Consider the following 100,245-nt stretch of genomic DNA (forward strand, 5'->3'; position numbering starts at 1 on the left):
GCAGGTCGTGGTGGAGGACGACGCCGTTGACGCTGCCGTCCAGCAACTCCTGGACGGCACGGCGGCGTTCGGCGCGGTGCAGGCCTGCCACCACCACGACGGGGAGCCTGAGGTGTTCGGGCACGGCGCTCACCAGCTCGACTTGCGCACGCCCGGCAGCTGTCCGGCGTGGGCCATGGTGCGCAGGTTGATCCGGGAGAGGCCGAAGGCGCGCTGGTAGCCGCGGGGGCGGCCGTCCACGGCGTCGCGGTTGCGGATCCGGGTGGCGCTGGCGTCGCGCGGCTGGCGGCCCAGCTCCCGCTGGGCGGCGGCGCGTTCCTCGGCGGTGGCGGCCGGGTGGGCGATGGTGCGCTTCAACTCGGCGCGGCGCTCGGCGTACCGGGCAACGGCCGCACGCCGCTGCTCGTTCTTGGCGATCTTGCTCTGTTTGGCCATCAGACTTTCCCCCCTCGGGCGCGGATGCGGGCGACGGCGGCCTCGATACCGATCACGTCGACGGTCTTCAGGCCCTTGGCGCTGAGCGTGAGACGGACGTGCCGGCCCTCGCTGGGCAGCCAGTAACGCTTGCGCTGGATGTTGGGGTCGAAGCGGCGGCGGGTTCGCCGGTGCGAGTGCGAGATCGCGTTGCCGAAGGACGGCTCGCGGCCGGTCAGTTGGCAGTGAGCGGACATGGTGACGGCTCCGTTGCTCATCGTGCGGGCAGGCAAATGGTCACGCCCCGGGACCGGCGTGCAGCCCCGGGATGCCCGCCCCACACTACGCCAGATGAAAATGGATTTCATTTCGCTATAGTGGGGCCACCACCACACCGACCGAGGGGACATCCATGGCCCGCAACGAACTGCGCCCGATCACCAAGCTCCGCTCCACCGCCGGCACCGGCTACACGTACGTCACCCGCAAGAACCGCCGGAACGACCCCGACCGCCTCGTCCTGCGCAAGTACGACCCCGTCGCCAAGCGGCACGTCGACTTCCGCGAAGAGCGCTGACCACGCCCACACCACCACGGAGGACTACGCCCATGAAGCCCGGAATCCACCCCGAGTACCGCCCTGTCGTCTTCCGCGACAAGGTCGGCGGTCTCGCCTTCCTCACCCGCTCCACCGCCACCAGCACCCAGACCGTCGAATGGGAGGACGGCAACACCTACCCCGTCATCGACGTCGAGATCTCCTCCGCCAGCCACCCCTTCTACACCGGCCAGACCCGCGTACTGGACACCGCCGGCCGGGTCGAACGCTTCCGACGCCGCTACGGCACGACCCAGGGCTGATCGGACGACTCGCCGAGGAAGGCAGTTGTGAAGCCCCGACGCAGACCACCACCGTCAGGGGCGGGGGGCTGACGCGGCAGCGCGTCAGCCCCTCGGCTCGTGCCTCAGGGCTGGTCGATGCCGGCATTCCGAATCGGCCGGCGGCAGCCCCACCCCACCCCGCCTCCGCGAGTTCTCGCAGCCTCGGAGCAATCCACCTGCGGCCCGCGGTGAGATCTTGGAAACGATGCGTTCACGACGTGTGGACCCTCCGGGAAACAAGCGATTTCTAGCGTATCCACTCATGGATTCGAAGCTGTATACGCAGCCGGACACGGTGCTGGATCCGGGTCCGGTGCCCCCGCCCTCACTCCGCGAGGCGGCCTACGCGCAGTTGCGCACGGCCGTGCTGGACGGCGAGTTCGGCCCGCGCGAGCGGCTGGCCGAGACGCGGCTGGCCGTACGGTTCGGGGTGTCGCGGACCCCCGTACGCGAGGCATTGGCAAGGCTGCTGGCGGACGGTCTGATCGAGCGTGGTGACGGCGGCTTCTACGTCACGATCCCCAACCTGACCCAGCTGAAGGACTTCTACGAACTCCGGGTCACCCTGGAACTGCGCGGCATCGCCCGGGTGATCGAGGACCCCTCGGTCCGGCACGACCCGGCTGTCATCGCGGCCGAGTTGGAACGCTGGTACGCCCTGCGCGAGAACCCACCCGAGCGTGACCCACGCTTCGTCGTCCAGGACGAGCGCTTCCATGCCGAACTCTCCCGCGCTGCGGGCAATCCCGCGCTGACCGACGCCCTCGTGACGGTCAGCGAGCGCATCCGCAGCGTCCGCTTGTACGACTTCCTCACCCAGGACCGGGTGGAGACGACCATCACGGAACACATCGAGATCATGGAGTTCGTCCGGGACGGACGGCTCGACGAGGGCTACCGGGCCCTGCACGCCCACGTCGGCGACTCGATGGCCGTGGTGCTGCAACGCGCCCAGCGCGCGATGACGCAGATGGCCCTGCACGCCGACCGTCTCTGAAGCAGGCCGGCCGCTCCCGAACCCGCGGGTAACGCCGCGGGCAACGCCCGGCCCCGATTCCCCGGCTGTCGACGACGCCATCCGAGGTGCCCACCGCTCTCCTTCCCTCCCTCCCCCACCGGCCCGCACCCCCGAAGGGCATGCCATGACCGCCACCGAGTCACCGCAGCCGGTGACAACACCGCACTCCCCGACGAGCCAGGCGACCAAGGAGACGCTGGAGGACTACACCCTCCGTTTCGCGCCCCGCAGCTACCGTCGCTGGACCCCCATGGTCGTGGCCACCACGGCACTCGGCGGCATCGCCTACATGGCCGACTTCTCGATCGGCGCCGGCATCGGCCTCGCCCACGGCACCGGCAACGCGCTGGTTGCGATCGCCGTCGCGGCCGTGGTCATCTTCGTCACCGGCATCCCCCTCGCCTACTACGGCGCCCGCTACAACATCGACCTCGACCTCATCACCCGCGGCTCCGGTTTCGGCTACTACGGCTCGGTCCTCACCAGCGTCATCTTCGCCAGCTTCACCTTCATCTTCTTCGCCCTCGAAGGCTCGATCATGGCCCAGGGGCTGAAGCTGGGCCTCCAACTCCCCCTGTGGCTGGGCTACCTGGTCTCCACGCTGATCGTGTTCCCCCTGGTGATCTACGGCATGAAGGCGCTCAGCAAGCTCCAGGTGTGGACCACCCCGGTCTGGCTGCTGCTGATGGTCGCCCCGCTCGTCTACCTGATCGCCCAGGACCCCGGCACGGTCGACCGCTTCCTCGGCTACGCCGGTACGGACGGCGACGGCGGCGGCATCAACACCGCGTCGGTGCTGCTCGGCGCGGGCGTGTGCCTGTCCCTCATCGCGCAGATCGGCGAGCAGATCGACTACCTGCGCTTCATGCCGCCCAAGACCGAGGCCAACAAGCGCACGTGGTGGACCGCCGTGGTCATGGCCGGCCCGGGCTGGGTCGTGCTCGGCGCGCTGAAGCAGGCCATCGGCGTCTTCCTCGCCGTCTACATCCTCGCCAAGGTCGGACCGTCCGTCGCGACCGAGCCGATCCAGCAGTTCCGCGCCGCGTTCGACGTGATGATGCCGTCCTGGATGGTGGTCCCGCTCGCCCTCGCCCTGGTCGTCATCAGCCAGATCAAGATCAACGTGACGAACGCCTACTCCGGCTCCCTCGCCTGGACGAACTCCTTCACCCGCGTCACCAGGCACTACCCGGGCCGCATGGTCTTCGTCCTGGTCAACCTCGGCTTCTCGCTCGCCCTGATGGAAGCCGACATGTTCAGCTTCCTCAACAGCATCCTGGGCTTCTACTCGAACTGCGCCATCGCCTGGGTCGTCACCGTGGCCACCGACATCGGCATCAACAAGTACCTGCTCAAGATCTCCCCGCTCCAGCCGGAGTTCCGCCGGGGCATGCTGCACGCGGTCAACCCGGTCGGCGTGGTCGCCTTCGTCGCGGCCTCGGGCCTGTCCATCGGCATGTACTTCCACGCGCTCGGCGACACCCTCCAGCCCTACTCCCCCGTCGCCGCCGCCGTCATCGCCTTCGTCCTCACGCCCCTGATGGCCGTCGTCACCAAGGGCAAGTACTACCTGCGCCGCACCGACGACGGCATCGACGAGCCGCTTCTGGATACCGACGGCAACCCCAGCGCGGTCACCCTCGACTGCCACGTCTGCCGCCAGCCCTACGAACGACCCGATCTGGCCGCCTGCGCCACCCACGACGCGGCGATCTGCTCCCTGTGCCTGAGCACCGACAAGGTCGGCGACCACGTCCTGCCCGCCGCATGACCCCTTCGTCGCCGGTGCCGCGGGAAGCCTCGCCGAGTTCCCGCGGCACGGCCCGCCTTCTGAGGAGCTGACATCGTGTTCGACACCCTTCTGGTCGCCAACCGCGGCGAGATAGCCTGCCGCATCATCCGCTCGGCGTCCGCACTCGGCCTGCGGACCGTGGCGGTGTACTCCGACGCGGACCGCGCCGCACCGCACGTGCGGATGGCCGACACAGCGGTACGCCTGGGCCCGGCGCCGGCCGCCGAGAGCTATCTGCGAGCGGACCTGGTCCTGGCCGCCGCCCGCGAGACGGGCGCCGGGGCGATCCATCCCGGGTACGGCTTCCTCTCCGAGAACGCCGCGTTCGCCGCCGACGTGGAGGCGGCGGGCCTGGCCTTCGTCGGCCCGACGCCCCGCCAACTGGAGGTCTTCGGCGCCAAGCACACCGCCCGCGCCGCGGCCGAGGCAGCCGGGGTCCCTCTGCTGGCCGGTACCGGGCTCCTTCCGGACCTGGCCGAGGCCCTGCGAGCCGCCGAGGACATCGGCTACCCGGTGATGCTCAAAGCGACCGGCGGCGGAGGCGGCATCGGCATGCGGGCCTGCACCGGTCCGGAAGAACTGCGCTCGGCGTACGCCCAGGTCACCAGACTCGCCCGGGGCAACTTCGGCGATGGCGGGGTCTTCCTGGAGCGGTACGTCTCCCGCGCCCGACATGTCGAGGTGCAGGTCTTCGGCGACGGCACCGGCCGGGTCGTCAGCCTCGGCGACCGGGACTGCTCCCTCCAGCGCCGTCACCAGAAGGTCCTGGAGGAGGCCCCCGCCCCCGGCCTCCCACCCGCGCTGCGCGAGGAACTGCACCGCAGCGCGCGGGAGCTGTGCGAGACGGTCGGCTACCGCTCCGCCGGCACCGTGGAGTTCGTCTACGACGCCGAACGCGAGGAAGCCGCTTTCCTGGAGGTCAACACCCGCCTTCAGGTCGAGCACCCGGTCACCGAGGAGATCACCGGCGTCGACCTGGTCAGCTGGATGCTGCGCCTGGCCCGCGGCGACCAGGACGTCCTCGACGGCATCGGCCCCGACGGCCCGCCCACGCGCGGGCACGCCGTCGAGGCGCGCGTCTACGCCGAGGACCCGGGCCAGGACCACCGCCCGAGCGCCGGCCTGCTCACCCGCGTCCAACTCCCCAGCGGCGTAAGGGTGGACGGCTGGGCCGAGACCGGCCAGGAGATCTCCACCGCCTACGACCCGATGCTCGCCAAGATCATCGCCACCGGCCGCGACCGCGACGAGGCGCTCGCCAAACTGGCCGAGGCGCTGGAAGAGACCCGGATCGACGGCGTCGAGACCAACCTCGGCCTCCTGCGCGCCGCCTGCCGCACGGAAGAGGTCACGGCCGCCCGGCACACCACGAGCACCCTCACCTCCGTCACCGACCCGCGCCCCCGCATCGACGTCGTACGCGGCGGCACCCTGACCACCGTCCAGGACTGGCCCGGCCGCACCGGCTACTGGGAGGTCGGCATCCCGCCCAGCGGCCCGATGGACGACCTCTCCTTCCGCCTGGGCAACACCGCCGTCGGCAACCCCGAGGGTGCCCCCGGCCTGGAGTGCACCCTGGAGGGTCCGGCCCTGCGCTTCTCGCGTCCGGCGGTCGTCTGCGTCACCGGCGCCCCGGCCCACGTCACGGTCGACGGCACACCCGCCGCCCAGTGGAAGCCCTTCGACCTGCCCGCCGGAGCCCTGCTGGAGATCGGCACCCCCAAGGGCCCGGGCATGCGCACCTACGTCCTCGTCCGCGGTGGCCTCGACCTGCCCGCCTACCTCGGCAGCACCGCCACCTTCACCCTCGGCGGCTTCGGCGGCCACGCCGGACGCGCCCTGCGCACCGGCGACGTCCTCCGTCCCCTCGCACCCGCCCCCGGATCGCCGGCACCGACCTCCGTACCGTCCACCGACCGCCCGCACTTCACCACCCACTGGCGGATCGCGGTCAGCGAGGGCCCGCACCCCGCCCCCGACTTCCTCACCCCGCGCGGCCTGGAAACGATGTACTCGGCCGAGTGGAAGGTCTCCGCCCAGTCCGCCCGCACCGGCGTACGACTCGTGGGCCCCCGGCCCGAATGGGCCCGCCCCGACGGCGGCGAGGCCGGGCTGCACCCCTCCAACATCCACGACACCGCTTACTCCGTCGGCGCCGTCAACCTCACCGGGGACACCCCCGCGATCCTGGGCCCCGACGGCCCCAGCCTCGGCGGCTTCGCCTGCCCGGTCACCGTCGTCGCCGCCGAACGCTGGAAGTCGGGCCAGCTGCGCCCCGGTGACACCGTGCGCTTCATCCCCGTCACGGAGGCCCGCGCGGACGACCTGCGCCGCTCACCGGCCCTGCTCACCCTCCCCACCGAGGGTCCGGACCCCGACCACGGTGTTCTCGCCCGGCGGCCCGCCACCGACACCACCCCCGAGGTCGTCTACCGGCGCGGCGCGGACGACAACATCCTCGTCGAATACGGTCCGATGACCCTCGACCTGGCCCTGCGGATGCGGGTGCACGCCCTGGCCCGGCACCTCGCCGCCCACCGCCCCGCCGGCCTCGTCGACATCACCCCCGGCGTCCGCTCCCTCCACCTGCACACCGACCCCGACACGCTCCCGCTGCGCACCCTGCTCGGCGCGCTCCAGGAGGCCGAGGACCAGCTCCCCGCCGCCCAGGAGCTGGCCGTGCCCAGCCGGGAGGTCCACCTCCCCCTGTCGTGGGACGACCCGACCGTGGACGAGGCCATCTCCCGCTACCTCACCTCGGTGCGCGACGACGCCCCCTGGAACCCGTCCAACATCGAGTTCATCCGCCGTGTCAACGGTCTGGACTCGGTCGACGACGTCCGCCGGATCGTCTTCGACGCCCAGTACCTCGTCCTCGGCCTAGGCGACGTCTACCTGGGCGCCCCCGCCGCCACCCCGCTCGACCCCCGCCACCGCCTGGTCACCACCAAGTACAACCCGGCGCGCACCTGGACCGCCGAGGCAGGCGTCGGCATCGGCGGCTCCTACCTCTGCGTCTACGGCATGGAGAGCCCCGGCGGGTACCAGCTCATCGGCCGCACGGTCCCCATCTGGGGCGGCCTGCGCCCCGGCCGTTCCTTCTCGGACGGCATCCCCTGGCTGCTGCGCTTCTTCGACCGGATCGTCTGGCACCCCGTCTCCCCCGCCGAACTCCTCGACATCCGGGCCGACCTGGCTTCCGGACGGGGACAACTCGACATCAGGCCCGGCACGTTCTCCCTCAGCGACCACGAACGCTTCCTGCACCGGAACGCCGACAGCATCACCGCCTTCCGCACCCGCCAGGCCGCGGCCTTCGCCGCCGAACGGCAGGCGTGGGAAGCAGCGGGCGAACTCACCGAACGGGCCGAGGCCGCCCCCGTGGCGTCCGCCGGGCCCGTCTCCCTGCCTCCCGGCGGCAGCCTGGTCGACGCCCCGCTCAGCTCCAGCGTGTGGAAGGTGGCCGCCGCACCCGGTACCCGAGTCGAGGCCGGACAGCCGCTCGTCGTCCTGGAGGCCATGAAGATGGAGGTCGTCGTCCGCGCCCCGGCCGACGGCGTCGTCGCCGACGTCCTCGTCTCCCCCGGCCAGCAGATCGACGCCGGCACCCCGTTGGCCGTCATCCTCCGAGAGGAAGCAGCGTGAACCAGTCCCCCACCGGCCCCGTGACAGCCGAGGAGCGGCTCGCCGCCGCCTACGAGCGCATCGACAAGGCCGAACGACCCGAGATCTGGATCGCCCTGCGCCGCTACGAGGACGTCCTGGCCGAAGCCCGCGCCGTCGACGCCCGCGTCGCGGACGGAGAAGTCCTGCCACTGGCCGGTCGTCTCTTCGCCGTCAAGGACAACATCGACGTCGCCGGCCTGCCCACCACCGCCGCCTGCCCCGCCTACGCCTACCGTCCGCAGGTCTCGGCCACCGCCGTACAACGGCTGACGGACGCCGGCGCGCTCGTGCTCGGCAAGACGAACATGGACCAGTTCGCCACCGGCCTCGTCGGCACCCGCAGCCCGCACGGAGCCGTCCGCAGCGCGGGCCACCCGGAGAAGATCTCCGGCGGCTCCAGCTCGGGCTCCGCCGTCGCCGTGGCCCTGGGCATCGCGGACTTCGCACTGGGCACGGACACGGCCGGCTCGGGCCGGGTACCGGCCGCGTTCAACAACATCGTCGGCATCAAACCCACCCTCGGCCTGATCCCCAACACCGGCGTCGTCCCCGCCGCCCGTCCCTACGACTCCGTCACCGTCTTCGCCCGCACCCTCACCGAGGCCCAACAGGCGCTGACCGTCATGATCGGTCCCGACGCCGCCGACCCGCGCAGCCGAACCTGGCCCGACGCCGTACGGCTGGCAGCACCGCAACGGCCCCGCATCGCCCTCCCCCGCGACGAGGACCTCGCGCCCCTCTCCGACGAAGCCCGAGCCGCCTTCCACACGGCTGCCGGACAGCTCCGGGAAACCGGCGCCGAAACAGTCGTCACCGACGTATCGCCGCTGCTGGAGGCCGCCCGGCTGCTCTACGACGGCGCCCTGGTCGCCGAACGCTACGCCGCCGTCGGCGAGTTCATCGCCCGCGACCCCGAAGCCGCAGACCCCATCGTCGCCGGCATCATCCTCGCCGCGGCCGCCCTGCCCGCCCACGCCCTCGCCGCCGACCAGGAACGCCTCGACCACTTCAGGGCGGCCGCCGCCCGCCTGCTGGCCGGCTTCGACGCCCTGCTCCTGCCCACCACCACCGAGCACCCCACCATCGCCGCCGTCCAAGCCGACCCGGTCGGCATCAACAAGCGGCTCGGCACCTACACCAACTTCGTCAACCTGCTCGACCTGGCCGCCGTCGCCGTTCCAGCCGACGAGGCCGACGGCAGCCCCTTCGGCATCAGCATCATCACCCGAGCCTTCGACGACCAGACCGGCCTCGACCTCGCCGCCCGGCTCATCGAGGGCCGCCTCATCGAGGAGAGCGGCGAATCCGCCGGCCAGGCCCGGGGTCCCCTCCCCGGCACGGGAGTCGACCTCGCCGTCTTCGGTGCCCACCGGCACGGCCAGCCCCTCAACCACCAGCTCACCAGGCTCGGCGCACGCTACACCGGCGACGTACGAACCGCCGCCGCCTACCGGCTGACCGCCCTCGCCACCGAACCTCCCAAACCGGGCGTGATCCACGTCGGCCCCGGCAGCGGCGGCGCGATCAGCGGCGAACGCTGGACCCTCTCACCGGCCGCCCTCGGCCACTTCCTCGCCGAACTTCCCGCCCCCATGTCCCTCGGCCGCATCCGACTCGACGACGGCTCCTGGGTCCTGGGCTTCCAATGCGACCCACACACCGCGGCCTCGGGAACCGACATCACCCACCACGGGGACTGGCTCGCCTACCTGGCCACGACCTGAGACGAAACCCTGTCCAACGTCCGGGGAGGTGATGACAGGCGCGGTGCCGATCGGGCGACCGGGAGCTGCGGTCAGGCGGGCGCCCGGCAACGGCCGGGGCAGCACACGGCTGAGTGGTCGTCAGTCCGCGAGCGGGCGCTTGAGCCCGGGTGGGTTGGAGCCGGGAGGTGGTCCGATGGGCGGAGTGGTCGCGCCCGTGGCGAGCAGAACAGTAGCGGCCACCGTGGCGGCGGCCCGGGCGGTGCGACGACGGAACGGTCAGCAGCGGCGTCGAGGTGGCCGGCAGCAGGGCTGCCAGCAGGGCGCGGGTACGGCGGGGGTCAGGCGTTCCATGGTGCCCCAGCAGCTTGAGGTCGGCGCGTCGGCAGGGCCGTCGGTGACCAGCCGCAGGTCCGCCACCCGCTCCGATCCCCGCTCGTGCATCCAGTCCTCGCGGGCTCGGTGATGTCCTCCATCGGCCGCCCGACCGGAAAGATCCGACTCGCACTTCGCCGAAGCCGGCTGTGCAGCGGTGCTCGGGGTTTTCGACGGGCAGGCCCCCGGGACGGCGAGGCCGGCACCGCCCCGGGCGCGATGGCTTCCGGACGACACCGGCCTCGTGGGGGCGAGAGGGTCTACCAGAGGCGGCGCGACGGTGTGAGCTTGGCGCTCAGTGCCGCGAGGAAGGTCGGGAGCTTGTCCACCATGGCCTTGGGGACCGGGGTGGTCTGGACGGTGTCCCGCCTCACGTCCTGGACGACGAGGGTGTAGGTGCCGTTCTCCTCGACGAGTTCGGCGGCGTAGAGCAGTGTTTCCGTGGAGGTTTGCATCGGGGGTCCTAGGCTTGGGTGTCGTTGAGCCAGGTGTTCCACGCCTGGGTGGCTTTCTGCTCGTCGGCGTCCTCGGCGAACACGTGGTGGGCCAGCCAGATCGGCGTGTTCCAGGTGCTGCCGTTGAAGAAGCGGTAGAGCGCGTCCGGGCCGCGCAGGCCGACGAAGTCGGGGCTGAGCCAGTCCACGACCACCTCCTCCGGACCGCCGTCCGGGCCGGGCACCTGGAGCGACAGCCGGTCGCCGACGGCCGCGTCGTCGGCGAGGCCGAGGCGTCGCCGCAGGGCAGCGAAGTCGGCGGGGTCGGCGGTGGGTTCGGGGCGCCCGGCCTTGACGTAGACGGCGGGGCGGCCGGCGAAGTGCCGCAGGTACTCGGCGAGGCTGTGCTGGTAGAGGTGGACGTGCTTCTCGGCCGCGTCCGCCTTCCTGTCCCAGACCTCGTCCCAGACCCCCTCGTGCACCCAGTGGATTCCCATGCGCAGGTGGCTCGTCCCGCCGTCGGCCGACTCGATCCGGTAGCTGAGGGTGTTGGAGAACTCGTCGCCGAGGGTCGCCCGGGCGGCGAAGTGGGTCGGCGGCTCCCATGCCACGACGGTGCTCTCGGCCCGGGTGACCTTTCCGCCGACGCGCGGCTCGATCTCCATCGGGTACAGCCAGCCCAGGTTGCCGGCACCGGTGGCGACGGCGGCCCAGACCTGTTCGGGTGTCGCGGGCAGGTCCTGTTCCTTGCGGACCTCGAACTCTCGGGCCATGGTCGGTTCTCCTTCGTCGTCGTTCATCAGGTGTCAGTAGGTGACCGGGAGGGCGCACACCCGCCGCTGCAGCGGGTTGGGCCGCCATTCCAGCGGTTTCCCCTCGGCCAGGCGCAGTTCAGGCAGCCGGCGGACCAGCGTCCCGACGGCCACCTCCGCCTGGAGCTTGGCCAGCGGGCCGCCGAGGCAGAAGTGCGGACCGTTGCCGAAGCTGAGGTGCCGGTTGGCGGGGCGGGTCAGGTCGAGCCGGTCGGGGTCCTCGAAGCGCTCGGGGTCGCGGTTGGTCGCGGCGAGGAACAGGTAGACCAGCTCGCCCTCGCGCAGCGTGCGCCCGCCGATCTCCAGGTCCTCCGCGACGACTCGGACGATCGCCTGGGTCACCGTGTCGTAACGGGCCAGTTCCTCGACGGCGCTGCGGATCAGCCCCGGTTCCGCGCGCAGCCGGGCCAGTTGGTCGGGGTGGCGCAGCAGGGCGAGCATGCCGTTGCCGATCAGGTGGGTGGTGGTCTCGTCGCCGGCGGTGATCAGGACGAAACAGGTGGAGAGCAGTTCGGAGTCGGTGAGCCGGTCGTCCTGCGCCTGGGTGGCGACCAGGGCGCTGATCAGGTCGTCGCCCGGGTCGGCCCGGCGGCGCCGGACGAGGCGGGCGAGGTACTCCTCGTACTGCCCGATCGCCTCCTCGGACTTGTCGAGGTCCTCGCTCAGCCGGCCGAAGCGGCTGAACCAGGTCTTGACCTGCGGGAGGTCGTCGTCCGGGATGCCGAAGAGCTCGCAGACGACGGACATCGGCAGCGGGGCGGCGACGGCCTCGATCAGGTCCGTGGTCGGCCCGGCCGCGACGGCTTCGTCGATGAGGCGGTCGACGATCCGCTGGATGCCGTCGCGCAGGGCTTCGACGCGCCGGGCGGTGAAGGCGCGGTTGGTCAGTTTGCGCAGCCTGGCGTGGTCCGGCGGGTCGGTGTTGGACATCACCCGCCCGAGCCGGTCGGTGAGCCGGCTGAAGGCCTTCAGGTCGCCGCCTAGCGCGACGTAGGCGCGGGTCATCCGGTCCCGGTCGTTGGACAGCCGCAGGTCGGCCAGCGCCGCCTCGACGTCGGCGTACCGGGTGAGGTACCAGATGCCTTCGGCACTGCGATGGACCGGGCTCTCGCGCCGCATACGGGCGTAGAGCGGGTACGGGTCCCGTCGGGCCTCGGGGGTGAGCAGGTCCGCGGCGAGGTCGCGGGGCCGGGCGGGGCCCGCGGTGGCGCGGGCCCCGTCCCTGGTGTCGGTGGTGGTCACGTCGGCTACCGCTGGGCGTCCATGGCGTCGGCCAGGCTCTTGGGCCGCATGTCGGTCCAGGCCTGCTCGACGTACTCCAGGCAGGCGGCCTGGGTGTCGGGTCCGTGGGTGACGGTCCAGCCGGCGGGGACGTCCGCGAACTGCGGCCACAGCGAGTGCTGGTTCTCGTCGTTGACGAGTACGAGGAAGGTGCCGTCCTGGTCGTCGAAGGGGTTGGTCATGGGTCAGTCCTCCTGGTGGTGGGAAACGGGGGTGTCGCGGGCGGCCTCGGCGAGCCTGGCGGCCAGGACCGGTCCGATCTGGGCCAGCGAGCCGGGTTGGGTCATCCGGTTGTGCCGGGTGGTGATTTCGTGCGATTCGATCCGGCCGGTGATGTAGGGCTGCCAGATCTCGGGCCCGGCGTTGTCCTCGGTCCGGTCGATCGTGGAGTTGAAGAGCAGCAGGTCGCCGTCGAACCGCGCGGGGACGAAGTCGACCGCCAGCTGCGCGTTGTTGATCATGATCCGGACGATCACCTCGACCTGTCGCTCGTTCAGGCCGGCCAGCGCGCTGCCCCGCCGGTTCAGTACCTCGGCGACCTCGGCGTAGGTGATGTCCCGGTCGCCCAGCTCGTCCGGGTCGACGTCGAGCACCCCGACGAGCACGTCCCGCTCGGTGGGCACCGGCACCTCCTCGAACGTCACGTCCTTCACCGGATAGGCGTCGAGGATCGCCAGCAGTGCGGTGCGCTCGCCGCGTGACTGCAGCTCGCAGGCGAGCGCGTGGGCGATCAGCCCGCCGGCGGACCAGCCGAGCAGCAGGTACGGGCCCTCCGGCTGGATCTTCTGGACGTGGTCGGCGTAGTCGGCCGCCATCTCCTCGTAGGACGTCGGCAGCGGTTCGGGCCGGCCGAGGCCGCGCGCCTGGATCGCGTAGACGGGGTGCTGGGGGCCGACGTGGTTCAGCAGCCCGCTGTACGACCAGCTGATGCCGCCGCCGGGGTGAACGCAGAACAGCGGGGTGGCGGTCCCGGTCGAACGCAGCGGCAGCACCACGTCCAACGCGTCATCGGGGTCGTCCATGACCAGGCGTTCGGTGAGCCCGGCCACGGTCGGCGCCTCGAACAGCATGCGCAGTCCCAGCTCCAGGCCGAGGGTCTCGCGGACCCGGGAGGCCAGCCGGGCGGCGAGCAGCGAGTGCCCGCCCAGGTCGAAGAAGTTGTCGTCGATGCTCACCTGTTCCCGGCCGAGGACCTCGGCGAACAGGCCGCAGAGCAGTTGCTCCTGCGGCGTCCGGGGGCCGCGGCCGACGTCCGACACCCCGTACTCGGGGGTCGGCAGGGCGGCACGGTCGAGCTTGCCGTTGGCAGTCAGCGGCAGCGCTTCCACGGTGACGAACGCGGCCGGCACCATGTAGTCGGGCAGTTCGCGGCGCAGCCGGCCGGACAGCTCGCCCGCCTCGGGCGCGCCCTCGGGGGCGGGCACCAGGTAGGCGACCAGCCGCTTGTCGCCCGGCCGGTCCTCGCGGGCTACCACGGCCGCCTGGGCGACGCCCGGGCAGCCCGCGAGCACGGCCTCGATCTCGCCGGGCTCGATCCGCAGGCCGCGCAGCTTGACCTGGTGGTCGGCGCGTCCGGCGAACTCCAGCGTGCCTTCAGGCCGCCACCAGGCCAGGTCGCCGGTGCGGTACATCCGGCTCCCGGGCTGCCCGTAAGGGTCCGCGGTGAAGCGCTCCGCCGTCAGGGCGGCCCGGCCGTGGTAGCCGCGGGCCACCCCCACCCCGGCGAGGTACAGCTCGCCGACCATGCCCACCGGCAGCGGCCGCAGGCGGTCGTCGAGCACGTAGGCGCGCATGTTCGCCATCGGCCCGCCGATCGGCACGGACGCGGCATGCTCGGGGAGGGTGCGCACCGGGTGGCAGGTGGCCAGGGTGGTGGCCTCGGTGGGCCCGTAGCCGTTGACCACCTCGATGCCTGGGCAGGCGGCGAGCACCCGGGCGGCGGCGGCCGGGGAGACCACGTCGCCGCCGGTCCACACCTCCCGCACCCCCGCGAGCAGGCCGGGGCGCTCCTCGGCGACCAGCCGGAAGAGTCCGGCGGTGAGCCACAGTCCGGTGACACCGTGCGTGCTGATCGTGTGCTGGAGCAGGTCGAGGTCGAGTTGCCCGGGCGGTGCGACCACGATCCGGCCGCCGTTGAGCAGCGGCACCCACAGTTCGTAGGTCGAGAGGTCGAAGGCCGTCGGGGAGTGCATCAGCACCCGCTCGTGTCCGCCGCCGCGCCATTCGGGGGTCAGCGCGTGGCCCACCACGTCGCGGTGGGTGACGGCCACGCCCTTCGGCCTCCCGGTGGAGCCGGAGGTGTACATGATGTACGCCAACTGGCCGGGTTCGCAGCGGACGTCGATGGCGGACGGATCGGGCTCGGCCTGCTCCAGGGCGTCCAGCACCTCCCGGGTGAGCACCAGCGCGGCCCCGCTCTCCCGCAGGATCAGGTCGATCCTGGAGGAGGGGAAGCGCGAGTCCAGCGGCACGTAGGCGCCGCCCGCCTTGATGATCGCCAGGATCGCCGTGACCAGTTCCGCCGAGCGCTCCAGCAGTACCGCGACCGGCGTCTCCGGGCGGACGCCCTGGCCGACCAGTGCCCGCGCGAGCCGGTCGGACCGCTGGTCGAGCTCCCGGTAGGTCAGCTCGGTGCCACCCGCCACGACGGCCACCGCGTCCGGGGTGGCCCGCACCTGGCGGGCGAACAGCTCGGGCACCGCGGCCCGGGGCAGTTCGGCCGCCGTGTCGTTGAACCCGTACAGCAGTCGGTGGCGTTCCGCCTCGGACATGAGGTCGATCCGGCTGATCGGCCGGTCCGGGTCGGCGACCGCCGTGCGGAGCAACCGGGCCCAGCGGTCGAACAGCAGCTCCACGGTGGCCGCGTCGAACAGGTCGGTGGCGTACTCCACCGCGCCGACCAGGCCGTCGGGGTGGCCGTCCGGGCGGAACTGCTCGGCCAGGCTGAAGGTCAGGTCGACCCGGGAGGTGCCGGTCGGCGCCTCCAGGTGGCAGGTCTCCAGCCCCGGCAGCGCGAACTCGCCCAGCGGCGCGTTCTGCAGGGCCAGCATGATCTGGAACAGCGGGTGGCGGGCCAGCGACCGCGCCGGGTTGACCACCTCGACGAGGTACTCGAACGGCACGTCCTGGTGGTCGTACGCGGTGAGCGCCTTCTGCCTCACCCGGCCGAGCAGTTCGGCGAAGCCTGGGTCGCCGGCGGTGTCGGTGCGCAGCACCAGGGTGTTGACGAAGAAGCCGACGAGCTCGTCCAGCGCCTGGTCGGTACGGCCGGCGATCGGGCTGCCGATCGGGATGTCGGTACCGGCGCCGAGCCGGGTGAGCAGCGCGGCGAGGCCGGCCTGGAGCACCATGAACATGCTGGCGCCGCGTTCGGCGGCCAGGTCCCGTAGGGCCTGGTGCAGGTCGGCGTCCAGCCTGACCACGATCCGGTCGCCCAGCTGGGAGGCCACCGGCGGCCGCGGCCGGTCGGCGGGCAGCTGCAGCTGCTCCGGCATGCCGGTCAATTCATCCTTCCAGTAGGCCAGTTGACGGGCGAAGAGGCTGTCCGGGTCGGCGGCGTCGCCGAGCAGGTCGCGCTGCCAGCCGGTGTAGTCGGCGTACTGCACCGGCAGCGGGGTCCACTGCGGCTCCTCGCCCCGGCAGCGTGTCGCGTAGGCCGCCGCCAGGTCGCCGGAGAGCGGTCCCATCGACCAGCCGTCGGCGGCGATGTGGTGCACCACGACCAGCAGCGCGTGCCGGTCGGGGGCGATCGCGTACAGCTCCGCCCGGACGGGCGGCTCCGCGGCCAGGTCGAAGCCGCGCCGGGCCGTCTGCGCCAGCCGTTCGGCCAGCCGGCCCTCGTCGAGCTCGACCACCGGGAGCGCCGGGTACGCCTGCGCGGCGTCCAGCACGACCTGGTGGGGCACGCCGTCGGTCTCGCGGAAGACCGTCCGCAGGCTCTCGTGCCGGGCGACCACGTCCGCCAGCGCGGCGTGCAGGGCCGGCCGGTCGAGTTCGCCGGTCAGGCTCAGCGCGAGCGGCATGTTGTAGGTGGCGCTCGGCCCGTCCATCCGGTGCAGGAACCACAGGCGGCGCTGGGCGAAGGACAGCGGCACCCGGTCCGGGCGGGGCTGGGCGGTCAGCGCCGGCCGCACCGTGCCGGAGCCGTCCAGGCGGGCCGCCAGGGCGGCCACGGTCGGGGTCTCGAACAGTGTCCGGACCTCCAGTTCCGCGCCGAGGGTCGCCCGGACCCGGGAGGCCAGGCGGGTCGCCAGCAGGGAGTGCCCGCCGAGGTCGAAGAAGCTGTCCTCGACCCCGACCTGGGCCAGCCCGAGCACCTCGGCGAACAGTTCGGCGAGGAGCTGCTCCTGCGGGGTGCGCGGCGCCCGCCCGGCCACGGCCGGGCCGAGGTCGGGTACGGGCAGGGCACGGCGGTCGAGCTTTCCGCTGGCGGTCAGCGGCAGTGCGTCCAGCGCCACGAACGCCGACGGGACCAGGTAGTCGGGCAGCCGGTCCCGCAGCCAGTCGCGGAGTTCGCCGAGGAGGGCGCCGGTGCCCCGGCTGCCGGCCGGGCGGTTGGTCAGCGACGACAGCGCGGTGCCGGCCCGCCGCACCGGCCGGTAGGCCTCGACGGGTGCGTCCGCCGGTCCATCGGTGAAGAGCACGTCGAGGGCTTCGGGCGCGTCGGCGGACCAGGTGAGGTCCACCCGGCGGCCGAGCTCTCCGCCGAGGGCGTGCAAGTCCTCCGGGTCGGGCAGGTCGCCGTCGTCCGGGCCGTGCAGCCGCTCCAGTAGCCCGGCGAGCGTGCCGTCCCCGTTCCGCACCGCCCGGGCCAGCTCGGCCTCGCGTGCGACGCGGCGGTTCGGGACGCCGGTGAGGCGCACCGGGCCGGTGCCCGGTCGCCCGAGCAGTTCGCGCAGCTCGGCGAGGTCGGCGATGTCCCGGCCCCATGCCAGGTCCAGCGGCTGGGCCGGTAGGGCGGGCCGCTTGTGCAGCGTCACGTCGTAGCGGTAGCGGCTCAGTTCGTTGTGGTGCCGACCGCGCTTGACCTCCACAGCCACCGTGCCGATGTCCGTGCCGTGTTCCCTCAGGACCGTGAAGAAGTCCGGGTCGACCAGGAGCTCCTTCTCGACCCGGAGGGCCTGCTCCACGGCGCGGCGCACTGCGGCGAGGTCGGCGCCGTCCCCGGTCCGGTGCAACTGGACGGCCGTGGCCAGTGGGCGCAGCAGCCGTAGGTTGCGCACGTCGCCGATGAAGAGCGCGCCGCCCGGGGCGAGCAGCCGCATCAGCTTCCCGATCACGTCCGCGAGGTAGTCGGCCGACGGGAAGTACTGCACCACCGAGTTGATCACGATGGTGTCGAACTCCCCGGTCGGCAACCCGTCGGTGTCGTGCGCCGGGCGGGTCTGCAGCACCACCCGCTCGGCCAGGTCCTCCTCCCGGGCCACCTGGGCGGCCAGTGCGTCGATCGCGGTGGCGGAGAAGTCGGTCGCCCAGTAGGTCTCGCAGTGCGGCGCGACCTGCGAGAGCAGCAGACCGGTGCCGACGCCGACCTCCAGCACCCGGCGGGGGCGCAGGGCCAGGATGCGGGCGACGGTCGCGTCCCGCCACTCCCGCATCTGCTCGACCGGGATCGGGCCGGCGTCGTAGCTGCTGTTCCAGCCGACGAAGTTCTGGCCGAAGGCGGCTTCGTCGGGAGTGATGGGCAGGGCGTCGTAGATGCCCCGCCACTCGTCCACGTGGTCCGCTTCGACTCCGCTGTCCCGGAACGCCTCCTGGTGCGGGACGACGTAGCCGATCAGCCGGTCGTCCTGGGCGAGGACGGCGGCCCGGGCGACGGCGGGGTGCTCGGCCAGGGCCGACTCGACCTCGCCGGGCTCGACGCGGAAGCCGCGCACCTTCACCTGGTCGTCGGCCCGCCCGACGTACTCCAGCTCACCGTCCGCTCGTCGGCGCACCAGGTCGCCGGTACGGTACATGCGGTCGCCGTCCGCGCCGAACGGGCAGGCGACGAAGCGTCCAGCCGTCAGAGCCGGCCGGTTCAGGTAGCCGCGCGCCGGCCCCGCGCCGGCCACGTACAGCTCCCCGGGCACACCCGGCGGCACCGGCCGCAGTCGCTCGTCCAGCACGTACACCCGGGCGTTGGCGATCGGACGGCCGATCGGCGGCACACCCGCGGCCGGGGACAACGGATCGCTCATCGTCGCGCACACCGTCGTCTCCGTCGGACCGTACGCGTTGATCATCCGCCGGTCCGATGCCCAGCGTTCCACCAGCTCCGGCGGGCAGGCCTCACCGGCCACGACCAGGGTGGACACGGTCATCGAACCCTCGGGCAGGGCGGCCAGGACGGACGGCGGCACGGTCACGTGGGTGACGGCGAGCCCCGGGTCGGTCAGCGCGGCGACCGGGTCCGCCGCGGGCGGCAGCACCAACGCCGCGCCGCACAGCAGGGCGGTGTAGATCTCCGACACCGAGGCGTCGAAGCTGGGCGAGGCGAACTGGAGCACCCGGCTGCCGGGTTCGATCGCGAACCGCTCGATCTGGCCGGCGACCAGGCTCGCGACACCGCCATGGGCGACCACGACGCCCTTGGGGCGACCGGTCGAGCCCGAGGTGTAGATCACGTAGGCCGGGTGCCGGACGTCGAGGGCGACCTCCGGATCGGTGTCGGGCCACTCCGAGACGTCGGCTACCATCGCCGGATCGTCGACCACGACTGCCGGACGGGCATCGTCCAGCATGAACGCGATCCGCGCCTGCGGGTAGGCCGGATCCACCGGCAGGTACGCCGCCCCGGCCTTCAGCACGCCGAGGACGGCTACCACCGCTTCCACCGACCGCGGCAAGGCCACGGCCACCAGCTGCTCCGGACCGATCCCCCGGGCGATCAGCGCGTGCGCGAACCGGTTCGCCCGCGCGTTCAGCTCCCGGTACGTCAGCTCGACGTCGCCACGGACCAGCGCGACCGCATTCGGCGTCGCCGTCACCTGGGCGGCGAAGGCCTGCGGTACCGGGACGGCGCCCACGTCGCGGGCGGTCGCGTTGCCCCGTTCCAGCAGCCGGTGCCGCTCGTCGGCGTCGAGGAGGTCGATCCCCCCGATCGGCTGCTCCGGGTCGGCGGTGACGGCCTCCAGCAGGAGGGTCCAGCGCTGGGCCAGGGCTGCGACCGTCGAGCGGTCGAACAGATCGGTGGCGTACTCGACCGCGCCGACGATCCCGGCCGGGCTCCCGTCCGGACCGAACTGCTCGACCAGGCTCACCCCGAGGTCGAACTTGGCGGTTCCGGTGGCCACCGCGTAGGTGGTCACTTCCATCCCGGGCAGCGAGAACCGGCCCATCGGCGCGTTCTGCACGGCCAGGATCGTCTGGAACAACGGGTGGTGGGACAGCGAGCGGGCGGGGTTCAGCACCTCCACCAGGTGCTCGAACGGCACGTCCTGGTGCGCGTACGCCGACAGCGCCGTCTCCCGCACCCGCTCCAACAGCTCGGCGAAACTCGGATCACCACTCGTGTCGGTACGCAGCACCAGCGTGTTGACGAAGAACCCGACCAGCTCGTCCAGCGCCTCGTCCGTACGCCCCGCGATGGGACTCCCGATCGGGACGTCTGTTCCCGCGCCCAGCCGGGTGTACAGCGCCGCCAGTGCCGCCTGCAGCACCATGAACAGACTCGTCCCGGTGCGCCGCGCCAACTCCGTGAGGGCGACGTGCAGTTCGGGGTCGAGCTCCAGGCCGACGTGGTCCCCCTGCCAGTCGGCGACGGCCGGCCGGGGCCGGTCGGCGGGCAGCTGGAGCAGCTCCGGCAGGTCGGACAGCTGCCGCTTCCAGTAGTCGAGCTGCTCGGCGAACCGGCTCTGCGGGTCGGCGGCGTCGCCGAGCAGCTCGCGCTGCCACAGCGTGTAGTCGGCGTACTGCACCGGCAGGGCCGGCCCGCTGGGCGCGCGGCCCTCGCAGCGGGCCGCGTACGCCTCGGCCAGGTCACGGGCGAGCGGGCCGGTGGACCAGCCGTCCCCGGCGATGTGGTGCATCACCAGCAGCAGCACGTGCTCGTCCGGCGCGAGCGCGAACAGCTCCGCCCGAAGCGGCACTTCCGAGGTCAGATCGAAAGGCTGCCGGGCGAACTCGGCGAGCCGATCGAACAGTTCGGCCTCCGACACCTCCGTCAGCCGCGCCCGGGGCCGGGCCGCCGCCGGGTCCAGCACGCGCTGGCACGGCACGCCGTCGACCTCCGGGAACACCGTCCGCAGGCTCTCGTGCCGGGCCACCACGTCGGCCAGCGCCTCGTCCAGCGCCGCTCGGTCGAGCGTGCCGGTCAGTTGGAGTGCCAACGGGATGTGGTAGGTCGCGGCGCTGCCGTCCATGCGGTGCAGGAACCAGAGCCGTCGCTGGGCGAAGGACAGTGGCACCGTGTCCGGCCGCTCGTGCACGGTCAGCGCCGGGCGGGCGTGGCCCGCCCCGGCCAGTGCCTCGGCCAGGCCCGCCACGGTGGGCGCCTGGAACAGCGCGCGCAGCCCCAGCTCCACGCCGAGCACCGTACGCACCCGCGCGGCCAGCCGGGTGGCGAGCAGGGAGTGCCCGCCCAGGTCGAAGAAGTCGTCGTCGACCCCGACCCCGGACACGCCGAGCACCTCGGCGAACAGCTCGCAGAGGATCTGCTCCTGGGGGGTGCGCGGCGCCCGACCGACCTCGGCCGAGCCGAGGTCGGGAGCGGGCAGCGCTGCGCGGTCCAGCTTGCCGTTGGGGGTCAGCGGCAGCGCGTCCAGCACCGTGAACACGGCCGGCACCAGGTAGTCGGGCAGCCGGTGACGCAGGTGTGCCGCCAGCTCCGCGGGGCGGACGACCGCGTCGGGACGGGCCGCCACGTAGCCGATGAGCCGGTCGTCCCGGGCCACGACAGCGGCCTGGGCGACGGCGGGGTGCTCGGCCAGCGCCGCCTCGACCTCGCCGAGTTCGACGCGGAAGCCGCGCACCTTCACCTGGTCGTCGGCGCGGCCGACGTACTCCAGCTCACCGTCCGCTCGTCGGCGCACCAGGTCGCCGGTGCGGTACATGCGGTCGCCGTCCTTGCCGAACGGGCAGGCGACGAACCGGCCGCCCGTCAGACCGGGCCGGTTCAGGTAGCCGCGCGCCAGCCCGGGGCCGGCGACGTACAGCTCCCCCGCCACACCCGGCGGCACGACGCGCAGCCGCTCGTCGAGCACGTACACCCGGAAGCCCGCGACCGGCCGGCCGATCGGCGGCACTCCCGGACCGGGCGACAGCGGGGCGCTCATCGTCGCGCACACCGTGGTCTCCGTCGGACCGTACGCGTTGATCATCCGGCGTCCGGGCGCCCACCGGGCCACCAGTTCCGGCGCACAGGCCTCACCCGCCACCACCAGCGTCGACGCGGTCACCGAGCCCTCCGGCAGGGCGGCCAGGGCCGAGGGCGGCAGGGTCACATGGGTGATGTCGAGCCCGCGGTCCGTCAGGGCCTCCAGCGGAGCCTCGGCCGGGGCCAGGACGAGAGTCGCGCCGGTGAGCACGGCACTGCACAGGTCCCAGAAGGACGCGTCGAAGCTGGGCGAGGCGAACTGGAGCACCCGGCTGCCCGGCGCCACGCCGAGCCGCTCGACCTGTGCCGCCACCAGGCCGGACACGCCGCTGTGGGTGACGGCCACGCCCTTGGGCCGGCCCGTCGAGCCCGAGGTGTAGATCACGTAGGCCGGGTGCCGGGCGTCCACCACGACAGCCGGATCGTCCTCCGGCCGGTCCCCCTCGACCACCATCGCGGGGTCGTCGACCACCACCGCCGGACGGGCATCGTCGAGCATGAACGCGATCCGGGCGGCAGGGTACGCCGGGTCCAGCGGCAGGTACGCGGCCCCGGCCTTCAGGGTGCCCAGGGCCGCCACCACCGACTCCACCGACCGCGGCAGCGCCACCGCCACGACCCGCTCCGGGCCGACACCGCGAGCGATCAGCGCGTGCGCGAACCGGTTCGCCCGGGAGTTCAACTGCCGGTACGTCAGCTCCGTTTCCCCGCAGACGAGCGCCACCGCGTCCGGCGCCGCCGCCACCCGCGCCGCGAACAGCTCCGGCAGGCTCACCGCGGCCGCCGCGCCGTCGACGGCGGGCAGCAGCTCGCGCCGCTCCTCGGCGGAAAGCAGGTCGATCCCGCCGATCGGCAGGTCCGGGGCGGCGGTGACCGCGGCCAGCAGCCTGGTCCAGCGGGCGGCCAGGGCCTCGACCGTCGAGCGGTCGAACAGGTCGGTGCTGTACTCGACCGCGCCGCTGAGTCCGGCCGGCGCGCCGTCGGGTCCGTGCTCCTCCGCGAAGCCGAAGGTCAGGTCGAGCCGCGCGGTCCCGGTGAGCACGGTCACCCCGGAGACCAGGAGACCCGGCAGCTCGAAGTCACCTCCCGGCGTGTTCTGCACGACCAGCCCGGTCTGGAACAGCGGGTGGTGCGACGGCGAGCGGGACGGGTTCAGCACCTCCACCAGGTGCTCGAACGGCACGTCCTGGTGGGCGTACGCCGACAGCGCCGTCTCCCGCACCTGCTCCAACAGCTCGGCGAAGCTCGGATCACCACTCGTGTCGGTGCGCAACACCAGCGTGTTGATGAAGAACCCGACCAGCTCGTCCAGCGCCTCATCGGTCCGCCCCGCGATCGGACTCCCGATCGCGATGTCCGTTCCCGCGCCCAGCCGGGTGTACAGCGCGGCGAGCGCGGCCTGCAGCACCATGAACAGGGTCGCACCCGAGCTGCGCGCCAACCCCACCAGCGCGGTGTGCAGTTCGGCATCGATCCGCAGTTCCAGCAGCTCACCGCCGTACGACATGGTGGCCGGGCGTGGCCGGTCGGCAGGCAGCTGCAGCTGCTCGGGCAGACCCGCCAGCTCCTCCGTCCAGTAGGTGACCTGGCGAGCGAACGGGCTGTCGGTGTCCTGCTCGTCGCCCAGGATCTCGTGCTGCCACAGGGTGTAGTCGCTGTACGTCACCGGCAGTGGCGGCCACACCGGCGCCACGCCACCCTGCCGGGCGGTGTAGGCGGTGGCCAGGTCGCGGGCCAGCGGGCCCATGGACCAGCCGTCCCCGACGATGTGGTGCATGACCAGCAGGAGCACGTGCTCGTCGGTCTTCTCGGCGACCGCGAACAGTTCCGCCCGCACCGGAACTTCCGAGGTCAGGTCGAAGCCGCGCACCGCCGCCTCTCGAAGCAGGACGGGCAGCTCCGCCTCGCCGGCCGCGCGCACGGTCAGCGGAACGGCGACCTTGTCGGTGTCCAGCACCCGCTGGTGCGGAATTCCGGCGATGTGTGGGAAGACCGTGCGCAGGGTCTCGTGCCGGGCCACCACGTCCGCGAGCGCGGCGCTCAGTGCAGCCCGGTCGAGGTCGCCGGTCAGCCGTAGGGCCAGCGGCATGTGGTAGGTGGCGCTCGGCGCCCCGAACTGCTGGAGGAACCACAGTCGGCGCTGGGCGAACGACAGTGGCATCGGCTCGCGGCGGGGCCGGGGTACCAGGGCCTGCCGTGCGGAGGCGGCGGCGTGCAGCCCGGCCGCCAGCCCGGCGGGTGTCGGGGTGCGGAACAGGTCGCGCAGCTCCAGTTCGACCCCGAGGGTCGCCCGGACCCGTGACACCAGCCGGGTGGCGAGCAGGGAGTGCCCGCCCAGGTCGAAGAAGTCCTCGTCGACCCCGGCCTGCGGCAGGCCCAGCACCTCGGCGAACAGCTCGCACAGGATCTGCTCCTGCGGGGTGCGCGGCGCCCGGCCGCCGGTCGGGCCCGTCGGCTCGGGCGCGGGCAGCGCGGCGCGGTCCAGCTTGCCGTTGGGCGTCAGCGGCAGCGCGTCCAGCAGGACGAACGCGGACGGCACCAGGTAGTCCGGCAGCCGCTCGCGCAGGTAGGCCGCCAGTGCCGCCGTGGTGGCCGGCTCCTGCGTCGATGGCACCGCATACGCGACGATCCTGGTCTCGCCCCGGTCCTCGCGGGCGAGCACGGCCACCCGGGCGACGCCCGGGTGGCCCGTCAGCTCCGCCTCGATCTCCCCGGGCTCGATCCGGAACCCGCGCACCTTCACCTGGTGGTCCACCCGTCCGGCGAACTCCAGCTCGCCGTCGGCGCGCCAGCGGACCAGGTCGCCGGTGCGGTACATCAGCGAGCCCGCCGGCCCGTACGGATTGGCGACGAAGCGCCCGGCGGTCAGCCCGGGCCGGCTCAGATAGCCACGGGCCAGCCCCGTCCCGGCCAGGTACAGCTCGCCCAGCACCCCGGCTGCGACCGGCCGCAGGGCCGAGTCCAGCACGTAGGCCTGGCAGTTGGCGATCGGGCGGCCGATCGGTACCGGCAGCGGGCAGTCCGCCGGATCGGCCGGCAGCGGGTAGGCGGTGATCACATGGGTCTCGGCGGGACCGTAGTGGTTGTGCAGCACCCGGCCCGGACGGCGGGCCTGGAAGCGGCGCACCGCACCGCCGAGGCGCATCGCCTCACCGGCCTGGGCGACCAGCCGCAGGCTCGGCAGCTCCAGCCCGGCCTCCTCGGCGGCCTCGGCCAGCGCCTCGACCACCAGGTTGGGCGCGAACAGCTCGCCGACCTCGTGCCGGTCCAGCCAGTGCGCGAACAGCTCGGCGCTGCGGCGCTGCTCCTCGGTCGGCACCACCAGGGTCTTGCCGTACAGCAGCGCGGAGAGCACCTCCTGCACCGAGACGTCGAAGCTGATCGCGGTGAACTGCGCGGTGCGGGTGCCGGGTTCGCCACCGACGGCCTCGTGGTGCCACGCCAGCAGGTTCAGCAGCCCGGCTGCGGGCATCACCACGGCCTTGGGCCGGCCGGTGGAGCCGGAGGTGTAGATCACGTAGGCCGGGTGCCGCGCGTCCACGACGACGGCCGGATCGTGCTCCGGCCACTCCCCGGCCGGGGGGACCGCCGCGAGGTCGCCCAGGGCAACGGCCGGCCGCGCGTCCTCCAGCATGTACGCGATGCGGGCGGCCGGGTAGTCCGGGTCGATCGGCAGGTAGGCAGCACCCGTCTTGAGCACCGCGAGGACGGCGACCACCAGCTCCGGCGAGCGCGGCAGCCGCAGGGCGACGACCTGCTCCGGGCCAGCTCCGCGCGCGATCAGCGCGTGCGCCAGCTGGTTGGCCCGGCGGTTCAGCTCGCGGTAGGTCAGCACGGTGTCCTCGAACACCACCGCCTCGGCCTCCGGGGTCGCCCGGACCTGCGCCTCGAACCGGGCCGACAGGCCCTCCACGGGAACCGGGCGGGCGGTCTCGTTACGCGCCACCAGCAGCTCGTGCCGCTCCTCGGCGGTGAGCACGTCGATCCGGCTGAGCGGCCGGTCCGGCTCGGCGACCACCGCCGCCAGCAGCCGCAGCCACCGGGCGACCAGGGCCTCCACCGTGGCGTGGTCGAACAGGTCGGTGCTGTACTCCACCCGCCCGACGATGCCCTCGGCCGGCCCACCGGTGCCGCCGCGCTCCAGCAGGTGGAAGCCGAGGTCGAACATCGCCGTCGGCGTCCGCACCAGGACGATCTCGGCGCTCAGACCGCTCAGCGTGAACTCGGTGCGTGGCGTGTTCTGCAGCGCGAGCAGCACCTGGAACAGCGGCTGGCGGGCCGGCGACCGGGACGGGTTGAGGGCCTCGACGACGTGCTCGAACGGCAGGTCCTGGTGCGCGTACGCGCCGAGCGCGCCCTCCCGGACCCGGCCCAGCAGCTCGGCGAAGCTCGGGTCGCCGCTCGTGTCCGTACGGAGCACCAGGGTGTTGACGAAGAACCCGACGAGGTCGTCCAGCGCCTGGTCGGTCCGCCCGGCGATCAGGCTGCCGACCGGGATGTCGTCGCCCGCGCCGAGCTTGTCCAGCAGCGCCGCCAGCGCGGCCTGGAGCAGCATGTGGACGCTGGCCCCGTTCTCCCGGCCCAGGCGCAGCAGCGCACCGTGCAGCTCCGCGTCCAGATCGATCGCCAGCTGCCCGCCCTCGTACGAGGTGGTCGCCGGGCGCGGCCGGTCGGCGGGCAGCCGGATCTGCTCGGGAAGGCCGGCCAGCCGCTCCGTCCAGTAGGCAGACTCCCGGGCGAACAGGCTGGTGGGATCGTCGCGGTCCCCGAGCAGCCGGTCGTGCCAGAGGGTGTAGTCGGCGTACTGCACCGGCAGCGGCGCCCACCGCGGTTCCTCGCCCCGGCGGCGGGCCGCGTATGCGGTGGCCAGGTCGGCGGCCAACGGACCCAGCGACCAGCCGTCACCGGCGATGTGGTGCATCACCAGCAGCAGCACGTGCTCGTCGGCGGAGAGCGCGAACAGCTCGGCGCGCAGTGGCGGTTCGGCCGCGAGGTCGAAGCCGCGCCCAGCGGCCTCGGTCAGCAGCTCGGTCAGGTCCGTCTCGTCAGTGGGGATCACAGGCAGCTGCGGCGGTACGTCTCCGGCGCCCAGAATCTGCTGGTACGGCACGCCGTCCAGCGCTGGAAAGACCGTGCGCAGGGTCTCGTGCCGGTCGACGACGTCGCCCAGCGCCGCCTCCAGGGCCGTCAGGTCCAGCGGTCCCGAGAGCCGCCAGGCGAGCGGCATGTTGTAGACCGAGTCCGCGCCCTCCAACTGGCGCAGGAACCACAGCCTCCGCTGAGCGGACGACAGTGGCACCAGCGCGGGCCGCTCCGCCTGCCCCAGGGCGAGCCTGGCCCGGCCCGCGCCACCCAGGCCGGCGGCCAGCCCGGCCACCGTCGGCGTCTCGAAGAGGGCGCGAAGCTCCAGTTCCACCCCGAGGGTCGCTCGTGCCCGGGCGACCAGGCGGGTGGCGAGTAGGGAGTGTCCGCCGAGTTCGAAGAAGTCGTCGTCGGCCCCGACCTCGGACACGCCGAGCACCTCGGCGAACAGCTCTGCGAGGACCCGCTCCTGCGGGGTGCGCGGGGCCCGGCCGGTCCGCGCCGCGCTGTGGACGGGTGCGGGCAGCGCACGCCGGTCCAGCTTGCCGGTGGCCGTCAGCGGCAGGCTCTCCAGGAGCACGAAAGCGGCCGGGACCATGTAGTCCGGCAGCCGCTCGCGCAGGTGTGCCCGCAGCTCGTCCGGTCGGAGTTCCGCCCCGGCGACGGACACCGGATAGGCGACCAACCGCACGTCCCCTGCCCGGTCCTCCCGGACGGTCACCGCGACCTGGGCGACCTGCGGGTGTTCCTCCAGCGCCGCCTCGATCTCGCCGAGTTCGATCCGGAAGCCGCGCACCTTGACCTGGTCGTCGGTCCGGCCGAGGAACTGCAGGTTCCGGTCCACGCCCCAGCGCACCAGGTCGCCGGTGCGGTACATCCGCGAACCGCTCGGACCGAACGGGTCCGCCAGGAACCGTCCGGCGGTGAGTCCCGGCCGGTTCAGGTAGCCGCGGGCCAGGCCCGCTCCGGCGAGGTACAGCTCACCCGCCACACCCACGGGCACCGGCTGCAGGGTGCTGTCGAGGACGTACAGCCGGATGCCCCCGAGCGGCCGGCCGATCACCGGGCGCGGACTCGATGCCAGCGCCGCGACGACCGCGTCCACCGTGCACTCGGACGGCCCGTAGTAGTTCAGGCAGGTGACTCCTTCGACCGCCCGCAGCCGCTCCCACAGCTGGTCCGGAACGGCCTCCCCGCCCATCGAGACCACCGCCGGGCGACGCCCCGGGTCGTCCAGGAGCCCCCGCGCGACAAGGACCTGGAGGTAGGACGGGGTGGCGTTGACGTAGTCCAGCCCGGCGCGTGCCACGTAGTCGACGAAGGCGTCCGGGTCGGACCAGGTCGCCTCGTCCAGGACGTGCAGTTCGTGGCCCGCGTACAGGCTGGACATCTGATCGCAGGAGGCGTCGAACGACACGGAGGTGGTCAGTCCGATACGCAACCGCTCCCTCGTCCCCTGGGGGAAGAGCAGCGGACGCTGGCTGACGAAGAGGTTGAGCAGGCCGCCGTGGGTCGACTCCACACCCTTGGGCCTGCCGGTGGAGCCAGAGGTGTAGATCACGTAGGCCGGATGCCTCGGGTCGATGGCCACCAGGGGGTCCGTCGCCGGGCAGTCGGCCACCAGGGCAGCCGTCTCCGGGTCGTCGAGCACCAGCCATCCGGCCGGACCGGCCTCCGGCAGTCGGCCCCGGGTCCGGACGTCGGTCACCGCCAGCACCGGGCCGGCATCGTCGAGCATGTGCCCGATCCGCGCGGCCGGGTACTCGGGATCGACCGGAACATAGGCCGCCCCGGTCCGCAGCACCGCGAGGATCGCGACCACCAGCTCGGCCGACCTCGGCAGAGCAACCGCCACCAGCCGCTCCGGCCCCGCGCCCCGCGCGATCAGCGCGTGCGCCAGCCGGTTCGCCCGCGCGTCCAACTCCGCGTACGTCAGCGAGACGTCCCCGCACACCAACGCCACCAGCTCCGGCGTTGCGCGCACCTGCGCCCGGAACAGCTCCGGCACGCTCGCGGCCGGACGCTCCACCGCCGGGCCGGTGCCCAGCGCCGTCAACTCACCGCGCTCCTCGGTGGTGAGCAGACCGAACCGGCTGAGCCGCCGCCGCGGATCGGCGACCGCGGCGCGGAGCAGCCGCTCCAAGCGCCCGATCATCGTCTCGACGGTGGCCGGGTGGTACAGGTCGCTGGTGTACTCGACGAAGGCGTCGATCCCTTCGGGGGTGCCGTCCTCCGCGTGCCGCTCGGCCATGGTGAAGATCAGGTCGAGCTTGGCGGTGGTCGAGGTCGACGGCACGTCCTCGACGTCCAGTCCGGGCGGCGCGAAGTCGGCGCGGGGTGCGTTCTGCAGCACCAGCATGACCTGGAACAGCGGGTGGTGTGCCAGCGATCGCGCCGGGTTCAGGATCTCGACCAGGTACTCGAACGGAAGGTCCTGGTTGGCGTAGCCGGCCAGCGCGGTGTCCCGGACCCGGCCGAGCAGCTCGGCGAAGGTCGGATCGCCCGAGGTGTCGGTACGGAACACCAGGGTGTTGACGAAGTAGCCGACCAGCTCGTCCTGTGCCTGGTCGCTCCGGCCCGCGACCGGACTGCCGACCGGGATGTCGTCGCCCGCGCCGAGCTTGCTCAACAGCGCCGCCAGCCCCGCCTGGAGCACCATGAACAGACTGGTCCCGTGCACGCGGGCGAGCTCGCGCAGGCCGCGGTGCAGGTCGGCGTCCAGCCCGGCGCGCACGGAGCCGCCCCGGTGCGAGGAGACCGCCGGGCGGGGCCGGTCGGTGGGCAGCTCGATCCGCTCCGGCAGACCGGCCAGCCGGCGGGTCCAGTAGACCGCCTGGCCGGCGAACAGGCTGTCCAGGTCGGAGGAGTCACCTAGCAGTTCGTGCTGCCAGAGGGTGTAGTCGGCGTACTGGACCGGCAGCTCCTCCCACTGCGGCGCCTCACCGCGGCAGCGCGCCGCGTAGGCGACGGCCAGGTTCTGCGTGAGCGGGCCCAGCGACCAGCCGTCGCCCGCGATGTGGTGGAGCACCAGCTGGAACACGTGCTCGTCCGCTGCCAGCTCGAACAGCTCGACTCGCAGCGGAACGTCGACCGCCAGGTCGAATCGGTGGGCCTTCGCCTCCGCCATGACGGCCGGCAGTTCGGCCTCGGTGGTCCACCTCACGAGCAGGCGCGGGCTGGCTGCCACGACGTCCAGCACCTGCTGGTGCGGCACGCCGTCGACCGCCGGGAAGACGGTGCGCAGACTCTCGTGCCGCGCCACGACGTCCGCCACGGCGGCCTCCAGGGCCCGCCGGTCCAGGTCCCCGGACAGCCGCCAGGCGAGGGAGATGTGGTAGTTCGCGCTGGCACCCTCCAACTGGTGCAGGAACCAGAGCCGCCGCTGCGCGAACGACAGCGGGATCACCTCGGGGCGCTCGCGCCGTGCCAGGGCGGGCTGCGCCGGTCCGGCCGCCACCAGGGCGGCGGCCAGGCCGGCCGGGGTCGGCGCCTCGAACAGGGTGCGCAGCGGCATCTCCACGCCGAGCGTCGCGCGGATCCGGGCGGCCAGGCGGGTGGCCAGCAGGGAGTGGCCGCCGAGGTCGAAGAAGCCGTCCTCGACGCCGGCCGACGCCACGCCCAGGACCTCGGCGAACAGCTCGCAGAGGACCTGCTCCTGCGGGGTGCGCGGTACGCGGGCGATGGCCGCCGGGGTGAGGTCGGGGGCCGGCAGGGCCCGGTGGTCCAGCTTGCCGTTGGCGGTCAGTGGCAGCGCGTCCAGCACGACGAACGCCGAGGGCACCATGTACTCCGGCAGCCGCTCGGCCAGGTGGCCGCGTAGCTCGGCCGGGCGCGGCGCGGCTCCGGCGGTCGGGACCAGGTACGCGACCAGCCGGTTGTCGTCGGCACGGTCCTGCCGGGCCAGCACGGCGACCTGGGCGACGCCCGGGTGCGCGGCGAGCGCCGCCTCGATCTCGCCGAGTTCGATGCGGAAGCCGCGCACCTTCACCTGCTGGTCGGCCCGGCCGACGTAGCGCAGGCCGCCGTCGGCGGTCCGGCGCACCACGTCGCCGGTGCGGTACATCCGGGAGCCGGCCGGGCCGAACGGATCCGCAACGAACCGCCCGGCGGTCAGGCCGGGCCGGTTCAGGTAGCCGCGGGCCAGACCGGGGCCCGCGACGTACAGCTCGCCGGCGACGCCCGGGGCCACCGGGCGCAGGCCACCGTCGAGCACGTACGTGCGCAGGTCCGGCAGGGCCGTGCCGATCTGCCCGGTGGCGTTGCCGGAGGCGTCGAGCGCCGCGTGGGTGACGTGCACGGTGGTCTCGGTGATGCCGTACATGTTGACCAACCGCGGGGCGTCCTCCGCGTGCCGCTCGTACCAGTCGGCGAGCCGGGAGTGCTCCAAGGCCTCGCCACCGAACACCACCGTGCGCAACACGAGTTCACGGCTGGTGTCCGGCGCCTCGGCATCCGCCTGCATCAGCTGGTAGAAGGCGGAGGGCGTTTGGTTGAGGACGGTCACCCGCTCGCGGGCGAGGAGCTCCAGGAACCGGCCGGGCGAGCGGCTGGTCTCGTGGTCCACGACCACCAGCCGGCCGCCGCGCAGCAGCGGGCCCCACAGCTCCCACACCGAGAAGTCGAAGGCGTAGGAGTGGAACAGCGTCCAGACGTCCTCGGCGGTAAAGCCGAACAGGTCCTCCGTGGTCCGGAACAGCCGCACCACGTTCCGGTGCGGGACCACGACTCCCTTGGGGTCGCCCGTGGAGCCGGAGGTGTGGATGACGTAGGCCGCCTGACCGGGATCGACCGCGACCCGCGGGTCGGTGTCCGGCTGTCCGTCCAGGTCGGCGGTGTCCAGCAGCAGCCGGTCCACGCCGTCCGGGGCCGGCAGCTCGCCGGCCGCGCCGGTCGTCACCAGCAGCGCGGGCCGACCGTCCTGGAGCAGGTAAGCGATCCGGGCGGCCGGGTACCGCGGGTCGACCGGGAGGTACGCGCCGCCTGCCTTCAGCACGGCGAGCACCGCCACGACCTGCTCTGCCGAGCGGGGCAGGGCCAGCGCCACGAGCTGCTCCGGGCCCACCCCCCGGTCGATCAGGGCGTGCGCCAGCCGGTTCGCGCGGGCGTTCAACTCCCCGTAGGTCAGGGTGACTTCGCCGTCCGTGAGGGCAACGGCGGCCGGGGTCGCCCGCACCTGCCGCTCGAACAGCGCGGTCAGGCCGCTGTCCGGATACTCCTCGCCCTGGTCGGTGCGAGCCGGGAGCAGCGCGCCGAGCTCCTCGGCGGACAGCAGGTCCACCCGGCCGATCCGCCCGCCGGGGTCGGCCACCACGGCACGCAGCAGCCGCAGCCACCGCTCGACGATCCCGGCCGCGGTGGCCGCGTCGAACAGGTCGGTGCTGTACTCCACCACGCCCGACAGGCCGTCCTCGCCGGGCTGTTCGGCCAGGATGAAGGTCAGGTCACACTTGGCCGTCCCGGTGTGGACCAGGTCGGTCGCCACCCGCAGCCCCGGCAGGTCGAAGGCGCCGAGCGGCGCGTTCTGCAGGGTGAGCATGGTCTGGAACAGCGGGTGGTGCGCCAGCGTCCGGGTCGGGTTCAGCGCCTCCACCAGGTACTCGAACGGCACGTCCTGGTGCGCGTACGCGGCCAGCGCGTCCGCGCGTACCCGGCCGAGGAGTTCGGTGAACGACGGGTCGCCGGAGAGGTCGGTGCGCAGCACCAGGGTGTTGACGAAGAATCCGACCAGCTCGTCCGCCGCCTCGTCGGTGCGCCCGGCGATCGGGGTCCCGATCGGGACGTCGCTGCCTGCGCCGAGCTTGCCCAGCAGTGCGGCCAGTCCGGCCTGGAGCACCATGAAGAGGCTGGCCCCGCCGTCGCGGGCGAGCGCGCGCAGGCCCTGGTGCAGCTCGGCGTCGATCCGCACCGGCAGGTGGGCGCCCCGGTAGGACATCGCGGCCGGCCGGGGCCGGTCGAACGGCAGCTCCACCTGCTCCGGAAGGTCCGCCAGCTGCTCACGCCAGTAGGCGAGTTGGCTGTTCAGCAGGCTGCCCTGGTCGGTGCCGTCGCCGAGCAGCTCCCGCTGCCAGAGGGCGTAGTCGGCGTACTGGACGGGCAGCGGCGACCACTCCGGCTTGCCGCCCTCGGCGCGGGCCGCGTAGGCGGTCGTCAGGTCCCGCGAGAGCGGCCCCATCGACCAGCCGTCACCGGCGATGTGGTGCACCACCAGCAGCAGCACGTGCTCCTCGGCCGCCAATCGGAAGAGTTCGGCGTGCAGCGGCGGTTCCTCGGCGAGATCGAACCCGTACCGGCCCGACTGCGCCAGCCGCTCCGATAGCTCGCGTTCGCCGAGCTCCGTCACCCGCAGCCGCGGCCGGGCCTCGTCGGGGTCCAGCACCCGTTGGCAGGGCACGCCGTCGACCGTCGGGAAGACGGTGCGCAGGCTCTCGTGCCGCTCGACCAGGTCCCCCAGCGCGGTTTCCAGGGCCCGCTGGTCCAGGCTTCCGGACAGCCGCAGAGTCAGCGGGATGTTGTAGGTGGCGCTCGGGCTGTGACTCGCCCGCTCGCCGGACTCCATGCGGTGCAGGAACCACAGCCGTCGCTGCGCGAAGGACAGCGGGACGGTCACCGGCCGCTCGCGCCGCCCCAGCGCCGGGCGCGCCCGGCCCGCGACGTCCACGGCCGCCGCCAGTTCCGCCACCGTCGGCGCGTCGAACAGGTCGCGCAGCCCCAGCTCCACGCCCAGCACCGACCGGGCCCGGGCGACAAGCCGGGTGGCCAGCAGGGAGTGCCCGCCCAGGTCGAAGAAGCTGTCGTCCAGCCCGGGCTCGGACACCCCGAGCACCTCGGTGAACAGCCCCACCAGCAGGTGTTCGGTCGCGGTGCGCGGAGCACGGCCCGGCGCGGCGGGCTGCGGCTCGGGCGCCGGGAGGGCCCGCCGGTCGAGCTTGCCGTTCGGGGTCAGCGGCAGCGCGTCCAGCAGCACGTACGCGGCCGGCACCATGTGGCGGGGCAGCCGGTCCCGCAGGTGGTCGCGCAGGGCGGTGTCGGTCACGGTGGTGCCGGGCTCGGGCACCGCGTAGGCGACCAGCCGGGGTTCCTGCTCGGTGCGCACCAGCACGGCGGCCCGGGCGACCTGCGGATGCTCGGCGAGGACGGCCTCGATCTCGCCCGGCTCGAGCCGGAAGCCGCGGATCTTCACCTGGTCGTCGGTGCGGCCGAGGAACTCCAGGTTGCCGGACGCGTCCCAGCGCACCAGGTCCCCGGTGCGGTACATCCGCGATCCGACCGGCCCGAACGGGTCGGCGACGAAGCGCCCGGCGGTCAGGCCGGGCCGGTTCAGGTAGCCGCGGGCGAGGCACGCGCCCGCGAGGTACAACTCACCCGCCGCACCGGCCGGCAGCGGCCGCAGGGCGCTGTCGAGCACGTACAGCCGGGCGTTGGTGGCCGGCCGGCCGATGACCGGGCGCGGGCTCGAATCCAGGGACGCGATCACCGGGTTGACGGTGCACTCGGACGGCCCGTAGAGGTTGAGGCAGGACACCCCCTCGGCCGCCCGCAGCTGTTCCCACAGCTGCTCCGGGATGGCCTCGCCGCCCGCCGCGACCAGCGCCGGGCGCCACTGCGGGTCGCGCAGCAGCCTGTGGGCGACGAGGACGTGCAGGTAGGACGGGGTGGCTTCGATGTAGTCCAGTCCGCAGCGTGCCGCGTAGCGGACGAAGGTATCGGGGTCGGTCCAGGTCGCGTGCTCCAGGACGTGCAGCTCGTGGCCTGCGAACAGGGCGAGCAACTGGTTCCACGACGCGTCGAACGACACCGACGTGGTCAGGGCCACCCGCAACCGCTGCCGCTCCCCGAGCACCGGCGCGAAGCGCACCTGTCGCAGGTCGGTGAGCAGGTTGAGCAGGCCGCCGTGGGTCGGTGCCACGCCCTTGGGTCGTCCGGTGGAACCGGACGTGTAGATGACGTACGCCGGGTGCCGCGGATCGATCGCCGCGGCCGGATCCACCGCCGGAGATCCCGCCACCAGGGCAGCCGTCTCCGGGTCGTCGAGCACCAGCCGGTCGACGGGACCGCCGTCGGGCAGGCGCTCCCCGCTGCGGGAGTCGGTGATCACCAGGGCCGGCCGGGCGTCGTCGAGCAGGTACGCGATCCGGGCGGTCGGGTACTCGGGGTCGACCGGGACGTACGCGGCGCCGGTCTTCAGCACCGCGAGGATTGCCACCACCAGCTCCACCGAGCGCGGCAGGGCCACCGCCACCAGCCGCTCCGGGCCGGCTCCCCGGGCGATCAGGGCGTGCGCCAGTCGGTTCGCCCGCGTGTCCAGCTCCGTGTACGTCAGCGAGACGTCTCCGCACACCAGCGCGACCAGGTCCGGGGTCGTCCGCACGTGCTCCCGGAACAGCTCCGGCAGGCTCTCGGACGGGGCCGGCGCCACCGGGCCGGTGCCGACGGCCGACAAGTCGTCGCGCTCCTCGGCCGTGAGCAGCTCGATCCGGCCCACCGGCTCGTCCTGTTCGCAGTCCGCGAGGGTGTCCAGCAGCGCGAGGAGCCACTGCTGGTGCGCGGCGAGGTCGTCGGGGCCGTACGCCTCCGGCGAGCCGTGCAGCCGGAGCAGCGGCGGGTTGCCGTCCCGGTAGTCGAAGACCCAGACGGCGAGGTCGGTGGTCGACCCGGACACGAAGTGGTGCACGGAGGCCGGGTGCCCGGCGAAGCTCGGCCTGGAGTTGAAGGCCATGATGTTGACGATCAGCGGGAACGCCGTCCCGATGCCGCCCGGGGCGCCGAGGTCGCGCAGCAGGTCCTCGCTGCGGTAGCGCTCGTGGGCGACGGCCGTCTCGACCTCCCGCGCCGCCTGGGCGACGAGTTCGCGCCACGGCATGTCGGGTCGCACGGTCAGCCGCAGCGGCACCACGTTGGACAGGGTGCCCGGCACCGACATCAGGTCGCGGTCGGCGCCCCGGCGGGCGGTGACGGGCATGGCGAGCACCACGTCCTGGTTGCCGGTCAGCCGGTGGGCGTAGAGCGCCGTCGCCGCGATCAGCAGCCGGGACCACCGGACGCCGGAACGGCCCGCCGCCGCCCGCAGGGCGTCCGGGCGGAGCAGTTCCCGCTCCTCGGCCAGGCGGAGAGCGCGGTGCGGGTCGGTTGCGGAGGTGTCGGTGAGCCGGGTCGGGGCGGGCAGGTCGGCGAAGCGTCCGGTCCAGTAGGCACGGTCGGCGGCGAAGTCGGTGGACGCGCGGTAGGCGGCGTCGCTGTCGACCAGGTCCCGTAGCGAGCCGAACGGGCACGGCGGTACGGCGCCGCCCTCGGCGAGCGCCGAGTACACTTCGCCGACCCGCTGCCGGAGCATGGAGCTGCTGATCGCGTCCAGCACCACGTGGTGGTAGTTCAGGTACCAGAGGAATTCCGTCGGCGACGCCTTGATCAGCGCGTGGCCGAACAGCGGGTCCCGGGTGAGGTCCAGCGGGCGCAGCAGGTCCCGCTCCATCCACTCCACGGCCGCCGCGCGGGGGTCGGGCTCCCCGCTGAGGTCGAGGTGCGCGGGTGTCCAGTCCCAGCTCTCCCGGAGGACCTGGCGCGGGCCGTCGCCGTCGTCGACGAAGGTCACGTGCAGGGCGTCGACCTCGTCGACGACCCGGCGCAGCGCGGTCTCGAACAGCTCCCGGTCCACCGGCCCGTGGATCTCCAGGCACTCGCCGACGCGGTAGCCCGGGATCGGCGTCCGGGAGCTCTGCTCGGCGAGCCAGATCTCGCGCTGGGCGGCTGTCAGGGGAAGGGCGTCGCCGTCGCGACGGGACATGGGGGTACCTCCGAAGGTGTGGGCAGGCATGTGGGCAGGGCGCGCCGGGCGCCGCCGACCGCGGTGTCGTCACGCGGTCGGCGGGCGGGCGCTGCTGCTGTGGTCAGGCGGCGAGTTCGCCGGCCTGGAGCTGCCAGAGGGATGCGTAGAGTCCGTGCAGGGCGAGCAGTTCGTCGTGGGTGCCCTGTTCGGCGACGACGCCGCCCTTGTCCATGACGTAGATCCGGTCGGCGTGGCGGACGGTGGAGAGCCGGTGGGCGATGACGACCATCGTCCGGTCGGCGGCGAAGCTGCGGAGCGTGCGCTGGATGGCGGCCTCGGTCTCGTTGTCCACGGCGGAGGTGGCCTCGTCGAGGATGACGACCGGGGGGTCCTTGAGGATCGCGCGCGCCAGGGCGATCCGCTGCCGCTGGCCGCCGGAGAGCGCCGTGCCGCGTTCTCCGATCAGGGTGTCGTAGCCGTCCGGCAGCGTCGCGATGAAGGTGTGCGCCTCGGCCATGCCGGCTGCCCGGACCACGGCCTCGTCGGAGGCCGCGAAGGTGCCGTAGCGGATGTTGTCGGCGATGCTGCCGTCGAAGAGGAACGGGTCCTGGGCGACGAAGCCGATGGCGTGGCGCAGGTCGTGCCGTCGCAGCTCCCGGACGTCCTTGCCGTCGAGCAGCACGCTGCCGGATTCGGCGTCCTGGAAGCGCATCAGCAGTTTGGCGATCGTGGTCTTGCCTGAGCCGGTGGCGCCCACCAGGGCGGTCACCTGCCCCGCCGGGATGGTCAGCGAGAGGTCCTCCAGTGCCGCCGGCCGGCCGGGGTAGGCGAAGGTGACCCCGTCGAGGACGATCTCGCCCCGCACCTCGGCGGGGTCGAGCGTCCCGTTGCTGCCGCCGGCCTCGACGGGCAGGGCGCGCAGCCGCCGGACCCGGTCGTAGGAGGCGAGGGTGCGCTGGTACTGGTCGACGATGCCGCCGAGCCGGCTCATCCGCATCAGCAGCATCTGGGGCAGCCCGATCAGCGGGCTGAACACCTCGAAGCGCAGGGTGCCGTTGAGCACCGAACGGCCGCCGATCAGCAGGGTGCCCGCCATCGACGCGGTCGTGCAGGCCCGGACGGTCTCGGCGTGGCGGAGCGTGCTCCGGTCGGTCTGCGTCCTGCTCTCCTGGGCCGCCTCACTCAACCCGTCGATGCGTTCGGCCTCGTAGTCCTCGGTGCAGAAGCTCTTGACGGTGGCGCTCGCCTCCAGCGAGTTGATCACCTGGCTGCCCAGCATGACCCGGCGCTCGCCGGTGACGGCGTAGTCGGCCGCAGCCTTGTCCTGGTGGCGCAGCGACAGCCAGGCGATGACCGGGATCGGCAGGAACGCGATCCAGGCGATCTGCGGCGCCAGCAGCAGGAACGCCGGCACCAGGAGGGCCAGGCTGGTGCCGAGTTGCAGCACGTCGTTGGCCGGGCCGGCGAAGAAGGCGCCCAGCTGGCCGACGTCGTCGGTGAGCGCCCCGGCCACCCGGGTGGTCCGCTCGCCCTCCAGGTGTCCCAGTTCGAGGTGCTGGACGTGCCGGTAGGTGCGGCTGCGCCAGTCGTGCTCGATGTCCCCGCCGAGCCTGCGCCACTGCCGGTTCGATGCGTACGAGAGGCCCGCCACGGCGGCGCAGGCGGCGGCCACCAGTCCGGCCAAGCCCAGGAGTTGAGCGGACGCGGTGGTCAGGCCGAGACTGACCAGGGGCGCTGCCTCACCCTTGATGAGGACCAGTCCGGTCCAGCCGAGGAAGGTGCCGAGCGCCATTTCCGAGATCTGGCAGGAGACCGAGAGCGCGGCGGCCCGGTAGAGGCGGGCGCGGTGCGGTCCGACGATCTCCAGCAGGGGGTGGCGTTCGGCTCCGGGCCCCGCAGCGCCGCGGGAGGCGTCGACCGTTCTGTGCCAGGCCTTCCGGACGACGGCTGCGGTCGCTGCGGCCACCCCGCCCACCGCCACCAACTGCCTGCTCAGCGCCGACCCCTTGATCAGCGCGATCCCGGCCGCGACCCCTCCGCCGACGGCGAGCACCGGTCGCACGACCAGGCCCCGGTCCGCCCGCGGGGCCGGTGCGGCGGCGGGCCTGGCGGGGGCGGCCGTTCTGGCCGGGCCCTCCGCGACCAGGGTGACGGCCTTGCGGACGATCCGGCCGACGTCCGTGGCACGCACTCGCGCATCGTGCCGGACGAGCACCCCGCCGGTGACCGGATTGGCCTGGGCCTCGGTGATCCCGGGAACGCGGCGCAGCGCGGCGGCGAGCACCTCGGCCCTCCGGGGCCGTCCGAGCACCAGCTTGACGTCCCAGCGCTGTCGGCCCGGAGTGACCGAGCGCGGGCTCGCGTCCAATTCCACGGAGCGGAATCCGGCTGCGGCGCCCAGTAGCGATGGCATGTGTACGATCACCTGTTTGCGGAGGTCGCGGAAAACCGTCTCTGATACGACGGATTGCGACGGCGGAGTGGGAAAGTCTGGCGACGAATGCGCTGCGGCTGACCGGCCTGCAGTCGGCCGCCGTCGGGGCGCATCCCTTCGAAATTCATCGGAATGCGCACCCGACGGCGGCCTGGGTTCCGGACGGGCCGTCAGTTCGCCTTGCCGGCGCCTGCGGTCGCACGGATCTTGGGGGCCCTCGGGTCCTCCTCGGCGGCCCGTCGGGCCCGCTCGACGGCCTCGTCCTTCGCGGCGCTCGGGGCGCCGTTCTCGTCGGTGTGCTGACCGTCACCCGCACGGGCTCCGGTGTCACCGGCGACGATCTGGGCCGCCACCATGTCGGCGGCCACCTCGGCCGCGAGGTCGTGGATGTTCTCCCCGGCCTCGTGGGCGGCCTTCTTCACCTCCATCGCGATGCCGACGGACGTCTTGACGACTCCGCGCAGCAGCGGCTTGAGCAGACGCTTGGCCAGGGGTGCGACGACGAGGCCGATCAGGAAGGGCGGTACTACGGGCGGCATGATGCTCCATCCTCTCTACACATAGGTATGACAGGGAACCCGGACACTGCGAACACCGGAGCAGCGAACAGCCGGGCGGACGGAAGCATTCCACCTCGGAATCCGGGATGCACCTACCGGACCGAATTACCGCACACGGCACTCGCCGCCCGATCTCTCTGCCACCGTAGTCGAACCATGCCCGCCAGAGCCAAGCAGCCTCCGCCGGTTCACTCTTGTGAGCGTTTATGGCCTTCTCCCGCACCCTGAATTGCAGCGCACCCCTACACAGGCCAATACGCTTACCTGCTTTTCATACTCATTCGGGATCGCCTGGAAGGCCGAGTTCACGCGCCACCCTCCGCCGCAGTCCCGCGAACGGCAACGCCCCGCCCCCCAGTACCGCCTCGTGAAAGGCCCGCACATCGAACCCGGCCCCCAGCTCCGCCTCGGCCCACGACCGGAGCCGGCCGAACTCCAGGAAGCCGGCCCGGTAGGAGAGCGCCTGACCGGGCAGGTCCGTCGAGTAGCGAAGCAGGTCAGAGGCGATCTGGCCGTCCGACTCGGTGGAGTTGGCGCTCATGAACTCCCGCGCCTGCTCCAGGCTCATCGTCCCGAGGTTGAGCCCGGTGTCGACGACGAGGCGCTGGGCGGTGAACCGCTCCTGTGCCAGGCGCCCATAGGCGTCCCATGGATCCGCATAGAGACCCGCCTCCCAGCCGAGGCCCGCCGCGTACTCGGCCCAGCCCTCGTTGAAAGCACCGAACTCCGCTGCCTCTCGCCGCAGTTGCGGCAGCGACCGGTCCTCCGCCTGGCGGGCGAGGTGGAAGTGGTGCCCCGGAGCCAGCTCGTGGAGGATCAGCGAGGCCGAGCCGAGCAGGGACCTGCGCTCCAGGTCCGAACCGTTGTAGCGGTAGCGCCCGACCGGATCGGCCGCGGTCGGAGCCTCGTAGTAGCCGAAGGTCATCCCCGGCTCCAGCGCCGGGTCCAGCCGGGCCAGCCCGTACGGCGCACGCGGCAGGGTGGCGAACAAGCGCGGCAGCACCGGGGCCAGCCGGTCGAGATGGCCGCGGTAACGGGCCTCGACCTCCTCCGGCGTCCGGGCGTACAGCCGGGGCTCGGTCCGCAGCCGCTCGTGGAACTCAACCTCGGGGCCCGGGAATCCGAGGGCGGTGCGGACCTCCCGCATCCGCTCGGCGAGCTCCTGGCACTGCTCGCGGCCGAGCGCGTGCAGCCGCTCTGGCGTCGCGTCGCCCCCGCTGTGGATCCGGACGAACTCCCGGTAGGCCTCCTCCCCGCCCTCGTACTGCGCCCAGCCGACGGTCTGCGGCGCCGAGCTCAGATAGGCCGGGTCGTCCAGGACGGCGAGCAGCCGGTCGAAGGCCGGCGTCAACTCGGCCTCCACCAGCCGCCGTACGCCGTCCCGGACACGCCCGCGTGCGGCCGCCCCCAGCCCGGCGAGCCGCTCTTCGGCCACCTCCGCCCGGCCCGTCGCCGACGCCCGCAGGCCCTCGAGCGTGGCGCGTGCCCCGGCCAGTGCCGGGACGGGCACCCGGAAGCCGTGCGCCGCCTGACCCACCACCTTGTCCCCGATCGAGCCGATCACCCCAGCCAGCTCGCGCACCAGCCCCAAGTACCGCTCGCAGTCCGGCGGTTCCGCGAACCGGAAGGGGCGCAGCACCGCGTCGGTGTACAGCGACAGCGGGAACAGCCGGTACGGCGTGGCCACGGGCGTCAGCCAGTAGCAGCGGTGGGCGCGCAGCTCCTGCTCGGCCAGCCCCGTGAGGAACGCGGCGGTGTCGGCGTCGGCACCGGACAGCCTCGCGCCGTCGAGCGCCCGCACCCGGCCCAGCACCTTCTTGGCGAACCGCGCCCGCTCCTCCGCCTCGGCGAGGGACGCCCTGGGCAGTGTCTCGACCGGGAGCCCCTGGCGGACTCTCAGCAGTGGATCGCGCTCCAGCAGGAACGCCCAGTAGCGGTCCACCAGATGGCCGATTTCCCGGCCCGGTCCGTTCGCACTCGTGCTCATACGGCCAGTGTGGCGGCGTTCGGCCGCCCGGTCCGCGGTACAGCCGCCGCTCGCCCCTCGAACGGGCGACCTCCGGCCGGGAGACAGCGACCTCCGCACGTTCCGCGCAGGTGCCGCCACGCCCCATACGGAAGGCCGCATCAACCTGGACATCCGGAAATCACCTTACGTACAGGCGTTCTGTTCGTGAGGCAACGGCTGGTGCGTGACAAGCGTGGGACGCACCAGGACGGGTCCGCGCCCTCACAGCCCCGGCCACCCCGCATACCGTGCTCGGCGAGCCCTGCTCCTCCGGGCGCTTCCACGCCGCCCCGGAGGTCCTCGATCGCGCCCGAGCGGAGCACCGTCACATGACCCTCACCCAGGACACGCCCGTGCACCACCACACCGGCACGGGGTTACCCGTCCCGTTCGCCATCGCCGGGACCGGAATGCACCTGCCCCCGACCGTCATCACCAACGAGCAGCTGACCCGCACCCTGGACACCACCGACGAATGGATCACCAGCCGCACCGGCATCCGTGAACGCCGCCGCCTGGCCCCGGAGCTGGCCACCTCCGACATGTGCGTCGACGCCGCACACCAGGCCCTGGACGCTGCGGGCGCCACCCCCGACCGGCTGGACGCGGTGATCGTCGCAACGTACACCTGGGACCAGCCCCTGCCGTCCACGGCGCTGATCGTCAAGGACGCCCTGGGCGCCCACCGGGCCCTGGCCCTGGACGTCACCCAGGCGGCCTGCGCCTCCGGAGTCCAAGCCGTGCTGATCGCCGCCCACCTGCTGCAGAACCCCTCCATCAGCACCGTCCTGGTCCTCGCAGCCGACTGCGCCTCCAGGATCACCGACCCCACGGACCGCACCACCGGCGTCTTCTTCGGCGACGCCGCAGCCGCCGTCGTGCTCACCCGCAGCGAGACCGCCGGGGCGGGGCTGCTCTCCTACGACCTGGGCTCCCAGCTCTCCTACGACGTCCAGGTCCCCGCCGGCGGCTCCCGCCTGCCCACCACCTCCGCCACCCTGGCGGCCGGCGCCCACTACCTGCGGATGAACGGCCGCGCCGTCTGGGACACCGCCACCACACGTCTGCCGGAGAGCATCACCAGCGCGGCCCGGCAGGCCCGCGTACCGGTCGCCGGGATCCGGCACTACTTCCTGCACCAGGCCAACCTGAACATCCTCACCGAAACCATGAACGCCCTGGACGTGCCGCACGATCGCGTTCCCGTCACCGTCGACCGGCTCGGCAACACCGGATCAGCCGGCCTGTTCACCGCGCTCCACTCGACCGTCGCCGCAGGCGACCTGTGGCCAGGGGACACCTACGTCCTGTCCGGGATCGGCGCGGGCTTCCAATGGGGCACCCTCTGCCTCCGGCACGCCTGACCCCGATCACCCCAGGAAGGAATATCCGAAGCGGTCCCGCCCTCCAATGCAACCCGAACACCTGTGCAGAACAAGCGAGTTGACTCGCCAGCGACAACACTCGGTGACACCATGACGCCCATGCCCCGTCGTACCCAGCCGACCGCCCGGGCGGTCGCCGCCGCCGTCACCGCCATCGCGGTGGCCGGCTGCGGAGGCGCCGCCCGGTCCTCGACGAGCGGGGCGCTCGTCGACCACGGGACCGTCCGGATCGCCGAGTCCAGCGAGACGCCGAGCTTCAACCCGTACTCCACCTTCGGGTCCGGTCAGGCCCGCTACGCCTACGACTCGCTGGTCAACACCACCCCCGACGGCACCGTGGTCTCCGGCCTCGCCTCCTCCTGGCAGTCCACCACCACCGCGGCCACCTTCACTCTTCGCCAGGGCATCACCTGCTCCGACGGCACCCCGCTCACCGCCTCCGCCGTGGCCCGGGCGCTGACCTACGCGGGCGACCCGGCCAACCAGCTGGCCGGCGCCCAGACCGTCCTCCCCAACGTCCCGTTCACCGCAAGCTCCGACGACCGGGCCGGCACCGTGTCGGCGACCACCGCCGCGCCCTTCCCGTTTCTCACCCGTACCCTCGGGCTGCTGCCGATCGTCTGCCCCGCCGGCCTCGACCGGCCCGAGGCACTGGACCGCACCACCCAGGGCACCGGCCCGTACGTGCTCACCCGCTACTCCCTCGGCGGGCCCTACGAGTTCTCCGTCCGCGAGGGCTACACCTGGGGCCCGGCCGGCGCGACCACCGCCACCCCCGGCCTGCCGGCCCGGATCGCCCTCTCGGTCGTGCCCCAAGCCTCCACCGCCGCGAACCTGCTGCTCACCGGGGGCGTCGACATCGCGAGCGTGAACGGGCCCGACCGGGCCCGGCTCGCCGGCCACGGCCTGGCCACCGAGGACGTGGCAACGGTGGTCGGGCTGACCTTCTTCAACCAGCGCCCCGGCCGCCCCCTCGCCGACCCGGCGCTACGCCGCGCCCTGGTGTCGGCCCTCGACCGCCAAGGCCTCGCCAACGTCGCCGTCGGCGGCACCGGCCGGCCCGCCACCGACTTCGGTGCCGAGGGCGCCGTCTGCCACGCCGACCTCGCCGCCGCCAACCTGCCCGCGCAGGACGCCGCCGAGACCCTGCGCGCCGCCGGCTGGACCCGCGCCCCGGACGGCCGACTGACCAAGGGCGGCCGACCGCTCCGGCTGCGCCTGATCACCAGCCCGGACCTCGGACCGACCCTGCCACCCGCCGCCGAACTGATGGCCCGGACCTGGACAGCGCTCGGCGCAGACGTCGAACTGGTCACCGAAAGCCTGCCCGCCCTCGTCAACGCCATGTACCAGAGCGGCGAATTCGACATCGTGGTCGGCAGCACGCCGGGTTTCGCCCTGCCGGTCGGCTTCATCCCGTTCTTCTCCGGCCCCACTCCCGCGCAGGGCCTCAACTTCGCGGGCGTCGCCAACCCCGAGTACGACGCCCTGGTCGCCCAGGCCCTCCGGGAGCCGGACACCGAAGGCTGCGGCACCTGGAACCGGGCCTCCGCCGCACTCCTCCGATCGGCCGACGCCCTGCCGATCGCCGACGGCCGGAGCACCGTGTACGGCTACCGCACCACCTTCGCCACCACCTTCGGCGGCCAGATCGTCCCCACCAGCATCCGCCTCCACCATTGACCGGGGGGCCCGTCGTGTCCTTGCCCCAGCTGCTGCGGCGCCCGTGGGCGGCCTTCCTCGGCCGCCGCACCGCCCGGCTGCTCGTCTCCCTCGGGGTCGTGCTCACCGCGTCCTTCGCGATGGTCCGGCTCGTCCCGGGCGACCCGGTCCGCGCCGCGCTCGGCGTCGACGCCGCCCCCGCCCTGGTCGCCGCCCGCCGGCACCGACTCGGCCTCGACGCACCCTTCCTCGCCCAGTATCGGCACTACCTGGCCGGCCTGGCGCACGGCGACCTCGGGACCTCGCTGGTCACCGGCACGCCGGTCGCCGAACTGGTCCAGACCCGGCTGCCGGCCACCCTGGAGATCGCCGGCCTGGCCTTCCTGGTCACCCTCACCGTCGCCCTGCCCGGCGGGCTACTCGCTGCCGTCCGCACGCGCGACGGCCGGCACCCCCGCAGCGAGCTGGCGTTCACCGCGGCCACCGCCTGCCTGGCCGGGGTGCCGGACTTCGTGCTGGCCGCCGGGCTCACCGCGCTGCTGGCCGTCGGCCTCCAACTGCTGCCGGTGGCCGGTACGACGGGAGCCGAGTCCTTCGTCCTGCCGGTCCTCGCTCTCGCCCTCGCACCCACGGCTGTCCTGGCGCGCATCGTCCGGGTCGAGGCGCTGACGGTACTGGGCCAGGACTACCTGCGCACCGCCCGCGGCAAACGACTGTCCCCCGCCCACCGTTACCTGCGGCACGCCGCGCCCAACATGGCCACCGCCGCGCTCACCGTCGCCGGGAGCCTGCTGCCCGCCATGATCGCCGGCACCGTACTGGTCGAGAAGGTGTTCGCCTGGCCCGGCATCGGATCGGCGATGGCCCAGTCCGTGGTGAGCCAGGACTACCCGGTGATCCAGGCGATGGTGCTGATCCTGGGCTCCACCGTGCTGCTCTCCGGCCTCATGGTCGACGTGCTGCTCGCGCTGATGGACCCTCGTTCGACGATCCGGGAGAGCTGAGATGACCCTTCCCCCCAGGTACCTCCGCTCACCGATGGCCTGGACCTCGGCGGTCATGCTGACGTCGCTGCTCGTCCTCGCGCTGGCCGCTCCACTCCTGTGGGGCACCGCGGCCGACCGCCCCGACCCCTTCGCGGTACTCCAAAGCCCTTCCACAGCCCACCCGTTCGGCACCGACAACCTCGGCCGGGACGTGCTCGCCCGGGTCCTGACCGCCACCCGGCCCTCCCTGCTGCTGGCACTGGCCGCCACCCTGATCGGCGCCACCGGCGGCATCCTGCTCGGCGCGGCCACCGCCGTCGTCGGCCGCCGCGCCCGTCGGCTGCTCACCTCCCTGATCAACCTGCTGCTCGCCTTCCCCGCGCTACTGGTCGCGATGTTCCTCGCCGTCGTGTTCGGCGCGGGCGCCGGCGCGGCGGTGCTCGCCCTCTCCGTCGCGGGCGTCCCCGGCTTCGCCCGGCTCGCCCAGACGCTCTCCGCCGCGGTGGCCGGCACCGACCACCTGGCCGCGGCCCGGGTCCTCGGCCTGCGCCGACACCGGCTGCTGTGGCGGCACGTCCTGCCCAACATCGCCGAGCCCCTGCTGCTGGCCACCACCACGGCCGCGGGCACGGCCCTCGTCGCGCTCTCCGGGCTGAGCTTCCTCGGACTAGGCGTCCAGCCGCCCGACTACGACTGGGGGCAGCTGCTCAACCAGGGGCTCGACCGGATCTACGCCGAACCGCTGCCCGCGCTCGCCCCGGGCCTGGCGGTCCTCTACGCGGCCCTGGCCTTCCAACTGCTCGGCGAGGTCCTGGCCGGTGGCGTCGCCCGTCGCGGCCCGGCACCCCGTACGCCCGCGCCACCGCCCGCCCCGAACCGGCCCGCCGAGGACGACCTGGCCCTCCAGGTCGAGCACCTGTCCGTCGAACTCCCCACCCCGGACGGGGTGATCAGGCCCGTGCGCGACGTGAGCCTCTCCCTGCGCCCCGGCGAGATCGTCGGGCTCGTCGGCGAGTCCGGTTCCGGCAAGTCACTCACCGCACTCGCCATCGCCGACCTGCTCCCCGAACGGGCCCGCGTCACCCGGCGCGCCCTCCACCTGCTCGGTGCCGACCCCGCCACCATGACGCGGAAGCAACGCGAGCACCACCTCGCGACCAGCCTGGCGATGGTCTTCCAGAACCCGGCCTCCGCACTCAATCCGTCCCTGCGGATCTCCACCCAGCTCACCGAGGCCGTCCGAGCCCACCGCGGCGCGAGCCGCGCCCAGGCGCTGTCGGAGGCCGCCGACGCCCTGCGCCGGGTCGCCCTTCCCCCGGCCACGTTGCGCTCGCGTCCCCACCAGCTCTCCGGCGGCCAGCGCCAGCGAGTGATGATCGCCGCCGCGCTGATGCTGCGGCCCGGCCTGATCATCGCCGACGAGCCGACCACCGCGCTCGACGTCACCGTGCAGCGGCAGATCACCCGGTTGCTCTCCGACATCCGGCGCGATACCGCCGCCGCCGTCCTGTTCATCAGCCACGACGTCGCGCTGGTCGGCGAGTTCTGCGACCGCGTCCTGGTGATGTACGCGGGCACCATCGTCGAGTCCCTGCCTGCCGGCCGCCTTGCCGACGGCACCCGGCACCCCTACACCCGGGCCCTGGTCGCCTCGGTACCGGACCTCGCGGCGGACCGCGACCGGCCCCTGCCCACGGTGGAGGGCGCACCACCCGACCCGCTGGCGCCCGCCCCGGGCTGCCCGTTCGAGCCCCGCTGCCCGCACCGTCGGGACCACTGTGCCGAGCAGACCCCGCCGCTGGGAGAGCTCGACGCGGAGCACCGGGTCGCGTGCTGGAACCCGGTGCCGGTGGAGGTCCTCGCCCCATGACCACCCTTCAGGTCCGCGACCTCACCGTCCGCCACCACAGCCCGCGCGGCCCGGTCGCCGCCGTCGACGGGGTGTCGCTGGAGATCCCGCCGGGCACCACGCTCGGCCTCGTGGGCGAGTCCGGCTCCGGGAAGTCGAGCCTGGCCCGCGCGATCGTCGGACTCACGCCCGTGCACGGTGGCCGGATCCTGCTCGACGGCCGGGAAGTCCGGGTCCGCACCGTCCGCGACCGGCGTCGGCTCGGCCGTCAGGTCCAGATCGTCCTCCAGGACCCGGACACCGCACTGAACCCCAGAATGACGGTCCGTCAGTCCCTGGTCGAGGCGGCCACCGCCTTCCACCGGCTCGATCGTCCGACCCGTACCGAGCGCGTCACCGGCCTGCTCAGCCTCGTCGGCCTGGACCCCCGGTTCGCCGACCGCCTGCCGCGCCAGCTGTCCGGCGGCCAGCGCCAGCGGGTCGCCATCGCCCGCGCCCTGGCCGTCGGACCGGGTTTGCTGATCGCGGACGAGATCACCTCGGCCCTCGACGTCTCGGTGCAGGCCTCCGTCCTCAACACGATCCGCGAACTCCAACGGCGGCTCGGACTGTCGATGCTGTTCATCGGCCACAACCTGGCCGCGGTCTGCCACGTCTCCGACGCGGTGGCGGTCATGCGGCACGGCCGGATCGTCGAGACCGCCCCCACCGAGGCCCTGCTGGGCGCCCCGCAGCACCCGTACACCCGGGAGCTGCTCGACTCCGTGCCCCGCCTGCCGTTCCGAAGGACCTGATGACCAGTCACCGAGCGGACGCCGTAGTTGTCGGAGCCGGAGTGATCGGCGCCGCCATCGCCCTCGAACTCGCCCGCACCGGGCGCCGTGTGGTCGTCGTGGACAAGGCGGGCGCCGCCGGCCACGGCTCCACCAGCGCCTCCAGTGCGATCATCCGGTTCAACTACTCCACCTTCGACGGCGTCGCCACCGCGTGGGAATCCCGGCACCTCTGGACATCCTGGCCCGAGCACCTGCGACTCACCGGCCGCCGCCCGCTCGCCGCGTTCCACCGCACCGGCGCCGTACTGCTCGACTCCCCCGCCGCCGACCCCACGGAGGTCACCGCCCTGTTCGACCGCGCCGGCGTCCCGTACGAACGGTGGGACGCCGCCGCGCTGCGCCGACACCTGCCCGGGATCGACCCCGGGCGGTACTGGCCGCCGAAGCCGGTGGACGACGACGCCTTCTTCGCCGGACCGTCCGGCGAGCTCGGCGCACTGTTCACCCCGGACGCCGGGTTCGTCGACGACCCTCAGCTCGCCGCCCAGAACCTCGCGGACGCGGCGGGCGAGCTGGGCGCGGGTTTCCTGTTCCACCGGGCCGTGGTGGCCGTGGACCGGGACGCCGACCGGGTGACGGGCGTCCGCCTGGCCGACGGCACCCGGATCGCCGCGGCGGTCGTGGTCAACGCCGCCGGCCCGTGGTCAGGAGGCCTCAACCGGCTGGCCGACGTCGGCAGCGACTTCACGATCGGCGTCCGCCCGCTGCGCGAGGAGGTCCACCAGATCGCCGCGCCGAGCAGCCGCCCCACCGGCCCCTTCCCCCTCGTCGCCGACCTCGACCTCGGCACCTACCTGCGGTCGGCTCCCGGCGGCCACCTCCTGGTCGGCGGTACCGAGCCGGCCTGCGACCGGCCGGAGTGGATCGACGACCCGGACCAAGCCGACCCCCGCCCCACCGCCCGCCGCTTCCGCACCCAGGTGACCCGGGCAGCCCGCCGCTTCCCGGAGATCGGCGTCCCCAACCGGCCGCTCGGTGTCGCCGGGGTGTACGACGCCGCCGACGACTGGACCCCGATCTACGACCGCACCGCGCTGGACGGCTACTACGTCGCCATGGGGACGAGCGGCAACCAGTTCAAGAACGCTCCACTGGTGGGCCGCTTCCTCGCCACCCTGGTCGACCGGATCGAGGCCGGCCACGACCACGACCACGAGCCCCTCCGCTACCGCGGCGACCACACCGGCAACGCCGTGAACCTGGGGTCCTTCTCCCGCCACCGCCCGAACCGGGCGGACCCCGCGCGGAACGTCATGGGCTGATCACACGCAGCTCCCGCACCAGCTCCGCGACCACACCGACCACGAACTCGGGCGCCTCGTGCGGAAAGTCGTGGCCCGTCCCCTCCGGCGTGTGCACCAGCCGGGACGCCGTCGACGCCGCCAGGTACCGCGTCCTGCTCCGGAGATAGAAGCGACTGATCCGCTCGGCCTCGACCGCGTCCCGGGCGCCGGCCAGCACCGCCTCGCCGCCGATGAGGTCCCGGGGTATCACCAGCACCAGCGGCAGGTCACCGAGATCACCGTCGTACACCACGGTCTCCCAACCCACTCCCGCCAACCCCGACGGCGACAGCTCGGCGAAGATCGACGCGGCGGCGCAGCCCTGTCCTGCCCGGCTCCCGGGGGCGTGATGGGCGCCGAACAGCTGCCGCACCGCCGTCAGCAGGAAGCCGCGACGCATCGCCGCGAGCTGCCGGCTGGGCGGCGCGAAGGCGATGACCTCCAGCGGCGTCGGATCCAGTAGCACGAGCCCGGCCACCAGCTCCGGCCGGCGCCTGGCCACGTTCGCGACCAACAGCCCACCGAAGGAATGGCCGACGAACACGAAGGGGGGATGCTCCCCCGCCCCCTCCAGCGCCGCCAGTAACTCCTCGGCCTCGACCGCCGTCGTCCGCGGGAAGGGCCCGACATCGCTCCAGCCCGTCCCGAGGCGGTCGACCAGCACCGACCGCGCCCTTGCCGACAGCATCGTGTGCAGCTCCCGGAACTCCTCACCAGGGGCGTGTCCGCCGGGTACCCAGACCACCGTCGGTCCGCCCCCGGCCTCCCCCTCGGCGAGGACGTGCATCCGGTGACCGCCCACGTCGACCAACAGCCCCGGTGGGGGATCCCGCCGCCCCTCGTGGGCCACCAGCACCAGGTGACGAACGGATCCTGCCGCCAGCAGCACACCGACAGCCATCGCCATGCCACCGAGCGCCGCCGCCCATGCCGCGCCGACCCCGAGCAGCCCGCCACCCGCCGCCACCACCAGCACCGCGACCGGCAGTCCAAGCCAGTCCCGGCTCAGCAGTGCGAGCAAGGAGTTCACGACCCGTCCGTCCCGTCGCATCGGTCCTCCGCAACGGCACTCGAAACCCGATCCCTGCCAGTGTCATCCCCCCGTCCACCTGGCTCAACGCCGGACCGCCCCCGCAATCGTGCGACAAACGCACCGCACGTGATCCCCCGGGTGTGTCTGTCCCACTCACCCAGCTCGAACACGCCGCCGAGTACGGTGTCGGCGCCGTGCCCTGCTTCGACGTCGCCCTGGTGGACGACTCCTTCACCGCAGCGCCTTCGAATACCGGCCCGGTAGGCGCCCACGACCACCAGCCGCCCCGGCGGGGGGTTCTCCCGCCCCTCCGGACCGCCGGCGCCAGGGTGCCAAGCCCACGGACAACAGCACCGCGGTGGCGCCCGGCGCCACAGCCCCAAGCGCCACCCGGTCCGCCCCCACCTGGGCAAACGCGTCCCACGGCCCACCCACCAGCCCGGGTCCAGGGACGCCCGCGCGGCTGGGCCGGTCGGCTGACAAGCGGGCGCAGTCGGACCGGGGAATCAGTCCGTCCCGCTGGTCCCGGCTCCGTGACCAGCCGAAGATGGCGACATGGCTGTCGACGACTCGGGGCCCGGGCTGCTGGTGACGAACGTGCGCGTCTTCGACGGGATCGGAGAGGAATCGATACCCGGGTACGTCCGGGTCGACCGGGACAGGATCGCGGAGGTGGTGCCGGGCCGCCCATTCCCGCGCGGAATCCCCGCAGGCGCGACGGTGCTCAACGGCGGAGGCCGCGTCCTGCTCCCCGGCCTCACCGACGCGCACGTCCACCTGTTCGCGACCGGCAGCACCATGGCGAACCTGCGAGGCGCGCCGACCGGCACCGTCTACTACCAGGCTCTGGCGGCGGCCCGCGACATGCTGATGCGCGGCTTCACCACGGTGCGGGACATGGCCGGTGACACCGAACCGCTGCGGCAGGTTCTCGACCGCGGGCTGTTCCCGGGCCCACGGATCTACCCGAGCCAGGCGGCCATCTCCCAGACCGCCGGCCACGGCGACTTCGGGACGGTCCACGACGCCCCGACCGCACTGGGCGGGCCGCCGGCCCGATCCGAACAGATCGGGTTCACCAGAGTGGCCGACGGACCGGACCGAGTTCTCGCAGCAGTACGCGAGCAGCTCAAGAAGGGCGCGACCCAGATCAAGCTGATGGCCGGCGGCGGCGTCATCTCCGACTACGACCCGCTGGACGTGCTGCAGTTCACCGCTGCAGAGCTGGGGGCCGCCGTCGCCGCGGCTTCGGACTGGGGCACCTACGTGAGCGTGCACGTCTACACCTCCGAGGGCGTCCGCCGCGCGGTGGAGGCCGGCGTGCGCTGCATCGAGCACGGGCACCTCGTCGACGAGGACACCATTCGCTACCTCGCGGAGAAGGACGTGTGGCTGAGCACCCAGCCGTTCGAGGTAGACGACCACCACTACGACTCCCCGGACAGCGACCACAAGAACCGCGAGGTCTGCGAGGGCGGCTCCCGCGCCCTCGCCTGGGCCGTACAGCACGGCGTTCGACTGGCCTTCGGCACCGACCTGGTACTCGATCCCGGGAAGGCCCATCGGCAGAACGAGATGCTGGTCCGACTCGGCACCCACCTCAGCCCGGTCGACGTCCTGAGGACCGCCACCTCCGGCAACGCGGAACTGTTCCGCCTGTCCGGCCGCCGCGACCCCTACCGCGCGGCGCGGCTCGGCGTCATCGCGCCCGGGGCATGGGCCGACCTCCTGGTGGTCGACGGCGACCCGACCACCGACCTGTCCGTCCTCGCCGATCCCGAACGCAACCTGCGTCTCATCATCAAGGGCGGCATGGTCCACAAGAACGAACTCGACTGACCCGCACCTGCTTCCACCTGCCCACGGCACCGGACAGCCCGCCTCCAGACGGACCGGATCGCCGAGCCAGGTCACGATCCCTGCGCGCGAGAACCTCGATCACGACCCAGGGCGCCCTCGGCGGTTCGGTGGAGCGGCTCAGCCGTGTCGGAGGCAGAGGGTTCTCCACTGGAATCCTGCGCCGATCCCGGACAGCACATAGGTGTCATGTCTCCCGTGCCCGTTGATCGGATGTCTACCGGCGCTTCCTACGTTCTTCGGCAGCAACCCGGATCAGCGGACACGCTATCGACCGAAAGCTCAACGGCAGCCATCTACAGCTGCCGTGACTTCGAAGGCCCGGAATGACCCCGCCCGGTTTCCCTTTGGCTTCCTGAAGCCCCGCCCCGCCGGGTCGAGTTCGCTTCGGACGGGCGGCGCGGCCGGGGCCTGCGCCCGTCCGTTGTCCGGCGGACTGCTACATGCGCCACTTTGGAGAGGAGTTGGCCTCGTGAGGCCTGAACTGAGTCAAGAGGATGAGAGTCGAGCCGCTACCGCGCTCGAACCGGCCGGTCCGCGTGCCGTGGTCTGTGTGCCGCAGCTGTTCGAGGAGCGGGTACGGGCCAGCCCAGATGCTGTGGCGGTCGTCGACCGCGACGGGTGCGCGACGTATGCGGGGCTTGACGCTGCCGCCAACCGGCTGGCCGGAGTGCTGGTGGAGCGCGGTGCGGGCGCCGAGAGCGTGGTCGCGGTGAACCTGCCGCGCGGGCGTGAACTGGTGACGGCGGTGCTGGCCGTGCTGAAGTCCGGTGCCGCCTACCTGCCGCTCGACCCGGCGCTGCCGGCCGAGCGCTGCAGGTACCAGCTGGAGGCCGCCGGTGTCACCCTGCAGATCGGGCCCGGGGGCTGTGAGGGGGTCGAGGTGGTCGACCTGGCTGCCGGCGAGCCGGCCGGGCGGTCCGCGCAGAACCCGGCGGTGGCGGTTACCCCCGGCGACCTTGCCTATGTGATCTTCACTTCGGGTTCGACCGGGCGTCCCAAGCCGGTGGCCGTCACCCACGGGTCGCTGGCCAACCACGCGGTCGCCGTCGGCGCGGCCTTCGAATTGACCGCGGCCGATCGGGTGCTGCAGTTCGCCGGTCCGGGGTTCGATGTGTTCGGCGAGGAGGTGTTCCCGACTCTGCTGGCCGGCGCCCGGGTGGTGGTGGCTCCCGATTCGGTGCCGTCGCCCGCGGAGCTGGAGGAGTGTCTGCGCCGTGAGCGGGTCACGGTGGCCAACTTGCCGACGCCGTACTGGGACCAGTGGGTCCGCGATCTCGACGCCGAACCGCGGCAGGTGCCCGAGGCCCTGCGCCTCCTGGTCGTGGGCAGCGACACCGGGCATACCCGTACGTTGGCCGGCTGGCGAGGGCATACCTCGGTGCCCGTGGTCAACGCCTACGGTTTGACGGAGACCACCATCACCGCCACGCTCCAGGCGTTCACCGGGGACTCGATTCCCGAGGGGGAGACGCTGCCGATCGGGCGGCCGCTGGCCGGGGCGCGGGCGTACCTGCTGGACGCTGATCTGGAGCCGGTTGCGGCGGGCACCCGGGGCGAGCTGTACCTGGGTGGGGCGGTGCTGGCTCGCGGGTACCTGGGGCAGCCGGGGCTCACCGCCGACCGTTTCGTGCCGGACCCGTTCGGCGAGACGCCGGGCGGGCGGCTCTACCGCACCGGCGACCTCGCGGTGCTTCGCGCCGACGGTGCCCTGGCCTTCGTCGGGCGGGCCGACGACCAGCTGAAGATCCGCGGCCGGCGGGTCGAACCAGCGGAGATCAGTGCGGCCCTGTGCACGCACCCTGCGGTGCGTCAGGCGCACGTGCGGGCGGTGGACGATGAGACGGACGGCAAGCGGCTGGTCGCCTACGTGGTCGCTGCCGAGGTCGAGTCGTCGCAGCTGCGCGCCCACCTGACCATGAGTCTGCCTGCCGCGATGGTCCCGGCCTCCTACGTGGTGCTCGACGAGCTGCCACTGACCGCGAACGGCAAGATCGACCACAGGGCGCTCCTGGTGCCGACCGTCGGCATCGCCACGTCCGGCGCGCCGCAGACGGTGGCGCTGACCGGCCTGGAGGAGCAGATAGCGGCCGTGTGGCGTGAGGTGCTGCGGGTCGGCCGGGTGGGGCCGGACGACAGCTTCTTCGAGATCGGCGGTCACTCGCTGCTGCTCGTTCAGGTGCAGCGCAAGCTCAGCGGGGCGCTGGGACGCCAGGTTCCCGGTGTCGCGCTCTTCGCCCATCCGACCATCCGCAAGCTCGCCGCCCATCTGCGCGGCGGCTCCGGGCCGGCCGTCGACGCGCTCGGTGACGAGCGTGCCGATGAGCGCCGCAGCGGGCACGCCCGGCTCCAGCAGCGCCGCGCCCGCCGGAGCGACGGGGGTGCCCGATGACGCGGGCGGCACAGCCGGTGGATCCGGACAGCCCCTTCCTCGCCGTCGTCGGGATGGCCGGGCGGTTTCCGGGCGCGCGTGACCTCGGCGAGTTCTGGGACAACCTGATCAAGGGCGCGGAATCGGTCACTCGATTCCCCGGCGACCCGTCCACTCCCGAGTACGTCCCCGCGCTCGGAGTACTGGAGGACGCGGACGAGTTCGACGCGGCGTTCTTCGGCTACTCGCCGCGGGAGGCGCTGATCCTCGACCCGCAGCAGCGGCTGTTCCTGACCTGCGCCTGGGAGGCGCTGGAGGACGCCGGGTACGACCCCCGCTCCTGTGTCGGGCCGGTCGGCGTGTATGCGGGCAGTAGCCAGACCGGGTACCTGGATACGCTGAGGGCCCACCGCAACCGGCTCGGCCCGGTCAGCGAGTGGCAGCTGCGACTGGCGACCGGCATCGACTTTCTCACGTCGCGGGTCGCCCACCGGCTCGGTCTCGCCGGGCCGGCGGTGACGGTGCAGACCGCCTGCTCCACCTCTCTGGTCGCCGTACATCTCGCTGCGCAGGCACTGCTGTCCGGCGAGTGCGACCTGGCTCTGGCCGGCGGGGCCAGTGTCAACGTCCCGGTTCGCCTGCCCGAGTACTCCGAGGGCGGTGTCATCTCGCCCGACGGGCGCTGCCGGGCCTTCGACGCCCGGGCCCGTGGGACCGTGGCCGGCAACGGTGTCGGCATCGTGGTCCTCAAACGGCTCGCCGACGCAGTTCAGGACGGCGACCACATCCGTGCCGTCCTGCGCGGCACCGCGGTGAACAACGACGGCATGGACAAGGTGGGCTTCACCGCTCCGGGAGTGGCCGGCCAGGCCGAGGTCATCCGCGCGGCCCACCTGGTGGCCGAGGTCGAGCCGGACAGCATCGGCTACGTCGAGACGCACGGGACCGGGACGCCGCTGGGTGACCCGATCGAACTGGCCGCGCTGACCCAGGCCTTCCGGCGCGGCACCGACCGGCGCGGGTTCTGCCGGATCGGGTCGGTGAAGACCAACATCGGCCACACCGACGCGGCCGCCGGGGTGGCGGGCTTCATCAAGGCGGTGCTGGCCGTCCAGCACGGCCTGGTCCCGCCGAGCCTGCACTACACCTCGCCCAACCCCGAGATCCCCTTCGCGGACGGCCCGTTCGTGGTGAACACCGAACTGTACCGGTGGCGCCCCGACGGTCCCCGCCGGGCCGGGGTCAGCTCGTTCGGGATCGGAGGCACCAACGCGCACGCGATCCTGGAGGAGCCGCCCGCGCGACCTTGCCTGCCCGGCGCGCCTGCGAGCCATCTGCTGGTGCTGTCCGCCCGGACCGCCCCCGAGCTGGACCGCGCCGCCACCCGGCTTGCCGAGCACCTGCAGCGGCAGGCCGCCGGCGCCGCCGGCCCCGGCCGGGAACTGGCCGACACGGCCTGGACGCTGCAGACCGGCCGCCGCGCCTTCGTGCACCGCCGGTTCGCCGTGGCCGCCGACCACACCGAGGCGATCCAAGCACTGACCGGGGCCGGCACCCACGGCTACCCGCCCGTGGGCGGCGAGCGGCCGGTGGCGTTCGTCTTCCCCGGGCAGGGCGGACAGCACGTCGGCATGGGCCGCGAACTGTACGAGAACGACCCGGTCTTCCGTGCCGAGGTCGACGCGTGCTGTGCGCAGCTCGCGCCCACACTCGGCCTGGACCTGCGGGCGGTCTTGTACCCTGCCGGCGAGCAGCAGAGCGCGGCGGCCGAAGAGTTGCTGCGCGACATGGGCGTGGCCCAGCCGGCCGTCTTCGTGGTGGAGTACGCGCTCGCCCGGATGTGGGAGCAGCGAGGGGTACGGCCGGCGGCTGTCGCCGGGCACAGCCTCGGTGCCTTCGTCGCCGCCTGCGTGGCCGGGGTGTTCTGCCTGGCCGACGCCCTGCGGCTGGTCGCCGAGCGCGGCAGGTTGCTGCAGAGCCTGCCCGTCGGGGCGATGCTGGCCGTGCCGCTGGCCGAGCGCGACGCCACCGAACTTCTCGGCGACGGCCTGGAACTCGCGGCCGTCAACGGACCGAACCAGTGCGTTGTGTCCGGGCCGCGGGGGACGGTCGACGCGGTGTTCGCACGGCTGACGGAGGACGGTGTCGAGGCGCGCCGGCTGCACATCGCCGCCGCCGGACACAGCGCTCTGGTGGAGCCGATCCTCGACCGGTTCGCCTCCCTGGTCGCCGAACTCGACCTCAAGGCGCCTTCGATCCCCTGGGTCGGGGACACCACCGGGGAGTGGGTCCGCATGGACCGCGTTCCGGGCGTCGAGTTCTGGACCGCCCACATGCGCCGGGCGGTGCGCTTCGGCGACACCCTCGCCACCCTGTTCGCCGAGCCTGACCGGATCCTGCTCGAAGTCGGCCCCGGCCTCACCCTGACGACACTGGCCCGTCGGCACCCGGCCCGCACCGAGCGCCACCTGGCGCTGCCCAGCCTGCCGCACCCTGCCGGCGAGCAGTCCGCCCTGCGGACCTCGCTGGCCGCCGCCGGACAGCTGTGGGCGGCCGGCGTCGAGCTCGACTGGCCACGGCTGCACGAAGGTCACCGGCCGGGCCGGACTCCGCTGCCGACCTACCCGTTCAGCCCGCAGCAGTACTCACCGCTCCCTACCGACAACCCCGCACCGACCGTCACCGCCCAGCCCTCGCCGGCCGTCCAGGAGCCCGCACAGGACGGCGACACCGAAACGCAACTCGCCCAGATCTTCGGTCAACTGCTCGGACTGGAGCATGTAGCGGCGCAGGACGACTTCTTCGAACTGGGCGGCGACTCCCTGATCGCCGTTCAACTCGCCTCTGCCGTCCGCGCGGCCTTCGATGTGCGCATCACCGTCAAGCAGGTCTTCACCGCCCCCGCTCCGCGCCGACTGGCCCGGGTGGTCGACGCCGCCCGGCAGCCGGCCTGAACCGTCACGCGACACACCGACCCAAAGGACAGCCATGTTCGAGGACAACGACGACCGGACCTACGAGGTGGTCCGCAACACCGAGGACCAGTACTCCATCTGGCCGGCCGGCCGGGCGCTACCCGCCGGGTGGGAGCGAACGGGCGGACGGGGCAGCAAAGCGGACTGCCTCACCCTGATCGACGGCCTGTGGAGTGACCTTCGGCCGAGGAGCATACGTGAACGGCCGGCCGCCCGATGACGCGACCGGCCCCCTCGCCGGGACTGCGGCGCCACCAGGGCTTCCGACGGCTGTGGGCCGCCCAGACGGTCAGCGTGCTCGGCGCCCAGATCTCCGAACTCGCGCTGCCCCTCGCGGCCGTGACGGTGCTGAAAGCCACCCCGTTCCAGGTGGGACTGCTGGCCGCCGTGCAGTACCTGCCGTTCCTGCTGGTCGGCCTGCCGGCCGGGGCATGGGTGGACCGGACGCGCCGACGGCCCGTCATGATCGCAGCAGACCTGGTCCGCTGCGCGGTCCTGCTGACCGTGCCGGCGGCCGCGCTCTGCGGGGTTCTGAATCTGTGGCTGCTGTATCCGGTCGCCTTCGCGGTCGGGGTCATGACGGTCTTCTTCGACCTGGCAGCACAGTCGTTCCTGCCGACCCTGGTCGGCGAAGAGCAGCTCGTCGAGGCCAACACCAAACTGCAGCTGTCCCAGACCTCCGGCGAGCTGGCCGGCCCCAGCGCCGGCGGATTCCTGGTCCAGCTGCTGACCGCGCCACTCGCCGTGCTCGCCGACGCGCTCAGTTACGCCGGGTCGGCGGCCCTGCTCCTGTTGGTCCGGGTGGAGGAGCGCCCGATCCGCGATGCGGTCCGGCCGGGACTGGTCGCGGAGGTCAAGGACGGCCTCGGGTACGTATTCCGGCATCGGCTGCTGCGCCCGATCGCGTTGAGTGCGGGGATCACCAACCTCTTCGGCCTGTTCGGAATGGTCCAGGCGATCCTGGTGCTCTACGCGGTCCGTGACCTGCGGCTCTCACCGGCCGGGCTGGGCACCACGCTCGCGATCGCGAACGCAGGCGTGCTGCTCGGCTCGCTCGCCAACGACCGGGTGGTGCGGCGCCTCGGCGTCGGGCCGTCGCTCACCTGGGCCACCTTCGGGCTGGGCGGCACCATCCTGCTGCTGCCGCTGGCCACCCCTGGCACCGCGATGCCCGTCCTGGCGGTCGCGATGGCCCTGGCCGGGCTGTGCGCCTCCGTCTTCAACATCAACCAGATCAGCTTGCGGCAATCCGTCACCCCCGCCCCGATGCGCGGGCGCATGACGGCGACGCTGCGGTTCGTGGTCTGGGGCGTCATCCCCGTCGGGACGTTCCTCGGAGGCGCGCTGGTCGGCCCGCTCGGACTGCGCGGCGTCCTCTGGCTCGCCGGTGCGGGCAGCGTCCTCGCCGGGCTGCCGCTGCTGTTCTCCGCCGTGCACTCACTGCGGGCCATGCCCGACGCCGCACCGACCGCCCAACCGATGAGCCAGGAGACCCTTCATGCCTGACGTTGCGGGGCACACCGTCCCACGCTGGCTGGTCAACCGCCGCAAGCGCCCCGACGCCGCGATTCGGCTGTACTGCTTCGCCCACAGCGGCGGCACGGCCGCCGAGTACGTCCGCTGGGGCGACGATGTGCCCGGCATCGAGGTGTGGGGCGTGCAACTGCCCGGCCGCGGCTCGCGGCTCGACGATCCGCAGTACACCCGGGTCGGCCCGCTGGTTCACGATCTGGTGGAACAGGCCTCATTCCGCGCACCGTTCGCCTTCTTCGGACACAGCCTCGGCGCCCTGCTGGCCTACGAGACCGCGCGCGCCCTGCGCGAGCACGGCCTGCCCGGCCCCGAACGCCTGTTGCTGTCCGCCTGCCCGGCCCCGCACCGGCCCCGCGGACTGCCGCCGATCCACCACCTCGGCGATCGGGAGCTGTTCAGCGCCGTCCAGGGACAGTACGGCTCACTCCCCGACGAGGTGGCCGAGGACCCGGACCTACTCGCGATCATGATGGCCTCGCACCGCTGCGACTTCGAACTGGTCGACAGCTACCGCCACACCCCCGGCGAGCCCCTTGACCTGCCGCTGCACGTCTTCGGCGGCACCGAGGACCGGCTCTCTGCCGAGGAACTCACCCAATGGCAGGGCCACGGCCGCGGACCGTTCGCCCTGAACCTGCTGCCAGGCGGCCACTTCTACCTCCGTGAGCACCGCGCCGCCCTGCTCGCACTGATCCAGGCCGCACTCACCGACCGCCGGCACGCCGGGTCGCCTGTCGACTCGCTCTCCCCCAACCTGTGAAGGCAGACATGACTCACGACACCATCACCCCGGCCGGCTTCCTCGCCGAGCTCCACCTGGGGCACGTGCGCTGGGACCTGATCAGCCCCTTCCCCGCCCCGCCCGACGAGGACCACGCCCGCGGCGACGCCGCCGTCGCCGGGCTGATGCGCTTCCTCCAAGAGACCGTCGACCCGACCGAGGTGGACCGCACCGCGAAGCTGCCCGACGGCTTCCACGAAGCCTGCGCCGCCCGCGGCTACTTCAAGCTTCAGGACCCGCTCGAGCGCGGCGGTCTGGGCCTGTCCGCCCACAACGCCTTCCGGATGATCCAGGCCGCCGCCAGTTGGTCGGTGACCGCCTGCTACGCCATGTCCGTCCACCTCGGACTGGGCGCCGGCGCCTACCTGCCGATCCTGACCGACGGCGAGCTGAAGTCCGAACTCGAACGGCTGCTCGCAGCGGGCGCGATCTCCGGCGACGCCGACACCGAGCCCACCGGTGCGATCAACCGGACCCGGTCCACCACCGCGGTGCCAACCGAGGACGGCACCGGATTCCGGATCAGCGGCGAGAAGGTGTTCATCCAGAACGGCCCGATCGCGGGCCTGCTGAGGGTCTCGGCCACCGTGCACGACAAGAACCGGGAGTACATCCGGCTGTTCTTCGTCGACACCACCGACCCCGGCTTCACGGTCAGGTCCTGGCACGAGTACCTGGGTCTCAAGGGTCTGCCCAACGCAGCCCTCACCTTCGACCGGGTCTTCGTCCCGCACAGCCGGGTCTTCACCCTCGACGGCCTGACCGCCGAGGACGAGTGGCGTCTGGCCCCCGAACTGCACACCATCAGCGTCCGAGGCCGGATGTACCCCATCTCGGCGCCCGCCCTGGCGATCGGCCGGCTCTGCCTGCACTGGTCCCGGGAGTTCGTCCGGCGGCGTTCGGTCGGCGGGCTCGGGCTGGAGCAGTACGACGAGATCCAGCGCATCATCGCTGCCAACCTCGCCGAAACCTTCGCCATGGAGAGCGTGGTGGAGTGGTGCCTGCTGGCCGAGGAACGCCACCCGGGGATCGACCTGGACCCGGAGCAGACGGTGGCCAAGAACATCAACTCGACGACCAGCTGGCGCATCGTCGACCGCACCCTGTCCCTGCTGGCCGCCGAGGGCTTCGAGACGGCAACGAGCAAGGCCCGGCGCGGCGCTCAGCCGCTGCCGGTGGAGCGGTTCTTCCGCGACGCACGTGCCCTGCGAGTGGCCGGCGGGGTGGACTTCCTCGTGGACCACTGGGCCGCCCGGCACCTGCTCTCGCGCCACTACCCAAAGCCGCAGGCCATCGCCGAGGCCGCGACCGACCTCACCGCAGCGGACGCCCACCTGTCCCCGCGCAACCGGGACCACCTTCGCTTCGTGGCCGAACAAGCCGTGCAGTTCGCCCGCCTCAGCCGCGACCTGGTGGACCGACACCCCGACCCCGACGAGCTGTTCGCCAAGGAGCGCCTGCTGATCCTGCTCAACCAGCTCTCCGCCGAGCTGTTCAGCATGTCCGCAGTGCTGGCCAATGCCGCCCGACTGCACTGCGAGGGCACCGGACCTGCCCAGGACCTCGCCGACGTGTTCTGCGCCGAAGCACGCCACCGTATGGCGGACGCCCAGCGGCGCCTGGCCGACACCGACGGACCGGACCACGCCGGCACCTGCGCGCAGTGGCTTCACGGCGACGGCCTGGAGTTCCTGCTCCGCGACACCGTCACCGCCACCCCACCCGCCCGCTGAGCCGGTGGTATCCGAGGCCGCCCCGGCCACCAGCCCCGCACACCGAACGACCACCGACCCGGAAAGGGCCGCAGCGATGTTCAACCTCTCCCGTTCCCAGGAGATCGTCTGGCTGCACGAGGAACTCTTCCCCGAGAGCCGCGCCTACAACTTCACCGCCTCCCTCGACCTGCGCGGCCCGCTGGACGAGCCGGCCCTGCGGCAGAGCCTGGCGACCGTGCTCGCCCGCCACGACGCGTTCCGCCTCGAACTCGATCCCGAGGACTTTCCACCGAAGCAGCGGGTGAACGACACCTGCGCACCGCGCTACCGCACCGTGGACCTGACCGGTCGCGAGGACCACGAGGCAGCCTTCGAGGACCTGTGGCGCGAGCAGCACGACGAGCCCTTCGACACCGCCGAGGCGCCCATGGTGCGGTGGACCCTGATCAGGCTCGCCGAGGAGCACCACCGGCTGCTTCACACCGAGCACCACCTGGTGCACGACGGCTGGTCCTTCGGCCTGGTCCTGCGCGACCTGTTCACCACCTACCGGGCGCTGGCCCAGGGCATCCCGGCCGACCTGCCCGCGCCCCGCTCCTACCTCGAACACGTCCGCCAGTCGGTGGCCGCCGAGGAACAACCGGGCCACCACGACGACGCCGTGGCGTACTGGCGGGGCGCCCTGGACGGCGCCCCCTTCGACCTGCCGCTGCCCGGCCTGGACCCGGGACGGGTCCGCGACATCCCGCACGGCGACCAACTGCGCCAGCTGCTGGAGCCCGAGCTGGCCGAGCGCCTACGGACAGCCGCCCGCCGCCACGGGCACACCCCGTTCTCTGTTCTGCTCACCCTCTTCGCGGAGCTACTACGCCGACAGAGCGGCCGGTCCGACCTGGTGATCGGCAGCGCGGTGGGCAACCGCCCGCCCGGCTTCCAGGAGAGCGTCGGGATGTTCGTCAACACCATCCCACTGCGCATCCGCCTCCAGCCCGACGGCAGTGCGCTGAACGCGGTCGACGAGGTCACCGAGGTCCTGATCCGCTCGCTGCCGCACCAGGGCGTCCCCGTCCAGGCCCTGACCCACGAACTCGGAGAACACTCCGGCACCGGCCTGGACAACCCACTCTTCCACGTCATGTTCAGCGCGCACGACGCGCCGATCCCGCACGTCGAGGGGCTGAACCTCGAGGTGTCCATCCACGAGGCATTCAACACCGGCACCTCCCGTTTCGCCCTCGACGTGGTACTGATCCCCGACTCCCGCCGGACCGTCAACGCCCGCTCGGGCCCCGGCGGCATGCTGCTGATCTGGGACTTCGCCACCGACCTGTACGACAGCGCCCGGATCGCCGAACTGCAGCGGCAGTTCACCGCACTGCTGGAGGCCTACCTCGCCGACACCGCGACCGGCCTCGCAGCACTCACCGCAGCAGCCAACGGCTGACCCCACCCCCCGAACCATGCCCCGAGGAGACGAGATGACCTCCGTGACCTCCCGCGAACCGACCGGCCACCAGCTGCCCAGCATCGCCTGGGGAGGTGAGCCCGCGCCCGCTCCCGCACCGGGGGCGGGACCACTCGAGTGGTTCGACAGCTGGCTGGCCAAGCAGCCCGACGCCCCGGCAGTCGTGGACAACACCATCACCTGGAACTACCGCGAGCTCGACCGAGCCTCCGCCCGGATCATGCAGGCCCTCGGCGGCCGAGTCACCCGCGGCGAGTTGGTGGGAGTCTGCCTGGAACGCTCCGCGCTGCTGGTGGCCGCGGCGGTCGCGTTGGCCAGGATCGGCGCGGTCTACCTCTCCCTCGGCGCGCAGCCGGGGGCCGCGCGGGTGGAATCGATCACCGAGGACGCCGGCATCAGCTGCCTCCTCACCGACGGCACGTCAACCCCGCCACCCGGCTGGACCGTTGCGCCGGCCGACGCGGTGGACGGGCTCGTGGTCGCTCAGCGCGCCGGACGGGCGAACGGTGCGCCCAGCGACGCCTTCTGCGCCGTCACCACCTCGGGCAGTACCGGCAAACCCAAAATCGCACTGCTGTCACAGGGGGCGATAGCCAACCTGGTCCGCTGGACCTGCGACCGGCTCGAGATCGGCCCCGAGTCCCGGGTGGGTCTCTTCGTCGGCACCACCTTCGACGCGCACCTCAAGGAGTTGTGGGAGGCACTGTCGTCGGGCGCCACCTTGCACGTCGCGCCCGAGGACGCCCGCGGCTCGACGGCCGAACTGTTCCAGTGGTGGCAGGAGTCGGGCCTCACCCACTGCCTGCTGCCGACCCCGCTCGCCGAACTCGCCTTCACCCAGCCCTGGCCCGTCGACCTGGCCATGCGCCACATCCTGGTGGGCGGCGACCGGATGCGGGTGCGGCCGCCCGCGCAGTGCGCGGCGGTCGTGCACAACGTGTACGGTCCCGCCGAGGCCACCGTGCTCACCACCACCCACCGCCTGCGGCCCCGAAGCGACGACCCGACCGCCATCGTGCCGATCGGACAGCCGCTGACCGGCTACACCGTCTTCATCACCGACGAGGACGGCCGGATCCTGCCCAGAGGACGTGCCGGAGAGATCCGGATCGGCGGTACGGGCCTGGCGCTCGGCTACGTGGACCCGCAGCGGACCGCCGAACGCTTCGTACCGGCCCCCGCAGGTCAACCATACGTGGACCGCGTCTACCGGACCGGCGACAAGGCGCTGATGCGCGCCGACGGACCGCTGGAATTCCTCGGCCGCATGGACGACCAGGTGAAGATCAGCGGCGCGCGGATCGAACCGGCCGAGGTCGAGGCCGCCCTGGAGACCCACCACTCGGTCCGGCACGCCGTCGTGGTCCCGTACCAGGGCACCGGCGGCGGTCTACGGCTGGCCGCCTTCCTCCTGCTCGCCGAAGGGGCGCAGGCCGACGAAGACGCTGTGCTGGCCGCCGCCCGCGCCCGGGTACTGAAGCAAGCGGTGCCCGCCAGGGTCCGCTTCGTCGACTCCTTCCCGCTGAACGCCAACGGCAAAGTCGACCGCGCACTGCTCACCCGGCAGGCCGCCGCCGCGGCGTCCACCGCACCCGGGGCGGCGCCGACCCGGGAGACCCCGCAGGCAGAAGACACCGAAGCGTTCCTCCTCGTGGCCTGCCGCCGGCTGCTCGACCAGCCCGACCTCACGCCCGCCGACAACTTCGCCGAATCGGGCGGGACTTCGCTGGCCGTCGCGCGCTTGATCGCGCTGATCGAAAGCACCTACCCGATCCGGGTCAAGGCCGCAGAGGTCATGCGCCAGCCCGACCTGGCAGCCCTGGCTGCCCTGGTCGACACCCGCCGCGCGGCGTCGGCGCGCAGCTGAACACTCCCGCCACCACCGCCCACCCGCCCTCCTGAGAGGACTTTCCGTGGACCGCCCCACCCTGACCAAGCAGTATCTGGCCGAACTGAGCGAAAGCACAGCCACCGCAGCCGAACTGCTCGGTCGTGCGCAGCACGACACCCTGCTCACCATCGACTACGAGAACCGCTTTCTGCCCCGCCCGCTCTTCCTCGGCCACGAAGAGCAGGAGCAGCTGATGGAAGATCTGGAAACGCTCCACACCGCGCTGTTCAGCCTGCCCGACAGGCTCTTCGACGGCGATCTCGGCGCGTTCGCCCGGGCCGTCGGCATGACCGAGACCCAGATCGAGGTGATCCTGCGCAGCCGGGGCGCCGGCGCGACCCGCATGGCCCGTACGGATCTGTGCGTCGACGAAAGCGGATTCAAGGTCGTGGAAGTCAACATGACCAGCTCGCTCGGCGGCATGGGCAACGGCGTGATGGCCCAGGCCCTGCTGGAACACCCGCTCCTCGCCGACTTCGCCGCCCGGCACGGCCTTGGCGTCGCCGACACCGCCAGGGAACTGCTGCACACCATGTACGCCGCCACCGGGTTCGACCCACAATCCCGGCCGGTCATCGCGGTCGCCGACTGGCCGAGCAGCTACCTGAGCGGCTGGGCCGCCTTCCTGAAGGAGTTCTGCGCCCATCTTCAGGCGCTGGGCGCAGACGCACACCCCTGCCACATCGGCCAGCTCGACTACCGCGACGGCCGGGTCTGGCTCGGCGACCGGGCCGTCGACATCATCCACCGGATCTTCCTCGCCGAAGACCTGCTCGAATCCCCCGAAGCCCCAGCGCTGATGGACCAGGTCGTCCGCGCCGCCGCGGCCGACCAGGTGAAGCTGTTCGTCCCGCTGGACGCAGAGCTCTACGCCAGCAAGACCACACTGGCGATGCTCTCGGACGAAAACAACCGGCACCTGTTCAGCACCGAGGAGCTGGCGGCGTTCGACCGCATCCTGCCATGGACCCGAACCGTCCGGCCCGGCACAGTGACGCTGGAGAGCGGACAGATGGTGGAACTACTCGACTACGCCCGGGCCAACCGACACGACCTCGTACTCAAACCGACGGTCCTGCACGGTGGCAGCGGTGTGCTCCTCGGCGGGGACGTCACCGAGAAGAGCTGGGCCGCGCACCTCGACGCCGCGCTCGGCAAGCCCTACATACTTCAGCGCCGGATCCGCCCGGTCACCGAACTGTTCCCGGACGAAAACGGCCGGTTGCAGCCATGGCTGACGGTCTGGGGCGTGTTCACCATGGCGCGCGGCTTCGCCGGCATCATGGCCCGCGGCACCCGCCTGGAAGCCAATGTCGGCGTGGTCAACATCACCAACGGAGCACACGGCGGCACCGGACTGTACGAGCTGCCACCCCGCAAGCGGACCGACGAGTAACCGACTCTGGTGACGAAGTCGCCGAGGTGCGCAACACCGTTCGAAAGGAACGGATGCCGGTTCAGCGGTGCTCGGGGTTCTCGAAGCCGAAGCGGCAGCCGGCGTCCCATTCGGAGCGCTGGTTGCCGTGGGCCAGTCCGCGGCGGACCACTGCGGGGGCTCTGGACGTCCAGGCGACACAGCAGAGCGCACGGTGCCGGAACCGGCCGATGGCAGATCCTCATTCACCGGTACCGGCTCCCTCACTGCCGACGACGAACGGCGCCGGTTCCACCGAACTCACGCAGCGGGTGTCGGGATGCTCGGGGTCGTCGAAGAAGGAGGTGATCACCTTCGCCCCGCACGGGGTGTCGTACGTCCCGTGGGCGACACCGGCCAGCGTCACCACCGTGGAGCGGGAGAGCGTCCGGGCCACGTAGCGCCCCCACTGCGCCCCGGTCTGCGCGTCGAAACTCCCGGAGATGGCAAGCGTGGGGATGCTGCTCCGAGTGACCTCGCGCACGGCGTCGGGTGCCTTCGGGACGTTCCAGGCCCGACATGCCTGGCGCAGGAACGGCAGCTGGGGTGCCTGGGCCAGGACCGAGCGGGGGAGCTCGGCAAAGGCCTCCTGACCCTTGGCGAGCTGCTCCTCGGGGGTCTCGAACGGAACCCACTCGCTGCACCACACGCTCAGCGACAACCCGTGAGCGAACATCCCCTGAGAGCCGGGAAGCCAGGCGGCCGCCCACTGCTCCGCGATGCGCTCGGGGTGGCCGTGGGCCAGCTCGTCCACGCCCACCGCGAAGGTCTCGGGAGCGTGACTGGCACGCACCAGCCAGTTCAGCAGCGCCCCGCCGTCGAGGACCACCTCCACCCGTCCGACCTGCGGCACCGTCACGTGCGTGGTGACCGGATCAGCCTCCAGCTGACGCACCATGCGCAGTAAAGCGGCACCGATGTCCGGGTAACGCTGCCGGCAGGAGAGCTGCGCCGCGCAAGCGCTCACGATGTTGTCGACCGACTCCCTCAGGCTGCTCCACGTCCACCCAGGCGTCGCCACGGACGGCGGTACGACGCCGTCGACCGTCACGGAGCGGATGCCGTCGGGGAACATGCGCATGTAGGTCAGCGCCAGTTGCGTCCCGTAGGAATGCGAGAGGACGTTCCACTCCCGGATTCCCAGGACCCTGCGCAGATCCGCCACGTCGGCAGCGTTCTCGCTGGTGTTGTAGGCAGCCAGATCGATCCCCTGGGCCGTCAGGCGGTCACGGCACCGGGCCGCCGCCTGGGCGTACCGGTCTCCGGTGGAGGGCGCGCCGTAGAGGAGGTGGACGCGCTCCCCGTAGAACCGGTCGATCTCCGGACACGTCAGCGGCCGCTCGGACGAGTACGTCCCGCGCTGGGACAAGACGATCAGATCACGGTCGCGGTTCAGCCCCGCCTCGGTCAGTCCCGAGATGTCTCCCAGGGCGTCCGCGCCGGGCCCGCCGGCGAAGAACACGATCGGATCGGGGTGCGGCGTCGGGGATGACGAGCGGACGAGCGCAACGGCCAGGCGAAGGGTGCGCGGTGACGGGTGGACCCGGTTCTCCGGAACGACGAGGAAGCCGCAGCGGGTGTCCTTCAGCTCTCCGTAAGTGGTCGGGCATGGAGCGGACACGAACCGCGACGACGGCTGCGTCCGCGCCATCGGGGGCTGAGGCAGAGTGAGCACGGTGCCCGGGAAGATCCAGTGGCCCCGGTCGCTGGAGGGGTATCCGTGCCGCAGGGCCTCGTGCTCGATGGTCTGCCGGTTGAGGTCGTAGAGGCTGTCCCATCGCATGGCGTCGCCGAGGGCCTGCTGGGCTATGTCCCACAACGTGTTACCGGAGGCGACGGTGTGCATGCCGGCCATCGCGTCTGCGGGCCCGGACTCATCGGCTGGCCGTCCCGGCGACAGGCCGGACTGCGGACGGCTCACGAGCGGGGAGGCACCCTCCCTCGCTGCCCCCTTCTGGCGGGTGGCGGCCAGGCCGGACGCGCCGTGGGCCGGAGCCGCGCTCAGCACCGTCAAACCGGCCAGGAACATGGCGGCTGCGGCAGCTGTGCCGCGATTGCGTATCGGCATGTCGTCCTTCCGAGGCGGTGCCGGCGGCTACGCGTCGGCTCCGCTCGACTCGTCACACATGGGGGGTTGTTGAGCGCCATACTGCAAAGTCGATTCGTGCCCCGCACCGCAGCAGGGACCAATCGGGTCGTGCACGCGCCCGCCGAGTGCGCAGCCGGTGAGCGGCCGTTCCGTGCCGTGGAGAGCCGTGGGTCGAAAGGCACCGATGCCCGCTTCGAAAGGCCCGGATCGGGACGGGACCAGGGTGTGCTGCGGGGTGAACCGTCGGCTGGTGGAGCCGACGGAGAGCCGTGGATGGTGGGCAAACTGGGTGGGCTCAGGCGGTGTCGTCTCTCATCACCAGTACGGCTCACCACGGCGGCCCCGCCGGCCTGTGGTGCGGTCGCCGGCGTTTGGCCTGGAGTGGCTGGGGGCGCCCGACGGGGTGATGATGGGCAGATCGTCCGGCGCTTGGTCTTGGTACCCCGCCGTCAGACGCGGGAGGCGGCCACCGGCGGCCCCGCGCCGGTGCCGCGGCGCGAGGGGTTCTGCGCGTCCCCCGCCGGCGGGCGGACCGAGGAGGCACTGTGAACGACTACCCCCCGATCGGGGACCACGGCATCGTCGGCGACCTGCAGACGGCGGCGCTGATCGCCGCCGACGGCACGGTCGACTGGTGGTGCACCCCCCGGTTCGACTCCCCCAGCGTGTTCGCCTCGCTGCTCGACAGCGACCGCGGCGGCTACTGCCGGCTTCACGCCGACGTCAGCGAGGAGGCGACCGTCCGCCAGTTGTACCTGCCGGACACCGCCGTCCTGATCACGCGTTTCATGGCGCCGGGCGGCGTCGGCGAGGTACTCGACTTCATGCCGCCCGACCCGTCGCCGACGCCGTCGGCCACACACCGGCTGGTCCGGGTGGCGCGGGTGGTGCGCGGCAGCATGCCGTTCGAGCTGCTGTGCCGGCCTCGCTTCGACTACGGCCGCGCGCCCCACGACCTGACTCGCCTGGACGACGGGTCGATGCTCTTCCGCGGCCCGGGTACGGACCTGCAGCTGCAGACCACCGCGCAGATCGAGCTGCACCCGGACGGCACGGACGTCTCCGCGCGCTTCACGCTGCACGCCGGTGAGCGTGCCGCCGTGGTGCTGACCAGCGAGACGGGCGAGCCCGGCGAGCTGAGCGGCCGACCCGGCGGCGCGATCCCCACCGCCGAGGCGGTACTCGCCGAGTTCGAGGCGTGCACCGGGTTCTGGACGGACTGGCTGCGATCGTCGCGCTACCGCGGCCGCTGGCACGAGATGGTGACCCGCTCCGCCATCACCCTCAAGCTGCTGACCTACGCCCCGACCGGCGCCCCGATCGCCGCCGCCACCATGGGCCTGCCGGAGCAGATCGGCGGTGAACGGAACTGGGACTACCGCTACACCTGGGTGCGCGACGCCTCGCTGTCGGTGCGCGCCATGATCGACCTGGGCTTCACCGCGGAGGCGAACGCCTTCCGCCGGTGGCTGCGCGAGCGCCTGGACGCCAGCGGCACGGCCTCCGGCGAGCCGCTGCAGATCATGTACCGGGTCGACGGCGAACCGCACCTCACCGAGGAGGTACTGGACCACCTGGAGGGCTACCGCCGCTCCGCGCCGGTGCGGGCCGGCAACGCCGCCGCCGACCAGATCCAACTCGACATCTACGGCGAGGCCGCCTACGCCCTCGCGCAGGCCGAGGACATCGGCGGCATCCGCGGCTGGCAGGCCTTCACCCGGCTCATCGACTGGCTGGTCGACCACTGGGACCGCCCCGACGAGGGCATCTGGGAGACCCGCGGCGGCCGCCAGAACTTCACCTACAGCCGGCTGATGACCTGGGTCGCCTTCGACCGGGCGATCCGGCTCGCCACCGCCCACTCCCGCCCCGGCGACGTGGCCCGCTGGCAGGCCGCCCGCGACACGGTGTTCCGACAGATCGTCGACTCCGGCTGGAGCGAGAAGCGACGCGCCTTCGTCCAGCACTACGACACCGAGGTCCTCGACGCGTCCCTGCTCCTGATGCCGAAGGTCGGCTTCCTCACCCCCACCGACCCGGACTGGCTGACCACGCTCGACGCCATGGACGGCGAACTCGTCAGTGACAGCCTGGTCTACCGCTACGACCCCGCCGCCTCCCCGGACGGCCTGCGCGGCTCCGAGGGCACCTTCAACCTCTGCAGCTTCCTGTACGTGGAGGCACTCGCCCGGGCCGGACGCCTCCACCAGGCCCGCTACGCCTTCGACAAGATGCTCACCTACGCCAACCACGTCGGCTTGTTCGCCGAGGAGATCGGCCCCTCTGGCGAGCAGCTGGGCAACTTTCCGCAGGCGTTCACCCATCTGGCCCTGATCGACGCGGCGATCGCCCTGGACGAGGAACTCGACCGGGCCGAGCGCCGGCCCCGCTGACCGCACACGCCGCCGGCCGGCACGTCCCCGGGGCGGTCGGCGGCGTCCGGCCGGCGCACGGCGCTACAGCGGTGCGGCCCGGTCTGCCCCGGCGGCGGCGGGTGGGCTGACTCGCGGCAGCAGGGCGGCGGCGGCCAGGCCGCCCAGGCCGATGACCGCGAGCGCGGCCATCGCCGCCGCGTACGCGCCCTTGGTCAGCCCCGACACCAGGATCGTGCCGGCGATGGCCGTGCCGAGCGAGGACCCGAGGTTGGAGATGCTGCGCGACAGGCCGGAGATCTCGCCCTGCTGCGACTCGGGGAAGCAGGACTGGACGACGTTCACCGACGGGGTGAGCATCACCCCCACGCCCAGGCCGATCAGCAGCAGTCCGGGCGCGAACGCCCACGCGCCGGGCGTCCAGGCCACCAGGGCCAGCAGCACGGCGATGCCGGCGATCGTCACGACGAACCCGGCCATGATCAGAGTGCGCTGCGGTCGGCGCCGCGCCAGCTTCTCGGCGGCCAGCGAGGTGGCGAGAATGCCGAGAGTGGCGGCGGTGAAGATGACGCCGGTCTGGATCGCGTCGTAGCCGCGCACGACCTGCAGGTAGGCGGCGACGGTGAACGAGACGCCCATCAGCATCAGCCACTGCGTGTTCTGCGTGACCAGACCCAGGTTGGAGGTGCGGTTACGGAACAGCGCCGTCGACAGCAGCGGCTCCCGGCCGGCCCGCTCCCGGCCGCGCACCCAGACGAAGAAACCGACCAGCACCAGCGCACCGGCCGCCAGCAGGCCCAGCGCCAGCCAGCCGTTCTTGTCGACCGCCAGGATGCCGGTCACCAGCAGCACCAGACCCGCCGCCGACAGCACCGCCCCCACGGTGTCGAAGGGCCGGGCGGGGTCCGGCGGCAGCGGATCGACGAGGTGGCGGCTGAGCACCACGATCACCACGATCACCAGCGCCTGGAACACGAACGCGGCCCGCCAACTGATCGCACTGGTGATCAAACCGCCGATCAACGGGCCCGCGGCCGCCCCGATACCGCCCATCGCCATGATCGCGCCGAACGCACGCGCCCGGGACGCCGTGTCGGTGAACAGCAGCGTCGTCAGGATGTAGACCGGCGGGATCAGCAACGCCGTGCCCACACCCTCCAGGATCGAATTCCCGAGGATCAGCAACCCCAGTCCCGGCGCCACCGCACTCAGCACCGCCCCCACCCCGTAGACCACCAGCCCCGCCAGCAGGCACCGCTTGCGCCCCCACTTGTCGGTCAGCTTCCCGCCCGGAATCATCAGCGCGGCCATCACCAGCAGAAAGATCGTGATCGCCGTCTGGACACCCTGCACCGTGGTGTCCAGGTCCTCACTGATGTCGTTGATCATCACGTTCATGTTCGAGCCGGCGAAGCTGCAGATGAACTGCGCCAACGCCAACGGGGCCAGCACCCGCCGCGCCCCCGCTGCTGCCGTCCCCGCCATAGCGCCACCTTCCCATCCACCGAATCCACTGGTCCGCGGAACTACTCGACCTCGCCCGCACGCGGCCGACGCCGACGGAACGCAACCGCCACCCCGACCGTCGCACAGCCCGTCGCCACAGGGCCTGAGGCGCGCAGCAGCGGCTTGTCGGCGGGGCCAGGAGCCGGTGGCGCACCAGCCGCGGCGGACCGCGCGCCGGATCGGCCGCCTCAGTGCCCGAGGGCGGCCTTCGCGGTGACGATGACCAGTCCCAGGACCAGGTTGACGACGCACTCCACCATCACCTGGCGGGCGGAGGCACCCGCTCGGTGCGCGCCCAGGCACGCCCAGACCACCTGCTGCGTCACGGCCACACCGAGCGCGAACCAGGCGGTTCCCGCCAGGTCGAGACCGAGCAGCGGGCTGACGGCCACCGCCAGCGCGGGCAGAGCGGCCGCCTCGACGATGGACCACTCCTGGCGGGCGACGCGGCGGATCCGCGGCCTGCTCCAGGGCTGTCCCGGCAGCCGTTCGCCGGCGACGCGCGCGTAGACGTGCGCCGCCCAGAACACGATGCCGGTGATGATCAGCAGCAGTCCGAGCTGGAGCCGCGGATAGCCGCCGACGCTGCCGGCCGTGGCGATCACGGACGCGGCGAGCAGAGACCCGTAGACGGCGCCGGCGAAGTCGGTGCGTGGCGCTCCTGACGTGCCGTCACCACCCGGAGGACCGGCCGGGGAGCTGGTGCGACTCACCGTCACAACGTACGAGCGGGGCTCGCGGGACGCCAGCCGAGGCTCCGGCACTGCTGCCGTTCGGCCGACACGGCTCAGGGCTGCTTCGACTTCCTGGCCGAGCGCAGCCGGGAGATCCCCCGAGCACACCGGTACTCGTGTCGGTGACCGAGGAGAAGATGTGCCTGACCGTATCGGCCCCACTGCCCGTCAGGCCGTAGCGGTCGATGATGCGCTGAGCCACGTCACTGCCCCCGAAGTGGGCCGGCACGGAGCCGTAGACGATCGCGAGCGGGATCATCGCCGTCAGCATGCTGGAGGCCGGCGCCATCGACCGGTCGAAGACCGCTATCCGCTGGAAGCGGTTGACCACGCGGAGCGCGAATGCCGGACGCAGCCAGAACGTGAGTGTCCTGACCAGGCGCTCTCGGTTGATCTGCTACTCCCCCGTGTCCTGGCCCGCGGCCGCCTCGTGCTGCTCGGTCACCCGGCCGCTCGCGGCCAGCAGCGCGAGCACGGCGAGCACGGCGAGCAGGATGAGCACCAGGAGCAGCACGGTCAGCACCGTCGGATAGCTCCACAGCGCGAGCACCAGGGCGAGCACCAGCAGGACGCCCAGGGCGACCCACCGCCGGTAGGACTCGGTCCAGGTCCCGACCCGCCCGGTGTGCACACCGTGCCTGTCGCCCCAGCGGGCGGCGGAGTCCGCGGTCCGGTCGGCGGCGCCGCGTACCGCGCGCGGCAGGCGCCCGCCGCCGCCCAGGTAGGCGCCGAGCGCCACCACCAGGCCCAGGGTCAGCACCGTGCGGGTGCTGATCCGCAGGAAGCGCAGCAGTGTGTCGAAGATGGCCGCCGCCGCTGCCGGGGACTGCACCTGGGCGGGCAGGTGGTCGAGGTAGTAGTGGCGGGCGACGACCAGCCCGATGGCGAGCACCAGGCAGGCTGCGGCCGCGCCCAGCCCGGTCGTGACCAGCGCGCGGCGGCGCCGGCGGGCGAGCAGCACCCCGATCGCGCCGAGCACCACCGTGAAGATCGGCACCCAGTTCCCGAGGACGTCGAGGAGGTGGGCCGCGCCCTGGATCTTGGCGAGCTTGTCGGACTGGAAGAGCACCAGCTGCTTGTTGACCTGGGGGATCTTGTCGGCCGGGGTGAGGCCGGCACTCACCAGATCCTGCTTGACGGTGTCCACGGCGGTGCCGACGTCGAGGGTGACGGTGCCATTGCTGACCTCCACCGCACCCCGGCCGTGGCCGGTGAGCGCACGGACCACGGCGGTGTGGGCGGCGCGGTTGGCGGTGGTCCAGGTTTTCTCGAAGGTGTCGCTCTGCACGAACCGGGTCGCCGCCTTGCTGACCACGTCGTTGACAGCCTCGTCCAGCTTCGGGCCGAGCGCCTTGACGCCGGCCGCCGCCTTGGGCGGCAGCCCCACGGACTGCAGCCAGGCGGCCGTCTCCGAGGCGACCTCGCTGCCGTCCACCCGCACGTCGACGGCCTGGGTGATGCGGTTGGCCGCGGCGGCCTCGATCGCGGGATTGGTCGCCAGCGGCGCGACCGTCGACACGTACCGGTCGGTGTCCAGCACGATGTCGTGCACCCAGACGGTGAGCAGGGACACCGGCACCAGGATGCAGGTGAGTGTGATGACCACGGCCGACACCGCGCTCATCGCGATCCGGCCGGCTCGCGAGCCGTGGCTCCGCGCGGCCGGTGTCGAGGCGGGCGCGGGTGTTCCTTCGGACGGCTCGGGCATGCTCATGGCGCTCCAAGGGATGACGTGCGGCAGGACAGCGCTCGCCTCCATTGACACCCAGGGCGACCGGATCCGCACACGGGGTTGCATCCGATCGGCGGACCGCGCCAGTCCCTGATGCCTGCCGCGGCGTGCCGGAGCGGCCGGTGGCGCGCATCCTGGCACTGCGGGCGGCCGCTGGAGCAGGCGCCCGGCAGGCACCTGGGCGAATCGGAGGGAGCGGCAGTGGCATCGACCGATTTCCACGCACCCGCGCGCGGCCGTCTGCTGGCCCGGCTGGCGCTGCTCTGCCTGCTGGGCTCGCCGGTGGCGCTGCTCGTCGTGAGCGGACGGGGCGGCCTGCTGATCCTCGCCATCGGGGTGGCCGGTCTGGCGGTCGCGGCGGCCGGGATCTGGTGGGCGCTGTCGCACCACGGCGTGGTGCGGGTGGCCGGGGCACTGCTCGCGCTCGCCGCGCCCGTGGGCGTCGTGGTGCTCTACGCCTGGGCAAGTCTGTGGCCGGCCGCGCTGACCGCGGTCGTGCTCGTCGCGGCGTCGATGCTGTGCGCGAGGTCGGCACTGCGCGCGACCCGGCGGCCCCGGGGCATGCGGGCCGTCGCGTCCCCCGCCCCCAGGCATCCCGTGCTGATCATGAACCCGAAGTCCGGGGGCGGCAAGGTCGGCAAATTCGCGCTCGTCGAGAAGGCCGAGCAACTCGGCGCCCGGGTGGTGCTGCTGGACACCTCCACCCGCACGGACGTCGCCGCGATCGCCCGCCGCGCGGTGGCCGACGGCGCGGACCTGCTCGGTGTCGCGGGCGGCGACGGCACCCAGGCGCTGGTGGCCGCGGTCGCCGCCGAGCACGGCCTGCCGTTCCTGGTGGTCAGCGCCGGCACCCGCAACCACTTCGCCATGGACCTGGGCCTGGACCGCGACGCCCCCGACCGCTGCCTGGACGCGCTCAGCAACGGCGAGGAGCTGCGCATCGACCTGGGCACAGTCGACGGCCGACCGTTCGTCAACACGGTCTCCTTCGGGGTGTACGCGCAGATCGTGCAGCGCCCCGAGTACCGCGACGCCAAGGCGGGCTCCATCCTGGACGCGCTGCCCGACCTCCTGCACGAATACACCGGCCACCCACTGGACGCGGTGACGGCCACCGCCCGTCTGGAGGCCCAGCAGGCGCTCCTGATCAGCAACAACCCCTACGCCGCGCCCCAGCCGGCGGCCCTGGTCGGCCGCAGAGCGCGGCTCGATCTGGGCACGCTGGGGGTCGTCGGCATCCGGGTGGGCAACGCGGCCGAGGCAGCCGGGATCGCACTGCGCGGCGCCCAGGCCTCCGGTCTGAACATCCTGACGGCGCCCCAGGTCACCGTGGTCGCGGACGCCGACCGCATCCCGGTCGCCGTCGACGGCGAGGCACTTGAGCTGGCCACCCCCGTCACCTGCGGCATCCGCCCTGGCGCGCTGCGGGTCCTGGTGCCCAGGAACCGGCCCGGCGCGCCCCCGGCGGCGCCTCCCCTCGACTGGCGGGCGGTCCTCACGCTGGCCCTCGGCCGGGCCCGATCGGGGTCCACCGCACCGGAGCACGTCGATGGGTAGCCCCCGCGAGGTGGTGCGCAACCTCATGGCCCTCGACAGCGCCGTCTACGCCGCGGTGGCCGCCACCGAGACCCCGACGCTCGACCGGGGCCTGCGACGCCTGGGGACTACTCGGCCTGTCCGGTCCGCCACTTCAGCTCGATCTCGAGTTCGATCTCCCCGTCGCCGACCTCGATCTCGACCTCGCTGCGCAGTTCCTCGGGGATCCGCAGGCTCAGCGTCCCCGGACCGAAGTCCAGTTCGGCGTTGCCGCCGTGCCGCAGCGCGTCCGCGAGCGCCGACAGGCGGTCGGCGGCCTCAAGACGCGAGAGTGAGCTCTTCTGCTCGAACTTGAGGTCCTTCACGACCGCCTCCACTGTCGTCGGGTCCTACCGTGCCGAACAGGTTGGTCAGGCAAGGACCTTCGCCTTGGCCTGGGCGTACTCCTCGTCCGTGATGTCGGCGCTCTTCCTGAGCTCGGCCAGCCGTGCCAGTCCGTCGGCGTGCCCGCCACCTGTGTCGGGGACGGAGCGGACGTACTCCTGGAAATCGCCATGGTCCGGAACAGGTCTGGCATCGGGTACTCCGATGCCGGAGTCACCGCGTTGTTCATGGTCTTCTCCGTCGGTCGCAGTCGCACAACGCTTTCTGAATCCACCATGCGCCGGAATCCCGAGGTGTGCATCACCCCGCCGGTACGCCCTCCTGCGGCGCCGCCATTCGACTGACCGGCGTGGCCGGTCGCCGGTCCGCGCCCCGGGCGCGCTGGGACCACGGCGCCCATGGCAGGTGCCCCTGAGAATTCGACCGCGCCAGGTCTCGTCCTGCTGACGCTGGGGGCCGGGCAGTTCCTGATGCTGCTCGACACCTCCGACATGAACGTCTCGATCGCGGCCGTGGCCGCGGACGTGGGCTCGACCGTGACCGGGATCCAGGGCGCGATCACCGCGTACCCGCTGGTGATGGCGATGCTGATGATCCCCGGCGGCAAGGTCGGCGCCTCATCGGCCGCAAGCGCGCGTTCGTGATCGGCTGCGTCATCTACGGCTGCGGCTCGCTGACGACCGCGCTCGCCCCGAACCTGCCCGTGCTCATGTTCGGTTGGTCGTTCCTCGAAGGGGTCAGGGCCTCGCTCATCCTGCCCTCGATCGTGGCGCTGGTGGCGGGCAACTTCGTGGTGGAACGCCGACCTGAGCCTGTTCTGGATCGAGGTGTGGGGGTACCCCGACATCGGCGTGTACTTCGCCACCACCCCCTCGGCCGGCCACGACATGCTCGCCCTCGACTACCGTGCCTGCGGCAAGCGCGGCGATCCGGCCGTGGTGCACGTCGACCAGGAGGACAGCTTCGCGATCACCCTGCTCGCGGAGACCTTCGAGGACTTCGTCACCGGCCTGGTCGACGAGTCCGTCCACGACACCGCGGAACAGGACCTGCTCGCCGACCTGGCCACCTTGGCCTGATGCCCGGGAATCCTCCGGGACGACCTTGCGGCCTTCGCGTGGTCCTGGACTCCGCCGAGCGGGCGAGGACGTGACGCGAAGCCCGCACCGCGGGATCGCGCCCTTCTCGTTCCCGGCGGCATCGTACTCGGCCACGATCCACAGCGCGGACTCGGGAGCCGAACCTGCGGCGCTCCGGCCTCGGGGCCGGGCCGGACCCGGGCGGCTCGGTCACTGGTCATGGGGGTGGAACTGCCCCTCGTGTCCTTGCGGGACAACCCTGCCGGGCGGGACGGTCCCGCCCGGGGCCGACCGCGGGGGCCGGTGGATCCGGGGCCGGGGCCCGGTCGCCCGACGATCACCGACTCCGCCGCTGCCACGAACGACACCGGGGTGACGGGTCCAAACATGCGGAACAGCGGTGCCCCGATTCTGGCTCGTTTCCCGCACTCGGCGCCCCGCGGCCCCCGGTAGTGCTTGTGGCGGGAGGGATGCGCACCTAGATTCACGACGTGTCGATCCAGTAGCTGAGAGTGGCAACGGCGTCCCGCCGTGAACTCGGTGCCCGGCGGTCCGATCGTGGTGGACAACACCCTCTTCCCCGGTCGGGTGGAGATCCCGCCGCCGGCGATGACCGACGGCGTCACCCCGGCCTGGAAGAAGCCCCGATCCGTTCCCCGTCCTCTCGACTCCCTCGTGGAAAGGCTCACGCATGACCGCCCTCACCGGACAGCACGAGAACGGCCGGCACGTGAACAGCCCGTCGGGCCCCGACTCGGACCCGCACGAGACCGACCTGCGCCGGATCCGCGCCCTGATCCTGGCGGCAGACGGGCCCGAGGAGCAGCTTGCGGCGGTGATCAGGTCGGCGGGCGCCGAGCAGACGGCCGCCGACCTGGTGGACGAACTGGTCAGCCGGGCCCACCTGAGCGAGCAACTCGCCGCCGCGGCGGTGGTGGTGCAGTTCGAGCTCGCCTTCGACGACCGGGTGCTCCGGCACCACCTGCTGGCCGGCCCCAAGGCCGAGCACCGCACCGGGCCGGCCGACGAGCCCAGCGCCACCGTCGAGTTGGACCTGCGCGACCTGGCCCGCGCCGTCTTCGGCGCCCGGCACACCGCAGGCCACCGCACGCCCGGGATCACCTGGCACGGCATCGAGGACCCGGCTCGGCTGATGCCCGTACTGGCGGCCTTCCCGGTCGTCCAGCAGCTGCTCCGCGGCTTGGTGGAGCAGCCGCTCGACCTGGCCGAGTTGTCGCTGCGCCACGGTTCGGACAAGTGGGGGCTGCACTACTACACCGAGCACTACGCCCGGCACTTCGCCCCGCTGCGGGACCGGCCGCTCACCGTCCTGGAGCTGGGGATCGGTGGCTACGCCGACCCGGCGGCGGGCGGTGGCTCGCTGCGGATGTGGAAGCGCTTCTTCCGGCGGGGCCTCGTCTACGGGGTCGACGTCTACGACAAGACGGCGCTGCGCGAGCAGCGGATCCACACCGTCCAGGGCGACCAGGCGGACCCGGCCTTCCTCACCGCGCTGGCCGAGCGGATCGGGCCGATCGACATCGTCATCGACGACGGCAGCCACTACTGCCCGGACGTCATCGCCGCCTTCGGCGCGCTCTTCCCGCACGTGGTCCCGGGCGGGCTCTATGTGATCGAGGACCTGCAGACCTCCTACTGGCCGGGCTACGGCGGCAGTTCGGAGCGGCTCGGCGACCCGACCACCAGCATGGGCTTCCTCAAGCAGCTGCTCGACGGCCTCAACCACGAGGAGCACGAGCCGCCGACCGCGCACCGCCCGAGCGGGACCGACCGGACGCTGGCCGGCGCGCACTTCTACCACAACCTGGCGATCCTCGACAAAGGCCGCAACGAGGAGGGCACCGTCCCCGCCTGGATCCCGCGCCGACAGCTGAGCGCCGAGGAGATCGCGGGCGCCCAGTGGGCCGCCGAGCAGCAGTCCGAGCCGCAGCCCGAGGCCGGCCCGGACCAGGACCCCAGCTGAGCCGCGCGGCCTGCCGCGCCCCTTCTCCCTTCCCGAATCGCGCCTCTTGCTTCCCTCTTCCCTCGTTCCTCTTCCCGATACCGACGGAGTAGCAGTGAGCCACATCCTGATGGTCAACATCCCGGCCCACGGCCATGTCTTCCCCACTCTGGCGGTCGTCGGTGAACTGGTACGCCGCGGGCACCGGGTCACCTACGCGGCCGTCGACGACTTCGCCCAGGCCCTGGCCGAGGTCGGCGCCGAACACCTGCGCTACGACTCCACCCAGCCGCTGGACAGCGTGGGCGGTCCCGAGAACGGGCGCACCCCGCTGATCTTCCTGGACGAGAACATCGCCATCCTGCGCGCGGTCCAGGAGTGGTTCGGCGACGCCAGGCCCGACGCGGTGGTCTACGACGCCGTGGCCTTCCAGGCCGGCCGGATACTGGCCCACACCTGGGGGCTCCCGGCCGTCCAGTCGACGCCGTTCTTCGCCTCCAACGACACCTACTCCTTCGTGCAGCAGATGATGGAGGCGGACGGCGCGGTCCCGCTCACCGAGGAGGTGGTGGTCGAATTCGGCGTCCGGATGGCCGAGTTGCTGGCCTCGCACGGCGTCGACGAGCCGGCGCACGAGTTCCTGATGCGCACCGAGGGCCTCAACCTCGTCCACGTGCCGCGGTTCTTCCAGCCGCACGGCGAGAGCTTCGACGAGCGCTTCGCCTTCGTCGGGCCGTGCCTCACGGACCGCTCCTTCCTGGGGGAGTGGCAGCCCCCGGCGAGCGGCCTGCCGGTGGCGCTGGTCTCGATGGGGACCGTGCACAACAAGCATCCGGAGTTCTTCCGGCTGTGCGTGGACGCCTTCGCCGAGCTGCCCTGGCACGCCGTCATCTCGGTCGGCGGGGGGATGGACCCGGCCGACCTCGGTCCGCTGCCGGACAACGTCGAGGTCCACCGCTGGGTCTCGCACCTGGCGGTGCTCCGGCACGCCCGGCTGGTGATCACCCACGGCGGCATGGGCGGCGTACTGGAGTCCCTGGACGCCGGCTGCCCGATACTCGGAGTGCCGTCCTGGCCGGACGTCGCGGCCAACACCGCGCGGGTGGCCGAGCTGGGCCTCGGCCGGGTACTGCTGCCGGCGGAGGCCGACGTGAGCCTGCTGCGGGCCGCGATCACCGAGGTGGCCGCCGACGCGGCCGTGCAGGAGCGGGGCACCGAGGCGCAGCGGCTCACCCGGGAAGCGGGCGGTGCCACCCGCGCCGCCGACGAGATCGAGGCCTACCTGAAGCGCACGACCTGATCCCACCACAGGGCCCGGCGTCCCCGACGAGAAGCGGAACGATCCACGGCCGCCCAGGGGTCCCGGCGGGCGGTGCGCGCCACTACGGTGGGCTGATGTCATCGATCAAGCAATTCCAGGTCACCTTCGACTGTGCGGAACCCGAGCGCCTCGCCCGTTTCTGGTGCGAGGTGTTGGGGTACGTCGTGCCGCCGCCACCGGAGGGGTTCGCCACGTGGGAGGACTACAGGAGCGCGCAGCCGGCCGAGCGGCGGGACGCGTGGTTCGCCTGCGTCGATCCGTCAGGCGTGGGGCCGCGGTTGTACTTCCAGCGCGTTCCCGAGGGCAAGGCCGCCAAGAACCGGCTGCATCTCGACGTGCGGGTCGGTACCGGGCTGGTGGGTAAGGAGCGGCTGGCCGCGCTTGAGGCCGAATGCGCACGGCTGGTCCCGCTCGGCGCGGTACACGTGCGGACGCTGTACGACGGCAACGACGCGTGCATCCCGATGCAGGACATCGAGGGCAACGAGTTCTGCGTAGACTGAGGAGAGGCCAAGACGTGCCGCACTGACATCTCTTGATGAATCGTCAGATATCCGGGGCGTCGCGGGAGCCGGCCAGCATCTCGAACAGTTCTCGTCGCCCCAGCGATCCGGCGAGGCAGCCGGTGGTCATCGCGCCGAGGCTGAGGCCGCCGATGGCCGCGGGGCGCAGGTTGAACGAGGCGAGTAGTCGTGTACGCCGATCGCGAGGGCGGCTTCGCGGACTGTGCCGACACTCTTGCGCTCCTCCTGGGCGGTCTGGAGGTCTTCCTCCAGGATCTGTCTGACCGCCAGCCCGGTCCACTCGGAGACTTGTTCATACCAGCCCTAAACGACCTCGTAGGTCCGGTAGAGCTCCAGGCCATGCGGCTCGGTCCCGACGCCGCCGCCGAACAGGTACCCCAGACTCATGACAGCTCCTGTGAATCGGAGCGAATGGAGGGATGCCAGTACGGCCCGAGCGCAGTGCAGCAGAAGTGGGCCTGACACCAGAATGCCGCAGAATCCGGCGTTCGACCGGACACCCGGGAACCCGTCTCGCGGCGCGATATCGATACGATATCCGGGTCTGGGAAAATATCTCCGACAGCATGCCGGCGGAGTGAATTTTCCGCTTTCGGAAAGGATCTTTTCGGCCCGTCCCCCGGGAGGGAACTCACGGGGGAGATCAGGGAGCGGTGCGCGCGGCGCTCTGCTAGGACTCAAGGAATTCCGGGAGGACGCGGGGTGGCCATGCTCCGACGCTCAGCACACCGAGGGAGTGCGCCCGGGAGACCAGAGCCGGCCGGTTCGCGGCCTGGAAATGGCGCATCATCAGCCCGATGCGGTACTCGATGCCCTGCGGGCTCAGATAGAGCGATGCCGCCAGCCGGACGGTCGGGGTGCCGACCGCGACGCCTTCCAGGATGCGGGCGTCCACGGCGGTCAGCCGACGGACGCCCGCGCCGTCGGCAGGGCCCCCGACTGCCGGACGGGCGTCGCCGGCGGGCCCGGACCGCGGCGGCCGCTGCGCGGGCTTGATCTCCTCAGAGGTCGCTGACGGTGTCACTCCTCGGTCCCCCTTCCCTGTCGTCGGCGGTCTCAGGCGCGCGGCGCACCGGCGAGGTGGTCGCGGAGCATGCCGGTCACCTCGTCCGCCCGGCTGCTGAGGTAGAAGTGCCCGCCGGGGAAGACCTTGAGGTCGAACGCGGCCGTCGTGCGGTCGCGCCAGTGCCCGGCCTCGGGGACCGGTGTCCAGGCGTCCTGGTCCCCCAGCACGGCGGTGACCGGGCAGCTGACCGCGGCGTCACGGTCGGTCCGGTAGGCCCCCAGGGCCCGGTAGTCGCCGCGCAGCACGGGCATCACCATCCCCAGCAGTTCCTCGTCCTCCAGGAGCCGGGCGTCGGTGCCGCTCATGGCCCTGACCTCGGCCACGATGCCCGCGTCGTCGAGTGGGTGGGAGGGCCCGGGCCGGTCTGCGGACGGCCCCTTGCGGCCGGAGACGAAGAGGTGGTCGATCCGACCGCCCGCGCGCTCGATCCGCCGGGCCACCTCGAAGGCGACGAGCGCGCCCATGCTGTGCCCGAAGAGGGTCAGGGGGAGGTCGTCCCAGCGGCGCAGCGCTTCGGACACTTCGTCGGCCAACCGGTGCAGGTCCTGGACACCGGGTTCCTCCCGGCGGTCCTGCCTGCCGGGGTACTGCACGGCCAGGACGTCCACCGGACCGCGCAGTGCGGCGGATACCGGAAAGTAGAAACTCGCCGAGCCGCCGGCGTGCGGAAAGCAGACCAGTCGGCGCGTGGCCGTCGGCGAGGGATGGAAGCGACGGCACCACAGGTCGCTGTCCAAAGAGAGGGAGGTCATGTCGGCCTTTCTCCTTTCGCGAAATCCGCGCGGTGCCGGCGGGTGGGGTGTGGTGATCACGTCGGACACCCGCAGCACCGGTGGGCCGGCTGGTACGTACTAATACGGGGATCCCCGATCGGCGACGATCGGCGGGTCACGGGCGCCGCATATGACAGCCTGCCATGCCTCCGGGAATGTCAGCAAGTACGCATCGGAGCGCATCCGGCACTCATGTCCGGGTTCAAAACCGGCCGTTTCTTCGGCGAATGGTAAGAACGTTGCAGTGCGGAGCAATCCTGCGGGATTTACTTGGCTCCGACTCGGCAGCAACGGGTCCGGCCGGACCGCGCACCGCGGATCCGGGCGAAGAGGCGAGGGCGCCTCATGGCAAGGTCGTACGCCGTCAGCGACCTCCGTGTCGCCCGCCCGGAGAACAGGGCGATCGTCGAGGGGCTGTTCCCGGTGGACGAGGAGGACTGGCTGCTGCCGGCCGGGGAGGTGGGCGAGCCGGCCGCGGACGTGGAGTGGGTGCTGCGGCTGCCGGCCGACCGGTTCTCGACCGTGGTGTGGGTGCCGGGCAACCACGAGCTGTGGACCCATCCGTCCGACCCGGTGCGGCTGCGCGGCGAGTACCGGTACGGCAAGCCGGATCCGCTGCTGCGTGAGGTCTTCCCGTCCGGTGAGTAGCGGTGACGGGCTCCGGCCGGTGGGCCGTGGTGGGCGGCCTGGTCCTGACCACCGTGACGGTGCCGCGCAGCGTAAACCCGGCATGCGTGCAAGACCTGTGCTCTAGGAATACCTCTAGATACGACAGGACCGCGTTGACCCGCTCATGGTCACCCAAGACGCTGGAGGCAGTGTTGCCCACCGGTCGTGCGATGAAGAGGACTCCCCCTTGAACTTCCTGTTGCTGGGCCCGCTTTCCGTCCGGTTGAACGCGCGTGAGGTGCACGTGTCGGCGCCGAGACAACGCGTGGTCATGGCAGCCCTCCTCCTCAACGCCAACCGGGTGATCTCGGTCAACCGGATCGCCGAGTACGTCTGGGACGGCGCCCCGCCGCCGAGTGCCGCCGCGACCGTCCGCACCTATGTGATGCGCCTGCGGCAGTCGCTGGGCGAGCACGCCTCCGCCCGGATCCTCACCCGGGCGCCCGGCTACCTCCTCGAACTCGGCGAGCACGAGAGCGATCTCGGGCAGTTCACGGCCCACCGCCGGCGCGCGGCGGAGCTGGCCGAGCGCGGAGACCTGGAAGGTTCCTCCGCCGAGCTGGCCGAGGCGCTCGCCCTGTGGCGCGAGGAGCCGCTGGCGGACATCCCCTCGCAGACGCTGCGCGATGTGGAGGGCCGCTACCTCCAGGAGCTTCGCCTGCAGACCATGGAGATGCGGTTCGACGCGGAGCTGGCGCTGCTGCGGCACGCCGAGGTCGTGCCGGAGCTGGTACGGCTGGTGCGGAAGCACCCCTTACGGGAGGCCCTGGTGGGCAAGCTGATGCTGGCGCTGGGCCGCTCGGGACGGCAGTCGGAGGCCCTGGACCTCTACCAGCGCACCCGGGCGCTGCTCGTCGAGCAGCTCGGCGCCGAGCCGAGCACCGATCTGCGCGAGGTCCACCGGCACATCCTCTCGGCCCACGACCGGCCCCGCGCGCCCGACCCGCTGGAGCAGCCCGCGAAGGCCCCGGAGGCGGCCGTCGCGCCGGCGCCGGCCGCCGCCTGGGAAAGATCCTGCTGGCCGAGCCCGGCGCAGCTGCCCTCGGTGCCGCTGCCACTGTCGGCCCGCTCCGGTGCACTGGCGCGGCTGCAGCACTTCCTCACGACCGGCACGATGCCCGCGGGCATGGTGGCGACGGCGGTGGTGACCGGCCGGGGCGGTGTCGGCAAGAGCGCACTGGCCCTGCAAGCGGCGCACGCCGTGCGCGGTTCCTCGGTGCACGGCCAGCTCTACGCGGACCTCGGCGGAGCCGCGCGGCCGCTGACCGCCCGGGCGGTTCTGCCGCGCTTCCTGGCGGACCTCGGTGTGCCCCGGGACGAGATACCCGAGGAGGAGTCGGAACGGGAGAGCCTCTACCGCTCGCTCACCGCGGGCCGCCGTCTGCTGGTGGTACTCGACAACGCCTCCAGCACCGCGCAGGTGCGGCCGCTGATACCGGGTAGCGGGGGCAGCAGGCTGCTGGTGACCAGCCGACGGCGGCTGGCCGATCTGGAGGGGGCGTCCCCGCTCGTACTCGGCCCGCTGGACGAGGCCGGGTCGCTGGAGCTGCTGGGCAGCATCGTCGGCCCGGCCAGGGTCGGTGCCGAACCGCGGTCGGCCCGTTCGGTGCTGACGGTCTGCGCGGGCCTGCCGCTGGCGATCCGGATCGCGGGGACCCGGCTGCTGGAGCGCCCGCACTGGACCATCGGGCACTTCGCCCGGCGGCTCACGGACGCCCCGCGGCTGCTGGACGAACTGTGCGCGGGCGACCTCGGTGTCCGGCCCTGCCTCGACGCCGACCACGCCGGGCTCCGGCGGACGGCTCCGGCCGGGGTCGACCCGGCCGAGGTGTTCACCGCGCTGGGGGCCGCCGGATCGCGTTCGGTCTCCAGCAGTAGGGTCGCGGTGATGTTCGGCTGCTCCGAGGCGCAGGCCGAGGAGGCCTTGGACGCCCTGGTCGAGGCGAATCTGCTGGGTGAGCCGGCGGGGGGCCGCTACCGGCTGGACGCGCTGCTGCGGGCGTACGCCCGCGAGCGGGCGCAGGCGGTCGCCGTACGGCAGCACGATCACCCGTACATGCGCGCCGGGTGACCGTCCCGGCGGCCCGGCGACGGGCACCCGGCGGCCCGGTTCCCCTTCCCCCGATGCTTTCGACCCGATCTCCTTCACCCGATCTCCTTCGAGAGGACCCCCGCGCCATGGCCCACCAGACAGAAGCCACCCACGACCTGCTCGCCTACGTCCGGGAGGTCTCCCTCCGTGACGACGATCTACTCAGGGAGCTGCGGGAGGCCACCGCGGACCTGCCGGGCGGGACCGCCATGCAGGTGATGGCGGAGGAGGGCCAACTGCTCTCCCTGCTGGTCGGGTTGACGGGGGCGCGGGCGGTGCTGGAGATCGGCACCTTCACCGGCTACAGCACCCTGTGCATGGCCCGCGCTCTCCCGGCCGACGGGGTGCTGGTGTCCTGCGACATCGACGACCGGTGGCCGGCCATCGGCGCCGACTTCTGGAAGCGGGACGGGGTCGACTCGCGGATCGATCTGCGGATCGGCGATGCCACCTCAACCCTGGACGCGCTGCTGACGGAGCGCGGGCCGGAGAGCTTCGACCTGGTGTTCATCGACGCGGATAAGAGCAACTACGTCCGATACTACGAGACTTCGCTGGCGCTGCTGCGCGCCGGCGGTCTGATCGTGGTCGACAACACCCTCTTCTTCGGCCGGGTCGCCGATCCGGCCGCAGTGGACCCGGAGACCGCCGGGGTCCGGGCTTTGAACCGGCTGCTGCACGAGGACCCTCGGGTGGAGCTGTCGCTGCTGGTGATGGCCGACGGGATCACACTCGTCCGCAAGCGCTGAGGGCGGCGGGCCGGAGCCCGGGAGCGCCGGCCGCCGCCGCGGTCACGACGTTCCCGGGCCCCCTTCCGGCACGTTCAGGTCGGGTGCGTCCACGCTGATGACCGTGGACACCACGCGCGGGCCGGGGACCAGGTGGAGGCGCTGGAGTCCGGTGTCCTCCGGAACCGGCGCGAGGACGGCGGCACACGGGCACGGGGCTTCGTCCAGGCCCTCGAAGCCCGCGAACCGGTAGGCGATCTCCATCATCCGGTTGCGTTCGGTCGCCCGGAAGTCCGCGACCAGGTGGACTCCGGACCGGGCGGCGGCGTCGGCCAGCCAGTTCAGCAGGGTCGCGCCGGCGCCGTAGGCGACGACCCGGCAGGAGGTGGCGAGCAGCTTGAGGTGCCACAGGCCCGGGTGCCGTTCGAGCAGCAGGACGCCGACCGCGCCGTGCGGGCCGAACCGGTCGGTGAGGGTGACCACCAGGACCTCGTGCCGGGGGTCGGTGATCAGGCCGCGTAGCACCGCGTCCGGGTAGTGGACCCCGGTCGCGTTCATCTGGCTGGTGCGCAGGGTGAGTTCCTCGACCCGGGACAGCTCCTCGCCGGTGGCCCGGCCGATGCGCATCCGCAGGTCCAGGGAGCGCAGGAACTCCTCGTCGGGGCCGGGGGCGGCCGCCCGCTCGGCCTCGCGGCGGAAGCCCGCCTGGTACATCTGGCGGCGGCGCCGGGAGTCGACGGTGCTGGCCGCGGGGGTGAACTCGGCGAGTTCGGGGAGTGCGAGGACCTGCTCGGCCGGGTAGCACCGTACGTCGGGCAGGTGGAAGGCCACTTCGGCGCGTTCGGCGGGCCGGTCGTCGACGAAGGCGATGGTCGTGAGCGCGAAGTTCAGCCGGTCGGCGATCCGGCGCACCGACTCGGACTTGGTGCCCCACCCGATCTCCGGCAGGACGAAGTACTCGGCCACGCCGAACGCCTCCAGCCGGGCCCAGGCGTGCTCGTGGTCGTTACGGCTGGCGACGGACTGGAGGATGCCGCGGGAGTCGAGCTCGATCACCACCTTGCGCACCTCGTCCGGCAGGTGCACCTCGCCGTCCTCCAGCAGGGTGCCCTGCCAGAGGGTGTCGTCCAGGTCCCAGACCAGGCACTTGACAATCTCGGCCATGCCGTCCTTCCTCGTCTCGTCGGCCGTGGGCCCGCTCACCGTGCCCCCGGAGCGGAGAGGGCGTGCTGTGCCAGCATCAGCCGGCACAGCTCGTTGCTGCCCTCGATGATCTCCATCAACTTGGCGTCCCGGTACGCCCGGGCCGCCGCGTGCCCGTCCCGGGACCCGGCCGAGGCCAGTACCTGGACGGCCGTCGCCGCGCCCCGGGCGGCCTGCGTCGCGCTGACGTGCTTGGCCAGTACGGTCGCCACCACCTGGTCCGGCGACCCTTCGTCCCAGCAGCGGCTGGCGTGCTCGCAGACCCGCGCGGCCACCTGCTCGGCCGTGTAGAGGTCGGCGAGGTGCCCGGCGACGAGCTGGTGCTCTGCGAGCGGCCTGCCGAACTGCTCCCGCCCTGAGGCGTGCGCGGTGGCCGCCGCCAGACAGGCCCGCAGGATGCCCACGCACCCCCAGGCGACGGACATCCGCCCGTAGGCCAGCGCGGTCGTCACCAGCAGGGCGGGCGGCAGTCCGTGACCGCCCAGGACGCTGTCGGCCGGCAGCCGTACCCCGTCGAGGTGTACGTCCGCGTGTCCGGCCGCGCGGCAGCCGAGCGGGTCGGCGATCCGCTCGATCCGGACGCCGGGCGTGTCGGCGGGCACCACGACGGCCACCGCGCCGTCCTCGTAGCGGCCGACGACGACCAGCAGGTCGGCATAGTGGGCGGCGGTCACCCACTTCTTGTGTCCGTCGACGACGACCGCGTCGCCGTCGCGGCGGACGGTCGTCGTCATCGCCGCGAGGTCACTGCCGGCGCCGGGCTCGCTGAAGCCGACCGCCGCCAGTCCGCCGCCGGTCAGCCGGGGGAGGTGGGCGGCCGACTGCTCGGTGGTGCCGAGGCGCTGGATGGTCCATGCCGCCATGCCCTGGGAGGTCATCACGCTGCGCAGCGAGCTGCAGAGGCCGCCCACGTGGGCGGTGTACGCGCCGCTGCGCATGCTGCTGAGCCCCCAGCCGCCGTACTGCTCCGGGACTTCGGCGCACAGTCGGCCCTCGGCGCCCAGTTCGCGGAGCAGGTCCAGCGGGATGAGGCCGGTCCGGTCCCACTCCCCCGCCTGGTCGCCGACCCGCAGGGTGACGGAGGTCATGGCGCTGTTCAGGTCCTCACCCATGCCGGCCCCCGGCGGCGGGCACCCGGAGCCGGTCCACCAGCTCCGCCATCCGCCGTACGGTGCGGAAGTTGTCCAGCCGCAGGTCCGCGCCGCGGACGGCGATGGCGTAGGTCTTCTCCAGGTGCACCACCACCTGCATGGCGAACAGGGACGACAGGCCGCCGGCGTCGAACAGGTCGGTGTCTGCGTCCCAGGCGGTTCCGGTGTGTCCCTCCAGGAATCCCAGCAGTTCCTTCTCCAGGTCGTGGGTGTCGGGCGTGTTCGCTGTGGTCATGGCCGTCTCCTTGTCGGGGTGATCAGGTGTAGTCGTAGAAGCCGCGCCCGGACTTGCGGCCCAGCCGGCCCTCGCGGACCAGCCGGAGCAGCAGTTCGGCGGGGCGGCAGCCGTCGTCGCCGGTGCGTTCGTGGAGCACGGTGAGGGAGTCGACGAGGTTGTCGATGCCGATCAGGTCCGCGGTGCGCAGCGGGCCGGTGGGGTGTCCCAGGCAGCCCTGCATCAGGGCGTCGACGTCCTCCGCGGTCGCCGTGCCCTCCTCCACGACGCGGGCCGCGTCGTTGATCATCGGGTGCAGGATGCGGCTGGTCACGAAGCCGGGTGCGTCCCGGACGACCACCGCCCGCCGCCGCAGCGCCGTGAGCAGGGCCGCCACGGCGGCCATCGCCGGGTCCCCGGTCTTGGCGCCGCGGACCACTTCGGCGGTGCCGATCAGGTAGGGCGGGTTCATGAAGTGGGTGCCGACCAGATCCTCCGGCCGCTCCACGGCCCCGGCCAGTTCGTCGACGGGGATCGAGGAGGTGTTGGTGATCAGCAGGGTTCCGGGCCGGACCAGTCCGGAGACCTCGGACAGGACGGCGGCCTTGATCGCGGCGTTCTCGGTGACCGCCTCGACGACGGCGGTGGCTCCGGCGGCGGCCTTGAGCGAGGTGCCGGTGGCCAGGGCGCCGAGGGGCGTCCCGGCGGGCAGGGCGCCCATCAGCTCGGCCAGCCGGAGGTCGCCGTCGATCAGGTCCGTGGCCCGGTCGAGCCGTTCCCGGTCGATGTCGACCAGGTGGACCGGCAGGCCGTGTCCGAGGGCGAGGACGGTGATGCCGACGCCCATCACCCCGGCTCCCAGCACGGTGAGGGCGTGTCGCGGGGGGGAATCGTCGTACGGGGCTGTGGTCAACGGGCTCTCCTTCGGTTTCACAGGTCTTCGGGGGTGCGGAGGGTGGTGCCGAGCCAGTCGGCGACGGCGTCGCCGGTGGTCGCGACATGCTGTTCCATGATCGAGAAGTGGTCTCCGGGAACGTCGACGACGGTGTCGGCACCGGCCCAGGACGAGCGCCAGTCACCGGCTTCGGCGGACGGGCGGCCGAGCGGGGTGGAGGCGCGGACCAGCAGCAGCGGGGCGCGGACCGCCGGGGGTTTCCAGTCGTCGAGCAGACGGAAGTAGCCGCCCATCGCGGTCAGCCTGGTCCCGTCCATCGGGGCCGCCCGGTCCTCGCGGTCGAACATGCCGCCCAGCAGGACGTCGTTGAACTGGGTGATGCCCTCGTTGTCGGAGAGGTAGGTGTCCAGCAGCACCACGGCCGCCGGGCCCTCGCCGCGCTGCTCCAGCGCGGCGGCCACTCCGTGGGCGAGCGTGCCGCCGGAGGAGGAGCCGGCCAGGACGAGCGTCCGTCCGGGCAGTTCCCGGAGCAGTGTCGTCGCCTGGAAGTCCAGCAGGGCCGACATGTCGGCGGGCAGTTCCTCCTCGGGGGTGAATCCGGGGGCGTCCAGGGCGGCGACGGCGTAGCGGTCCCGGAAGCGGGCGGCGAAGCGGGCGTACTGGTGGGCACCGCCGAGGGCGACGATGGAGCCGAAGCAGACGAGTACGGGGGCGTCGGCGCGCTCGTTCAGGCGCAGCAGCCGCGGGCCGGTGCCGGCGGCCGCGAGGTCGCTGCCGCTGGGGAAGGCCGGGCGCAGGGCGGAGGCGTGCTTGAGCAGGGCGATGCCCTCGTCGATCCGGCCGAGTGCGCAGGCCCGGCGGAACAGCACGCTCACCGGGTCGGTGTCGGCGGTGTCGGTTCCGGTTGCGGCGGTTCCGGTTGCGGGCGCCGTTTCGGGCCGGGGGGTGTCTTCGCTCCGAGTCTCGGCGGCGAGGCGCGCCGCGAGCGCGGCGGGGGTGCCGCTGTCGAAGACGGCGGAGGGCCGCAACCGCAGTCCGGTGGCGGCGGCCAGCCGGTTGCGGAGCTCGACCGCGGTCAACGAGTCGAATCCGACGGAGAGGAAGGGCACCGTCGCGGACAGCGCCCCGGAGTCGGTGTGGCCGAGGACCTCGGCGGCCTGGGCGAGGACGATGTCAAGCAGGACCAGCCCGCGTTCCTGTACGTCGGCGGCGGCGTCGAGCCGTTGCCGCAGCGCTGCGGCGGCGGTCGGCGTCCCCTTCGCTCCGGTCGTCGCGGTCGGGCTGCGCCGGACCAGGGAGCGCAGCATCGGGTGCACCGGGCCGTCGCCGCGCACGGTGAGGTCGAGGTGGGCCAGGACGACGGGGCTCCCCTCTCCCGGCGGGGCGGCGTCCGCGGCGCACACCGTGTCCAGCAGGGCCATGGCCTCCTCGTCGGAGAGGCCGCGGGCGCCGCGCCGGTCGATGCGCCGCCGTTCGGCGCCGCCGAGCTCCGCCGTCATCCCGCTCACCCGCTCCCAGGGCCCCCAGGCCAGGGACAGGCCGGGGAGTCCGAGCCGTCGGCGTTCCGCGATGAGGGCGTCGAGCGCGGCGTTGGCGGCCGAGTAGGACGCCTGGCCGGGGCTGCCCAGCACGCCCGCGGCGGAGGAGAAGACGACGAACGCGGACAGGTCCGCTCCGCGCGTCAGTTGGTCGAGGTGCCGGGCGGCGTCGAACTTGGGCCGCAGGACTGCGGTCATCCGCTCACCCGTCAGCCCCTCCAGCAGACCGTCGTCGAGCACTCCGGCGGTGTGGACCACGGCGCACAGCGGATGGCGTTCGGGGATGGCCGCCAGGGCGGCGGCCAGTGCCTGACGGTCGGACACATCACAGCTGACAGCGGCCAGTTCGGCTCCGGCCTCGGCCAGCTCCGCCGTCAGCTCCGGCATGCCGGGGGCGTCGGCGCCGCGGCGGCTCAGCACGAGGAGGTGGCGTACCCCGTGCGCGGCGACCAGATGGCGCGCCAGGACGGCCGCGAGAGCGCCGCCCCCGCTCACCAGTACCGTCCCTTCGGACGGCCCGAACGGGCCGGCCGGCCGGGTCGCGGTGGCGGTGGTGGCGGTGGCCGTGGCGGTGGTGACCGGCGGCCGTACCAGTCGGGGCGCGTACAGGACGCCACCGCGCAGGGCCGCCTGTGGCTCGCCCGTGGCGAGGAGCTCGGCGAGCGCGTCGCTGAGACCGTCCGGGTCCGGCCCTTCGGTGTCCAGCAGCACGAACCGGTCGGGGTGTTCGAGCTGAGCGGCTCGGAGCATGCCCCAGACGGCCGCCGCACCGAGGTCCGCCGGCTGCGGCTGCGCGCCGAGCGGGCCGGTCGCGCCCCGGGTGAGCACCACCAGGGGCGTACGGGCGGTGGTGTCGTCGGCCAGGTGGGCCTGGAGGCGGTCCAGGACCCCGGACGCGACCGCGTGCACCGCCGCGGGGTCCGCATCCCGGGCGGGGGCGTCCGCGGTCACGGTGTCGGCGGACGGGGGGCAGGTCAGCAGCATCGCGTCGGGTGTCGCGGACGGGGGTTCGGTGGGGAAGGCGGCCGGCAGCAGCCGCTCGTCCTGCGGGCCGAGGAGGCCCCAGCGGGTGACCGGGCGCGGGCCGGGCCCGGCAGTGACCGGCGTCCAGCCGACGTGGAAGACGGAGCCGGAGGACGCCCCCAGTGCGGCGGTGGACGCCGTGCGCAGGGTGAGCGAGCCGACCGTCGCCACCGTGCGCCCCGAGGGATCGGTGATCCGCGCGGTGACGGCGTCCGGGCCGTCGGGGCGCAGCCGGACGCGCAGGACCGGCGCGTCGGAGGTTTCGATCGCGACGCGCTGCCAGGAGAACGGCAGGGGGACGCCGTCGGCGGGCTCCGCGGTCGCGGCGCCTTCGCGCAGACCGGTCGTCTGGAGGGCCGCGTCCAGGAGGGCCGGGTGCACGCCGAAGCCGCCCGCTCCGCCGGCGGGGAGGCCGTCGGGCAGGGCCACTTCGGCGTGGATCGCGTCTGCGGTGCGCCATGCGGCGCGCAGGCCCCGGAACGCCGGGCCGTAGGCGACGCCCCGGGTTTCGAGCAGCCCGTACAGTTCGTCCACGTCGAGGGGGACCGCGTCGGGCGGGGGCCAGGTGCCGGCCGGTTCGGTCGTGTCGTCCCGGTCGGCCGAGGGGTCCCGGGGGCCGACCGCGCCGGTCGCGTGCCGGGTCCAGGGCCGGTCGGCGGAGCCGGGGGCGGCCTCGGGCCGGGAGTGGAACTCCACCGGGCGCCGTCCCGCGCCGTCTTCGGCGCCCACCCGTACGCGCAGTTGCACGGCCTGATCGTCGGGCAGCAGCAGCGGGGCGGCGAGGGTCAGCTCCTCCACGAGGGCGCAGCCGAGGCGGCGGCCCACGTGCGCGGCCAGCTCCACGAGGGCCGCGCCGGGCAGGATCACGGCTCCGGCCACGGCGTGGTCGGCGAGCCAGGGGTGGGTGGCCGAGGAGAGCCGGCCGGTGAAGAGGGTGCCCGCGTCGTCGGGCAGTTCGACCGCGGCGCCGAGCAGCGGGTGGTCCGCGGCGGACTGGCCGGTGGCCGCCTGGTCCCGGTCGGCCGGCAGGGCGTCCAGCCAGTAGCGGCGTCGTTGGAAGGCGTAGGTGGGCAGGTCCACCCGCTGGGCACCGGTTCCCGCGAACAGTCGCTCCCAGTCGACGCGCAGGCCCCGGACGTGTGCCTCGGCGAGCGCGAGCTGGAGTCGGCGGAGCCCTCCGGCCCCGCGCCGCAGGGTGTCGAGCACCAGCGTCTCCGGGGCGCCCGCGTCGGCGGCCGTGTCCTCGATCGCGTACATCAGGGCGGGCTGGGGGCCGGACTCGATGAAGACGCGGTGCCCGGCCGCGAGCAGCGAGCGGGTCGCCCGCTCGAACTCGACGGTCTGCCGGAGGTTGCGGTACCAGTACTCGGCGCCCAGGGACTTCGTGTCCAGCAGGCCGCCGGTCACGCTGGAGTAGTACGGCACGGCACCCGCGAGGGGGGTGATCCCGTCCAGGTCGGAGAGCAGGCGCCGGCGGATCTGCTCCACGTGCGAGGAGTGCGACGCGAAGTCGGTTTCGATGCGAGTCGCCCACACCCCTTCCTCCAGGAGTTCCTCCACCAGGGCCGTGACCGCGTCGGCGTCGCCCGACACCGCCACCGACGACGGGCCGTTCACCGCCGCCACCGAGAGCCGGCCCGCCCACGGGGCGATGCGCTCCCGTGCCACGTCCACCGGCAGGGGCACCGACGCCATACCGCCACGGCCCGCCAACGCCCCCACCGCACGGGAACGCAGCGCGACCACCCGCGCCCCGTCGTCGATGCTCAGGCCACCCGCCACCACCGCGGCGGCGATCTCGCCCTGGGAGTGGCCCACCACCGCGTCCGGAACGACGCCGAACGAGCGCCACACCTCCGCCAGCGACACCATCACCGACCACAGCACCGGCTGCAGCACGTCGACCCGGGCGAGCAACCGCTCCGAGCCCAGCGCCTCCGCCGACGACCAATCCACGTAAGGCGCCAGCGCCCGCTCGCACTCGGCCATCCGCCCCGCGAACGCCTCCGATTCGGCCAGCAGCTCCGCGGCCATCCCCACCCACTGCGAACCCTGACCCGGGAACACCAACACCGAACGGCCCGGGGGCAGCCCGCTGCCGACCGTCACGCCCGCCGCACGCACGCCCCGCGACAGGGCGGCGACACCGGCCAGCAGTTCGCCCCGGTCCGCCCCCACCACCACCGCGCGCTCCGCGAACCGCGAACGCCCCGCCGCCAGCGAATGGCCGACGTCCGTCACGCTCAGGCCCGGTTCCGCCACCACCCGCTCGTACAGCGCCGTCGCCTGGGCGCGCAGCGCATCCGGAGTACGCGCCGACAGGATCCAGGGGACGGCGGCGGGCACCGGTTCCGGCGTGGCGGGCCCGTCGGAAGCTGCCGGGTCGGCCGGGGCCTGTTCGAGGATGACGTGGGCGTTGGTGCCGCTGGCGCCGAAGGAGGACACCCCGGCCCGGCGCGGACGTCCCGTCTCCGGCCAGGGGGCGGCCTCGGTGAGCAGGGAGACGGCTCCCTCGGTCCAGTCGATCTGGGGCGAAGGACGGTCGACGTGCAGGGTGCGCGGCATCACGCCGTGCCGCATCGCGAGCACCGACTTGATCACCCCGCCGACGCCCGCGGCGGCCTGGGTGTGGGACAGGTTGGACTTCAGCGAGCCCAGCCGCAACGGCCGCCCGGCGGGCCGGTCCTGCCCGTACGTGGCCATGAGTGCCTGCGCCTCGATGGGGTCGCCGAGGACGGTGCCGGTGCCGTGCGCCTCCACCATGTCGACCTCGGACGGGTCGAGCCCGGCACGGGCGAGCGCCCCGTTGATGACGCGCTGCTGCGCGGGCCCGTTCGGGGCGGTCAGCCCGTTGCTGGCGCCGTCCTGGTTGACGGCCGAGCCGCGGATGACGGCCAGGACAGGGTGCCCCGCGCGCCGGGCGTCCGAGAGCCGTTCCAGCAGGAGCAGGCCCAGGCCCTCCCCGAACCCGGCTCCGTCCGCCGCGGACGAGAAGGACTTGCTGCGTCCGTCGGGTGCCAGGCCGCGCTGGCGGCTGAATCCGACGTACAGCCCGGGGGTGGACATCACGGTCACCCCACCGGCCAGGGCGAGGGTGGTGTCGCCGGAGCGCAGCCCCTGGCAGGCGAGGTGGACGGCGACCAGGGAGGACGAGCAGGCGGTGTCCAGGGTGACCGCCGGGCCTTCCAGGCCCAGGGTGTAGGCGATCCGGCCCGAGGCGACGCTGGGGATGGTGCCGGTGCCGAGGAAGCCTTCCACTTCGTCGGGCACCCGGCCGAGCCGGGACCCGTATTCGCTGTAGATCACTCCGGTGTAGACGCCGGTGCGGCTGCCGCGCAGGGTCGCCGGGTCGATGCCCGCGCGTTCCACCGCTTCCCAGGACGCTTCCAGCAGCAGCCGCTGCTGCGGGTCCATGGCCAGGGCCTCGCGCGGCGAGATGCCGAAGAAGCCGGGGTCGAAGCCGGTCGCGTCGTGGAGGAAGCCGCCTTCCCGGACGTAGAAGGTGCCGGGGGCGTCGGGGTCGGCGTCGAAGCCGCCCTCGACGTCCCAGCCGCGGTCGGTGGGGAACGGCGAGACCGCGTCGCGTTCCTTGACCAGCAGCTCCCACAGGTCTTCCGGGGTGCGTACGCCGCCGGGGTAGCGGCAGCTCATCGCCACGATGGCGATGGGCTCGGCGGAGTCGTCGCGGAGCCGTCGGTTCTCCTGCCGCAGGCGCTGGTTGTCCACCAGCGAGGCGCGCAGGGCGGCGACCACCTGGTCCGTGTCGGTGGGCATGGGGTTGGGCTTCTCCTTCTGCGGCTGTCGGTCAGTCACGTTCGCCGCCCAGGGCCATCCGGACGAGGTCGTCGACGGCCATGGCGTTGATGTCGGCGGCGGGAGCCGGCGTGTCCGGTGTCTCCGGCCGGTCGGCGAGGTGCGCCCCGGCGGCCTTCCCGGTGCCGGCGGGGTCGCCCGGCCCGTCGGGTACCAGGCGCCCGGTGAGGTGGGCGGCGACGGCGGCCGGGGTGGGGTGGTCGAAGACCAGGGTGGCGGGCAGCCGGCGGCCGGTGGCGGCGCCGAGCCGGTTGCGGAGTTCGACGGAGGTGAGCGAGTCGAAGCCGAGGTCCTTGAACGCCTGGTCCGGGTCGACGGCCTCGGGTCCGCCGTGGCCGAGGATGTCGGCGACCCGGCTCCGTACCAGGTCGAGCAGGGTGGCGACGCGTTCCTCCGGGGTGAGGCCGGTCAGCCGGCGGCGCAGCGAGTCCGCTTCGGCGGCGTCCGCCCCGGAGGCGGGGCGGCGTGCGGTACCGGGGACCAGGGCGGCGAGCAGGGCCGGAACGGGTCCGGTCCGGGCTGCCGTCCGGAGCCGGCCGAGGTCGATCTTGACCGGGACGAGCAGCGGTTCGTCCAGGGTGAGCGCCGCGTCGAACAGGGCCAGGCCCTCTTCGCTGCCGATGGCCGCGGTGCCTCCCCGGGACATCCGCCGCAGGTCGGCGGCGGTGAGCGTGCCGGTCATGGTGCTGCGGCGCGCCCACAGGCCCCAGGCGAGCGACTGGGCGGGCAGTTTCAGGGCACGGCGGTGCTGGGCGAGCGCGTCGAGGAAGGCGTTGGCGGCCGCGTAGTTGCCCTGCCCGGCGTTGCCGACCGTGGCGGACGCGGAGGAGAACAGGACGAAGGCCGACAGCGCAAGGTCACGGGTGAGGTTGTGCAGGTTGAGGGCTGCGTCGACCTTGGGCCGCAGGACGTGGCGCATCCGCCCGGGGGTCAGCGACTCGATCGTCCCGTCGTCCAGGACGCCGGCCGCGTGGACGACCGCGCTCAGCGGGCGGTCGGCGGGGATGCCGGCGAGCAACGCGGCGAGCGCGTCCCGGTCGGCGACGTCACAGGCCTCCACGTCCACCCGGGCGCCGAGGCCGCGCAGTTCGGCGGCGAGGTCGGCCAGGCCCGGGGTGTCCGTGCCGCGCCTGCCGACGAGCAGCAGGTTCTGTACGCCGTGCGCGGTCACGAGGTGCTGTGCCACCAGGCCGCCGAGCGTGCCGCCGGCCCCGGTGACGAGGACGGTTCCCCCGGCCGCGGCGATACCGGACGGTGTGTCCGGGGCCGGGTTCGGGTCCGTGGCGACGGTGGCCCTGGTGAGGCGGGCGGCGAGGAGCTCTCCGCCGCGTATCGCCAGTTGGGGTTCCGTTCCGGCCAGTGCCCGGGGCAGCAGGCCGGGCACGGCGGCCGGGTCGTCGGTGTCGATCAGCAGGAAGCGGTCCGGGTGCTCGGACTGGGCGGAGCGGACGAGGCCGCGGACCGCGGCGCCGGTGAGGTCGGTGACCTGCTCGCCGGCTGCCGTGGCGACCGCACCCCGGGTGACGAGCACGAGCCGGGTGCCGTCCCACCGCGGGTCGGCCAGCCAGTCCTGGACGAGCCGCAGGGCGTCGTCCAGTGCGGTGTGCACGGATGCGGCGTCGGGCGGGGACGGAAGGTCCGGGGTGTGGTCGCACCAGGCCAGCACGGCGGCGGGCGACGGCGCTCCCCCGTCCAGCGCGGCACCGAGCGCGGCCAGGTCCGGATGGCTGTCCGGGAAGAGTTCCCGGCCGCCGAGGACAGCCCAGTGTCCGAGGGGGTCGGCGGGTGCGGTGGCGGGCACCGCCGACCACTGCACCCGGTAGAGGGATTCCGGGCCGCCGCCCGGGCGGAGGGTGTCGAGGTCGATCAGGCGGACGGCGAGCGCCTCGACCGTCGCGACCGGGAGGCCGTTCGAGTCGGTCGCGTCGATCGACACCGATCCGTCCGGCCGGAAGCCGAGCCGTACCCTGAGCGCGGTGGCTCCGGAGGCGTGCAGCCCGACTCCGCTCCAGGAGAACGGCAGTCCGGCGGACGGCCGGTCCGCGCCCGATTCGGTGTCCGGCCGAGCCCGCAGGAACAGCCCTTGGAGGGCGGCGTCCAGGAGGGCGGGGTGCACGCCGAAGGCGGAGGCGGACCGGTGCTGGTCCTCGGGCAGACGTACCTCGGTGAAGATCTCGTCACCCCGGCGCCAGGCAGCGGTGAGCCCGCGGAAGGCGGGTCCGTAGCCGTAACCGGAGGCACGGAACCGCTCGTACAGGTCGTCGACGGGGATCGGGACGGCGCCGGGCGGGGGCCAGGAGCCGGCGTCGTCCGGTACGGCTGAGGACGACGGCTCGCGGGTCGTGGCGTCGGCGGTGAGCCTGCCGGTCGCGTGCGCGGTCCAGTGCGGGGTCGCCGCGTCCTCGCGGCAGGAGAACAGGTCCAGTGAGCGGCTGCCGTGCGCGTCCGTGGCGCCGACCCGAACCTGCAGGCGGACGGCGGTGTCGGCGGGTATCAACAGCGGTGACTGGAGCGTCAGTTCCTCCACCGTGTGGCAGCCGGCCTCGTCCGCGGCGCGTACCGCGAGTTCCGCGAAGGCCGCGCCGGGCAGCAGGACCGTACCGGCCACCGCATGGTCGGCGAGCCAGGGGTGGGTACGCAGCGAGATCCGGCCCGTGAGCAGCAGTTCACCCGTGTCGGCCAGTTCGATGGCCGCTCCGAGGACGGGGTGGTCGGCCGGATCGAGCCCGGCCGCGCCCACATCGGCCGCCGCGGTGGGCGCCGGCTCGGGCCAGTAGCGGCTGCGCTGGAAGGCGTACGTCGGCAGGTCCACCCGCCGCGCCCCCGGGAACGCACCCGAGAAGTCCGCCCCCAACCCGCACTCCCACGCACGACCCACCGCACGCAACACCTGCGCCGGGCCACCCTCCCCACGACGCAACGTCCCCAACACCACGGCATCCACACCTGCGGCCTCCACCGACTCCCCCACCGCCACACCCAGCACCGCATGCGGGCTGGACTCGACGAAGAACCGGAAGCCCTCCCCCAGCAACGCCTCCGTGGCCTGCCCGAACTCCACCGTCTCCCGCAGGTTCCGGTACCAGTACTCGATGTCGAGGAACTTCGTGTCCAGCCAGCCGCCCGTCACCGTCGAGAAGAACGGCACCCCGCCCGAGACGGGCACAATGCCGTCCAGGTCGGCGAGCAACTGCTCGCGGACCTCCTCCACATGCGCGGAGTGCGACGCGTAGTCGACCTCGATCAGACGCGCCCGCACACCCTCCCCCACCAGAGCCTCCACCA

General features: G+C 72.8%; 56 protein-coding genes and 2 pseudogenes (1 of these 58 cut by a window edge). 32 read left to right on the plus strand and 26 right to left on the minus strand.

The window, feature by feature from the left end:
* The 3 genes in view from ACZ52J_RS28750 to rpmB are tightly spaced (at most 5 nt apart) and all read right to left on the minus strand, a layout consistent with a single transcriptional unit that may run on beyond the window.
* Window positions 1-124, minus strand: the 5' portion of a protein-coding gene (locus tag ACZ52J_RS28750; protein ID WP_465622848.1) for a CobW family GTP-binding protein. Its footprint begins 1,040 nt before the window's first position; the window shows 124 of its 1,164 coding nt (coding positions 1-124); it begins with the start codon at window positions 122-124; the stop codon falls past the left edge of the window.
* A 5-nt stretch (window positions 125-129) separates the two neighbouring features.
* Entirely contained in the window at window positions 130-435 is a 306-nt protein-coding gene (gene rpsN / locus ACZ52J_RS28755; RefSeq protein WP_465622850.1) for a 30S ribosomal protein S14, read from the minus strand.
* The gene (gene rpmB / locus ACZ52J_RS28760; RefSeq protein WP_360501693.1) at window positions 435-671 is read right to left on the minus strand and encodes a 50S ribosomal protein L28; all 237 of its coding nucleotides are present in this window, start codon (window positions 669-671) and stop codon (window positions 435-437) included. The genes rpsN and rpmB overlap by 1 nt, the downstream gene beginning before the upstream one ends.
* Before the next feature lie 155 nt (window positions 672-826).
* Between rpmB and rpmG the strand changes: the two genes are divergently transcribed.
* The 6 genes from rpmG to atzF all read left to right on the plus strand — a co-directional run bounded on the left by rpmG (window position 827) and on the right by atzF (window position 9,496).
* Complete coding sequence (gene rpmG, locus ACZ52J_RS28765) at window positions 827-991, plus strand: 50S ribosomal protein L33 (protein WP_465622852.1); 165 nt, start codon at window positions 827-829, stop codon at window positions 989-991.
* A gap of 32 nt (window positions 992-1,023) precedes the next feature.
* Window positions 1,024-1,275, plus strand: a complete 252-nt coding sequence (locus ACZ52J_RS28770; RefSeq protein WP_465622854.1) for a type B 50S ribosomal protein L31 — start codon at window positions 1,024-1,026, stop codon at window positions 1,273-1,275.
* Between the two features lie 283 nt (window positions 1,276-1,558).
* Window positions 1,559-2,293: a GntR family transcriptional regulator gene (locus ACZ52J_RS28775; protein WP_465622856.1), complete on the plus strand. Its 735-nt coding sequence runs from the start codon at window positions 1,559-1,561 to the stop codon at window positions 2,291-2,293.
* 145 nt (window positions 2,294-2,438) lie between these two features.
* Entirely contained in the window at window positions 2,439-4,085 is a 1,647-nt protein-coding gene (locus ACZ52J_RS28780) for a purine-cytosine permease family protein (protein WP_465622858.1), read from the plus strand.
* Between the two features lie 75 nt (window positions 4,086-4,160).
* Window positions 4,161-7,751 (plus strand): urea carboxylase, encoded by a 3,591-nt coding sequence (uca, locus tag ACZ52J_RS28785; protein WP_465622860.1) that lies wholly within the window; start codon window positions 4,161-4,163, stop codon window positions 7,749-7,751.
* Window positions 7,748-9,496: an allophanate hydrolase gene (gene atzF / locus ACZ52J_RS28790; RefSeq protein WP_465622862.1), complete on the plus strand. Its 1,749-nt coding sequence runs from the start codon at window positions 7,748-7,750 to the stop codon at window positions 9,494-9,496. The genes uca and atzF overlap by 4 nt, the downstream gene beginning before the upstream one ends.
* A 614-nt stretch (window positions 9,497-10,110) precedes the next feature.
* Here atzF and ACZ52J_RS28795 read toward each other — a convergent pair.
* From ACZ52J_RS28795 to ACZ52J_RS28830, 8 genes are all read right to left on the minus strand, one after another.
* Window positions 10,111-10,305 (minus strand): hypothetical protein, encoded by a 195-nt coding sequence (locus ACZ52J_RS28795; protein ID WP_360641295.1) that lies wholly within the window; start codon window positions 10,303-10,305, stop codon window positions 10,111-10,113.
* 8 nt (window positions 10,306-10,313) lie between these two features.
* A complete protein-coding gene (locus ACZ52J_RS28800) occupies window positions 10,314-11,057 on the minus strand; it encodes an SRPBCC family protein (protein WP_465622864.1) in 744 nt (247 codons plus the stop codon).
* 33 nt (window positions 11,058-11,090) lie between these two features.
* Window positions 11,091-12,338, minus strand: coding sequence for a cytochrome P450 (locus ACZ52J_RS28805; RefSeq protein ID WP_465622866.1), 1,248 nt, complete (start codon window positions 12,336-12,338; stop codon window positions 11,091-11,093).
* A gap of 5 nt (window positions 12,339-12,343) precedes the next feature.
* The gene (locus ACZ52J_RS28810; protein ID WP_360641298.1) at window positions 12,344-12,559 is read right to left on the minus strand and encodes an MbtH family protein; all 216 of its coding nucleotides are present in this window, start codon (window positions 12,557-12,559) and stop codon (window positions 12,344-12,346) included.
* Between the two features lie 3 nt (window positions 12,560-12,562).
* The gene (locus tag ACZ52J_RS28815) at window positions 12,563-36,535 is read right to left on the minus strand and encodes a non-ribosomal peptide synthase/polyketide synthase (protein WP_465622869.1); all 23,973 of its coding nucleotides are present in this window, start codon (window positions 36,533-36,535) and stop codon (window positions 12,563-12,565) included.
* A 103-nt stretch (window positions 36,536-36,638) separates the two neighbouring features.
* Window positions 36,639-38,930 carry an ABC transporter ATP-binding protein gene (locus tag ACZ52J_RS28820; RefSeq protein WP_465622870.1) on the minus strand — a complete coding sequence of 764 codons (2,292 nt, stop codon included), beginning with the start codon at window positions 38,928-38,930 and terminating at the stop codon, window positions 36,639-36,641.
* 191 nt (window positions 38,931-39,121) lie between these two features.
* On the minus strand, window positions 39,122-39,490 hold the full coding sequence (locus ACZ52J_RS28825; RefSeq protein WP_465622872.1) for a DUF5132 domain-containing protein: 369 nt from the start codon (window positions 39,488-39,490) through the stop codon (window positions 39,122-39,124).
* Between the two features lie 298 nt (window positions 39,491-39,788).
* Window positions 39,789-41,498 (minus strand): DUF885 domain-containing protein, encoded by a 1,710-nt coding sequence (locus tag ACZ52J_RS28830; protein WP_465622874.1) that lies wholly within the window; start codon window positions 41,496-41,498, stop codon window positions 39,789-39,791.
* 350 nt (window positions 41,499-41,848) lie between these two features.
* Here ACZ52J_RS28830 and ACZ52J_RS28835 point away from each other — a divergent pair, with 350 nt between their 5' ends.
* The 6 genes from ACZ52J_RS28835 to ACZ52J_RS28860 all read left to right on the plus strand — a co-directional run bounded on the left by ACZ52J_RS28835 (window position 41,849) and on the right by ACZ52J_RS28860 (window position 49,499).
* On the plus strand, window positions 41,849-42,883 hold the full coding sequence (locus tag ACZ52J_RS28835; protein ID WP_465622876.1) for a 3-oxoacyl-ACP synthase III family protein: 1,035 nt from the start codon (window positions 41,849-41,851) through the stop codon (window positions 42,881-42,883).
* A 120-nt stretch (window positions 42,884-43,003) separates the two neighbouring features.
* The gene (locus tag ACZ52J_RS28840) at window positions 43,004-44,587 is read left to right on the plus strand and encodes an ABC transporter substrate-binding protein (protein WP_465622878.1); all 1,584 of its coding nucleotides are present in this window, start codon (window positions 43,004-43,006) and stop codon (window positions 44,585-44,587) included.
* Between the two features lie 14 nt (window positions 44,588-44,601).
* Window positions 44,602-45,570: an ABC transporter permease gene (locus ACZ52J_RS28845; protein WP_465622880.1), complete on the plus strand. Its 969-nt coding sequence runs from the start codon at window positions 44,602-44,604 to the stop codon at window positions 45,568-45,570.
* A gap of 1 nt (window position 45,571) precedes the next feature.
* Entirely contained in the window at window positions 45,572-47,422 is a 1,851-nt protein-coding gene (locus ACZ52J_RS28850) for a dipeptide/oligopeptide/nickel ABC transporter permease/ATP-binding protein (RefSeq protein WP_465622881.1), read from the plus strand.
* Entirely contained in the window at window positions 47,419-48,195 is a 777-nt protein-coding gene (locus tag ACZ52J_RS28855; protein WP_465622883.1) for an ABC transporter ATP-binding protein, read from the plus strand. The genes ACZ52J_RS28850 and ACZ52J_RS28855 overlap by 4 nt, the downstream gene beginning before the upstream one ends.
* The gene (locus ACZ52J_RS28860) at window positions 48,195-49,499 is read left to right on the plus strand and encodes an NAD(P)/FAD-dependent oxidoreductase (protein ID WP_465622885.1); all 1,305 of its coding nucleotides are present in this window, start codon (window positions 48,195-48,197) and stop codon (window positions 49,497-49,499) included. The genes ACZ52J_RS28855 and ACZ52J_RS28860 overlap by 1 nt, the downstream gene beginning before the upstream one ends.
* On the opposite strand, the gene ACZ52J_RS28865 is transcribed toward ACZ52J_RS28860, so the two are convergent.
* Window positions 49,489-50,550, minus strand: coding sequence for an alpha/beta fold hydrolase (locus tag ACZ52J_RS28865; protein WP_465622887.1), 1,062 nt, complete (start codon window positions 50,548-50,550; stop codon window positions 49,489-49,491). The genes ACZ52J_RS28860 and ACZ52J_RS28865 overlap by 11 nt on opposite strands.
* A 558-nt stretch (window positions 50,551-51,108) precedes the next feature.
* Between ACZ52J_RS28865 and ACZ52J_RS28870 the strand changes: the two genes are divergently transcribed.
* The 10 genes from ACZ52J_RS28870 (at window position 51,109) to ACZ52J_RS28915 (ending at window position 66,537) form a co-directional block, all read left to right on the plus strand.
* Entirely contained in the window at window positions 51,109-52,392 is a 1,284-nt protein-coding gene (locus ACZ52J_RS28870) for a metal-dependent hydrolase family protein (RefSeq protein WP_465622888.1), read from the plus strand.
* A 571-nt stretch (window positions 52,393-52,963) separates the two neighbouring features.
* Window positions 52,964-54,802, plus strand: a complete 1,839-nt coding sequence (locus ACZ52J_RS28875) for a non-ribosomal peptide synthetase (RefSeq protein WP_465622890.1) — start codon at window positions 52,964-52,966, stop codon at window positions 54,800-54,802.
* A complete protein-coding gene (locus ACZ52J_RS28880; protein WP_465622892.1) occupies window positions 54,799-57,735 on the plus strand; it encodes a type I polyketide synthase in 2,937 nt (978 codons plus the stop codon). Before ACZ52J_RS28875 ends, ACZ52J_RS28880 begins: the two co-directional genes overlap by 4 nt.
* A gap of 34 nt (window positions 57,736-57,769) precedes the next feature.
* Window positions 57,770-57,976: an MbtH family protein gene (locus tag ACZ52J_RS28885; RefSeq protein WP_360508561.1), complete on the plus strand. Its 207-nt coding sequence runs from the start codon at window positions 57,770-57,772 to the stop codon at window positions 57,974-57,976.
* Window positions 57,973-59,262: an MFS transporter gene (locus ACZ52J_RS28890; protein WP_465622895.1), complete on the plus strand. Its 1,290-nt coding sequence runs from the start codon at window positions 57,973-57,975 to the stop codon at window positions 59,260-59,262. The genes ACZ52J_RS28885 and ACZ52J_RS28890 overlap by 4 nt, the downstream gene beginning before the upstream one ends.
* A complete protein-coding gene (locus tag ACZ52J_RS28895; RefSeq protein WP_465622897.1) occupies window positions 59,255-60,049 on the plus strand; it encodes a thioesterase II family protein in 795 nt (264 codons plus the stop codon). Before ACZ52J_RS28890 ends, ACZ52J_RS28895 begins: the two co-directional genes overlap by 8 nt.
* Before the next feature lie 8 nt (window positions 60,050-60,057).
* The gene (locus ACZ52J_RS28900; protein ID WP_465622899.1) at window positions 60,058-61,803 is read left to right on the plus strand and encodes an acyl-CoA dehydrogenase family protein; all 1,746 of its coding nucleotides are present in this window, start codon (window positions 60,058-60,060) and stop codon (window positions 61,801-61,803) included.
* A gap of 76 nt (window positions 61,804-61,879) precedes the next feature.
* Window positions 61,880-63,229 carry a condensation domain-containing protein gene (locus ACZ52J_RS28905; RefSeq protein ID WP_465622900.1) on the plus strand — a complete coding sequence of 450 codons (1,350 nt, stop codon included), beginning with the start codon at window positions 61,880-61,882 and terminating at the stop codon, window positions 63,227-63,229.
* Window positions 63,230-63,263: 34 nt separating this feature from the next.
* Window positions 63,264-65,117, plus strand: coding sequence for a non-ribosomal peptide synthetase (locus ACZ52J_RS28910; RefSeq protein WP_465622902.1), 1,854 nt, complete (start codon window positions 63,264-63,266; stop codon window positions 65,115-65,117).
* 46 nt (window positions 65,118-65,163) lie between these two features.
* The gene (locus tag ACZ52J_RS28915) at window positions 65,164-66,537 is read left to right on the plus strand and encodes an ATP-grasp domain-containing protein (RefSeq protein ID WP_465622904.1); all 1,374 of its coding nucleotides are present in this window, start codon (window positions 65,164-65,166) and stop codon (window positions 66,535-66,537) included.
* A gap of 220 nt (window positions 66,538-66,757) precedes the next feature.
* Here the strand turns inward: ACZ52J_RS28915 and ACZ52J_RS28920 are convergent, their stop codons facing one another.
* Window positions 66,758-68,401 carry an alpha/beta fold hydrolase gene (locus ACZ52J_RS28920; RefSeq protein WP_465622905.1) on the minus strand — a complete coding sequence of 548 codons (1,644 nt, stop codon included), beginning with the start codon at window positions 68,399-68,401 and terminating at the stop codon, window positions 66,758-66,760.
* A gap of 788 nt (window positions 68,402-69,189) precedes the next feature.
* Here ACZ52J_RS28920 and ACZ52J_RS28925 point away from each other — a divergent pair.
* Window positions 69,190-71,037, plus strand: coding sequence for a glycoside hydrolase family 15 protein (locus ACZ52J_RS28925; RefSeq protein WP_465622906.1), 1,848 nt, complete (start codon window positions 69,190-69,192; stop codon window positions 71,035-71,037).
* 63 nt (window positions 71,038-71,100) lie between these two features.
* On the opposite strand, the gene ACZ52J_RS28930 is transcribed toward ACZ52J_RS28925, so the two are convergent.
* From ACZ52J_RS28930 to ACZ52J_RS28940, 3 genes are all read right to left on the minus strand, one after another.
* The gene (locus ACZ52J_RS28930; protein ID WP_465622908.1) at window positions 71,101-72,501 is read right to left on the minus strand and encodes an MFS transporter; all 1,401 of its coding nucleotides are present in this window, start codon (window positions 72,499-72,501) and stop codon (window positions 71,101-71,103) included.
* Window positions 72,502-72,710: 209 nt separating this feature from the next.
* On the minus strand, window positions 72,711-73,235 hold the full coding sequence (locus ACZ52J_RS28935) for a hypothetical protein (RefSeq protein WP_465622910.1): 525 nt from the start codon (window positions 73,233-73,235) through the stop codon (window positions 72,711-72,713).
* A gap of 418 nt (window positions 73,236-73,653) precedes the next feature.
* A complete protein-coding gene (locus ACZ52J_RS28940; RefSeq protein WP_465622912.1) occupies window positions 73,654-74,970 on the minus strand; it encodes a hypothetical protein in 1,317 nt (438 codons plus the stop codon).
* A 219-nt stretch (window positions 74,971-75,189) separates the two neighbouring features.
* Here ACZ52J_RS28940 and ACZ52J_RS28945 point away from each other — a divergent pair, with 219 nt between their 5' ends.
* Window positions 75,190-76,545: a diacylglycerol/lipid kinase family protein gene (locus ACZ52J_RS28945; protein ID WP_465622914.1), complete on the plus strand. Its 1,356-nt coding sequence runs from the start codon at window positions 75,190-75,192 to the stop codon at window positions 76,543-76,545.
* A 107-nt stretch (window positions 76,546-76,652) separates the two neighbouring features.
* Here the strand turns inward: ACZ52J_RS28945 and ACZ52J_RS28950 are convergent, their stop codons facing one another.
* Window positions 76,653-76,889 carry an amphi-Trp domain-containing protein gene (locus ACZ52J_RS28950; RefSeq protein WP_360509325.1) on the minus strand — a complete coding sequence of 79 codons (237 nt, stop codon included), beginning with the start codon at window positions 76,887-76,889 and terminating at the stop codon, window positions 76,653-76,655.
* Between the two features lie 417 nt (window positions 76,890-77,306).
* Between ACZ52J_RS28950 and ACZ52J_RS28955 the strand changes: the two are divergent.
* The 5 genes and pseudogenes from ACZ52J_RS28955 to ACZ52J_RS28975 all read left to right on the plus strand — a co-directional run.
* A pseudogene (locus ACZ52J_RS28955) lies at window positions 77,307-77,716 on the plus strand (MFS transporter); the annotation flags it as partial.
* A gap of 19 nt (window positions 77,717-77,735) precedes the next feature.
* The gene (locus ACZ52J_RS28960) at window positions 77,736-77,987 is read left to right on the plus strand and encodes an SMI1/KNR4 family protein (protein ID WP_465622916.1); all 252 of its coding nucleotides are present in this window, start codon (window positions 77,736-77,738) and stop codon (window positions 77,985-77,987) included.
* Window positions 77,988-78,678: 691 nt separating this feature from the next.
* Complete coding sequence (locus ACZ52J_RS28965; RefSeq protein WP_465622918.1) at window positions 78,679-79,971, plus strand: hypothetical protein; 1,293 nt, start codon at window positions 78,679-78,681, stop codon at window positions 79,969-79,971.
* Between the two features lie 94 nt (window positions 79,972-80,065).
* Window positions 80,066-81,250 (plus strand): macrolide family glycosyltransferase, encoded by a 1,185-nt coding sequence (locus ACZ52J_RS28970; RefSeq protein WP_465622920.1) that lies wholly within the window; start codon window positions 80,066-80,068, stop codon window positions 81,248-81,250.
* Between the two features lie 95 nt (window positions 81,251-81,345).
* Window positions 81,346-81,774, plus strand: a complete 429-nt coding sequence (locus tag ACZ52J_RS28975) for a VOC family protein (protein ID WP_465622922.1) — start codon at window positions 81,346-81,348, stop codon at window positions 81,772-81,774.
* Between the two features lie 49 nt (window positions 81,775-81,823).
* On the opposite strand, the pseudogene ACZ52J_RS28980 reads toward ACZ52J_RS28975, so the two are convergent.
* The 3 genes and pseudogenes from ACZ52J_RS28980 to ACZ52J_RS28990 form a co-directional block, all read right to left on the minus strand.
* Window positions 81,824-82,182: pseudogene (locus tag ACZ52J_RS28980) on the minus strand (ACP S-malonyltransferase); the annotation flags it as partial.
* Between the two features lie 283 nt (window positions 82,183-82,465).
* Window positions 82,466-82,690: a hypothetical protein gene (locus ACZ52J_RS28985; protein WP_360509318.1), complete on the minus strand. Its 225-nt coding sequence runs from the start codon at window positions 82,688-82,690 to the stop codon at window positions 82,466-82,468.
* Window positions 82,691-82,851: 161 nt separating this feature from the next.
* Window positions 82,852-83,613, minus strand: a complete 762-nt coding sequence (locus ACZ52J_RS28990; RefSeq protein ID WP_465622924.1) for a thioesterase II family protein — start codon at window positions 83,611-83,613, stop codon at window positions 82,852-82,854.
* A 366-nt stretch (window positions 83,614-83,979) separates the two neighbouring features.
* Between ACZ52J_RS28990 and ACZ52J_RS28995 the strand changes: the two genes are divergently transcribed.
* The 3 genes from ACZ52J_RS28995 to ACZ52J_RS29005 all read left to right on the plus strand — a co-directional run bounded on the left by ACZ52J_RS28995 (window position 83,980) and on the right by ACZ52J_RS29005 (window position 87,144).
* Window positions 83,980-84,282 (plus strand): metallophosphoesterase family protein, encoded by a 303-nt coding sequence (locus ACZ52J_RS28995; RefSeq protein ID WP_465622926.1) that lies wholly within the window; start codon window positions 83,980-83,982, stop codon window positions 84,280-84,282.
* 265 nt (window positions 84,283-84,547) lie between these two features.
* Window positions 84,548-86,374, plus strand: coding sequence for an AfsR/SARP family transcriptional regulator (locus ACZ52J_RS29000; RefSeq protein WP_465622940.1), 1,827 nt, complete (start codon window positions 84,548-84,550; stop codon window positions 86,372-86,374).
* A gap of 107 nt (window positions 86,375-86,481) precedes the next feature.
* On the plus strand, window positions 86,482-87,144 hold the full coding sequence (locus tag ACZ52J_RS29005) for a class I SAM-dependent methyltransferase (protein ID WP_465622928.1): 663 nt from the start codon (window positions 86,482-86,484) through the stop codon (window positions 87,142-87,144).
* 42 nt (window positions 87,145-87,186) lie between these two features.
* On the opposite strand, the gene ACZ52J_RS29010 is transcribed toward ACZ52J_RS29005, so the two are convergent.
* The 6 genes from ACZ52J_RS29010 to ACZ52J_RS29035 form a co-directional block, all read right to left on the minus strand.
* Window positions 87,187-88,287, minus strand: a complete 1,101-nt coding sequence (locus ACZ52J_RS29010) for an HAD-IIIC family phosphatase (RefSeq protein WP_360509313.1) — start codon at window positions 88,285-88,287, stop codon at window positions 87,187-87,189.
* A gap of 35 nt (window positions 88,288-88,322) precedes the next feature.
* Entirely contained in the window at window positions 88,323-89,438 is a 1,116-nt protein-coding gene (locus tag ACZ52J_RS29015) for an acyl-CoA dehydrogenase family protein (protein ID WP_465622930.1), read from the minus strand.
* The gene (locus ACZ52J_RS29020) at window positions 89,431-89,712 is read right to left on the minus strand and encodes an acyl carrier protein (RefSeq protein WP_360509310.1); all 282 of its coding nucleotides are present in this window, start codon (window positions 89,710-89,712) and stop codon (window positions 89,431-89,433) included. The genes ACZ52J_RS29015 and ACZ52J_RS29020 overlap by 8 nt, the downstream gene beginning before the upstream one ends.
* Before the next feature lie 22 nt (window positions 89,713-89,734).
* Entirely contained in the window at window positions 89,735-90,604 is an 870-nt protein-coding gene (locus ACZ52J_RS29025; RefSeq protein ID WP_465622932.1) for a 3-hydroxyacyl-CoA dehydrogenase family protein, read from the minus strand.
* Window positions 90,605-90,621: 17 nt separating this feature from the next.
* Window positions 90,622-96,921, minus strand: a complete 6,300-nt coding sequence (locus ACZ52J_RS29030) for a type I polyketide synthase (protein WP_465622934.1) — start codon at window positions 96,919-96,921, stop codon at window positions 90,622-90,624.
* A 31-nt stretch (window positions 96,922-96,952) separates the two neighbouring features.
* Window positions 96,953-100,245, minus strand: a 3,293-nt coding sequence (locus ACZ52J_RS29035; protein ID WP_465622936.1) for a type I polyketide synthase, incomplete at its 5' end; no start/stop codon positions are given.

It is taken from the genome of Kitasatospora sp. NPDC034035 (assembly GCF_055575755.1).

Coding starts and splice junctions, on each gene's coding strand:
- rpsN (WP_465622850.1), bottom strand. CDS start 435: ATGGCCAAACAGAGCAAGATCGCCAAGAACGAGCAGCGGCGTGCGGCC.
- rpmB (WP_360501693.1), bottom strand. CDS start 671: ATGTCCGCTCACTGCCAACTGACCGGCCGCGAGCCGTCCTTCGGCAAC.
- rpmG (WP_465622852.1), top strand. CDS start 827: ATGGCCCGCAACGAACTGCGCCCGATCACCAAGCTCCGCTCCACCGCC.
- ACZ52J_RS28770 (WP_465622854.1), top strand. CDS start 1,024: ATGAAGCCCGGAATCCACCCCGAGTACCGCCCTGTCGTCTTCCGCGAC.
- ACZ52J_RS28775 (WP_465622856.1), top strand. CDS start 1,559: ATGGATTCGAAGCTGTATACGCAGCCGGACACGGTGCTGGATCCGGGT.
- ACZ52J_RS28780 (WP_465622858.1), top strand. CDS start 2,439: ATGACCGCCACCGAGTCACCGCAGCCGGTGACAACACCGCACTCCCCG.
- ACZ52J_RS28795 (WP_360641295.1), bottom strand. CDS start 10,305: ATGCAAACCTCCACGGAAACACTGCTCTACGCCGCCGAACTCGTCGAG.
- ACZ52J_RS28800 (WP_465622864.1), bottom strand. CDS start 11,057: ATGGCCCGAGAGTTCGAGGTCCGCAAGGAACAGGACCTGCCCGCGACA.
- ACZ52J_RS28810 (WP_360641298.1), bottom strand. CDS start 12,559: ATGACCAACCCCTTCGACGACCAGGACGGCACCTTCCTCGTACTCGTC.
- ACZ52J_RS28815 (WP_465622869.1), bottom strand. CDS start 36,535: ATGTCCCGTCGCGACGGCGACGCCCTTCCCCTGACAGCCGCCCAGCGC.
- ACZ52J_RS28820 (WP_465622870.1), bottom strand. CDS start 38,930: ATGCCATCGCTACTGGGCGCCGCAGCCGGATTCCGCTCCGTGGAATTG.
- ACZ52J_RS28825 (WP_465622872.1), bottom strand. CDS start 39,490: ATGCCGCCCGTAGTACCGCCCTTCCTGATCGGCCTCGTCGTCGCACCC.
- ACZ52J_RS28830 (WP_465622874.1), bottom strand. CDS start 41,498: ATGAGCACGAGTGCGAACGGACCGGGCCGGGAAATCGGCCATCTGGTG.
- ACZ52J_RS28835 (WP_465622876.1), top strand. CDS start 41,849: ATGACCCTCACCCAGGACACGCCCGTGCACCACCACACCGGCACGGGG.
- ACZ52J_RS28840 (WP_465622878.1), top strand. CDS start 43,004: ATGCCCCGTCGTACCCAGCCGACCGCCCGGGCGGTCGCCGCCGCCGTC.
- ACZ52J_RS28850 (WP_465622881.1), top strand. CDS start 45,572: ATGACCCTTCCCCCCAGGTACCTCCGCTCACCGATGGCCTGGACCTCG.
- ACZ52J_RS28855 (WP_465622883.1), top strand. CDS start 47,419: ATGACCACCCTTCAGGTCCGCGACCTCACCGTCCGCCACCACAGCCCG.
- ACZ52J_RS28860 (WP_465622885.1), top strand. CDS start 48,195: ATGACCAGTCACCGAGCGGACGCCGTAGTTGTCGGAGCCGGAGTGATC.
- ACZ52J_RS28870 (WP_465622888.1), top strand. CDS start 51,109: ATGGCTGTCGACGACTCGGGGCCCGGGCTGCTGGTGACGAACGTGCGC.
- ACZ52J_RS28880 (WP_465622892.1), top strand. CDS start 54,799: ATGACGCGGGCGGCACAGCCGGTGGATCCGGACAGCCCCTTCCTCGCC.
- ACZ52J_RS28885 (WP_360508561.1), top strand. CDS start 57,770: ATGTTCGAGGACAACGACGACCGGACCTACGAGGTGGTCCGCAACACC.
- ACZ52J_RS28890 (WP_465622895.1), top strand. CDS start 57,973: ATGACGCGACCGGCCCCCTCGCCGGGACTGCGGCGCCACCAGGGCTTC.
- ACZ52J_RS28895 (WP_465622897.1), top strand. CDS start 59,255: ATGCCTGACGTTGCGGGGCACACCGTCCCACGCTGGCTGGTCAACCGC.
- ACZ52J_RS28900 (WP_465622899.1), top strand. CDS start 60,058: ATGACTCACGACACCATCACCCCGGCCGGCTTCCTCGCCGAGCTCCAC.
- ACZ52J_RS28905 (WP_465622900.1), top strand. CDS start 61,880: ATGTTCAACCTCTCCCGTTCCCAGGAGATCGTCTGGCTGCACGAGGAA.
- ACZ52J_RS28910 (WP_465622902.1), top strand. CDS start 63,264: ATGACCTCCGTGACCTCCCGCGAACCGACCGGCCACCAGCTGCCCAGC.
- ACZ52J_RS28920 (WP_465622905.1), bottom strand. CDS start 68,401: ATGCACACCGTCGCCTCCGGTAACACGTTGTGGGACATAGCCCAGCAG.
- ACZ52J_RS28930 (WP_465622908.1), bottom strand. CDS start 72,501: ATGGCGGGGACGGCAGCAGCGGGGGCGCGGCGGGTGCTGGCCCCGTTG.
- ACZ52J_RS28940 (WP_465622912.1), bottom strand. CDS start 74,970: ATGAGCATGCCCGAGCCGTCCGAAGGAACACCCGCGCCCGCCTCGACA.
- ACZ52J_RS28965 (WP_465622918.1), top strand. CDS start 78,679: ATGACCGCCCTCACCGGACAGCACGAGAACGGCCGGCACGTGAACAGC.
- ACZ52J_RS28975 (WP_465622922.1), top strand. CDS start 81,346: ATGTCATCGATCAAGCAATTCCAGGTCACCTTCGACTGTGCGGAACCC.
- ACZ52J_RS28990 (WP_465622924.1), bottom strand. CDS start 83,613: ATGACCTCCCTCTCTTTGGACAGCGACCTGTGGTGCCGTCGCTTCCAT.
- ACZ52J_RS28995 (WP_465622926.1), top strand. CDS start 83,980: ATGGCAAGGTCGTACGCCGTCAGCGACCTCCGTGTCGCCCGCCCGGAG.
- ACZ52J_RS29005 (WP_465622928.1), top strand. CDS start 86,482: ATGGCCCACCAGACAGAAGCCACCCACGACCTGCTCGCCTACGTCCGG.
- ACZ52J_RS29010 (WP_360509313.1), bottom strand. CDS start 88,287: ATGGCCGAGATTGTCAAGTGCCTGGTCTGGGACCTGGACGACACCCTC.
- ACZ52J_RS29015 (WP_465622930.1), bottom strand. CDS start 89,438: ATGGGTGAGGACCTGAACAGCGCCATGACCTCCGTCACCCTGCGGGTC.
- ACZ52J_RS29020 (WP_360509310.1), bottom strand. CDS start 89,712: ATGACCACAGCGAACACGCCCGACACCCACGACCTGGAGAAGGAACTG.
- ACZ52J_RS29030 (WP_465622934.1), bottom strand. CDS start 96,921: ATGCCCACCGACACGGACCAGGTGGTCGCCGCCCTGCGCGCCTCGCTG.